This is a genomic window from Mesorhizobium comanense, from assembly GCF_005503535.1.
GTDB lineage: Bacteria > Pseudomonadota > Alphaproteobacteria > Rhizobiales > Rhizobiaceae > Mesorhizobium > Mesorhizobium comanense.
The window spans coordinates 1-113,217 of sequence record NZ_SCNN01000016.1 but is presented as its reverse complement, the minus strand read 5'-3'; the positions used below and the strand labels follow the sequence as shown (position 1 = coordinate 113,217).

At 64.5% G+C, this 113,217-nt stretch carries 108 protein-coding genes (1 of these 108 only partly in view); 47 read left to right on the top strand and 61 right to left on the bottom strand.

Annotation, left to right across the window (positions count from 1 at the left end):
* From FFS37_RS24510 to FFS37_RS24485, 6 genes are all read right to left on the bottom strand, one after another.
* Window positions 1-680: the 5' end (the start) of a homospermidine synthase gene (locus tag FFS37_RS24510; protein ID WP_137933548.1), read on the bottom strand. The gene continues 766 nt to the left of window position 1, outside the view; 680 of the gene's 1,446 nt are visible here — the first part of the coding sequence; the start codon lies at window positions 678-680; the stop codon falls past the left edge of the window.
* A gap of 130 nt (window positions 681-810) precedes the next feature.
* Entirely contained in the window at window positions 811-1,740 is a 930-nt protein-coding gene (locus FFS37_RS24505) for a heme-dependent oxidative N-demethylase family protein (protein ID WP_137933547.1), read from the bottom strand.
* A gap of 3 nt (window positions 1,741-1,743) precedes the next feature.
* Window positions 1,744-2,406 (bottom strand): aminotransferase class IV family protein, encoded by a 663-nt coding sequence (locus FFS37_RS24500; RefSeq protein ID WP_137933546.1) that lies wholly within the window; start codon window positions 2,404-2,406, stop codon window positions 1,744-1,746.
* Window positions 2,355-3,509, bottom strand: a complete 1,155-nt coding sequence (locus FFS37_RS24495; RefSeq protein ID WP_408631449.1) for an aminodeoxychorismate synthase component I — start codon at window positions 3,507-3,509, stop codon at window positions 2,355-2,357. Before FFS37_RS24495 ends, FFS37_RS24500 begins: the two co-directional genes overlap by 52 nt.
* A gap of 273 nt (window positions 3,510-3,782) precedes the next feature.
* A complete protein-coding gene (locus FFS37_RS24490; protein WP_137933544.1) occupies window positions 3,783-4,574 on the bottom strand; it encodes a proton-conducting membrane transporter in 792 nt (263 codons plus the stop codon).
* A 362-nt stretch (window positions 4,575-4,936) separates the two neighbouring features.
* Window positions 4,937-6,775 (bottom strand): M3 family oligoendopeptidase, encoded by a 1,839-nt coding sequence (locus tag FFS37_RS24485; RefSeq protein WP_171026394.1) that lies wholly within the window; start codon window positions 6,773-6,775, stop codon window positions 4,937-4,939.
* 144 nt (window positions 6,776-6,919) lie between these two features.
* On the opposite strand from FFS37_RS24485, the gene FFS37_RS24480 reads away from it, so the two are divergent.
* From FFS37_RS24480 to FFS37_RS24470, 3 genes are all read left to right on the top strand, one after another.
* Entirely contained in the window at window positions 6,920-8,452 is a 1,533-nt protein-coding gene (locus FFS37_RS24480) for a sigma-54-dependent transcriptional regulator (protein WP_137933543.1), read from the top strand.
* Window positions 8,453-9,010: 558 nt separating this feature from the next.
* The gene (locus FFS37_RS24475; RefSeq protein WP_232375754.1) at window positions 9,011-10,837 is read left to right on the top strand and encodes a DUF882 domain-containing protein; all 1,827 of its coding nucleotides are present in this window, start codon (window positions 9,011-9,013) and stop codon (window positions 10,835-10,837) included.
* Window positions 10,838-11,108: 271 nt separating this feature from the next.
* The gene (locus FFS37_RS24470) at window positions 11,109-11,300 is read left to right on the top strand and encodes a hypothetical protein (protein ID WP_137933541.1); all 192 of its coding nucleotides are present in this window, start codon (window positions 11,109-11,111) and stop codon (window positions 11,298-11,300) included.
* Between the two features lie 67 nt (window positions 11,301-11,367).
* On the opposite strand, the gene FFS37_RS24465 is transcribed toward FFS37_RS24470, so the two are convergent.
* Window positions 11,368-12,006: a 2-dehydro-3-deoxy-phosphogluconate aldolase gene (locus FFS37_RS24465; RefSeq protein ID WP_137933540.1), complete on the bottom strand. Its 639-nt coding sequence runs from the start codon at window positions 12,004-12,006 to the stop codon at window positions 11,368-11,370.
* Window positions 12,007-12,207: 201 nt separating this feature from the next.
* Here FFS37_RS24465 and trhO point away from each other — a divergent pair, with 201 nt between their 5' ends.
* From trhO to FFS37_RS24450, 3 genes are all read left to right on the top strand, one after another.
* A complete protein-coding gene (gene trhO, locus FFS37_RS24460; protein WP_137933539.1) occupies window positions 12,208-13,137 on the top strand; it encodes an oxygen-dependent tRNA uridine(34) hydroxylase TrhO in 930 nt (309 codons plus the stop codon).
* 110 nt (window positions 13,138-13,247) lie between these two features.
* The gene (locus FFS37_RS24455) at window positions 13,248-13,979 is read left to right on the top strand and encodes a tellurite resistance TerB family protein (protein WP_137933538.1); all 732 of its coding nucleotides are present in this window, start codon (window positions 13,248-13,250) and stop codon (window positions 13,977-13,979) included.
* A gap of 290 nt (window positions 13,980-14,269) precedes the next feature.
* A complete protein-coding gene (locus tag FFS37_RS24450) occupies window positions 14,270-15,025 on the top strand; it encodes an SDR family oxidoreductase (RefSeq protein ID WP_137933537.1) in 756 nt (251 codons plus the stop codon).
* Window positions 15,026-15,039: 14 nt separating this feature from the next.
* Here FFS37_RS24450 and FFS37_RS24445 read toward each other — a convergent pair whose 3' ends face one another.
* Together FFS37_RS24445 and FFS37_RS24440 are read right to left on the bottom strand one after the other, a co-directional pair.
* Window positions 15,040-15,414 (bottom strand): YciI family protein, encoded by a 375-nt coding sequence (locus FFS37_RS24445; protein ID WP_137933536.1) that lies wholly within the window; start codon window positions 15,412-15,414, stop codon window positions 15,040-15,042.
* A gap of 86 nt (window positions 15,415-15,500) precedes the next feature.
* The gene (locus FFS37_RS24440; protein ID WP_137933535.1) at window positions 15,501-16,397 is read right to left on the bottom strand and encodes a LysR substrate-binding domain-containing protein; all 897 of its coding nucleotides are present in this window, start codon (window positions 16,395-16,397) and stop codon (window positions 15,501-15,503) included.
* A 127-nt stretch (window positions 16,398-16,524) separates the two neighbouring features.
* Here FFS37_RS24440 and FFS37_RS24435 point away from each other — a divergent pair, with 127 nt between their 5' ends.
* Genes FFS37_RS24435 through FFS37_RS24425 form a run of 3 tightly spaced genes read left to right on the top strand, consistent with a single transcriptional unit; the run spans window position 16,525 to window position 18,787 of the window.
* Window positions 16,525-17,364 (top strand): transporter substrate-binding domain-containing protein, encoded by an 840-nt coding sequence (locus tag FFS37_RS24435; RefSeq protein WP_137933534.1) that lies wholly within the window; start codon window positions 16,525-16,527, stop codon window positions 17,362-17,364.
* 11 nt (window positions 17,365-17,375) lie between these two features.
* Window positions 17,376-18,053, top strand: coding sequence for an amino acid ABC transporter permease (locus FFS37_RS24430; RefSeq protein ID WP_137933533.1), 678 nt, complete (start codon window positions 17,376-17,378; stop codon window positions 18,051-18,053).
* Entirely contained in the window at window positions 18,053-18,787 is a 735-nt protein-coding gene (locus FFS37_RS24425; RefSeq protein WP_137933532.1) for an MBL fold metallo-hydrolase, read from the top strand. Before FFS37_RS24430 ends, FFS37_RS24425 begins: the two co-directional genes overlap by 1 nt.
* 3 nt (window positions 18,788-18,790) lie before the next feature.
* Here the strand turns inward: FFS37_RS24425 and FFS37_RS24420 are convergent, their stop codons facing one another.
* Complete coding sequence (locus FFS37_RS24420) at window positions 18,791-19,975, bottom strand: pyridoxal phosphate-dependent aminotransferase (protein WP_137933531.1); 1,185 nt, start codon at window positions 19,973-19,975, stop codon at window positions 18,791-18,793.
* Between the two features lie 83 nt (window positions 19,976-20,058).
* On the opposite strand from FFS37_RS24420, the gene FFS37_RS24415 reads away from it, so the two are divergent.
* From FFS37_RS24415 to denD, 4 genes are all read left to right on the top strand, one after another.
* Complete coding sequence (locus FFS37_RS24415; RefSeq protein WP_137933530.1) at window positions 20,059-20,745, top strand: GNAT family N-acetyltransferase; 687 nt, start codon at window positions 20,059-20,061, stop codon at window positions 20,743-20,745.
* A gap of 26 nt (window positions 20,746-20,771) precedes the next feature.
* Entirely contained in the window at window positions 20,772-21,746 is a 975-nt protein-coding gene (locus tag FFS37_RS24410; RefSeq protein WP_137933529.1) for a cation diffusion facilitator family transporter, read from the top strand.
* A gap of 69 nt (window positions 21,747-21,815) precedes the next feature.
* On the top strand, window positions 21,816-22,028 hold the full coding sequence (locus FFS37_RS24405) for a hypothetical protein (RefSeq protein WP_137933528.1): 213 nt from the start codon (window positions 21,816-21,818) through the stop codon (window positions 22,026-22,028).
* Between the two features lie 12 nt (window positions 22,029-22,040).
* On the top strand, window positions 22,041-23,018 hold the full coding sequence (denD, locus tag FFS37_RS24400; RefSeq protein WP_137933527.1) for a D-erythronate dehydrogenase: 978 nt from the start codon (window positions 22,041-22,043) through the stop codon (window positions 23,016-23,018).
* A 35-nt stretch (window positions 23,019-23,053) separates the two neighbouring features.
* On the opposite strand, the gene FFS37_RS24395 is transcribed toward denD, so the two are convergent.
* From FFS37_RS24395 to FFS37_RS24380, 4 genes are all read right to left on the bottom strand, one after another.
* Entirely contained in the window at window positions 23,054-24,292 is a 1,239-nt protein-coding gene (locus FFS37_RS24395; protein WP_137933526.1) for a nickel/cobalt transporter, read from the bottom strand.
* The gene (locus FFS37_RS24390; protein ID WP_137933525.1) at window positions 24,289-24,957 is read right to left on the bottom strand and encodes a DUF1007 family protein; all 669 of its coding nucleotides are present in this window, start codon (window positions 24,955-24,957) and stop codon (window positions 24,289-24,291) included. The genes FFS37_RS24395 and FFS37_RS24390 overlap by 4 nt, the downstream gene beginning before the upstream one ends.
* A gap of 157 nt (window positions 24,958-25,114) precedes the next feature.
* The gene (locus tag FFS37_RS24385) at window positions 25,115-26,014 is read right to left on the bottom strand and encodes a LysR family transcriptional regulator (RefSeq protein ID WP_137933524.1); all 900 of its coding nucleotides are present in this window, start codon (window positions 26,012-26,014) and stop codon (window positions 25,115-25,117) included.
* Between the two features lie 2 nt (window positions 26,015-26,016).
* Window positions 26,017-27,213 (bottom strand): amidase, encoded by a 1,197-nt coding sequence (locus tag FFS37_RS24380; RefSeq protein ID WP_137933523.1) that lies wholly within the window; start codon window positions 27,211-27,213, stop codon window positions 26,017-26,019.
* Window positions 27,214-27,753: 540 nt separating this feature from the next.
* On the opposite strand from FFS37_RS24380, the gene odc2 reads away from it, so the two are divergent.
* Together odc2 and FFS37_RS24370 are read left to right on the top strand one after the other, a co-directional pair.
* Window positions 27,754-28,887, top strand: a complete 1,134-nt coding sequence (odc2, locus tag FFS37_RS24375) for an ornithine/lysine decarboxylase (protein WP_137933522.1) — start codon at window positions 27,754-27,756, stop codon at window positions 28,885-28,887.
* A gap of 140 nt (window positions 28,888-29,027) precedes the next feature.
* The gene (locus FFS37_RS24370) at window positions 29,028-29,630 is read left to right on the top strand and encodes a GNAT family N-acetyltransferase (protein ID WP_137933521.1); all 603 of its coding nucleotides are present in this window, start codon (window positions 29,028-29,030) and stop codon (window positions 29,628-29,630) included.
* Window positions 29,631-29,704: 74 nt separating this feature from the next.
* Here the strand turns inward: FFS37_RS24370 and FFS37_RS24365 are convergent, their stop codons facing one another.
* The 4 genes from FFS37_RS24365 to FFS37_RS24350 form a co-directional block, all read right to left on the bottom strand.
* A complete protein-coding gene (locus FFS37_RS24365) occupies window positions 29,705-29,989 on the bottom strand; it encodes an SCP2 sterol-binding domain-containing protein (protein WP_137933520.1) in 285 nt (94 codons plus the stop codon).
* A 196-nt stretch (window positions 29,990-30,185) separates the two neighbouring features.
* Entirely contained in the window at window positions 30,186-30,707 is a 522-nt protein-coding gene (locus FFS37_RS24360) for a hypothetical protein (RefSeq protein ID WP_137933519.1), read from the bottom strand.
* 20 nt (window positions 30,708-30,727) lie between these two features.
* Window positions 30,728-31,153, bottom strand: a complete 426-nt coding sequence (locus FFS37_RS24355; RefSeq protein WP_137933518.1) for a hypothetical protein — start codon at window positions 31,151-31,153, stop codon at window positions 30,728-30,730.
* Window positions 31,154-31,166: 13 nt separating this feature from the next.
* Window positions 31,167-31,775, bottom strand: coding sequence for a rod-binding protein (locus FFS37_RS24350; RefSeq protein ID WP_171026393.1), 609 nt, complete (start codon window positions 31,773-31,775; stop codon window positions 31,167-31,169).
* A 332-nt stretch (window positions 31,776-32,107) separates the two neighbouring features.
* Between FFS37_RS24350 and FFS37_RS24345 the strand changes: the two genes are divergently transcribed.
* On the top strand, window positions 32,108-33,082 hold the full coding sequence (locus tag FFS37_RS24345) for a glycosyltransferase family 8 protein (RefSeq protein ID WP_171026392.1): 975 nt from the start codon (window positions 32,108-32,110) through the stop codon (window positions 33,080-33,082).
* 18 nt (window positions 33,083-33,100) lie between these two features.
* Here FFS37_RS24345 and FFS37_RS24340 read toward each other — a convergent pair whose 3' ends face one another.
* Genes FFS37_RS24340 through flhA form a run of 3 tightly spaced genes read right to left on the bottom strand, consistent with a single transcriptional unit; the run spans window position 33,101 to window position 36,319 of the window.
* Window positions 33,101-33,481, bottom strand: a complete 381-nt coding sequence (locus tag FFS37_RS24340) for a hypothetical protein (RefSeq protein WP_137933516.1) — start codon at window positions 33,479-33,481, stop codon at window positions 33,101-33,103.
* 1 nt (window position 33,482) lies between these two features.
* A complete protein-coding gene (gene fliR, locus FFS37_RS24335) occupies window positions 33,483-34,235 on the bottom strand; it encodes a flagellar biosynthetic protein FliR (protein WP_137933515.1) in 753 nt (250 codons plus the stop codon).
* Complete coding sequence (gene flhA, locus FFS37_RS24330; RefSeq protein WP_137933514.1) at window positions 34,232-36,319, bottom strand: flagellar biosynthesis protein FlhA; 2,088 nt, start codon at window positions 36,317-36,319, stop codon at window positions 34,232-34,234. Before flhA ends, fliR begins: the two co-directional genes overlap by 4 nt.
* Window positions 36,320-36,435: 116 nt before the next feature.
* On the opposite strand from flhA, the gene FFS37_RS24325 reads away from it, so the two are divergent.
* A complete protein-coding gene (locus FFS37_RS24325; RefSeq protein WP_137933513.1) occupies window positions 36,436-36,735 on the top strand; it encodes a putative quinol monooxygenase in 300 nt (99 codons plus the stop codon).
* Between the two features lie 33 nt (window positions 36,736-36,768).
* Here the strand turns inward: FFS37_RS24325 and FFS37_RS24320 are convergent, their stop codons facing one another.
* Window positions 36,769-37,251, bottom strand: coding sequence for a MarR family winged helix-turn-helix transcriptional regulator (locus FFS37_RS24320; protein WP_137933512.1), 483 nt, complete (start codon window positions 37,249-37,251; stop codon window positions 36,769-36,771).
* Window positions 37,252-37,313: 62 nt separating this feature from the next.
* Between FFS37_RS24320 and FFS37_RS24315 the strand changes: the two genes are divergently transcribed.
* The 3 genes from FFS37_RS24315 to FFS37_RS24305 all read left to right on the top strand — a co-directional run bounded on the left by FFS37_RS24315 (window position 37,314) and on the right by FFS37_RS24305 (window position 40,542).
* Window positions 37,314-38,042 carry an NAD-dependent epimerase/dehydratase family protein gene (locus FFS37_RS24315; protein ID WP_137933511.1) on the top strand — a complete coding sequence of 243 codons (729 nt, stop codon included), beginning with the start codon at window positions 37,314-37,316 and terminating at the stop codon, window positions 38,040-38,042.
* A 25-nt stretch (window positions 38,043-38,067) separates the two neighbouring features.
* Window positions 38,068-38,580 (top strand): cupin domain-containing protein, encoded by a 513-nt coding sequence (locus FFS37_RS24310; RefSeq protein WP_137933510.1) that lies wholly within the window; start codon window positions 38,068-38,070, stop codon window positions 38,578-38,580.
* 228 nt (window positions 38,581-38,808) lie between these two features.
* Complete coding sequence (locus FFS37_RS24305; protein ID WP_232375753.1) at window positions 38,809-40,542, top strand: chloride channel protein; 1,734 nt, start codon at window positions 38,809-38,811, stop codon at window positions 40,540-40,542.
* 133 nt (window positions 40,543-40,675) lie between these two features.
* On the opposite strand, the gene FFS37_RS24300 is transcribed toward FFS37_RS24305, so the two are convergent.
* From FFS37_RS24300 to FFS37_RS24145, 32 genes are all read right to left on the bottom strand, one after another.
* Entirely contained in the window at window positions 40,676-42,316 is a 1,641-nt protein-coding gene (locus FFS37_RS24300) for an MFS transporter (protein WP_137933508.1), read from the bottom strand.
* 170 nt (window positions 42,317-42,486) lie between these two features.
* Window positions 42,487-44,355, bottom strand: a complete 1,869-nt coding sequence (gene asnB / locus FFS37_RS24295; protein ID WP_137933507.1) for an asparagine synthase (glutamine-hydrolyzing) — start codon at window positions 44,353-44,355, stop codon at window positions 42,487-42,489.
* A gap of 181 nt (window positions 44,356-44,536) precedes the next feature.
* Window positions 44,537-44,803, bottom strand: a complete 267-nt coding sequence (gene fliQ, locus FFS37_RS24290) for a flagellar biosynthesis protein FliQ (protein WP_013893193.1) — start codon at window positions 44,801-44,803, stop codon at window positions 44,537-44,539.
* A gap of 13 nt (window positions 44,804-44,816) precedes the next feature.
* Window positions 44,817-45,224, bottom strand: a complete 408-nt coding sequence (gene flgD / locus FFS37_RS24285) for a flagellar hook assembly protein FlgD (protein ID WP_137933506.1) — start codon at window positions 45,222-45,224, stop codon at window positions 44,817-44,819.
* On the bottom strand, window positions 45,224-45,667 hold the full coding sequence (gene flbT / locus FFS37_RS24280; RefSeq protein ID WP_137933505.1) for a flagellar biosynthesis repressor FlbT: 444 nt from the start codon (window positions 45,665-45,667) through the stop codon (window positions 45,224-45,226). The genes flgD and flbT overlap by 1 nt, the downstream gene beginning before the upstream one ends.
* Entirely contained in the window at window positions 45,664-46,011 is a 348-nt protein-coding gene (flaF, locus tag FFS37_RS24275; protein WP_137933504.1) for a flagellar biosynthesis regulator FlaF, read from the bottom strand. The genes flbT and flaF overlap by 4 nt, the downstream gene beginning before the upstream one ends.
* 29 nt (window positions 46,012-46,040) lie before the next feature.
* On the bottom strand, window positions 46,041-47,084 hold the full coding sequence (locus FFS37_RS24270) for a flagellar hook-associated family protein (protein ID WP_137933503.1): 1,044 nt from the start codon (window positions 47,082-47,084) through the stop codon (window positions 46,041-46,043).
* A 3-nt stretch (window positions 47,085-47,087) separates the two neighbouring features.
* Window positions 47,088-48,542, bottom strand: a complete 1,455-nt coding sequence (gene flgK / locus FFS37_RS24265; protein ID WP_137933502.1) for a flagellar hook-associated protein FlgK — start codon at window positions 48,540-48,542, stop codon at window positions 47,088-47,090.
* A 27-nt stretch (window positions 48,543-48,569) separates the two neighbouring features.
* Entirely contained in the window at window positions 48,570-49,826 is a 1,257-nt protein-coding gene (locus FFS37_RS24260) for a flagellar hook protein FlgE (protein WP_137933501.1), read from the bottom strand.
* 79 nt (window positions 49,827-49,905) lie between these two features.
* Entirely contained in the window at window positions 49,906-50,574 is a 669-nt protein-coding gene (locus tag FFS37_RS24255) for a response regulator transcription factor (protein ID WP_137933500.1), read from the bottom strand.
* Between the two features lie 223 nt (window positions 50,575-50,797).
* Window positions 50,798-51,385 carry a transglycosylase SLT domain-containing protein gene (locus FFS37_RS24250; protein WP_232375752.1) on the bottom strand — a complete coding sequence of 196 codons (588 nt, stop codon included), beginning with the start codon at window positions 51,383-51,385 and terminating at the stop codon, window positions 50,798-50,800.
* Window positions 51,315-52,364 carry a flagellar hook-length control protein FliK gene (fliK, locus tag FFS37_RS24245; protein ID WP_232375751.1) on the bottom strand — a complete coding sequence of 350 codons (1,050 nt, stop codon included), beginning with the start codon at window positions 52,362-52,364 and terminating at the stop codon, window positions 51,315-51,317. Before fliK ends, FFS37_RS24250 begins: the two co-directional genes overlap by 71 nt.
* Window positions 52,365-52,681: 317 nt before the next feature.
* Window positions 52,682-54,082 (bottom strand): chemotaxis protein MotC, encoded by a 1,401-nt coding sequence (locus FFS37_RS24240; protein WP_137933498.1) that lies wholly within the window; start codon window positions 54,080-54,082, stop codon window positions 52,682-52,684.
* A complete protein-coding gene (locus FFS37_RS24235; RefSeq protein ID WP_137933497.1) occupies window positions 54,079-55,422 on the bottom strand; it encodes a MotB family protein in 1,344 nt (447 codons plus the stop codon). Before FFS37_RS24235 ends, FFS37_RS24240 begins: the two co-directional genes overlap by 4 nt.
* Complete coding sequence (locus tag FFS37_RS24230) at window positions 55,419-56,039, bottom strand: hypothetical protein (protein WP_137933496.1); 621 nt, start codon at window positions 56,037-56,039, stop codon at window positions 55,419-55,421. Before FFS37_RS24230 ends, FFS37_RS24235 begins: the two co-directional genes overlap by 4 nt.
* A gap of 3 nt (window positions 56,040-56,042) precedes the next feature.
* The gene (gene fliF / locus FFS37_RS24225) at window positions 56,043-57,692 is read right to left on the bottom strand and encodes a flagellar basal-body MS-ring/collar protein FliF (RefSeq protein ID WP_137933495.1); all 1,650 of its coding nucleotides are present in this window, start codon (window positions 57,690-57,692) and stop codon (window positions 56,043-56,045) included.
* A gap of 132 nt (window positions 57,693-57,824) precedes the next feature.
* Window positions 57,825-58,883, bottom strand: a complete 1,059-nt coding sequence (locus tag FFS37_RS24220) for a flagellin N-terminal helical domain-containing protein (protein ID WP_137933494.1) — start codon at window positions 58,881-58,883, stop codon at window positions 57,825-57,827.
* Between the two features lie 260 nt (window positions 58,884-59,143).
* Window positions 59,144-60,136 carry a flagellin N-terminal helical domain-containing protein gene (locus tag FFS37_RS24215; protein ID WP_137933493.1) on the bottom strand — a complete coding sequence of 331 codons (993 nt, stop codon included), beginning with the start codon at window positions 60,134-60,136 and terminating at the stop codon, window positions 59,144-59,146.
* Between the two features lie 243 nt (window positions 60,137-60,379).
* Window positions 60,380-61,111 (bottom strand): flagellar type III secretion system pore protein FliP, encoded by a 732-nt coding sequence (fliP, locus tag FFS37_RS24210; RefSeq protein ID WP_137933492.1) that lies wholly within the window; start codon window positions 61,109-61,111, stop codon window positions 60,380-60,382.
* Window positions 61,108-61,602, bottom strand: coding sequence for a flagellar basal body-associated FliL family protein (locus FFS37_RS24205; protein WP_137933491.1), 495 nt, complete (start codon window positions 61,600-61,602; stop codon window positions 61,108-61,110). The genes fliP and FFS37_RS24205 overlap by 4 nt, the downstream gene beginning before the upstream one ends.
* A 21-nt stretch (window positions 61,603-61,623) precedes the next feature.
* Window positions 61,624-62,331, bottom strand: coding sequence for a flagellar basal body L-ring protein FlgH (flgH, locus tag FFS37_RS24200; RefSeq protein ID WP_137933490.1), 708 nt, complete (start codon window positions 62,329-62,331; stop codon window positions 61,624-61,626).
* Window positions 62,328-62,900, bottom strand: a complete 573-nt coding sequence (locus FFS37_RS24195; protein WP_137933489.1) for a MotE family protein — start codon at window positions 62,898-62,900, stop codon at window positions 62,328-62,330. Before FFS37_RS24195 ends, flgH begins: the two co-directional genes overlap by 4 nt.
* 9 nt (window positions 62,901-62,909) lie before the next feature.
* On the bottom strand, window positions 62,910-64,151 hold the full coding sequence (locus tag FFS37_RS24190) for a flagellar basal body P-ring protein FlgI (protein WP_137933488.1): 1,242 nt from the start codon (window positions 64,149-64,151) through the stop codon (window positions 62,910-62,912).
* Window positions 64,148-64,684 carry a flagellar basal body P-ring formation chaperone FlgA gene (gene flgA, locus FFS37_RS24185; RefSeq protein ID WP_171026391.1) on the bottom strand — a complete coding sequence of 179 codons (537 nt, stop codon included), beginning with the start codon at window positions 64,682-64,684 and terminating at the stop codon, window positions 64,148-64,150. Before flgA ends, FFS37_RS24190 begins: the two co-directional genes overlap by 4 nt.
* Before the next feature lie 6 nt (window positions 64,685-64,690).
* A complete protein-coding gene (gene flgG, locus FFS37_RS24180) occupies window positions 64,691-65,479 on the bottom strand; it encodes a flagellar basal-body rod protein FlgG (protein WP_137933486.1) in 789 nt (262 codons plus the stop codon).
* Window positions 65,480-65,489: 10 nt separating this feature from the next.
* Window positions 65,490-65,813 (bottom strand): flagellar hook-basal body complex protein FliE, encoded by a 324-nt coding sequence (locus tag FFS37_RS24175; protein ID WP_171026390.1) that lies wholly within the window; start codon window positions 65,811-65,813, stop codon window positions 65,490-65,492.
* Window positions 65,810-66,226, bottom strand: coding sequence for a flagellar basal body rod protein FlgC (gene flgC / locus FFS37_RS24170; RefSeq protein ID WP_137933485.1), 417 nt, complete (start codon window positions 66,224-66,226; stop codon window positions 65,810-65,812). Before flgC ends, FFS37_RS24175 begins: the two co-directional genes overlap by 4 nt.
* A 2-nt stretch (window positions 66,227-66,228) precedes the next feature.
* The gene (gene flgB, locus FFS37_RS24165; protein WP_137933484.1) at window positions 66,229-66,609 is read right to left on the bottom strand and encodes a flagellar basal body rod protein FlgB; all 381 of its coding nucleotides are present in this window, start codon (window positions 66,607-66,609) and stop codon (window positions 66,229-66,231) included.
* A gap of 267 nt (window positions 66,610-66,876) precedes the next feature.
* Window positions 66,877-67,680: a hypothetical protein gene (locus FFS37_RS24160; protein ID WP_137933483.1), complete on the bottom strand. Its 804-nt coding sequence runs from the start codon at window positions 67,678-67,680 to the stop codon at window positions 66,877-66,879.
* Window positions 67,661-69,061 carry a flagellar protein export ATPase FliI gene (fliI, locus tag FFS37_RS24155; RefSeq protein ID WP_137933482.1) on the bottom strand — a complete coding sequence of 467 codons (1,401 nt, stop codon included), beginning with the start codon at window positions 69,059-69,061 and terminating at the stop codon, window positions 67,661-67,663. The genes FFS37_RS24160 and fliI overlap by 20 nt, the downstream gene beginning before the upstream one ends.
* Window position 69,062: 1 nt before the next feature.
* A complete protein-coding gene (gene flgF / locus FFS37_RS24150; protein ID WP_137933481.1) occupies window positions 69,063-69,788 on the bottom strand; it encodes a flagellar basal-body rod protein FlgF in 726 nt (241 codons plus the stop codon).
* A gap of 2 nt (window positions 69,789-69,790) precedes the next feature.
* A complete protein-coding gene (locus FFS37_RS24145; RefSeq protein ID WP_137933480.1) occupies window positions 69,791-71,599 on the bottom strand; it encodes a DUF1217 domain-containing protein in 1,809 nt (602 codons plus the stop codon).
* Between the two features lie 146 nt (window positions 71,600-71,745).
* Between FFS37_RS24145 and motA the strand changes: the two genes are divergently transcribed.
* The 6 genes from motA (at window position 71,746) to FFS37_RS24115 (ending at window position 76,689) form a co-directional block, all read left to right on the top strand.
* A complete protein-coding gene (gene motA / locus FFS37_RS24140) occupies window positions 71,746-72,621 on the top strand; it encodes a flagellar motor stator protein MotA (RefSeq protein ID WP_137933479.1) in 876 nt (291 codons plus the stop codon).
* A 32-nt stretch (window positions 72,622-72,653) separates the two neighbouring features.
* Window positions 72,654-73,601: a FliM/FliN family flagellar motor switch protein gene (locus FFS37_RS24135; RefSeq protein ID WP_137933577.1), complete on the top strand. Its 948-nt coding sequence runs from the start codon at window positions 72,654-72,656 to the stop codon at window positions 73,599-73,601.
* A gap of 17 nt (window positions 73,602-73,618) precedes the next feature.
* Window positions 73,619-74,005: a flagellar motor switch protein FliN gene (gene fliN, locus FFS37_RS24130; RefSeq protein ID WP_137933478.1), complete on the top strand. Its 387-nt coding sequence runs from the start codon at window positions 73,619-73,621 to the stop codon at window positions 74,003-74,005.
* A 43-nt stretch (window positions 74,006-74,048) separates the two neighbouring features.
* The gene (locus FFS37_RS24125; protein ID WP_137933477.1) at window positions 74,049-75,062 is read left to right on the top strand and encodes a flagellar motor switch protein FliG; all 1,014 of its coding nucleotides are present in this window, start codon (window positions 74,049-74,051) and stop codon (window positions 75,060-75,062) included.
* 113 nt (window positions 75,063-75,175) lie between these two features.
* On the top strand, window positions 75,176-76,258 hold the full coding sequence (flhB, locus tag FFS37_RS24120) for a flagellar biosynthesis protein FlhB (RefSeq protein ID WP_137933476.1): 1,083 nt from the start codon (window positions 75,176-75,178) through the stop codon (window positions 76,256-76,258).
* Window positions 76,255-76,689 carry a hypothetical protein gene (locus tag FFS37_RS24115; RefSeq protein WP_137933475.1) on the top strand — a complete coding sequence of 145 codons (435 nt, stop codon included), beginning with the start codon at window positions 76,255-76,257 and terminating at the stop codon, window positions 76,687-76,689. Before flhB ends, FFS37_RS24115 begins: the two co-directional genes overlap by 4 nt.
* A 23-nt stretch (window positions 76,690-76,712) precedes the next feature.
* Here FFS37_RS24115 and FFS37_RS24110 read toward each other — a convergent pair whose 3' ends face one another.
* Window positions 76,713-77,483: a helix-turn-helix transcriptional regulator gene (locus FFS37_RS24110; protein ID WP_137933474.1), complete on the bottom strand. Its 771-nt coding sequence runs from the start codon at window positions 77,481-77,483 to the stop codon at window positions 76,713-76,715.
* Window positions 77,480-78,190, bottom strand: coding sequence for a helix-turn-helix transcriptional regulator (locus FFS37_RS24105; RefSeq protein WP_137933473.1), 711 nt, complete (start codon window positions 78,188-78,190; stop codon window positions 77,480-77,482). Before FFS37_RS24105 ends, FFS37_RS24110 begins: the two co-directional genes overlap by 4 nt.
* Before the next feature lie 416 nt (window positions 78,191-78,606).
* On the opposite strand from FFS37_RS24105, the gene FFS37_RS24100 reads away from it, so the two are divergent.
* Window positions 78,607-79,797: a TMEM43 family protein gene (locus FFS37_RS24100; protein WP_137933472.1), complete on the top strand. Its 1,191-nt coding sequence runs from the start codon at window positions 78,607-78,609 to the stop codon at window positions 79,795-79,797.
* A 74-nt stretch (window positions 79,798-79,871) separates the two neighbouring features.
* Here FFS37_RS24100 and FFS37_RS24095 read toward each other — a convergent pair whose 3' ends face one another.
* Both FFS37_RS24095 and FFS37_RS24090 read right to left on the bottom strand, forming a co-directional pair.
* Complete coding sequence (locus FFS37_RS24095; RefSeq protein ID WP_137933471.1) at window positions 79,872-80,903, bottom strand: histone deacetylase family protein; 1,032 nt, start codon at window positions 80,901-80,903, stop codon at window positions 79,872-79,874.
* Window positions 80,904-80,926: 23 nt separating this feature from the next.
* Window positions 80,927-81,580 carry a TetR/AcrR family transcriptional regulator gene (locus FFS37_RS24090; RefSeq protein WP_137933470.1) on the bottom strand — a complete coding sequence of 218 codons (654 nt, stop codon included), beginning with the start codon at window positions 81,578-81,580 and terminating at the stop codon, window positions 80,927-80,929.
* 260 nt (window positions 81,581-81,840) lie between these two features.
* On the opposite strand from FFS37_RS24090, the gene FFS37_RS24085 reads away from it, so the two are divergent.
* The 9 genes from FFS37_RS24085 to FFS37_RS24045 all read left to right on the top strand — a co-directional run bounded on the left by FFS37_RS24085 (window position 81,841) and on the right by FFS37_RS24045 (window position 93,603).
* The gene (locus tag FFS37_RS24085; RefSeq protein ID WP_137933469.1) at window positions 81,841-83,520 is read left to right on the top strand and encodes an amidohydrolase; all 1,680 of its coding nucleotides are present in this window, start codon (window positions 81,841-81,843) and stop codon (window positions 83,518-83,520) included.
* 141 nt (window positions 83,521-83,661) lie between these two features.
* Window positions 83,662-84,756 carry an ABC transporter ATP-binding protein gene (locus FFS37_RS24080; protein WP_137933468.1) on the top strand — a complete coding sequence of 365 codons (1,095 nt, stop codon included), beginning with the start codon at window positions 83,662-83,664 and terminating at the stop codon, window positions 84,754-84,756.
* The gene (locus FFS37_RS24075; RefSeq protein WP_137933467.1) at window positions 84,756-85,676 is read left to right on the top strand and encodes an ABC transporter permease; all 921 of its coding nucleotides are present in this window, start codon (window positions 84,756-84,758) and stop codon (window positions 85,674-85,676) included. Before FFS37_RS24080 ends, FFS37_RS24075 begins: the two co-directional genes overlap by 1 nt.
* On the top strand, window positions 85,669-86,469 hold the full coding sequence (locus FFS37_RS24070) for an ABC transporter permease (RefSeq protein ID WP_137933466.1): 801 nt from the start codon (window positions 85,669-85,671) through the stop codon (window positions 86,467-86,469). The genes FFS37_RS24075 and FFS37_RS24070 overlap by 8 nt, the downstream gene beginning before the upstream one ends.
* 23 nt (window positions 86,470-86,492) lie before the next feature.
* Window positions 86,493-87,527 (top strand): ABC transporter substrate-binding protein, encoded by a 1,035-nt coding sequence (locus FFS37_RS24065; protein WP_137933465.1) that lies wholly within the window; start codon window positions 86,493-86,495, stop codon window positions 87,525-87,527.
* 119 nt (window positions 87,528-87,646) lie between these two features.
* Window positions 87,647-88,681, top strand: a complete 1,035-nt coding sequence (locus tag FFS37_RS24060; RefSeq protein ID WP_137933464.1) for an extracellular solute-binding protein — start codon at window positions 87,647-87,649, stop codon at window positions 88,679-88,681.
* A gap of 56 nt (window positions 88,682-88,737) precedes the next feature.
* Window positions 88,738-89,934 carry a serine hydrolase domain-containing protein gene (locus FFS37_RS24055; RefSeq protein ID WP_137933463.1) on the top strand — a complete coding sequence of 399 codons (1,197 nt, stop codon included), beginning with the start codon at window positions 88,738-88,740 and terminating at the stop codon, window positions 89,932-89,934.
* 33 nt (window positions 89,935-89,967) lie between these two features.
* Window positions 89,968-91,149, top strand: coding sequence for a serine hydrolase domain-containing protein (locus FFS37_RS24050; RefSeq protein WP_137933462.1), 1,182 nt, complete (start codon window positions 89,968-89,970; stop codon window positions 91,147-91,149).
* 129 nt (window positions 91,150-91,278) lie between these two features.
* A complete protein-coding gene (locus tag FFS37_RS24045) occupies window positions 91,279-93,603 on the top strand; it encodes a Tex family protein (protein WP_137933461.1) in 2,325 nt (774 codons plus the stop codon).
* On the opposite strand, the gene FFS37_RS24040 is transcribed toward FFS37_RS24045, so the two are convergent.
* Window positions 93,604-94,515 (bottom strand): LysR family transcriptional regulator, encoded by a 912-nt coding sequence (locus FFS37_RS24040; RefSeq protein WP_137933460.1) that lies wholly within the window; start codon window positions 94,513-94,515, stop codon window positions 93,604-93,606.
* A gap of 103 nt (window positions 94,516-94,618) precedes the next feature.
* Between FFS37_RS24040 and FFS37_RS24035 the strand changes: the two genes are divergently transcribed.
* The 9 genes from FFS37_RS24035 to amaB all read left to right on the top strand — a co-directional run bounded on the left by FFS37_RS24035 (window position 94,619) and on the right by amaB (window position 108,556).
* Window positions 94,619-95,815, top strand: a complete 1,197-nt coding sequence (locus FFS37_RS24035; protein WP_137933459.1) for an acyl-CoA dehydrogenase — start codon at window positions 94,619-94,621, stop codon at window positions 95,813-95,815.
* 350 nt (window positions 95,816-96,165) lie between these two features.
* Window positions 96,166-99,525 carry a transglutaminase family protein gene (locus FFS37_RS24025; protein WP_137933458.1) on the top strand — a complete coding sequence of 1,120 codons (3,360 nt, stop codon included), beginning with the start codon at window positions 96,166-96,168 and terminating at the stop codon, window positions 99,523-99,525.
* Window positions 99,526-99,531: 6 nt separating this feature from the next.
* A complete protein-coding gene (locus FFS37_RS24020; RefSeq protein WP_137933457.1) occupies window positions 99,532-101,943 on the top strand; it encodes a circularly permuted type 2 ATP-grasp protein in 2,412 nt (803 codons plus the stop codon).
* Between the two features lie 9 nt (window positions 101,944-101,952).
* Window positions 101,953-102,837, top strand: a complete 885-nt coding sequence (locus FFS37_RS24015; protein ID WP_137933456.1) for a transglutaminase family protein — start codon at window positions 101,953-101,955, stop codon at window positions 102,835-102,837.
* A 150-nt stretch (window positions 102,838-102,987) separates the two neighbouring features.
* Window positions 102,988-103,926 carry a glycosyltransferase family 2 protein gene (locus tag FFS37_RS24010; protein WP_137933455.1) on the top strand — a complete coding sequence of 313 codons (939 nt, stop codon included), beginning with the start codon at window positions 102,988-102,990 and terminating at the stop codon, window positions 103,924-103,926.
* Window positions 103,927-104,030: 104 nt separating this feature from the next.
* Window positions 104,031-105,122, top strand: coding sequence for a DNA topoisomerase IB (locus FFS37_RS24005; RefSeq protein ID WP_137933454.1), 1,092 nt, complete (start codon window positions 104,031-104,033; stop codon window positions 105,120-105,122).
* Window positions 105,123-105,220: 98 nt separating this feature from the next.
* Entirely contained in the window at window positions 105,221-105,595 is a 375-nt protein-coding gene (locus FFS37_RS24000; protein WP_137933453.1) for a YciI family protein, read from the top strand.
* On the top strand, window positions 105,592-106,866 hold the full coding sequence (locus FFS37_RS23995; RefSeq protein WP_137933452.1) for an RNA polymerase sigma factor: 1,275 nt from the start codon (window positions 105,592-105,594) through the stop codon (window positions 106,864-106,866). Before FFS37_RS24000 ends, FFS37_RS23995 begins: the two co-directional genes overlap by 4 nt.
* A 175-nt stretch (window positions 106,867-107,041) precedes the next feature.
* A complete protein-coding gene (amaB, locus tag FFS37_RS23990) occupies window positions 107,042-108,556 on the top strand; it encodes an L-piperidine-6-carboxylate dehydrogenase (protein WP_137933451.1) in 1,515 nt (504 codons plus the stop codon).
* 230 nt (window positions 108,557-108,786) lie between these two features.
* On the opposite strand, the gene FFS37_RS23985 is transcribed toward amaB, so the two are convergent.
* Both FFS37_RS23985 and FFS37_RS23980 read right to left on the bottom strand, forming a co-directional pair.
* Window positions 108,787-109,653, bottom strand: a complete 867-nt coding sequence (locus FFS37_RS23985; RefSeq protein ID WP_137933450.1) for a hypothetical protein — start codon at window positions 109,651-109,653, stop codon at window positions 108,787-108,789.
* Between the two features lie 306 nt (window positions 109,654-109,959).
* Window positions 109,960-110,829 (bottom strand): hypothetical protein, encoded by an 870-nt coding sequence (locus FFS37_RS23980; protein ID WP_171026397.1) that lies wholly within the window; start codon window positions 110,827-110,829, stop codon window positions 109,960-109,962.
* Window positions 110,830-111,181: 352 nt separating this feature from the next.
* Here FFS37_RS23980 and FFS37_RS23975 point away from each other — a divergent pair, with 352 nt between their 5' ends.
* Both FFS37_RS23975 and FFS37_RS23970 read left to right on the top strand, forming a co-directional pair.
* Window positions 111,182-112,972 carry a ShlB/FhaC/HecB family hemolysin secretion/activation protein gene (locus FFS37_RS23975; protein ID WP_232375749.1) on the top strand — a complete coding sequence of 597 codons (1,791 nt, stop codon included), beginning with the start codon at window positions 111,182-111,184 and terminating at the stop codon, window positions 112,970-112,972.
* Window positions 112,973-112,981: 9 nt separating this feature from the next.
* The coding region (locus FFS37_RS23970; protein WP_137933449.1) for a hypothetical protein at window positions 112,982-113,217 on the top strand (236 nt) is incomplete at its 3' end.

Sequence of the window (113,217 nt, the reverse complement as noted above, 5' to 3'; positions counted from 1 at the left end):
TCCATCGGCTTCGGCTTCTTGGTGCGCTGGGTGTCGCGCTCGGCGATATGGATGCCCTTGACGCCGGCCTTCTTCATCAGCTTGGCCCAGCCTTCACGGTCTTCCTGAGCGGGCTCGGAGAATTCGAGGCCGAGATCGGTGGCAAGATTGACCAGCGCCTGCTTGACGAACCACGAGACCATGCCGGGATTGGCGCCGCAGGTGGAGACGGCGGTCGCGCCGCCCGGCTTGTCGTGCTTTTCCTTGATCAGGGCTTCGCGCAGCGCATAGTTGGTACGGCTCGCATTGTCGGCCTTGGCGTCGAAGTAGAAGCCGAGCCACGGCTCGACGACGGTGTCGATGTAGAGCACGCCAAGCTTGCGGCAGAGCCGCATCAGGTCCACCGAGCCGGTATCGACCGACAGGTTGACGCAAAAGCCCTGGCCGCCGCCATTGGTCAGCAGCGGCGTCAGGAGCTTCTTGTAGTTCTTCTCGGTCACCGCTTCCTGGACGAAGGTGATGCCGCGCTCATCGAGCAGCTTGCGGTCGGTATCCCTGGGATCGAGAACCGTCATGCGCGACTTGTCGAACTTGAAATGGCGTTCGATGAGGGGCAGCGTTCCGCGTCCGATCGAACCGAAGCCGATCATCACCACGGGGCCGGTGATCTCACCATAAACGGGCCAGTTTTCATTCGCCATTTTATCGAGCACTCCTTCAACTAGGTGCAAAAGCCGGGCAACTACATGCAAAAGCCGGGCATCTTCGCCAACGGCCAAGCGCTACATCACAGATCATTGTCATAAACCAGCGAAAAGCGCCAACCCGCGACTACGCGTCCCTGGCCATGTGGTTAAGGACCGAGACCAGCCGGTCGCGGTCCGCGGTCATGCCCTTGTAGTCGAGCTGGGCGGTATCAAGCGCTTCCAGCTGGGCGGCAAAGGACATTGCGAGCGTTGCCCGGTCGGGGTGCCGTTCCAGAATCGCGAGCGGGTCGAGATGGATGCGGATGGTGAAGAGGATGTCGCGAGAGGCAGGCAGCTTGCGCAAGGTCTGCCGCTCGACGCGGATGAAGGCGTGCGCCCTGACGTCGCCGTCAGGGAAACGTGACGGCCGGTTGGTGGCGCGGTCGATGCGCTCGACATTGGACAATGGATGGTAGAGCGCGCTGTCGGCCTGGATCGACCAGTTGTAGCGCTCGACCGCTTGCCCCTGCAGGCCATCGAACATCCGGTTGATCAGCTCCGCCGGTCGTGTGCCGGGGCCGAAACCGGGCACGGGTTCGTGGATGCGCTGCAGCGGTTTGCCGAACTTTTCGGTGAGCGACCAGGATGAGGGGAAGCAGAGCGACCCGGCGGCCAGCCGCCAGCCGCTGTCGTCGCGGCGCATCAGGATCAGGTCTTCCTGGACAAGCAGCGAGGCTCCAACCAGCGGCGCCTCGGCAAGGCCGGAGGGCAGGGCAGGGTGGGTCGAGGTATCCGCCACCTTGATGCCGGCATCGGTACGCCGATACGTGTCGGGAAACCTCTCCGGCAGATAGGCGCCGAGCAGGTCGAGCACTTCCTGCTGGGCGTCGCGCGTGCCGTCCTCCTCGACGAAAACCCGGTCTGGGATTTCGGCATAGAGCCGGCGCTTCTCGGCAAGATAGGGCGCGAGGTTACTGTCGACCTCGATCCAATCCGCCGGATCGAGCGGCTTCAGCCCTATGGTGAAAAGCTTCGAAGTGCCGTCATAGGGCGTATGGGTGGGCAAGGATGCCATGCTTCAGACCAGTTTGGCGGGGATCAGTCCGCGCAGCGAATTGCCGACGAACAGCGCCCTGGCGGACTTGAGTTCGTCGTAGCTGTAGATGGCTTCCGCCGCCCGGCCTTCATCCAGAAGCTCGCCGCGCAATACGCCAGGCAGCAGGCCGCAATCGAGCCGTGGCGTCACCAGCACTCCGTCGCCGAAATCGGCGAAGATGTTGGTGATCGTTCCCTCGCAGATATCGCCATACTCGTTGGCCAGGATCACCTCGTCGGCCTGGGTGACGAGGTATTCGGAGCGGGCATGCGTGTAGAGCTGCCGCCGGCTCGTCTTGTGGCGCAGCAGCGTGTCCTTGGAATCGAGTTTTGTGCGCGCCAGCCGCAGCACCCAGGTCTTGTCGGCGGCGAGCGGCTCATAGGGCTGCGCCGAGGCGGCGATCCCGCCGTCGCGCGACAAGGCAAGCCGTGCGCGCATGGCCGTTCGGGCGCCGTCGACGGCGTTGCCAAGCGCCGCGCCGATCCTGCCGAGGTCATGGCTGAAGCCCAGCTCCGCCGCCGAGCCATAAAGGCGCGCAAGATGGCGATCCAGGCGCATGAAGCCGCTCTGCGGCTCCCAGCGCATGGTTTCGATCAGCTCGAAATCGGCGGTGTCCCCGTCGCGAAGCGGGCCTTGAGCAGACACTCCTGATACTCCTCCTGCGCCACCGAATCGAAGACGATGCCACCACCGACATTGTAGACGGCCTCGCCGCTCGAAAAGAGCGAGATGGTGCGGATCGCCACGGAAAAGCGCATGGTGCCGCCCGGGGCTATCCAGCCGATGGCACCGCAATAGACGTCGCGCGGGGACGCCTCCAGGTCGTGCAGGATCTCCATGGCGCGGATCTTCGGCGCGCCGGTGATCGAGCCGCAGGGAAACAGCGCCGCGAAAATCTGGCGTATGCTCAAGCCCGGCAGCAGCTTCGCCCTGACGTCGCTGACCATCTGGTGAACGGTCGGATAGGTTTCGATGCGGAACAGTTCCGGCACCTCCAGCGTGCCGACCTCGCTGATCAGCGAGATGTCGTTGCGCAAGAGGTCGACGATCATCCGGTTCTCGGCCTGGTTCTTCTCGTCGTTGCGCAGGAAATTCTTTTGCCGTTCGTCCTCGGCCGCGGTCGCACCGCGCGGCGCCGTGCCCTTCATCGGGTGCGTCTCGATGTTGCCTTCGGCATCGATCTCGAAGAAAAGTTCCGGCGAGCGCGACAGCACGATCGGGTCGCCAAGCGCGACGAGCGCGCCGTATTTCACCGGCTGGCGTTCGGTGAGCGCGTCGAAGGCGGCAAGCGGGTCGCCCGACCATTGCGCGCGCACAGGAAACGTCAGATTGCCCTGATAGCAGTCGCCTTGCCTGATGTGCTGGTGCAGCCGTGCGAAGCGTTTCTCGTAATCCTCGAAGGACCAGGCCGCCCTGGCGTCGAAGATCGGGCCGTTGGATGCGGCACCGCGCGGCGGCACCGCTTCCTCGACCGGGGCATCGAAGACGCCGAGGCACACCAGCGGCGCGCGGCGGCCGTGCGGCAGCAGGGGAACGAGCTTCGGTTCGAGCAGGTAGCCTGCTTCGTAGGAGAAATAGCCGGCCAGCCATTTGCCGGCATCATGCGCGGCCTGCGCCGCCTCCAGCGCCGGCAGGAAGTCCCGGGCCTCATGCGCCACGATGATCTTTGCCGGCCGGTCGAAAACGAGCTGGCGCGCGCTTTCGTCATTGCGGAAAATTGCGGCGGGCAGGGACATGGGTACCAGGATCGATGAAGCCGTCGATCGCTCTATATGGGGGGCGTGCGCGGCGCAATCGAGGGAACGGCACCTTGCCCCTCAAAGCCGACCTATGGCCAATCTCTCTCAGGACAGCCTTGCCAGCCAAAAACAAAACCGGCGGCCCTTTGGCGCCGCCGGCTTGTCAATCTGCCTCTGGATCAGGATGACGTTTCGTTGAATAGCCATCCTGGTCTAACTCCCTGTTGGAGCATGATCTTTTCCGAAAACCGGTTCCCACTTTTCGGGATCATGCTCTGGCGTTCAGGTGTTGCTGGAGGTTCCGGCGCTCGGAAATTCTTTGGCGAACTCCGCCTCATTGCCCGCGGCAAGCAGCTTGGCCTGCTCGACCCAGCGCTCGCGCTCGACGCGGCCGCCGAATTGCAGGGCATGCTCGATGCGCTCGATGTCGGCGGCGGTCCAGGCGGCAATCTGGGCGAAGGTGGTCACGCCTTGCCCCTTGAGCAGCTTTTCGTTGACTGGGCCGATGCCGATCAGCCGGCGCAGATTGTCTGATTTGGCCGCCGCTGGTTTGGCCGCTGCCGGTGCGGCTGTCTTGGGGGCGGCAGCCTTGGGCGCGGCTTTCTTGGGCGCGGCGGCGGCGGAAGCCTTTGGAGCGGCCGCGCTCTTGGTCGCCGAACCGGCGGCCGCGGGTTTGCTCGCAGCGGGTTTGGCTGGAGCCGCTGGTTTCGCGGCGGCGGGTTTTGTTGCCGCCGGCTTTGGCGTGGCTGGTTTGGTCGGTGCCGGAGCGGACTTGGCCACGGCCGGCGTCGACACCAGGGCGGCCGGCGCTTGGCTGGCCGGCTTTGCCGAACTGCTTCCGGCTGCCGCCTGTGCGTCACGCAACTGGCGCTCGAGGTCGGCCCTGGTCTTGCCGCATGCATTGAGTTCGCCGGTCAGGCGGTCGCTGTCGGCACGCAGCCTGTCGCGCTCGCTGCGGGTGCGGTCGAGATCGCCGCGCAAACTGTCAAGCTCGCCGCGCAGGCGGCCCCAGATGAACCAGCCAACCAACACGCCTACAAGGAACGCCAGGAGCATGTAGAAAAAAGTGCTCATTGTCTCTCTCCAGTCAGATCCGTCTGCCGTGGGTCAGGACCTTCGGCGAAGGACTACTCGATGATGGTTCCGCTGATACACGGAACAGCCGGCTTCGGTTCGAGCAATCGGCGATCGGCTTTGCTTGCCCATGGCCAACGGCCGTTGTCGCGTTCGCCTGAGCGTCACGGAAGGCCGGGACTTTCCCTCGCCGATCCGCATGCGCTCCGGCTGAGCTTGAGGGCCGAGGCTATCATAGAGCCTGTGGAAAGCTATGGGAAAACGTGCGTCGAGAGTTCTTCAAGAACAGATATTTAGGCTGGGAACAGAGCTGTCGGCCATATGCATTCCGGCTAAACTGTTCTTCATGGGTGCGAGAAGTCTCAACCGTCCAGCGTCTCCAGTTCGTCGATCAGGCCGCTGATCACGCCGAGGCCAATCTGCCAGAAGGCGGGGTCGGTGGCGTCGAGGCCGAAGGGCGCCAGAAGCTGCGAATGATGCTTGGTGCCGCCGGCGCGCAGCATCTCGAAATACTTGTCCTGGAAGCCGCGCTCGGCGTTCTGGTAGACGGCGTAGAGCGAGTTCACCAGGCAATCGCCGAAAGCATAGGCATAGACATAGAAGGGCGAATGGATGAAGTGCGGGATGTAGGTCCAGAACACCTCGTAGCCTTCGCGCAGTTTGATCGCGGGTCCAAGGCTTTCAGCCTGCACCTCGAGCCAGAACTGGCCGAGCTTGTCGGAGGTCAGCTCGCCATTTCTGCGCTCGGCATGCACCTTGCGCTCGAACTCGTAGAAGGCGATCTGGCGCACGACCGTGTTGATCATGTCCTCGACCTTCTGGGCGAGCATGGCCTTGCGCTCGCGCCTGTCGGTGGTCCGCTCGAGCAGCGAGCGGAAGGTCAGCATCTCGCCGAAGACGGAAGCCGTCTCGGCCAGCGTCAGCGGCGTCGAGGCCATCAGAGCGCCCTGGCCGGCGGCCAGCACCTGATGCACGCCGTGGCCGAGTTCATGCGCCAGCGTCATCACGTCGCGCGGCTTACCCATGTAGTTGAGCAGCACATAGGGGTGCGCCGACGGCACGGTCGGGTGCGCGAAGGCGCCGGGCGATTTGCCGGGGCGCACCGGTGCATCGATCCAGTTGCGGTCGAAGAAGGTGCGCGCGATCTCGGCCATTTCGGGCGAGAAGCGCTGATAGGCCGACAGCACGGTGTTCCTGGCCTCGTCCCAGCCGATCACCGCCTGCGGCGTTTCGGGCAGCGGCGCGTTGCGATCCCAGTGGTTCATCACCTCCATGCCCAGCCACCGTGCCTTCATGGCGTAGTAACGATGCGACAGGCGCGGATAGGCTTCGCGCACCGCGCTGGCGAGCGCGTCGACCACGCCGCGTTCGACACGGTTGGCCAGGTGGCGTGAGTCCGCGATATCCTCGAAGCCGCGCCAGCGGTCGGAAATCTCCTTGTCCTTGGCCAGCGTGTTGGTGATCAGCGTGAAGGTGCGCAAATTCTTGCGGAAGGTCACGGCAAGCGCCTCGGAGGCGCGGCGGCGCACGTCGCCATCGGCGTCCTGCAAGCGGTTGAGCGCCGGCTCCAGTGTCAGTTCCTCGCCGTCCACGTCGAAGCGCAGGTCGGTCATGGTCTCGTCGAAAAGGCGATTCCAGGCGCTGCGACCGGTGATTGACTTCTCATGGAAGAGCTGCTCGACCCGATCCTCGAGCTGGTAGGGCTTGTCCATCCTGAGGTCGAGCACCCAGGGCCGGTAGTGGCCGAAAGCCGCGTCCTTGGCCAGTGCGCCTTCGATCGCGGCGTCGTCGATGAGGTTCAGCTCGAGGGCGAAGAACAGGAGATGCGCGCTGGCGTCGGTCATCTTCTCCTGGACGTCGCCGTAGAGCTTGGCGCGCTGCGGGTCCGCCGTGTTGCCGGCATAGACGAGGCCGGCATAGGACACGATACGGCCGATCAGTTCCTCCAGCGCTTCGTAGGCGGTCAGCGCTTCGCCCAGCCGGCCAGCGGCGCCGCGCCCGGCCTCGGCCGCCAGCGTGCCCTTCCAGCGGGCTTCGAAGGCGATCGCGTCGGCGGCGGCCCTGGCGATGTCGCGCTTCAGTTCGGGCGCGTCCATGCCGGCATAGAGATCGGCCAGGTTCCATTCCGGCAGATCGCCGAGCTCGGCCGCGCCGTGACCGGAAGCGGGTGCCGCAAGCCGCTGACCAAACTTGATGCCCATCGACATACCTTCTGTAAATCAGGGGGATAGGAGAAGCCGGTCAAATCCTAAGGAATTCGTTCACCGGGTTTTTTGAAACCTTATTTAGAACCCTGTGCCAAGATGATCCATCGGGATTTAGGGCGCGGGCAAGTCAAGACAGTCATGACAGGTTCCATACTCATAGTCGATGACGATCCCGTGCAGCGCCGGCTGCTCGAGGCGGCGGTGACGCGGTTCGGCCACACCGCGATCGTCACCGATGGCGGTGCCGCCGGTCTCGACGTTCTCGACGGCCCCAACGCCCGCGACGTCTCGGTGGTCATCCTCGACCTGGCCATGCCCGGCGTCGACGGCATCGGCGTGCTGAAGGCGATGCGCGAGCGCGGCATCGACGTTCCGGTCATCGTGCAGACCGCGCAGGGCGGCATCGAAACGGTGGTTTCGGCGATGCGCCATGGCGCCTTCGACTTCGTCGTCAAGCCGGCTTCGCCCGACAGGCTGCAGGCGTCGATCGCCAATGCGCTCAAGGTCGAGGCGGTCGAAGGCGAGGTGAAGCGCACGTCGCGCAAGCGCGGCGGCCAGCTGACATTCAGGGACCTGATCACACATTCTCCCGCAATGGACCGGGTGATCCGGCTCGGCCAGAAGGCGGCGGCTTCCAACATTCCGATCCTGATCGAGGGCGAATCCGGTGTCGGCAAGGAACTTGTGGCGCGCGCCATCCAGGGCAGCGGCGACCGCCGGGCCAAGCCCTTCGTCACCGTCAATTGCGGCGCCATCCCCGACAATCTGGTCGAATCGATCCTATTCGGTCACGAGAAGGGTTCGTTCACCGGCGCCACCGACAAGCACATGGGCAAATTCGTCGAGGCGCATTCGGGCACGCTGTTCCTGGACGAGATCGGCGACCTGCCGCTTGACGTGCAGGTCAAGCTGTTGCGCGCCGTCCAGGAGGGCGAGGTCGATCCGGTCGGCGGCCGCTCGACCGTCAAGGTCGACATCCGGCTGATTTCGGCGACGCACCGCAACCTGCTGCAGCAGGTCAAGGACGGCAAGTTCCGCGAGGATCTTTTCTACCGGCTGAACGTCTACCCGATCTTCGTGCCGCCGCTGCGCGACCGCCGCGACGACATTTCCCATCTGGTCACGCATTTCATGGAGAAGGTGGCGCCCGCCGACCCGCGCCACCGCCTGCAGGGCATTTCGGCGAGGGCGCTTGCCGTGCTGCAGGCCTATGACTGGCCCGGCAATATCAGGCAGCTGGAAAACGCCGTTTTCCGCGCCTCGGTTCTTTGCGAAGGCGACGTGCTCGATGTCGAGGACTTTCCTCAGATACGGGCGCAGGTCGAAGGCACGGTCAATCTCGAAACCGAAGACGCGGCCCCGCATTTTTCGCCACCCGAGCCGCGCGATGACGATGCGGCCGAGGGAGATCCGGCCCCCGCTGCTGCCCCAGATCGACCGGCCCTGCTGCAGCCCCGTTTCGGCACGCTGCGGGCGCTCGACGAACGCGGCAATGTGCGGGCGCTGGCCGACGTCGAACTGGAGATGATCAAGCTCGCCATCGACCACTATAACGGCCAGATGAGCGAAGTGGCGCGGCGCCTGGGCATCGGCCGTTCGACGCTCTACCGCAAGCTCAAGGAATACGGCATCGACCCGGAAACAGGCCGCGTCGACCGGCTCGCCTCTTGAGCGTCGTCCTGTTCAACGGAGACGGCGGGCCGTTCTATCTCCTTGTTTTAAAGCAATTGCCAAGAGCAGCACTTCTCGCTTCGCCCGGGGAAAACCCCTTCAGGCTCGTCGGTTGAAGGAGCGGTTTTTCTTCATTCGGCTTCGCCCTCCGCAAGGTCGGGACCAGCTTGCGTTGCCATGATACGTTCCATGTGGCGTCGCGGCGGGATTATGGCGGACTGGCGGCGGCTTGGACGGGACTGTGTTCACGCATTAAGGCTAACGGTAACAGATCGTGTTCGGCCCAAGGGCGGAAACATGATCTAAACCAGCGGTTTACCAAGAAACCTTGTGAACAGATTTTGACGGGATATCGCCATGGTGTTACCGCATTTCGGCTTCAATAAGCGATGATTAACCATTAGGATCGATATTCGGGTGTGAGAACGACACATCCGTTTGGGCAAATCCGGGGACAAACGGCAGCCTGCAAGGCCTTTTGATTTGAACAGAATCGAACGACTCACAAACGGGCGGCATCATCAGGTGAGCGTCTGGCCGAGATGGCTGGCAGCGCTGATGGTCGCATTTGGTTTTGTTGCCGCGGCCGCCACAGGCGCCCAGGCCGAAGTTCGTTCGCTGAAGCTCTACCACCTCCACACGCATGAGAAGGCGGAGATCGTCTACAAGCGCAATGGCCGCTATGATCCCGAGGGCCTGCGCAAGATCAACATCATCCTGCGCGACTGGCGCCGCAACGAGCCGACCAAGATGGACCCGCGCCTGCTGGACCTGGTCTGGGAGGCCTATCGTGAAAGCGGCGCCACCGACTATATCCAGGTCGTGTGCGGCTACCGCTCGCCGTCGACGAACTCGATGCTGCGCAGCCGCAGCCGGGGTGTCGCCGAAAAGAGCCAGCACATGCTCGGCAAGGCGATGGATTTCTACATTCCGGGCGTGCCGCTGAAGAAGCTGCGCAATATCGGCCTGAAGATGCAGGGCGGCGGCGTCGGCTATTACCCGACCTCGGGTTCGCCCTTCGTCCATATGGATGTCGGCAATGTGCGCCATTGGCCCGGCATCAGCCGCCAGGAACTGGTCAGCCTGTTCCCCAACGGCAAGACGCTGCATGTGCCGAGCGACGGCCGGCCGCTGCCCGGCTATGAGCAGGCGCTTGCCTCCTACAAGGCGCGCAAGGGCTCCGGCACGCCCAACATCGAGATGGCCAGCGCTGGCGGCAGCGGCAAGAAATCGGGCGGGTTCCTCTCGGCCTTCTTTGGCGGTGGCGGCGACGACGAGGCCGACGACAGCGCCGATGTCGAGACGGCTTCCGCCGCTCCCGCGCCCAAGCCGAGAAATGCCAAGCCGGTGCTGACCAGCGCCAAGAGCGGCAATCTTCCGGGCATCGCCATCGTGGCGCCGGAGAACGCGCAACGCGCCGAGATTCCGCAGGTCGCCGACGAGCAGGCCCAGGAACCGCAGAAGGACACGCCGGAGACGATCATCGCGGCGCTGCCGGCCAAGGAAGTTCCGCTGCCCGATTTCGCCCCTCGGCCCAAGGTCGATGTCGGCGCGCAGCCTGAGAACGTGCCATTCGCCACGGCGGATGCGACCACCACGACCGAACAGGCCACGGCGACCGCGCAGGCGCCGGCGAACATGCCGTTCGGCAAGGCCGATCCGCAGGCGATCGCCGAGGCCGCCGCCGCCGATCCGGCGCAGGTTGCCGTCAATAATATTCCGCTGCCGACATGGCGCCCCGAGCGCACGCTGCCGGCGGACCTCGCGCCGCCGCCCAGCAAGGATGTGCTGATGGCGCTGGCCGACACGGCCGACCAGGGCAAGACCGCGACGGACGCGTTCTCGGTGCTGCCGACGGCGCGTCCCGAGCCGGCGAAGCCTGACGCCGTGAAGGCCGTTCTCGACGAAGCCAATGCCCAGACAGCCAGTACCCAGACTGGCAATGCCGACGAATATCAGGTCGCGTCCCTGGCCGAACAGCCGCGCTCGGCCTTCAACGATCCCTCCGATGCCAATGCGGCGTCGCCGCGCCAGGCCGTCGCCGCGCGCCCGGCCGGCTCCGATCCGGCGTCCGTCATTGGCGCCGGCGTCAAGACCACCCGCAAGGAAGCCCGGGCCACCGCCCGTGACCAGAAGCCGGTCGCCAGGGCGATGGTGGTTGCCGCGGCGCCCCAGGCCGCCCGGTGGGCGCTGACCAGCGGCGAGAACGTCGCGACCGTTTCGAGCGCCACGACGGCGCCGGGCTACGCCTACAACATCGTTCATACGCCGCCGAGCGAGGTCTATACGGCCGGCTTCCAGCAGGGAACTCAGGTGGCTGACGTCAATCGCTTCACCGGCAATGCCGTGAAATTCATGTCGGTCGCCCGCTTCCAGACGAAGTAACGGTTCAGCCAATCCGGTAAAGCCGCGCAGGCGACTGCGCGGCTTTGTGCTGTCCGAGGCATGATGGCCCGGTGCCTGACGCGCTTGTCGGGACGATCATTGTCTGGATGCAACAGCGTATCCTGTTGAATCGAAGCCCTTGAGATCAACCGTCCGTCGCGCGAGATCGATCCCGTTTGCGCATGATCACGAGCGGCTGAACTTCCCGTGAAGACGGAACAGCGGGCCTTTCGGCGGGTTAGGGTGCGTACCTTCCAATATGGGGATATTCATGAAGACGATTCTACTTGCATCGGTTCTGGCTCTTTCGGCAGCTTCTGCTGCCGTGGCTCCCGCGCTAGCCGAAACCGTGGTGATCAAAACCCACGACCATATGCACATGCGAAAGCATTGCCGGATGAAGACGGTCACGCACTGGCGTCACCACAAGAAGATCGTCGAGCAGGTCAAGGTCTGCAATTAGGCCGAAAGCGCATGCTGATCGACCCGGTCGGCGAAAGCCGGCCGGGTCTTTCATTTGCCCTCGAAGGTTATTTCCGAAGCTGGCTTGCGGCGCGCGCGAGCGCCTCGATCTCGTCCCACTTTCCTGCCTTGACCAAGTCGTCGGGCGCGACCCAGGAACCGCCGACGCAGATGACGTTCGGCAGGCTGAGATAGTCGGCGGCGTTCTTGCCGGTGATGCCGCCGGTCGGACAGAATTTCACGTCGGCCAGCGGCGAGGCGAAGGCTTTCAACGAGGCGATGCCGCCGGACTGCTCGGCCGGGAAGAACTTCAGGAACCGAAGGCCGGCTTCGCGGGCGGCCATGATCTCGCCGGGCGTGATGGCGCCGGGCAACAGCGGAACCTCGCTGGCGGCGGCAGCGGCCAGGAGCTCACGGGTGATGCCGGGGCTGACGATGAAGCGCGAACCAGCGCTGGCTGCCTCGTCGAACTGCTTGCTGTCCAGAATGGTGCCGGCGCCCACAATGGCTTCCTCGACCTCGGCCGCCACGCGCCGGATCGCTTCCAGCGCGTCGGCGGTTCTCAGCGTGATCTCGATCGCCGGCAGGCCGCCGCGCGCCAGGGCGCGGGCCAGCGGCACGGCATCGGCAACATTGGCGATCTTCAGCACCGGGATGACAGGCTGGCCGTTGAGGAGCGACAGGAGTTTTTCGGTCTTGCTGGGCATCTGTCTCTCTCCGTGTCGAGCCATGTCGAAGGCGATTTCAACCGATTAGCAGACGCGTGTTTGCCTGTCCACGACACCGGTCGCGTCGCGATGTCACGCGCCGCCGGACAGTTTACCGGCTCTTCCCCGACAGAGCCATGACAGCCCGCCAAACCCCTTTTGCCTTGAATCGGCTTTTCCGAGCGTCTAGTTGCTCTGCCAATGACACCGTCCGCCTCATCCCAGCCCGTCCGTGTCGCCGCGCTTTACCGGTTTGCCCGGCTCGATGCCTTTGACGAACTGCGCGCGCCGCTTGCCGCCTTCTGCTGCGGGCGCGGCATCAAGGGCACGCTGCTGCTGGCGCATGAGGGCATCAACGGCACCGTGGCCGGCAGCGAAGCGGCGGTCGCCGAACTCATCGACCATATCGAGGCCATCGACGGGCTGGCGGGGCTCGAGGTCAAGTACAGCACTGCCGCCGAGATGCCGTTCCACCGCATGAAGGTGCGGCTGAAGCGGGAGATCGTCACCATGGGCGTGGACGACATCGACCCGGCGAAAAGTGCCGGCACCTACGTCGCGCCGGCCGACTGGAACGCACTGATCAGCGAGCCCGGCACGATCGTCATCGACACCCGCAACGCCTATGAAGTGTCGATCGGTACGTTCAAGGGCGCGGTCGATCCCGCGACCGCGAGCTTTCGCGAATTCCCGGCCTGGGTGGAAGCGCATCGCGGCGATCTCGAAGGCCGTAAGGTGGCGATGTTCTGCACCGGCGGCATACGCTGCGAAAAGGCCACCGCCTATGTCAAATCGCTCGGTTTCGAGGACGTTTTCCACCTCAAGGGCGGCATCCTCAAATATCTCGAAGAGGTGCCAGCCGAACAGAGCCTGTGGCAAGGCGAGTGCTTCGTCTTCGACGAGCGGGTTTCGGTGTCGCATGGCCTCGCCGAGGGCGATGCCGAACTCTGCCGCGCTTGTCGGCATCCGTTGACGGCGGGAGAGCTGGCGTCGCCGAAATTCGTCACCGGCGTTTCCTGCCCGCATTGTTTCGACGCCCGTTCAGACGAGGACCGACAGCGCTACGCCGAGCGCCAGCGGCAGGTCGATCTCGCGCAGGCGCGGGGCAAGGGGCCGCACATCGGATCCTGACAGGGGCGGCTGCAAGACGGCTGCCTGTCATTGCAATGTCAGGTTTCGGGACCTACGTCTTCGGCGTTCGAAACCTGCCCGTTCGGCCGGGCACATGCTGGAGGCACTGAATGTTCGATCCCAAGAAGCTTCTCGACGATCTGCTCGGCTCGCAAATTCCCGGCACCACCGGCACGGTGCGGGACAAGGCGGGGCAGGCCGTCCAGATGGCCAAGGACAATCCGCTGGCCGCCGGCGCCCTGGCCGCCGTGCTGCTTGGCACCGGCACTGGACGGCAGGTAACAGGCGCCGCCGTCAGGCTCGGCGGTCTCGCCGCCATTGGCGGCCTCGCCTACAAGGCCTACCAGAACTACAAGGCGGGCAGCGCGCCCGAGCAGGCGCCACCGGCCGGCGATCCGGAATTGCTGCCGCCGCCGAAGGACACCGCCTTTCATCCCTCGCAGGCGCCGCAAGGCGAGGACGAATTCACGCTGACCCTGGTGCGGGCAATGATCTCGGCCGCCAAGGCGGACGGCCATGTCGACGACGAGGAACGCAAGAAGATCGCCGGCAAGCTCGGCCTCTCGGGCATCGGCCCGGATGCCGAGAAATTCCTGATGGCGGAACTGGAAAGGCCGCTCGATCTCGACACGCTGGTGGCCGCCGCCCATACCGACGCGCAGAAGCTCGAACTCTATACGGCGTCGCGCCTGACCATCGATCCCGATACGCGGGCCGAGCGCGGCTATCTCGACCTGCTTGCCGGCCGGCTCGGGCTGCCGGACGCGCTGGTCGACCATGTCGAGGCAACCGTTTCGGCGGCCAAGGTGCCCGTGGGAACCTCGCCCAATCCACGCTGGTAACCCAAATCGGGACAGGGACGCTTTTTCGGCGTTAACCTTTCGTTAACTCAGGAAGCGCATCATTCTAGGCAGTCGGACCGGCTTTCCTCCTCCCAAGCTTGGTTCAGATCAGGGCGGTCGCCAATGACCGCCCTTTTTGTCGGCCCCGACAGGCCCTTTTTCCGAACAGTCTGAATTCGATCCTGTGCCACGGGCCGCGCTTGCCATGGCCCACGCCATTTGCGATGCCTTCCCCGAACCAATCCTGAAAGATCATTGGGAGCGCACGGCGCTGCCGGAGGACATCTGCAATGACCGAGCAAAGAACCGCCATCGTCACTGGCGCCGGGACCGGCATCGGCAAGAGCGTCGCCACCGCGCTGCTCAAGGCCGGCTGGAACACGGTCTTTTGCGGCCGCCGCAAGCCGGTGCTGGACGCGGCGATCGCCGAGGCGGGGCCGACCGGGGCCAAGGCATTGGCGGTTGCCTGCGACATCAGCAAGGCCGATGAGGTCGATCATCTGTTCAAGGCGGTGACGGAGGCTTTCGGGCGCGTCGACCTGCTCTTCAACAACGCCGGCATGGGCTACAAATCGACGCCGATCGACGAGATTCCGGTGGACGTCTGGAACGACATCGTCGGCGTCAACCTCACCGGTTCGTTCCTGTGCGCACGCGCCGCCTTCGGCGCCATGCGCAGGCAGAAGCCGATGGGCGGACGCATCATCAACAACGGTTCGGTGTCGGCCTATGCGCCACGCCCGGGCTCGGTGCCCTATACGGCGACCAAGCACGCCATTACGGGGCTGACCAAGACGCTGGCGCTCGACGGCCGCCCTTACGACATCGCCTGCGGCCAGATCGACATCGGCAACGCGCTGACCGACATGGCCCAACCGATGACGGTTGGCGTGCCCCAGGCCAATGGCTCGATCGCAGCCGAGGCGGTGATGGACGTCCAGCGCGTTGCCGATGCTGTCGTCCACATGGCCAGCCTGCCGCTCGACGCCAACGTGCTGTTCATGACCGTCATGGCGACCAAGATGCCGTTCGTCGGGCGCGGGTGAGCGCTGGGCGCGGCTTATTTGCCAGCCAGCGGCACGCCGGGCTTGAAGAGCAGAATTGGCCTGATCTCGTAGACCGCTGTCGGATTGACGCGGCGAAGGTCGCGGGCGATGGCGATGGCCTCGTCGCGCGCGGCGCAGTCGACGATATAGAAACCGAGCAACTGTTCCTTGGTCTCGGTGAAGGGGCCGTCGATGATCACGCCGTCGCCCGGGCCGCGCAAGGTGAAGGCATCCTGTGTCGCCCCCAGGCGCGCGGACGGGCCGAGCGTGCCGTCCTCATGAAGCTGGGTGTTGATCTTCAGCAGTTCGGCCATCAGCGCCGCGTCTTCCTGCGGCGTGAGGGCCTTGATGGCATCTTCCACGTGATAGGCAAGGATTGCATAGAACATCCGGCGTCACCTTTTCAAAACGTCATCCAAACGGGCCGATCGTAGAAAGTCGGATGGACGGGAACAAGAGGAGATCCTCTGATGTCTCAGCGCGATGGCTTTGCCGCCTGATCGACGAGCCACTCGACAAACCCGGCGATGGCCGGGTTCGCCAGTCCCTCCTCGCGGCAGATGCAGTAGTAGTTCCGGGCGGCCGGCGTGGACAGGGCGAGCGGCTGGACGAGGCGCCCCTCATCCAGGTCGCGGAAGGATATGATGTCGTTGGTGAGCGCAACGCCGTGGCCATCCCGGGCCGCCTGCAGCACCATGGCAAAATTGTCGAAATAGATGTCGGACTGCACGGTGTGCGGCACGCGCGCCTGCATCAGCCAGTGCCGCCACTGGCTGCCGTCGTCCTCGTGCAGCAGGCGATGATGCAGGACATCGCGCGGCTCGCGAATGCCGTGCGGCCCGCGCAGCAATTGCGGGCTGCAGACCGGCGCCGCATGCATGCTGTGCAGCAGCCGCCATGAAAATCCGGGCCAGGGCGGGCTGCCATAGACGATGGCGACATCGACCTTGCGCCAGTCCAATTCCTCGAAGGTGATCGCGGTCAGCATCTGCAGCCGCGTGTCGGGATTGGCGTCCAGAAACTGAAATATGCGGGCTGTCAGCCAGGTCGTCCCGAAGACGGAAGGCGCCGAGACGCGCAACTCCGCCTTGGCTGTCCCCGAGTAGGCGCTTGTCGATATTTCGCGGATCGAATCGGCGATCTGATGCATCGCCATGCCAACGCTTTTCTGAAGCGTCGCCCCGCGTTCCGTGAGTTCGAGCCGGCGGCCGTTCTTCCTGAAAAGGTCCACGCCCAGGGAAAGCTGCAAGGCACGCAACTGCTGGCTTATGGCGCCCGGCGTGACATGCAGTTCGGCCGCCGCCGCCGCGATATTGCCCAGCCGCGACACGCTTTCGAAGGCCCGCAACGAATGAAGGGAGGGAACGGACATGGTGCCTTAGTTTAGAAAAACTGCTCTCTTTTTCTTCTAAAGATTTAGCTTGTCTGATGGAAATTGCAACATATGGTTCCTCGCAGCCGCCAGTCGGCATCACAAAAACAAGAATGGGGAACCGGATATGCTTCAGACACGCATCGCTCTTGCGGCGAAGATCACCCTTGGCGGACTGGCCTTCATGACCCTTGCCGCCACCGCGCCGGCGGCACGGGCCGAGACCGTCAACCTTGTCCGCAACGGCGTGCTCAATGTTTGCACCGGCGGTGATTTTCCACCCATGCAGTATTACGAGAATCCCGGCGACGAGAAGCTGGTCGGTTTCGAGGTCGATGTCGTCGACGCCATCGCCAGGCAGTGGGGCGGCACCACCAAATATGTGGTCGGCGATTTCAAGGGTCTGCTGCCGTCGCTCGGCGCCGAGCGCTGCGATCTCGTCGCAAGCGGCATCATGGTGACCAAGGAGCGGCTCAAGGCCTACGACGCCGTGCCGTACTTCGTTTCAAACGTCGTGATGGTGACGTCCGCGTCGGATACCGAAACCAGGACGCCGCTCGACCTCAGCGGCAAGGTGCTGGCGATCGAGGCCGGCACGACCTATGAAAAGACCGCGGCGGACCTGAATGCAGAACTGGCAAAGGCCGGCAAAACGCCGGTGCAGATCCAGACCTATCCGTCCGCTTCCGCCGTCATCGAGCAGATCCTGGTCGGCCGGGCGGCGGCGACGATTACCCAAGACACGACGGCGGCCTTCCGCATCAAGCAGATGCCGGGCCGGCTGCAGGTGCCTTACAACTACGGCGATGGCGAAACCTACGGCATCTATCTGAGAAAAGGCGGCGACAATCGCGCGGCCCTGGTCAAGGCCATCGAGGCCTTGCAGGCCAGCGGCGAGATGAAGGCGCTGCTGGGGAAGTGGAATCTTCCCGAGACCGCTACCGACGTCAAGCACGCGACCGATTGAGGGCGGCCGACGTGTTCGACGGCAAGCTCTTCGTGACGGCGCTGTTCGGCTGGCCCCTTGCCAAAGGGGCCCTGCTGACCCTGGTGCTTTCGCTCCTGGTCATGGCGGTCGCCCTGGCCATCTCGCTGGCGACGGCATCTCTTGCCACATCGAAGCGGCGCTGGGTGCGCCTCTCGATCGCCGGCTTCGTCTGGCTGTTTCGCGGCGCGCCCGCGCTGCTGGTGCTCTTGTTCATCTGGAACGGGCTGCCGCAGCTGTCGGCGGTGTTCCGGGCGGACTGGTTCAGTCCTTTCGTGGCGGCGTTTCTCGCTCTGACCCTGATCCAGATCGCCTACCTGACCGAGATCCTGCGCAGCTCCTACGCATCGATCGGTAAGGGACAGTCCGAGGGCGCGGCGGCTCTCGGCCTGCATAGGGGGCAGATATTCTTCCTGATCATTCTGCCGCAGGCGCTTCGCGTCGCGCTACCGGCGCTGGTCAACGAGTTCATCTCGCTGCTCAAGGCGACTTCGCTGGCGACGGTCATCTCGCTCAAGGAACTCATGACCGTCACCCAGTTCGCGATCGCCACCAGCTTTCGCTTCCTGGAGTGGTACGGGGCAGCGCTGATCTACTACATGTCGATGGTGTCGGTGCTGACTGTTGTCCAGATGAAGCTGGAGCGCATGCTTGCCCGGGGCCATCGCTGATGCCGACCCCGCCTCACGCAACGCCCGACTGGTTTGTCCGCGAAATCCTGGGGCCGGACATCTCGCGGATATGGGAGCCGCATGTCCATTCCTATTTCAGAAGCAACGTCTTTCATGTCGTCGGGCGCGATCTCGACCTCATCATCGATGCCGGCATGGGCATCTTACCGCTCAGGCCAATGCTGCACCTGTCGCAGGGCAAGCCGGTGCTGGCCGTGGCGACGCACATCCATGTCGATCATGTCGGCGGGTTGAGCGAGTTCGATGCGAGAGCCGGCCATCGTGAGGAGGCGGCTTTTTTCGCCGATATGGCGGACGAACACACTTTGGCGCATCTCTTTCGCACACAGCCGGAGGCCGTCGACAGGCTGCCGAACGCGGGATGGCAGCCACAGCGTTTCCAGGTCAGGGCGGCGCCGCTGACCCGGACACTGGACGAAGGCGACAGGATCGAGACTGGCGACAGGTCGCTTCGTATCCTGCATTTGCCTGGCCACTCGCCAGGGTCGATAGGGCTACTGGACGAGCGGAACGGCGATTTCTTCGCCGGTGATGCGATCTATCGCGGGCGCCTGATCGACGATCTTCCGGGTTCGCACGTCAAGTCCTACCGGGCGACGATGCGGCGGCTTCTGGAGGTCGAGTTCAGCCGCGCCTATTGCGGACATGGCGAGCCGATCGACCAGAAAGAACTGCGGTCGATCGCAAGGGCCTATCTCGCCAGAACCGCTTGAAGCCTACTTCGCCAGGAACGCTCCAATCCGCTCCAGCGCGCGCAAAATGTTCTCCTCGGAATTGGCGTAGGAGAGCCTGATGTAGCCTTCGCCCAGAATGCCGAAATCGGGGCCGCCGATCAGCGCCACGCCGGCGTCGTCGAGCAGGGCCGAAGCCAGCTTCTTTGCCTTCCAGCCGGTCTTCGACACGTTGGGGAAGGCATAGAACGCGCCTTTGGGCGTGATGCAGGAAACGCCGGGCAGGGCGTTCAGGCCCTCGACCACGATCTTCCTGCGGTTGTCGAAGGCCCGCATCATCGTGGCGACATCGTCCTGCGGACCATCGATGGCCGCGATGCCGGCGAACTGGCTCGGCGCGTTGACGCACGACCAGCAGTTGACAGCCAGCTTGCGCACCTTGTCGTAGAGATGGGCGCCCTTGTCGCCGTTCGGCCAGATCGACCAGCCCATCCGCCAGCCGGTCATCGCCCAGGTCTTCGACCAGCCGTTGAGCACGATCAGGCGGTCGCGAATCTCGGGATAGCCAAGCAGTGAGCAATGGGTCTCGCCGTCATAGGTCATGACGTCGTAGATCTCGTCGGAGAGGATGGCGACATCGGGGTGCTTCTCCAGCCCCTTGACCAGCTTTTCGATCTCGGCGCGCGGCGTCACGCCACCGGTCGGGTTGGCCGGCGAGTTGAGGATGAGGAGCCTGGTCTTCTTGGTGATCAGCGCCAGCGTCTCCTCGGCCGAGAAGGCGAAGCCGTTTTCTTCGCGGATCGGCACCGGAATGGGCGCCGCGCCGGTGAACTCGATCATCGAGCGGTAGATTGGGAAGCCGGGATCGGGGTAGAGGATTTCGGCGCCGGGCTCGCCGAAAATCAGGATGGCGGCGAACATGGTCGGCTTGCCGCCGGGCAGGATCATTACGGTCTCGGGCGAAACCTCGACGCCGGTGGTGGACAGTGTGCGCCGCACCACCGCCTCGCGGGTGGCCAGAAGGCCGTTGGCGGGCGTGTAGCCATGATGACCGTCGCGCAACGCCTTGATCGCGGCCTCGACGATGTGCTGCGGCGTCTTGAAGTCGGGCTGGCCGATGCCGAGATTGACGATGTCGCGGCCTTGTTGGGCAAGTGCCGTTGCCCTCGCGAGCACCGCGAAGGCATTTTCCTCGCCGAGACGGTCGAAGGCCGAAATCGTGTGGAGCATTTTTCCCGTCCCTGTGGTTCTTACTGCTGAGTTGCGTTTTTGTGAGCCTCACCAGGAAAAAGTCAAACGGATTGGAGTTTTCGGTGTCGGAAAATCTCAAGGACTGGCAGCCGCGCCCGCGGCCACAGCGCAAGGCGCTGGAAGGACGGTATGTCCTTGTCGAGCCGCTAAGCGCGGCCAAACATGGCGATGGGCTCTACGAAGCATCCTCCGTAGCCGATGCCGGCGGCCGTTTCGCCTGGCTGCCGGACTATCCGCCGGAAACACGCGCCGCCTTCCAGCCCTGGCTGGACAAGGTCGAGGCCAGCGAAGACCCACTGTTCTTCGCTATCATCGACAAGGCCAGCGGCAAGGTGGCGGGCCGCCAGACGCTGATGCGCATCGACCCGGCCTATGGCGTCATCGAGATCGGCAACATCTACTGGGGGCCGCTGATCTCGCGCAAGCCGGCGGCGACGGAAGCGCAGTTCCTCTTCATGAAGTATATTTTCGACGAGCTCGGCTATCGCCGCTACGAATGGAAATGCAACAACCGCAACGAGCCGTCGAAGCGGGCGGCGGAACGGTTCGGCTTCAAGTTCGAGGGCATTTTCCGCCAGCACCTTATCGTCAAGGGTGAAAACCGCGACACCGCGTGGTATTCGATCATCGACAAGGAATGGCCGGCCCTGCGCAAGGCCTATGAGGCGTGGCTCGACCCGGCCAATTTCGACGGCGCCGGTCAGCAGAAGCGGCGGCTGGAGGATTTTCGCGCGGAGTTCGGCGCCTAAAGAAACGGGCTGATGGGAGTTGGCGGATGGCACATGCCCATGGCTCGCAGGGACATGATCACGCTGCTGGGCATGTCCATGGCGCGACCGACAAGAAACGGGTGCTGATCGCCGGCTGCCTGACCGCCGGCTTCATGGTCGCGGAAGCGCTTGGCGGCCTGTTCACCGGGTCGCTGGCGCTGCTGGCCGATGCAGGCCATATGCTGGCCGATGCGGTCGCGCTCGGGCTTGCCTGGTATGCTTTCCACCTTGCGGACAGGCCGGCTACCGGCCGCCTCACCTATGGCTTCGGCCGGGTCAAGACGTTGGTTGCCTATACCAACGGCATCGCCATCTTCGTCATAGCGCTGTGGATCGTCTACGAAGCCTGGGGCCGCCTGGAGGCGCCGGCGCCGGTGCTCGCCGGACCGATGCTGGTGGTGGCCAGCCTCGGTTTGCTGGTCAATATCGGCTCCTTCCTGGTGCTGAATGGTGGCGACCGCGAGAGCCTGAACATGCGCGGCGCCATCCTGCATGTGCTGGGCGATCTGCTGGGTTCGGCGGCGGCGATCGTGGCGGCGCTGGTCATCCTGGCGACTGGCTGGACGCCGATCGATCCGATCCTGTCAGTCTTCGTCTCGCTGCTGATCCTGTCCACCGCCTGGAAGTTGATGCGCGCGGCCGCCCATGTCCTGCTCGAAGGCGTGCCGCCAAATCTCGACCGCGACCTGATTGCCAGGGATGTCGAGGCTTCGGTGCCGGGCGTGCGCGAAATACACCATATGCACATCTGGTCGCTCGACGGTACCAGCAACATGACGACACTGCATGCCTGCCTCGACGATGGCGTCGATGCCCACGAGGTGGTCAGCGCCATCAAGAAGCGGCTTGCGTCGACGCACGGCATCAGCCATGCCACGGTGGAACCGGAGTTCGGCCAGTGCGCCGACGATGGCGACGATCATGATCACGAGCATGATGCGGCCTCGCATCATGGCCATTTTCACCAAGCCGGTCGATGACTGGCCCTGCCTCAGGAGTTTCACCGACTTGGAAGCCAGCTTGACGAGCGCCCGCCGCCCCGGTGCGGCATGATGGGCCGCGACACCAGGAATTCGGCCATTGCGGCGCTGTTGATCATCCTCCTGTTTGGTACGGCCGCCTTTTACCTGCCGGCCGTGATGCTGGCTCTCGGCAGCTTTTCAACGGTGCTTGCCGGCATTTTCGGCGTCGTCTTCGTGCTGGCGTTTTTCACGGTGTTCTGGCTGCGTGCCCGCAACCAGCGCAGGAACCAGGATAAATAGAGGAAGTTTGACATGCGCATTCTGATCACCGGCGCCGCGGGCATGGTTGGCCGCAAGCTCATTGCCCGGCTGGCGGTGGGTGGCCGGCTCAACGGCCGGAAGATCACCGCGCTCGATCTGCACGATATCGTGCCGCCGCAGGCGCCGGCCATGGACGGCGTCAGCGTGGCATTGCACACGGGCGATCTCGCCGAGGCCGGCGCCGCCGAGCGCCTTGTCGCTTCCCGGCCCGATGTCGTCTTTCATCTCGCCGGCATTGTTTCGGGCGAGGCGGAAGCGAATTTCGATCTCGGCTACCGCGTCAATCTCGACGGCACGCGCGCCCTGTTCGACGCGATCAGGCTGGCCGGCTTTGCGCCGCGCATCGTCTTCACATCGTCGATCGCCGTGTTCGGCGCGCCGTTCCCGGATGTCATCCCCGACGAATTCCATCCGACGCCGCTGACCTCGTACGGCACGCAGAAGCAGATGTGCGAAGCGCTGCTCGCCGACTATTCCAGGCGCGGTTTCTTCGACGGCATCGGCATCCGGCTGCCGACCATCTGCGTCAGGCCGGGCAAGCCCAACAAGGCGGCCTCGGGCTTTTTCTCAGGCATCATCCGCGAGCCGCTGAGCGGGCACGAGGCGATCCTGCCGGTGCCGCGTTCGGTGGTCCACACCCATGCCAGCCCGCGCTCGGCGGTGAACTTCCTGATCCATGCGGCCGGCATCGACGGCGGCGCCGTCGGCCCCCGCCGCAACCTCACCATGCCGGGCGTCGCCGTCACCGTCGGCGAGCAGATCGAGGCTCTGGAACGGGTCGCGGGCGCCAAGGCGGTCAGCCTCATCCGCGAGGTGCCGGACGAGACGATCTGGGCGATCGTCAAGGGCTGGCCGACGCGCTTCGAGGCGCGACGCTCACGTGAGCTTGGCTTCGCGGCCGAGAAGAGTTTCGACGAGATCATCCGCGCCCATATCGAGGATGAGCTGGGCGGCAAGGTTCCCGGTTAGGCAAGCCTATCCCGTTCGATCGGGGTGGAACGGGCTCAGACGTTGCCCGCCAAGCTCGCCGACAGCAGCAGCAGACCGAACAGGAAGACGAAGGCGGCGCCGCCGATCTCGACGATCGAGTGGATGCGGTTGCCCAGGCGTCCGTCGCCGGCGAAATACACCGCCCAGTTCTTGGCCGTCACCGCGATCGTCGCCAGCGCCGCCACCGTGATGGCGGTGCCGATCGACATCGCCAGCACCGAGAGCAGTCCGCCGAGCCAGAGCCCGTTGAGAAGCGCGAAGCTCAACACGATCAGCGCGCCGGAGCAGGGGCGGATGCCGACGGCCGCCACCGCCGTCCAGGCCGTGCGCCAGTCGAAATGGTCGCCGGACAGCAATGCCGGATCGGGCGCATGCGAATGGCCGCAGGTTTCGCAGACTTCACCGGCCGCGTGATCGTGACGCGCATGGTCATGATGCGCTTGATCATGCGCGCCGTGATCATGGTCATGCCCGCTATGGTCGTGATGGTCGTGCGAATGGTCATGGCCATGATCGTCATGCGCATGAAGCGCATGCGAGTGGGCGTGTGCCGCATGGCTGTGGCTGGCGTGCGAATGGCCTGCGTGGGCATGAGAATGGCCGCCATGCGAATGGCCAGCGTGAGAATGGCCCGCATGGGAATGGCCGGCGTGAGCGGCCGACAGGCTGTAGGCGGGAGCCCTGCCGAACAGGCGCAGCACCGAAGGGCCGAGTTTGCGCCACAGCAGCCAGGCGCCGAACAGGGTGACGAAGACGAAGCTCATGATCTCCATGAACCAGGCCGCGTCGGTCATCGAGACGGCGGTGCCGCGCAGGACGAAATAGGCGAGCGCCATCACCGCGACCGCGGTCACGCCCTGAAGCAGCGCCGAGACGAAGGAAAGCAGAATACCGCGCCGCAGCGCCACTTCATTGGCCACCATATAGGAAGAGATCACCGCCTTGCCGTGGCCGGGACCGGCGGCATGGAAAATGCCGTAGGCGAAGGACAGGCCGATGAGGATCCAGATCTTGCTGTTGTCCTGGCGCATCGCCTTCATGGCTGTCGCCAGCGCGCGATAGAATTCCTGTTGCCGGAGATTGATCCACATCAGGATGTGGGCGAACGGACCGGTGGTGGGCGCCATGCCGTCATTGACGCCGATGCCGAGCGAACTCTGGGCATGTGCGGCGCTGGCGAAGTTCATGGCGAAAAAGGTGATGGCCAACAGGCCGAATGCCAAACGCAGGGACGGTTTCGTCACCGGGTTCATCCTTCTGGCTGACAGTTCAATTCGAGCTTGGTGGCAAAGATCTTGCTCATGTCGGTGCCCGTCGGATCGTTGAAGAAGGCGTCCGTCAGGGTCTTCTGGTTTTCCTTGATCGCCTCATCCGGATCTGGCCGGACCACCTTGCTGGTGCAGTTCGACGGCAGGCCCTCGACCGTGATGTTGGAATCCTCGGTGAAGTCGATCGCCGTATAGAAGGTCGGATCGTAGACGCCGATGTCGATCTTGCCGGCGAGCTTGATCGGCACTTTCGGTTCGGACTCGAACAGGATGATCAGCTGGTCATTGTCGAAATTGGCCATCAGGTGCGGCGGCGGGACCATGGTCACGTCCTTGCCGTCCTGGGTGACGAGCTGGAAATAGTTGAACTCGGCCAGCGAGGCATGGACCGTGTCGGCGACATCCTTCAGCTCCTTGTCGTCAAGCTTCAGGTCGGAGTTCTTGTCGAACTCCATCAGCACCGTACTCGAAAACAGCTCGTCGAAGCGCCAGAGATGACGCAGCGCTTTCACACTTTGGTGATCCGGCGACAGGATCACGTCGAGGCGGGCCTCGGCGAAAACATGCGGATGCACGTAAGCCGGTCCGGTGGCGGCAAAGGTCGCCGTCAAGGCCGAAGCCAGCATGATTGCGTGCCGTTTCAGGTGCATTCCCGGTTGCGATTCCATCGGCCTCGGAGGAGTTGTCGAGAGTTATCAGAAAGGGGGCGAAATTGGGACCGCCGGCATCGCCTCACCCAAAAGTGCGCGGCGTTTTCCCGAGCGGGCAAGTGGATGGCGGGCGATGCGCAGCCGGGCTCGGGCGCGATCACGCCTGCTCGCGCGTCCTGAACCACTGCACCAGGAAGTCGACGAAAACGCGAACCTTGGCTGGCAGGTAACGGCGGTGTGGATAGACGGCGAAGATGCCGCCGCCCGACAGGATGCGGTCATCGAGAGCCGTCACCAGACGGCCGCTGGCAAGGTCGGGCGAGGCGATGAAATCCGGCAGGATGCAAAATCCGAGTCCCGCAACCGCTGCGGCACGCGCCGCCATCGGACTGTTGACCTCGATGGGCCCCGACACGGCGACGCTCAGCTGATCGTTGTTGTCGCCCTTGAACGGCCAGTTGTTGAGGCCGCGGCCGTTGGTGTCGACGATGCACGGCATGTGGCCGAGATCCTGCGGCCGTGTCGGCATGCCGTGCTTGGCGATCAACTCAGGCGAGGCGCAGAGCTTGATGGAAAACGGCGCCAGCCGCCTGGCGATCAGCGAGGAGTTCTCCAGGCGCGAGATGCGCACCGCAAGGTCGAAGCCTTCCTCGACGAGGTCGACGAAACGGTCGTCGAGCTGGATGTCGAGCACGATGTCGGGGTGCTGCTTGGCGAAATCGATCAGCGACTGGCCGATCGGCGCGTCGGCGAAGGTGCGCGGCGCCGAAAGCTTGATCCTGCCGCGCACGTCGCCGGAGGATTCGCGCACGGCGTCGGCCAGGCTGTCGACCTCGCGCACGATCTCGGAGGCGCGCCGGTAATAGGTATGGCCGGCCTCGGTCATCGAGAACTGGCGCGTTGTGCGGTTGAGCAGCAACGCGCCGAGCTCGTCCTCCAGTTCGCGCACATATTTCGACAGCAGCGCCTTGGAGCGGCCGATCTTGCGCGCCGCCGCCGAAAAGCCCTCGGCCTCGACCACGTCGATGAAGGCGCGCATGCGGGTCAGAGTGTCCATGGTCAGGCCTTTCGTGCTGCGTCGAGAAGTTTTCGGCCGAGCCGTATCAGGGCAATGTCGCTCCCGGAAGGGCCGAGCAGCGACAGGCCGAACGGTGCGCCGGCGACCGAGCCGATGGGCAAGGTGATCTGCGGAAAGCCCGACAGGCCGGCAAGACACAGAAGATGCAAGGCCCGCTCGCGATAGGCCTGGAACTGCTCCGGCGTGCTGTCCACGTAGGGCGCGGGGCCGGGCACGGTCGGCAGGACGAGGAAGCCGTCCCTGCCGAGCAGCGCGCTCAGTTCGCCGCGAAAGGTCAACCGCCGGACTTTCTCTGTCTGCGCCGTGCGGTCGTCGACGGCGCGGCCGAAGCCGAAGCGTTCCTCGACGCCGGGGCCGAGGCCGCGCTCGCCGCTGGTGATCCATTGCCCATGCACGCCCCAGGCCTCCCTGGCCTGCAACCGGCGAAAGCACCAGTAGAGCTCGTCGGGCGTGGCGGTGAAGCGGCTTGTGGGCATCGCCATGGCGCCGAAGACGGAACTCGCCAGCGCCTTCATTCCGGCATATTCCGCCAGCGCCGGCCTTGCGACCATCTCGTCCAGCCAGCCCAGCGTCAGCGGGCGGTCCAAAGGATGATGATGCGGGTCGCGGCCGAGCAGCAGTTTGCCGACCGTCTCGTAGGTCTCGATATCGTCGGCGAACCAGCCGAACGTGTCGAAGCTCGGCGCAAGCTTCATCGTGCCGTCGAGCGAGATGCGGCCATGGGTGGCGCGCAGGCCGATCAGGCCGCAGAAACTCGCCGGTGCGCGGATCGAGCCGCCGGTGTCGGACCCGGTGGCGATGTCGGCCAGCCTGCCGGCCACCGCCGCAGCCGAGCCCGAGGAGGAGCCGCCGGTGACGCGGTCGGGCGCGGCCGGGTTCACCGGGAAGGGAAAATGCGAGTTCTGACCGAACAGCGCGAAGGCCAGCTCGTCGGTCTGGGTCTTGCCGATGAAGCGTGCGCCGGCATCGAGAATCATCTGCACGGAAGGCGCCGTGCGCGAGGCGGCGTGGCTTTCGGCGTACTTGCCGGGGTTGCCGCAGCCGGTGCGATAGCCGGCGACGTCGTAGATGTCCTTGACAGCCAGCCGAAGGCCGGCCAGCGGGCCAAGTTCGGCATGCGCGACCGGCATCTGACGAAGGTCGAGAAAGGCATTGAGAGGGCCGTGCGTGCCTGTCATCGTTCGATATCCGGATACGGTTCCACCTACATTGTTCGATGCCGGAAATTTTACAACCTGCGATACGATTTTTATTGATTGTGAAACCCTTCGCTCCTATATCGCGGTTGCCCAAAGTCGCACGTGCCTGTGGGTGTCCGCCGATCCTCGAATGGTGAGGGCAATCGGTAAGGTAACTGGAGCTAACCCCTCCAGTCGGTCAGTGGCCAACCACAAGATCGAGGACACCTTGAAGCAACGACGGTGCGGGCCTTTCTGGTTCTCTGCCGGTCGTCCAAAGACCGGGGTTACTGAAGAGGCACACCTTCATTGCCGGCAGTGCGGAACGGGGTTCTCCCAATCCAAGCCAAGGCAGACAAAGCGAACCGAAGCCGGGCAAGGCTAGGTTCATCGCCGCGAGACGGCGTTTCATGGTTCCGGGGTCTCCACCGGCTGGTTCCATGGAATTTTCGTCCCGCCTTTGTTTGACCGCGTGTTCGCGAGGCCGACAGCCCGCGTCCGCACCCTTGTGCGCGCCGAAAGGCGTGATGGAGAAACCCGATGGCTACCCAGCGCATCCTCGACTTCCTCGCCACCCGACGTCCGTCCGGCCCCTGCCTCGTCGTCGACCTCGATGTCGTGCGCGACAATTTCCGCGCCTTCGAGAAGGCGCTGCCCGATTCCAAGATCTACTATGCGGTGAAAGCAAATCCGGCGCCGGAAATCCTGCGCCTCCTTGCTGCGATGGGCTCGTCCTTCGACACCGCTTCCGTTGCCGAAGTCGAGATGGCGATGGACGCCGGTGCGCCGGCGGACCGCATCTCCTTCGGCAACACCATCAAGAAGGAGCGTGACATCGCACGCGCCTATCAGCTCGGCATCCGGCTGTTCGCGGTCGACTGCGTCGAGGAAGTCGACAAGATCGCCCGCGTTGCTCCCGGCGCGCGCGTCTTCTGCCGCGTGCTGACCGATGGCGAGGGCGCCGAGTGGCCGCTGTCGCGCAAGTTCGGTTGCGTGCCCGCGATGGCCGTCGACGTGCTGCGCCATGCCAAGGGCCTCGGCCTCGATGCCTATGGCGTGTCGTTCCATGTCGGCTCGCAGCAGACCGACCTGACCGCCTGGGACCGCGCGCTCGCCGACGCCAAGAAGGTGTTTGCGACGCTGGCCGAGGAAGGCATCGTGCTGAAGATGGTCAACATGGGCGGCGGTTTCCCGACCCGTTACCTCAAGGACGTGCCGGTGGCGCAGGCCTACGGCCAGGCGATCTTCTCGGCGCTGCGCAAGCATTTCGGCAACGCGCTTCCCGAGACGATCATCGAGCCGGGCCGCGGCATGGTCGGCAATGCCGGCGTCATCAAGTCGGAAGTCGTGCTGATCTCGAAGAAGGCCGACAACGACAATGTGCGCTGGGTGTTCCTCGACATCGGCAAGTTCGGCGGCCTGGCCGAGACCATGGACGAGGCGATCCGCTATCCGCTGGTCACCCGCCATGACGGCTCGGAGACCGCGCCTTGCGTGCTCGCCGGCCCGACCTGCGATTCGGCCGACGTGATGTACGAGAAGACGCCCTATCCGCTGCCCTTGTCGCTGACCATTGGCGACGAGGTGCTGATCGAAGGCACCGGCGCCTACACGACCACCTACTCGGCGGTCGCGTTCAACGGCTTCGAGCCTCTCCGATCCTACGTGATCTGACGGTTCTTTATTTGGTGCATTTTCGGACAACACTTTGCCTGAAAATGCATTGAGAATCGATCAGATCAGCCGGCGCGGGCGCTTGTCGTCCGCCCGGCTTCGCTTGTGGAACAGATCTCCGCTCGCCAGGGATTGCGGAAATGGAAATTGCAAATTTGATCGTCGACGGTGCGGTGGAATTCTCCCCCCTCGAGGGGGAGAACAGCCGGGTCGTTGCCATCGTTGCCGAGACTGCGGCCGACATTGTCTCGCGCGAGGCACTTCTGGACGACGCCATGGGGCCGATGCGGCGGAAAAAATCGTCGGAGAAGCTGCGGCGTGGCCGCCGGCCCTCGGAAGGCCTTGCCTTCGTTGCGCGCGATGCTTCGGGCGCGGTCATGGGCACTGTGCGGTTGTGGGACGTCAGGCTGGGCGAGGGCGGCGCATCGGCGCTGCTGCTTGGCCCGCTCGCCGTCGATCCGTCGCTCAAGAACGCCGGCATCGGTTCGGCGCTGATGCGTCATGCCGTGGCCGAGGCGGCGCGCCTTGGCCACGCGGCCATCCTGCTGGTCGGCGACGCGCCGTACTATGGGCGCTTCGGCTTCTCGGCTGCCAGGACGGGAGCGCTTGCCATGCCCGGACCTTACGAGCGGCACCGGCTGCTGGCGCTGGAACTGGTGGAGGGGGCGCTCGACGGCGCGTCGGGCACGCTCAAGGCGGCCGGCCGCAGGCTGAAGGCGCAGGCGTCGACGCTGGCAGCCTGAGGTCGGGCCAAACATCGATCAAATAAAAACGCCGCCGTAAAGGCGGCGTTTTTTGTTTGACCAAGCCCGGCTCTTCAGCCGATCAACTGGCTCAGCGCCATGGCGACGCTCATGTCGCCTTCGACCTTGATCTTGCCGGTCATGAACGCCATGGTCGGGTTCAAGTCGCCTGCGATCAGCGAGTCCAGATCGTCCAGCGAAAGCTTGATGGTGCAGTCGGTGGGGGCATCGGTGTTCGAGACGGTCGCGCCGTCGATGACGATGACGCCGTCCGCGCCGGTGTCGAATTTCACGGAACGGTCGAAGCCGCTGCTGGCCACGCGCGACTTGATCTTCTCGGCAATCTCCTGAACGCTCACGCTGTTCTCCTTTTTGGTTATATCCATCCCGCAACGGCGCCTCGGTCTGTCGAAGCCCGCGCCGCATCCCTGGCGATCATGATCGCCGCCGCATATAGCTTTGGATTGACGTTTACGTCAACGCGAATTGCTGGGCTTGGTTCCGATACCGGCGGCGGTCAGAACCACCTGCGTCGCGCCCACGGCAGGCGGCCGCTCAGTGCGCGCTGGCCGGCTTGGGCGCTTCGGACGCCGGGGTGCTGGCATCCTGCCGGCGGCGCAGCCAGTTGTCGCGGATTTCATCCTTGCTCAGGAAATTGACCTGATCGACGAGCACCTCATGCACCAATGTGGCGCCGACGCGGGTGTTGACGGTGTCGCGGATCGCGGCCCGGAAGGCATCGAGGTCGATCGTCTCCCTTTTGGTGAAGTCGATCTGCGGATGGGCATAGAGATAGCTGTAGACCTGGTCGGTGATCAGCGCCTCGGCCGGGATGGAGAGCTTCTTTATCTGCTCCGGCTCGACGGTGTAGACGAGCTTGGCCAGGAAGTAGCCACCGATCCTGGAATCGCGGATCAGCGGCACCGAGATGATGTCGGTCTTGACGTAGTCCAGACCGCCCAGCATCGGTTTGGGTTTCTCGCCGACGCCGCGTTCGCCCGCGGCCTGGAATGAATAGAACACCGCGCCGAGCGTGGCGGCGCAGATCCAGACCGCGATGGCGATGACCTTGATCATGGGGAGCCCGGGATTGGCATCTAGCCTCTCATCCTGCCGAACTCGCCGGCGGAATAGGTGCCGTCGGTTTCGGCGCGCTGGATGGCGGTGCGCAGCAGGCTGGCAACTTCGTTGACGGCGCTCAGATGCGCCAGGATGGCGGCCTCGTTTTTCGCCAGCTTCTGGCGCAGGCGCGTCAGCCCCTCGCGATGCTGTTCGAGGAACTCGGCTTCGCTGCCGCCCCGCATGGCGCGGGTCAGTTCGTAGAGGTAGCGGCTCTTGCGGGCGTTCGACGCCTTGAGGTCGTAGGCGGTGTCATTACGGATGCCGGCGGTCTCTTCCTCGACCACCTCTTCGATGCGGCCGATGATGGCGGCAAGGTTGCCGGGCCGCGCGAACGCGATCTGAGCTTCCGAAGCGGCGGTGCGCGCCGGCAGGTTGGCGTTGGAGTCGGGAGTGTCAGCCATGGTGTTTCCCAGTCTAGATCTTAATGTCTGTTTTTATGGTTATGTCATCGCCGGTCATCGACCTGGCGGCCTTGCGCTGCAATTCCTGGACGAGCGACGTGGACAGGCGGGTCTGCTGGTCGATCTCGGCCTTTTCGGGCCCATTCGAAATCGGGCCGATCGGTACCTTGCGCTTGCCGTCCATATAGTGGTCCGCCAGCAGCGACTTGGCGATGCCGATGCCGCCGCGATCAGCCATCACGTCGGCGACGCGCTCGGCGAGCTGCGACTTCCACATGTCGCCGGCCAGGCCCGAGCCGTAGACACCCTCGGTGTCCTTGGGCAGCATGTTCTGGATGAAGGTCTGCAGGACCATCGCCTCGAACTTCTTGTACTTCTTGGCCGGATCGGCCGATACGGCATGGTCGGCGCTGGCGCGCGACAGGATGGAGCCCGCCTCGACCGATGCCGCCGTGTCGACCGAGAACGTGCCGGCGGTGCCGCCCGAGCGCTTGGTCAGCGCGGCGCGGGCGGCCTCGATATCCGCCGGCTCCGCGGCTCGTGCGACATCCATGACGATGTCGCTGGGTGGAGAAATAGCCAAGAAAGTCCGCCTTTTGCCGGTTTTCCTTAGCCAGACCATGCCTCAACAAGCTTGTGGCAGGCTTGCGGGCAAGGCTGATTGGTTCAGGCCGAGCGCGGAGGCGGCGATGCGGCCGCTCCCGTTGGCTGTTGGCGTGGAGGATGCCGGTCGTGGGCAGGCTCGAATTCCAGCACCCGGCGCGAAAATTTGGCGCCACTGTCAATTGAGCTTGCGGCGCCTCCGATATCGCCTAGTAGAGATCGCGGCGCGTGCCTGTTCGCTGGCATGGCTGTCGGGACGCTCGCCGGCGACAGCAAGCGCTGTCTGACCGCACCCAGTCAGCTTCGGGGCGCAGAGCGGCGGCGTCGATCAGGAACATGAGGCGGATCAAGATGACCAGCTGTCTCAGCGTCGCCCTTTGTGTCGACGGCGCGAATGTCGATCAGGCGGCCGTGACGATCGCTTCGGTGCTGGTGCATCTCTCATCCGGGCCGCCGCTGACGTTTCACGTATTCCATGATGCGCCGCCCAGCCGCCGCTCCCGGCGCCTGGAAAGGCTGCGGGTCGCGCCGCATCGCGTGTTGGTGCGTTACGTCGAGAACCGGTTTCGGGACCTGGCGCTGCTGGATCATGTCACGCCCGCGGCGTTGCTGCGTCTGCAACTCGGCGAGTTTCTCCCAGACCTCGATCGCGTTCTCTATCTGGATGCGGATATGCTGGCGGTAGCCGACGTCAGGCCGCTGCTCGCCACCGACCTTGGCGGTGCGGTGGCCGGCGCCGTGCAGGACCTCGGCCTGCATGCCGCGCTGGCCGAGGAGGAAGTCACCGGCCGCCCCGACCATTTGCTCCACGTCCGCGACGCGCTCGGCTGGGACCCCGACAACTGCACCTATGTCAATTCCGGGATGCTGCTGCTCGATCTGGCCGCCCTTCGCCGCGAACGGTTCGGCGAGCGCGCGGGGCAACTCGTGATCGACCACCCGGACAGGTTTCGCTGGCGCGACCAGGACGCCATAAATCTGCTGCTGCGAGGCCGCGTTGCCCTGCTCGATCCCAGGTGGAACACGATGGTCTGGCTGCTCGAACGGGAAACACGCCGTCACTATGTCGACGAGGGCGCCGCCGCACTGCAGCGTCGCGATCCCTGGCTGTTGCATTTCTCCGGCGCCTGCAAGCCTTGGGACCATCTTGTCGACATACCCGATTATCGCCGCTGGTGGCGCGCGGCTGTCCGTACCTCGCCGCTCTGGGCCCTGAGGTGGCTCAGGCTGTTGGTCGCAACGGCGCTCACGCCGGCATGGAGGTCGGTCGAAAGAAAACGCCGGCGCCTGCATGCAAAGCTGTTTTCCGGAAGCTCCGCCCGATAGGCACGTCAAACGTTGCGGCTATTCCTGCCGCTTCTGCGCGATCAGGTCCAGCCGTTCGCGATCGGAGCGTTCGCGCTCGTCGCGGTTGCGCGCGTCCTTGTAGGCGCGCTCGACCATATTGGTGCGCGCGGTCGCGGCGGCGATGAGGCCGACCTCCTGCCTGGCGTCTTCCAGGCTCTTTTCCTGGCGCACCACCGCCTGGGCGATGCGGTTGTGATAAAGATCTGGAAACAGGCCGGAAAGCGAATTGTCCTGGTCGAAATGGCCGATCAGTTCCCGGGCTTCGGTCTCGGCGGCGTTGGCCGCCGCCAAATGGCCGGCGTGACGGGTTTCGTGCAGCGCCTTCAGCTGTTCCTGCACCTTCACCAGTTTGCGCAGACGGTCCTTGCGGCTTGTCATGTCACCTCGCCAGCGTCAGGTCGACAAAGCCGTCGACGAACAGCGACAGCATGGTGCCAACGGCGAAATAGAAGATCAGCATGCCGCCGGCGATGACGAAGGGCTGGGAGATGAAATAGATCGGGATCTGCGGGGTCAGCTTGTTGACGAAGCCGATCGTCAGGTTGACCAGGATGGCGTAGGCGACGAACGGGCTGCCGAGGCGGATGACCAGGAAGAAGGTGTCCGACACGGTGTCGGAAATGTCGACGAGCGCCGCCTGCGGGTTGAAGAAGACGTTGACCGGCGCGACCGTGTAGGAGGCGACCAGCGCGCGAATGATCTCGTGGTCGAAATCGAAGACGAACAGCATCAGGAGCGCCGAGAACGAAATGATGGCGGCAAGGGCCGCCTGCGGTTCCGGCTCCTCGATGGCCGGCCCGCCGGAGCCGCCATAGCCGATGAGCATGGCGATGGCCGAGCCCATGAAGCGCAGCCCCTCCATGTAGAGCCTCGTCATGGCGCCGATCAGTCCGCCGACCAGCAGTTCGGAGATGATCATCGGCACCAGGATCTGCGGGCGCGGATCGACGAAGGGAAAGATCTTGTCCCACAGGAAGGCGAGCAGGCCGCCGGTGGCGGCGATCGCCACGAACAGACGGACCTGGGCCGGGACGCGGGCGCTGGACAGGCCCGGCATCAGCATGAAGCAGGCGCCGATGCGGCAGAAGGCGAGGAACGCCGCGATGACGACGCCTTGCGACAGAACGCTCACGATATGGTCCCGAGCACCCTGATCTCGACGCCCTTGGCGATTTCGACATGGGAGAGCACCGGCAGCGTGGTGAACAGCCGCTCGATGATCATGCGCACATAGGGGCGGGCGTCCGGCGCGGTGACGAGCACGAAGCGCTCGCCGGCCTCGAGATGTTTCTTGATCGCCTTGGTGGCGTCCTGGCCGAACTCCTCGAGCTGGCGCGGATCGATGTCGAACTCGCGCACCTCGCCCTTGGCGTCGCGCTTGAGGCTCTGGTGGAAGGCAAGATCCCAGCGGTTGCCGAGACGCAGCACCTTGAGCACGCCGCCTTCGGAAAGGTCGCCGCAGATCTGCTGCGCCATGCGGATGCGCACATGTTCGACGATCTGCTCGGTGCGGCGCACATGCGGCGCGATCTCGGCGATCGCCTCGATGATCAGGTGCAGGTTGCGGATCGAGACACGTTCCGCCAGCAGCAGTTTCAGCACCGCCTGGAGGCCGGGATAGGAGATGTGCGAGGTGCAGATCTCGTCGGCGAGCTTGCGGTATTCCTGGTCCTGGCGCTCCAGCAGCGCCTTCATGTCCTTGTAGGACAGAAGCTGCGGCAGGTTGTTGCGGATGACCTCGGAGAGATGGGTGAGCAGCACCGACATGTTGTCGGCGAAGGTGTAGTTCTCGCGCTTCAGATCCTCGGCGAAGGTCTCGATGACGGAATAGGCGCGCATGCCGAAGGCGGGCTCGCGGATCTCCTCGCCGGGTATCTGGGGAATGTCGCGGCTGCCGAGCAGCACCATGATCTCGCCGACCCGCATCTGGTATTCGGCGACCACCGTGCCATGCACCTTGATCTGGTAGCTTTTCGGCGGGATGGCGAAATCATCGGCGACACGCACTTCCGGCACGACGAAGCCGTATTGCTGGGCGAATTTCTTGCGCATCTTGCCCATGCGGAAGACCAGCTCCTGATGCGAGACCAGGAGACGGGTCGAAAGCTGCTTGCCGATCAGAAGTTCGATCTCGGCGGTGGCGAGCGAGGCCTTGACCGAGTTCTTCTCTTCCTCGGCCTTGGTCACCTTTTCCTGGTTCTTCACGGCCTCGGCCTCGGCGAGCGCCCGGTTGTGGCGCATCGGAATGACATAGCCCAGGCCGGCCATGCCGCCGGCCAGCGCGAAGAAGGGGAAGAAGGGCAGGCCGGGCATCAGGCCAAGCAGCACCAGAAGTGCTGCGGCCACATAGAGTGCGCGGGGATGGGCGCCGAGCTGGCCGAACACGGCCTGGTTGGCCGAGCCGCGCGTGCCGCCCTTGGAAACCAGCAGGCCGGCCGCGAGCGAAACGATGAGCGCCGGGATCTGCGTGACCAGGCCGTCGCCCACCGACAGCTTGATGAACACGTCGGCGGCTTCGCCCATGCCCATATTGTGCCTGAGATAGCCGATGGCGATGCCGCCGACGATGTTGATGGCGGTGATGATGAGGCCGGCGATGGCGTCGCCGCGCACGAATTTCGAGGCACCGTCCATCGAGCCGAAGAAGGAGGATTCTTCCTCCAGTTCGCGACGGCGCAGCTGCGCGGTCTTGTCGTCGATCATGCCGGCGGAGAGATCGGCGTCGATCGACATCTGCTTGCCGGGGATGGCGTCGAGGGTGAAGCGGGCGCCCACCTCGGCGATACGCGTGGCGCCCTTGGTGATGACGATGAAGTTCACCACGATGAGGATCATGAAGACGATCAGGCCGATGACGAAGTCGCTGGCCATCACCAGCTTGGAGAAGCCGGCGATGACATAGCCGGCGGCGTGCGTGCCCTCGTTGCCGTGCGACAGGATCATGCGGGTGGTGGCGATGTTGAGCGACAGCCGCAGCATGGTGGCGATCAGCAGAACGGTCGGGAACGAGGAGAAGTCGAGCGGCCGCTGGATCCACAGCGCCACCATCAGGATCAGCACCGAAAGGGCGATCGAGAAGGCGAGGCCGATGTCGATGAGGAAGGCCGGGATCGGCAGGAACAGAACGGCCAGGATGATGATGATGCCGAGCGCGAAGAAGATGTCGCGGCCGTTCTTGGCCACCACGCCGGGCTGGATGCTTTCGCTGATCGCCATTCTCATCCTCGAACCATGGGCTGCCGAACATGCGACAGCGCGGCGAGGGTAGCTGGCCAAGCTTGCGCGAGGGTGGGAGACTGGCCAGCGCGAATCCGTCGCGCGAAGGACGCTCCATGCTCGTGATCATCGGCACCATCCGCCTGCCGCCCGGCAGGCTCGACGCGGCAAGGCCGGTGATGGAGCGCATGGTTCGCGCCAGCCGCGCAGAGGATGGCTGCCTCGAATATTGCTATGCCCAGGATGTGCTCGATGCCGGGCTGGTCCGCATCACCGAGGTGTGGCGCGACAGGGCGGCGCTCGATGCGCATTTCCGTACGCCGCACATCGCCGACTGGCGCTCAAGCTGGCCGGCGCTCGGCATTGGCGAGCGCAATCTGGTGCTCTACGAGGCAGGCGAACCCATGCCGACCTGAGCGGGCCGATGCCTGGTCGTGTCCGCCGGCCATTCAGTCCTTGTCCGCGCCACCGGCCGTCGCCACGGAAACCAGCCAGCGCCTCACGATGCGCTCTTCTTCCGGGGACAGGCCTTCGGTCACTTCCTTCTCGATCGCGTGCACGCGGCCGCGGCAGGTCTTGAGCAAAGCCTGTCCGCTGTCGCTGAGTTCGAGCTGCAGGATGCGGCCGTGGACGGCATGCGGCTTTCGCACCAGTGAACCCGAGCGCTCGAGGTTGGCGACGATGACGCTGACGGTCTGCGGCGTCAGCATCGCGAGCCGGGCTATGTCGGCATTGGACAGGCCGGGATAGGCGGCCACCATGGTCAGCGTCGCGAATTGCGGCGGCGTCACGCCGAGATCGGCAAGCGTGCGCTCCACCCGGTGCCGATAGGCGCCGGCAGCCTGCCGCAGGAGATAGCCGAGATAGCCTTCCTCGCCGCGCTTGCCTGTCCCCGGAGCCGGAATGCCAGGATGCTGATTTGACTTGCGCATAATATCAGAGCTCTTATATGTTGTTCGAACACTGATATTATGCCAGTGGAAGGATGATGACCATGGCCTATCGGATTTTTCTCGCCGGCGCCTCGGGTGCGATCGGACGGCGGCTGGTGCCGCAACTGCTGGATGCGGGACACGCGGTGACCGGGATGACGCGCCAGGCGCGCAAGGCCGATGAGCTGCGCGCGCTCGGCGCCGAGCCGGTGATCGTCGATGTCTTCGACGCCGCCGCATTGTCGCGGGCTGTGCGGGCGGCGAGCTCCGACATCGTCATCCATCAACTCACCGACCTGCCCGCCGGTCTCGATCCGGCCAGGATGGGGGAGGCGATCCTGCGCAACGCACGCATCCGCGCGGAGGGCACGCGCAACCTCGTCGCAGCGGCGGAAGCCGCCGGGGTCCGTCGGCTGATCGCGCAGAGCATCGCCTGGGCCTACGCGCCAGGCGCGCAGCCTTACACCGAAAGCGATCCGCTGGACGCCGATGCCGATGGAAATCGCGGCATCAGCGTCGGTGGTGTGATCGCGCTTGAAAAGGCCGTGCTGAGCGCGCCGCTTGCCGGCATCGTGCTGCGCTACGGCCAGCTCTACGGACCCGGCACCGGCGCCGAAGCGCCCACCGGGGTGTCGCCGGTTCATGTCGACGCGGCCGGCCACGCCGCGCTGCTGGCGCTCGACCGGGGCAAGTCCGGCATCTTCAACGTGGCGGAGCCCAATCAGGCCGTCTCGACGCAAAAGGCGGTTGAGGAACTGGGCTGGCGCGCCGACTTCCGGCTGCCTGCCTGAGACAACCTGTTTTGGAGATATCGGCATGATCAGCACTCAGACGCGCTTGGGCACCGGCCACGTCCTCATCGCCATCAGCGCCATGGCAGTCCTGTTCGCGCTGGCGACGAGATGGGTCGGTCCGGGCACTAGGGACGCTCTGCCTGGCGAGATGGAAACGCACATGCAGATGGCGAACGCCGATGCCGAAGGTGCCGCGGGAGCGCGGCCGAAGACGGTCGTCACGCCTCTCTCCTGCGAGAAGCTTCCGAACGTGCCGGGCAAGTCCATCACCACAGCCATCGTCGTGTTTCCCCCGAACGGCTATACGCCCCGTCACCGGCATCCGGGCTCGGTCAGCGCCTTCGTGCTGAAAGGCACGCTGCGCTCGCAACTCGCGGGCAGTGCCGCCGGTCTCTACACACAGGGGCAAAGCTGGTTCGAGCCGCCGGGCGCGATCCATCTGTTCGCCGAGAATGCCAGCACAACGGAGCCTGCCGAACTCCTGGCGACCTTCATTGCCGATGACGATTGCGGGCCGCTGACGATACCGGACTGAAGGCCGCTCCGGCGGGGGCTCGGTCCAGCCAGGACAGAAAGACCGCAATCAGCGGGTTCGAGGGCCATAATGGCGCCTTTGATGTCGCCATTATGGTTGTCATGCCGTGCCGCCGGGCGTATCAGGCGGGTCTGCCACTGCTTTTGATATCGGCGAGCCGCCCCGGTGCTTTCCAGAGACCAACCGCCCCGAAACCAGCCGCAAGTCTACGCCCGCCGGTTGCGAGCGGTGCTGCTGCGATCAATTCCCCTGCTCGAGGCGCGCGGCATCGCCGTCGTCGTCCTGGCCGGCATTGTCGGTGTCATGGCGGGCATACTGGTCACCGCCATGAGCCAGATCGTGCAGGATCTGCACGGGCTGCTGTTCGGCGTCCAGCCGGGCGGCCGGCTGTCCGGCATGTTCTCGCTGGCCAACCCGATGCAGGCGCTGATCCCGGCGATCGGTGGCGTCCTGCTCGGACTGAGCGTCATCTGGCTGAGGAAGCGGAAATTCCGCACGCCGGTCGATCCGATCGAGGCCAACGCGCTCTATGGCGGGCGCATGTCGCTGACCGATACCTCCATCATCGCCGCCCAGACGATGATCTCTAGCGGCTTCGGCGCCTCGGTCGGGCTGGAGGCCGGCTATACGCAGGTCGGATCGGGCGTGGCGTCGCGGCTGGCGCGTGCCTTCCGGCTGCGCCGCAACGACGTCCGCATCCTGGTCGGCTGCGGTGCCGCCGGCGCCATCGCCGCTGCCTTCGATGCCCCGCTGACCGGCGCCTTCTACGGCTTCGAACTGGTCATCGGCATCTATTCCGTCGCCAATGTCGCGCCCGTCATGACGGCGGCGATCTCGGCCTCGCTGACGGCGGAAGTGTTCGGAGGCGTGCCGTTCCCGCTGGAGCTTGCAGGCTTGCCGCAGCTCACCGCCAGCCAGTACATTCCCTTCCTGCTGCTCGGCCTGCTTGGCGGCGCGGCTTCGATCGCCATCATGCATCTGGTGACGCTGATCGAGCGCGGCTTCAACAGGCTGTCGGTCGATGCCTCGCTGCGCCCCGTGATCGGTGGCGTCCTGGTCGGCCTGCTGGGGCTGATCACGCCGCAGGTCCTGTCCAGCGGCCACGGCGCGCTGCACCGCGAATTCGCCATGAACTACGGGCTGGCGGTGGTGGCGAGCGTCTTCGTCCTGAAGCTGGCCGCGTCCGCCATCTCGCTGGGGTCGGGCTTTCGCGGCGGCCTGTTCTTCGCCTCGCTGTTCCTCGGCGCGCTGCTCGGCAAGGCTTTCGCGGGGGTGATGGCGCTGGTCTCGCCGGCGACCGGCATCGATCCCTCGGTGGCCGCGGTCGTGGGCATGACATCGCTTGCCGTCGGTGTGGTCGGCGGACCGCTGACGATGACCTTCCTGGCGCTGGAATCGACGCGCGACCTGACGCTGACCGGCGTGGTGCTGGCGGCCTCGATCATGTCAGCGATCCTGGTGCGCGAAACCTTCGGCTACTCGTTCTCGACATGGCGCTTCCATCTGCGCGGCGAGACGATCCGCAGCGCCCACGATGTCGGCTGGATGCGCAGCCTGACCGTCGGCTCGATGATGCGCGAGGACATCAAGACCATCGATGCGTCCACGACGCTCGCCGCGTTCCGCAAGGAATTTCCGCTTGGTTCTGCCCAGCGCGTCATCGCGGTCGCTCCGGGCGACGAATATGTGGGCGTTCTGATCGTCGCCGAACTGCACAGCGATCCTTCCGAAGGCGACGTGCCGGTGCGCGATCTGGCCCAGTACAAGGACGCCGTACTGGTGCCGAGCATGAACGTGCAGACCGCGGCGGAAACATTCCAGCGCGCCGGCGCCGAGGAACTGGCCGTGGTCGAGGACTTTTCCGACCACATCGTGCTTGGGCTGCTGACCGAGGGCCATCTGATGCGGCGCTATGCCGAGGAGTTGGAAAAGGCGCGGCGGGATCTGTCCGGCGAGGGGTAGGCGCGCTGCGCCTCGCCCTGGGGCGGTTGCCCTAGAGCGGTTCAGCGTTTCACGGAATCGCCGAACCGCTCTAAGCCTTTGTTTTTACGCAATTCCGAACGGAAAACCGCTACGCACTTTTCCTGGAATTGCTCTAATGCTCGATCGGTCCCTTGGCCATGACCAGCGCCGTGCCAGCGGTCGTCGGGCGCTCGATCACGCGGCGCACGCGCGGCGGCTCCTCGCCGCTGTGCAAGGCGCGCAGGCGTTCCCCGACCATCGCATCGGCATGGGTGATGCGGCCATTGTGCCTGACATATTCGAGCCAGGTCGGCGTGTGGTAGTGCTCGATCCAGATCGTCGGATTTTCAAGGTCGCGCGCCAATGTCCAGTTGCGGGCGCCGTCGCGGCGGCGGATGCGGCCGCGCTCGGCCATGGTGGCGAGGAACTCCGCCTCATCCTCGTGGCGGATGATGTACTCGATCATGATCGCGATCGGGCCGCTGCGCGGCTTGAGGTCGAGCGCGAGGTGCGGTTCCTTGAAGCGGTTGAGCGGATCGAGGTTGAGCACCTGCTGCTGCGGCAGCGGCAGCACGAGGCCGATGGCGCCGCCGGCCAGCATGGCGATGGCCGCCGCGATCAGCGCCGTCTCGGCGCCATGCGCGTCGGCGACGACGCCCCAGATCCAGCTGCCGAGCGCGATGCCGCCGAAGGTCGCGGTCTGGTAGACCGACAGCACGCGGCCGACGACCCAGCGCGGCGTCGCCATCTGGACTGTGACGTTGAAGTGCGAGAGCGCGATCACCCAGCAGGCGCCACCCACCAGAAGGCCCAGCGAGGTCTGCCACGCCTGGTGACTGATGGCGGCATTGAAGGCGCAGACGGCGAAACCGGCGAAGGCGCAGCGCACCATCGTCTCGCTCGACAGCAGCTGCCGCAGGCGCACGCTGATCAGCGCGCCGCCAACGGCGCCGATGCCGAACGAGCCGAGCATGATGCCGTAGGTCAAGGCGTCGCCCTTGACGACGTCGCGCGCCACCAGCGGCAGGAGCGCCAGCACCGCGCCGGCACTGAAACCGAAGGCAGCACCCCGGACCAGCACCTTGCCGATGTTGGGCGACATGGCGACGTAGCGCAGGCCGGCGCCCATGGCCGCGCCGAGCGACTCGCGCGGCAGGGTCGATGCCGGCACGTTCGGCTTCCAGCGGGCCATGACGATGATGAGGCCGATATAGCTCACCGCATTCGCCAGGAAAGCGGCAGCCGCGCCCGCCGCCGCGACGATGATGCCGCCGATCGCGGGGCCGACGCTGCGTGTCAGGTTGAAGCCCATGGAATTCAGCGCCACGGCGGCCGGCACCTTGTTGCGGGGCACCATGTCGCCGACGGAGGCCTGCCACGACGGACTGTTGAGCGCCGTGCCGCTGTCGATCAGGAAGGTGAAGGCCAGCAGCGTCCAGGGCGTGAGCAGATTGTAGTAAGTGAAGACGGTGAGGAGCACCGAGACGACGAGCATGAAGGTCTGGGCGACCAGCATTACCTTGCGCCGGTCGAAACTGTCGGCGATGGCGCCGGCGACCAGCGCGAACAGCATGATCGGCAGCGTGGTCGAAGCCTGGACCAGCGCCACCTGATAGGGCGAGGTGGCGATCGTGGTCATCATCCAGGCCGCGCCGACGCCCTGGATCAGGCCGCCGAAATTGGAAACGAGGCTTGCGGCCCAGACCGCGCGGAAGATGCCATGCCGGAACGGCGCCAGAGCCGAGACGCCTTCCTCCGGCTTTTCGTCAATCATCTGATGGTTCCTGCCACGGACGTGCTGATCCTTGCGGCGATCCGTTTCTCCGCATCATTTGCCGAAACTATGGCAGGGCGCCGCAAAGGGCGAACGTCTTGCGTGCAAGATCATGGTCCAAAAGGGAGATAGCGAAGGGCCACGCATCCGCCGGCCGGCGGCGTGACCGTTCAACGCGTCTGCCTGACCGAGGCGTGCAGCGCTTCGCTGAGGTTGCCGGTGCTCTCACCGGCGGCATGCAGGCGCAGGAAAAGCTCCATGCCGACCAGCCGCAGCCGCGACGGCTCGTCGCGTTTCGCCAGGCCGATCAAGTCCTCGACGGAAGCCGAAGGCCACTTCATGGCGTCGCGCAACAAGCCGCCACGCAACAGGCCTTCCGAGCCGGCGGTGAAATTGCTCGATACCTGGAAGCCGTTCTTGGGTGCTTTCACGTTCTGGGACGGAATGTGTTTTTCCGCCACTCTCTTCAAAAGCCATTTGCCCTGTTTGCCACGGTATTTGTGCCGTCTCGGCAGATGGATGGCGAAGTCGATCAGCCGGTTTTCGAGGAACGGCACCCTCAGTTCGACCGAGGCCGCCATGCTCAGCCGGTCATGCCTGTTCAACAGATCCTGCAGATGGCTATACATGTCATGCAGGCAGCAGCCGAGGAACGCACGGTCGCTGAGCGATGCCACCGGCTCCAGCCTGTCGAAGATCTTCGTCTGGAGGAAGTTGAGTTCCGGAGACAGCGATCTCAAGACGATGTTGCGGTCCCAGGCGCGGGCTCCCGCGACCGATGTCCGGAAAGGGGCGTCACGCTGGCGCTCGAACCTGCGGGCAAGCCCGCTCCTGGAGCGGAACAAGCGTGCTGGCCATGACCAGGGGCGCCACATCCGCATACTGGCTTCCTGCCAGTCGTAACCGCCGAACAGCTCGTCGGCGCCTTCCCCTGTCAAAAGCACCTTGATGCCGTCGGCCCGGCACTGTTCGGCAAGCGCCAGCAGGCAGACATGGCTGGCGTGCCAGCCGTCGCTTTCCAGATGCCAGATGGCTCTCGGCCACAGGTCGAGGAACCGGGTCTTGTCGACCGGCACCCTGTGCAGCGGCACGCCGGCGTGGCGCGCGGTGCGCTCCGCGTCCGCCGCCTCGCTGTGGCCGAGGCGCGGGTCGACGACATACGCCGACATCTCCGGCCGGAATCTCTTCGCCAACGTCGTAACCAGGCCGGAATCGACGCCGCCGCTGCAGGCCGAGGCCACGCTGGCATCGGCGATGCAGTGGAGACCGACGCTGTCCTGGATCAGGGCTTCCAGGGACGCCACCCGTTCGGCGTCGCTGGCTGTGTCACCGGCGATGCGGGCCGCGTCGAGCACATCGAGGACATGCCAGAAATGACGCTTCTCGATGCCGGTCTCGCTGATCTTCCACAGGCCCGCCGGCGGCAGCCGCTCGATGCCCTCGAACAGGCTGGAACTGGAGTCGCGGCTCTGCCAGGCCAGGCGCAAGGTAATCTCGCGCGCATTGATCGCGCGCGCGACGTCGTCGCAGGCGAGGACCGCCTTGTCCTCGGACGCGAACAGGATCCGCTCCGGTGTCTCGGCCACCGACATCGGCTTGATGCCGAGACGGTCCCGCGCCAACCAGAGCGTGACGGTGCGCATGTCGAAATAGGCAAGAGAAAACATGCCGTCGAACAGCGGGATGGCCTTGTCTGGTCCCCAGTGGTGCAAGGCTTCGAGCACCACCTCCGCATCCGAAACCGTCCGGAACCGCCTGCCTTCGGCCTCCAGCGTCCCGCGCAGTGACCGGTAGTTGTAGACCTCGCCATTGTAGACCAGCACGCCCTGGCCACAGGCGGTCAGCATCGGCTCGCGCGCCTGCGCCGACAGATCGATGATGGACAGCCGCCGGTGCCCCAATGCGAGGCGGCCGTCGTTCCAGCCGGCATGGTCGTCAGGACCGCGATGCGCCAATGCCTGCGTCATGCGGCCGACATCGGCGAGATCGCCGCCGCCGATCGGGTTCCGCTTGCGCCAGACGCCGGCTATGCCGCACATGGGTCGCCGATGCGTGGGCCGCCGACCGGTCCGGGCTGGTCCTGGTTTTTGCGAAAAGCCATCGGAATGATTGCCTGGCGGGAGTGGTCGACACGGCAATCTAGCCGGAACCCCGCCGACCGCAAGCTGACCGCGGCCTGGGATATCGCCGGCACAGGCTGCTCAGCCTTCAGGCGGGAGTTCAGAACCCGTTCTGGATGCGCTCGAAGATGACGTTGGTGAAGGCAGATATCTGGCCGCCGATGAACGGTCCCGTGAGCGCCACCACCAGCATGATGGCGACGATCTTGGGCACGAAGGTCAAGGTGATTTCCTGGACCTGGGTCAGCGCCTGGATGAGAGCGATGCCGATGCCGACCGCCATGGCGACCAGCACGACAGGCGCGGACGCGGTCAGCACCGTCCACACCGCGTACTGGACGATGTCTAGCGCGTCGGCCTCGTTCATCTTGGAGGTCGGCCTAGCTCGCCGGCTTGATCGAGACGCCCGCGCCGACGGGAACGGTGGTGCCGTCCTGCAGCACCGCGATCAGTCCGTTGCTGCCAAGCGTCACCGAGGCCACCGTGCCGGTGGTCTTGCCGTCGGCCGAGGTGATGTTGCGGCCGATGAGGGAGTCCGCCTGCGACAGCGCCGTAGACTGCATGATCTGGCCGAGCTTGGTGTTGGTCTGCACCGATTGCTCGACCTGCGAGAAGGTGGCGAGCTGAGCGACATACTGCGTCGAATCCATCGGCTTGGTCGGATCCTGGTTCTTCATCTCGGCGATCAGAAGCTTCAGGAACGAATTATAATCGACAGCTGTCTTGGAGGTTTGCGAGGTGGTCTGGTTGGCGCCAATCGGAATTGTCGTCGTCATATCCACGGTCATCAGTATCGTGCTCCCACGGCCAGCGGGCGCACGGCGCCCGGAACATCGTCATTGCCGCCAAGCGCGCGGCGTTCGAGAGGATAGAGCGAACGGATCGCTTTCAAGGCCTCATAGATATGGTCTTCTCCGACCATGCGGTCGATCTGTTTCAGGGCGCTGCCGATCTCGGCATCCTCGAAACTCGCGATGAGTAGCGGCAGCGAGCGGCGGAACATCTCGCGCGCTTCGCTGGCGCCAGCGGGATTGATCAGCATGACCTGGACGATGAAGTAGAGCTGCCTGAGCGGCGTCGAGGCGTCCTCGGCCTGGATCACATGGCTTTCGAGCAGAAACTGCACGTCGTTCATCAGTTCAACCGTGACCTTGCGGTCGACGCGGATGACCGCGCCGTTGATGTAGATCTTCTCGTTGGGCTTCAACGAGATTTTCAGCGTGTTGGTCATTGAATGCCGTCGCGGATGATCTGGGAGACTTCGATCAGTCCTTCAAAATTGTTGGTGCGGCCCTGGCGGATATCCTCCGCCTCGCGCAGCAGCCACAGGCCGATGGAAATCAGATTGGCGCGCAGTTCCTTGGGAAGCGCGTTCTCGCTGGAGCCGAGATCCTCGACGAAGGCGGTCCAGACGCGGTTGGTGAAATGCAGCGCCTCCACGGCCTCCATCGAATCGGGGCCGATCGCCGCCGCCGCCGACAGCATGTCGATCGAGCGCGTCAGCAGGTCCCGCTCGCGCTCCTTCGCATCGGAAACGGAGGTGCTCTGGATATCGGCGTAGGAGAATTGGTACATCGTCGGCTCTACCGTTCCGTTGAGAGGTGTCAGGTCAGGTAATTCAGCAGGCTGAGCTGCTGCAGGCGTGCCGTCAGAGCGAAGGAGTTCTCGATCTGCTGCGTCAGATTGGCGACGCGGGTCGCGGCTTCCGCCGGGTCGACGGCTTCGAGATCGAGGATATGGCGTTCGAACAGGTCGACCTGGGTCTTCATGCGGTCGCTGGCGTCGGAGACGCGCTTCTGCACGATGCCGGTCTGGGACTGGACCTGGGCGATGCCGCTCAACGCTTCGCCGACCAGTGTCTGGGAGCGGCTGACGATGGTGTTTTTCGCCGCCTGGCTTACGTTGCTGGTCATCAGGCTGGAGACCAGTGCGGCGGCCATGGCGAGTTTCTTGATGCCGTCGCTGTTGGCGCCGGTCGAGGTCTCGGTGGTTTCGTTGAGCGCGATACGGCTGACGATCTGCCGATCCGTGGCATTCGATATGTTGGCCTGCCAGCCCGCGCCCATGAACTGCGGTGCGACGTCGTTGGTGATGAAGTCGTCCATCTGGGCGGCGGTGATGTTGGCCGCGGCCGGATCGCTGGGCGTGAAGCCGAATTTCGCGACGAAGGAGGCGTCGAAGGCGGCCTTGGCCGGCGAGCCCGCGGCGGTGAAATCGTTGATCGGCTTGACGTCGGTGTTGGTGCCGGCGAACAGGTACTCGCCATTGACGGAGGTGTTCAGGATCGAGGCGAGCTGCTGCGCGGTGTTGGTGCCGGCGGATTGGGTCAGGCTCTGGGACGAATCGCCCGATGTCGCCGATGTCAGGCTGGACAGGAAGGTCTGCGCGACACTGGAGAGCTGGCCGAGCGAGGTCTGGGTCGACGAGAGACGGGCGGCGACCAACCCGTTGGAATCGACGATGACGTTGAGGCGGTCGAGGTCACGCGAGAAGGTGACGGATTGAGCGGTTCGCCCACCCAGCGCCAGGCCGACATCGGCGACCTTGCCGGTGGAGGATTCCTTCGTGGCTTTGACGAGGTCCGCCTGCATGCGCATCTGCTGATAGCGCATGGCGTTCGAAATGGCCGCAGAAGAAACTGAAGTCATGGCTTATCCCACCGCGTTCAACAGCGCCGACATCATGTCGTCGATGGTCTTCATCATCCGGGCGGATGCCTGATAGGTGTGCTCGAGATCGAGCATCAGCGACATTTCCTGATCGACATTCACGCCGGTCGCGTTCGACAAGGCACTGGCGCTGCGCTGGGCCAGGGCCTCCTTGGCATCGGCGGCCGTCGAAGCCTGCTGGCGCATGCTCTGCAGCCAGCCGATCGAATTGGCGGCATAGTCGGCGACGCTCGACGTCGCCGAAATGCCGGCGGCCGGGTCGAAGGTCATCGGCTTGTCGAGCCGGTCGCCATAGGCGACCAGAAGGGTCGAATAGGACGCGCCGCCGCTGGTGTTGGCGACGTAGGCCGCGCCGTTGGCGCCGCCATCGCGCAGCAAGTTCGGATTGCCGCCGGCGGACGGATCCATCGCCGCGTTGACGCTGATCGACGCGGCAAGGCCATTGACCAGCGTGCCGGCGGCCGGCACGGCCGGCGCCCCCGACCACGTGAACAGGCCGGTGGCGTTGGGCATCGAAGGCGCGGTCTCGGCAAAGGCAGTGATCAGGCCGCGGGCCGTCTCGTCGAGCTGGCTCTGCATGGTCGAGGCGACGTCATCGCGCAACTGCAGAAGGCCGGCGATCGTGCCGCTGCCGGTGGTGTTGCCGCCGGTCCCGGCTGAAACGGGCACATTGTCGATATAGACGGAGTTGCCGGCCGCGCCCGCGGCATAACCCGAGGACGGGGCAAAGCTGACCGTGCGCGGAATGGTCTCGAAGAGCGTCGTGCCGTCGCCCGTGGTGATGACCATGTCATTGTCGCCACGGGTGAAGGTGGTGACCGGAACATAGTTGGCGATCTTCTTGAGGAGCCCGTCGCGCTGGTCAAGCGCGTCGGAGACATCGGTGCCGGAACGCGTTCCGGAAATCACCGCCTGGTTGGCGTCCTGGAACTGGCTGAGCAGCGAGTTGAGGTCCTTCACCGCCGTGTCGATCTGACTGTCGGCCTGTGTGCGGAAATCCTGGATGGCCTTGGAGCCTTCGTTCAGCGAGCGCACCACCTGCTTGGCCGCGTCGATGACGCTGGAGCCGAGGTTCTGGTTGGAGGGCGAGGTGGCGTAGAGCTGCAGCGCCTGCTGCAGGTTGCCGATCGCGGTCGAGGGCGAGGCGGCATTGTCGACGCCGTTCACCGAGACGTTCAGCTGATCCATGCCGCTGTAGAGGGCGCTCTGCCCGCTATAGGCGGACAGGGCGCTGAGGTTCTGCCTGAAGAGCAGGTCGTTGGTTACGCGCTGGATATCGACCGATCGCGCACCGGGCGACGTGCTGGTGACGAGGGCGATGCGGCGCGTGTAATCCGCATTGGAGGCATCGGAGACGTTGCGCGTAACCACGCTGGTCTGGCGCGAGGTGGCCATAAGCGCCGATTGGGCGATACTCAATGCGGAGGATAGCGACATGCTGGTCTTTCACGGGCGGCGCCCGGTTTATCTCTTCAGGTTGACAAGGACGTCCATCAGATCGGAACCGGTCTGGAAGACTTTCGAGTTGGCGGTGTAGCTGCGCTGCGCCGCGATCATGTCGGTCAATTCCTCGGCGATATCGACGTTGGAATTTTCGAGCGCGCCCGAGATGATCGAGCCGAGCTTGCCCTCGTTGGCGAATCCGACGCGGATCGCACCGGAGTCGGTGCCCTGCGAGTAGACGTTGCCGGGGAGGGCCTTGAGCTGGTCGGGGCTCTGCACGTCGGCCAGCGGGATCTTGTAGAGCGCCTTGGTGGAACCATCCTTGTACTGGGCGTAGATGATGCCGTCCTTGCCGATCTGGACCTTGTCGATCGTGCTTGGCGCGTTGCCGTTAACCTGGGCGTCGGAAACCGTGTAGCCGGTCCCGAGCTGGGTCAGCTTTGACAGGTCGAGATCGAGGCTGGCGCCGCCCGGCACGGTGAACGTGACGTCGGTGGGCGTGCCGGTGAGCTTGCCGGTGTTGGTGTCGAAGGTCAGATTGGCCGTGCCGAGTGCGCCGCCTGTGTAGGGGAACGATGTGCCAGGTGTCGCCTTCGACTGATCGAAGACCGCCACCTGCCAGGTGCCGGCGCCGGTGTTGGTGAAGTAGACGTCGAGCAGCTTTTTGTTGCCGAGATTGTCATAGGTGACCATCGACGATTTCTGGGTGTACTGCGCGGTGGCGGCGTTGGCTCCGGGCAGGTTGGCGGTGGCGACCGGTGTCGCGCCCGCCGGCAGATTGCCGCTGAACACGCCCGCGGTGCTCGGCGTTGCAGTCAGTCCCTGGTCTGAGATGACGACGGGCACGAGACCTTCGAAGCCGTTAACCGTCGCCGCCGGCACGCCGTTGGCGTAGCTGTATGCCATCAACTGAAAACCGGCCGCGTTGACCAGCCTGCCCTGTGCATCCGGAACGAAGGCGCCGGCGCGGGTCAGGAACGGCGTGCCGCTAGGGTCCTGGACGACAAAGAAGCCATCGCCGCTGACGGCGAGATCGGAGACAGAGGTGGTGTATTGCAGCACGCCGGGATCGCTGACCGCCTGCCGGATCGTCGTGGTGACGCCGCCGGAATTATAGGCGCCGCCCGTCGACGGCATGATCAGCGTCGAGAATTCGGCAGAGGATCGCTTGTAACCGGTGGTGTCGGAATTGGCGATGTTGTCGGCTGTCGTCGAGAGGCGGTTTGCCTGGGCGTTCATGCCGGAAACGCCGGTCCGCATCATTCCGTAGAGGCTCATCGAGATGTCTCCGCAATATCCATGCCACTGGCAGCGAGGCTACGCGTCCTGTCTTGCGCGAGGCTGGCGCGGCGGGGCATCAGAACACGAGCCGGTAGCCGAGGAAGCGCTTGGAATCGATCGGATCGGTGCCCAGCTTCTCGCGCAGCTTCTTGCGCAATTTGCTGATGTGGCTCTCCACCACGTTCTCCTCGACCTCTTCATCGAAGATGCCGTAGATGGCGTTGAAGACCTGGGTCTTGGTGACGCGGCGGCCACGGTTGCTGGCAAGATATTCGAGGATGCGGCGCTCGCGGCGCGGCAAGGGCAGCGGCTGGCCGTCGATCTCCGGATCGCGTCCGTCCATGAAGATGCGCATGGCGCCGATCTCGGTATAGGCGACGTCCTCATGGGCACGACGGCGGATGGCGGTGATGCGGGCCAGGATCTCGCGGATATGGACCGGCTTGCGGATGACGTCGTCGACGCCGCTCTCGAACAACCGCAGCGTGTTCTCCAGCGAATGCTGCTCGCTGAGCGCAATGACGGGGGCCCCGGTGCGGTCGCGGATCTGGCGCGGCGAGATCGCGCCCTCACGACAATCGCCGATCAGGAAGGCCCGCACCGAACGCAGGTCGGTGTCGGCGGCCGAGTTCACCCACTCGCCGAATTCGCTGGGCGCGAAGCCGGCGCAGGCGACGCCTTCGCGGTCGAAAAGTGAATTGTATCCCTCTGTTACGAGCTCTCGCTCGTCAACGATAACAATCATCGGCCCCACCTTCCGAATCAGCACATCTGCCCCGTGGGGAAAGGCGTAACCGCTGGCGGGAATCCTGAACACCATGATTTCTTGTAACTAGTTTCTTGGGAGTCTGGAATCGCACCGGTTGCATTAGCGTGCAGCCAGATATGCTTTGAATGGAAAGTCTTGGCCAAGTCAAAAATGGCGCGTCAAAGCAGTGCCGAGAGCGTATTAGAGGGTGAAAATACGCTTATGGGTTGCAGAAAGAGCGGGCATTGGCGGTCCATTTTCCAAAGCCGGTAGCAACCATGTTGGCGATCACCCGACAGACATAGACCTTCTGCGCCGGGTCGTTATCGGGACCGGCATGGTAGCGGGCGACAGCCATGGACCAGGTCGCGTGACGGGCATGCAGACTGGCCAGGAAGCGAGCCGCGTAGTCGACATTCTGGCGCGGGTCGAGCATGTCCTCGACACTGCGGAAATGCGAGGCGTGGTAGTGATGGTTGATCTGCATGCAGCCGAGATCGATCAGCGTCTTGCCGTCCCGCCTGGCGCTTTCGAAGGCCGCAATGGCCTCGGCGCGGCTTCTTGGGAAAACCGCTTTTCCCTCTATATTCAAGGCGTTGGGCTGGAGGCTGCCTTTCTTGCCGGTCTCGGTCAGACCGACGGCATAGAGGATGCCGGCGGGCACGCCGTAGCGGTCGGCGGCGCGCAGGATCTCGGGCTCGCAAGGATTGGTGGCGGCGACGGCACCCGTCGCCAGGCTAGATAAACATGCCGCCGCCAGCACGCTCGCGAGAAGGCGAAGCGGCGCGGCCGTAATCCTGCGCGTCATCGTGACTACCTCTTGCTGACTGCTGACCGGATTGCTGGCCGCCAGTTCCGCCGCTGCCGCCGCCGGAATTTCCCGGCTGGAAGGATGACTGGTCGCGGCCAGGCGCGCTGGCCATGGAAGCCGTTCCATCCGTCCGGGTTGTAGCCGGAACGGCGACTGACGGTTGCATGATGGTGACCTTATCAACGTCGAAACCCAACCCGCGCAGAGACTTGACGATTGCTTCGCTGTCGCTCGAAAGCCGGCGGTAGGCGTCGTGTGTTTCGGGCTTCAGCTCAATCGACAGTTGTTCTCCCGAGAGGCGAAGGTTGGCCGTGACCATGCCCAGTTCCGCCGGATGAAGTTCTATCTTCAATACATGTGTCGGAACGGCAACAGGAGCAGCCAACTGGGCGGCCGAGGAGGGCGTCGAAAACGCGTGGGAGGGGCCACCATCGGCTGATATGGCGCCGATCACGTTGAGGGCGGCCTGGCTGATCGGAGCCTGCGGCGGCGCTGGGAAGCTGCGCTCTGAAACCACGTCGATGCGACCTGCCGCCGACTGCTGTTTTCCGCTCTCGGGCCGCAAGGCGGACTGGACGTCGGTGATGGATTTCGGTTGTTGCGGCGCGTGTTCGAGATCGACGCCCGGAACATCCGCCGGGGGCGTTTCCGCAACCGGGCCGGCCACGATCGCATTGTCGCGTTGCGGCGCGCCGGCCGCGGCATTTCGCGCGGACTGGCCCTCGAGCTTCGTCAACTGCCCGTCTGCGAGCGACATCCGCTCGGGCTTCGACACCGGTTCGAGTGCGTCATGGTCGGCGGTGGATTTCGCCCGATAGGTCTTGGGCAGCGACTGCCCTTCCGGCGCCGGACCCTGTCCGGTATCGCCGGCTTCGGCCGACTTGGCCGAAGTCGAGAAATGGCGCAACTCGTGCAGGGCCATCAGCAACGGCAGATGATCCTGAAGCGGCGAAGCATCACCGTCGGCCGCGAGCAATTCGGCGTCCTTGTCCGACCCGCCAGCCTTGCCGTCCTTTGTCTGCTTCGCGACCGGCAATCCCTTAGGCGCGGTTGTTGCCGGGTCCGCTTGCCCGGATTCGTCGTCGCCGGCTTGCGACGCAAGTCCGGCGGCAAGCTTGCTCCAGCGCGGATCGCGTGATCCGGCCTCGGCCGCCGGCTGTTTTTCGGGGTGAGCGGCCTTGGCGTGCACCATCTTGCCGAAGCCGGCGTCATCCTTCTTTCCGGACGCACCCGGCTGCTCGGCCGCCGTGCGGGCGGCGGCAAATCCTGACAGGGCCGGACCGAGACTGGGTGTCATTTCGGGGCGGCTCCTAGCATCTGGTCGATCAGGTCGAGCTGTCGACGGGTTTTCATCATGGCGGCATCGGTCGGGTCGGTCTTGTCAGCACTGGAAGGGGCCGCCGGCGCCGAAGCCGGAACAATTGTTGGCGCATCGGCAGAAGGCGCGGGAGCGGGTGTGTCGGCCTGGGCCGCTGCCGGGCCGGATGGCGCGACGGCGGGCTGTTCGGAAGCTGCGCCCTCGACGGGCGGCAAGCCGGAGGCGTCGGCCGCCTGGGCAGCGCTCTCCGCGGATACGGGCGCCGCCGTCGCGGCCTCAGGACTTCCCATCGTCGGATCGGCGGCCGCGGTATTCTCGACAACCGGAGAGGCAGGTGGCGCGACCACTTCGCCGGCAATGGTCTGGGCAGCGTCGAGCAGGGCGCGGTCGCCGTCCGAAAGCCTGCTGCGATCGATCTTGCCAAGCTTGGTCCGCACGTCCTCTATCGTGTCGGAGGTCACCGTGGACAGGCTGGAGTAGAGCAGGGCACGCGGATCGCCCTGGTTGGTGTTGCCGTCGCGGCCCTGCTCGGCGCGCGCCGAGGCGAAGGCCGACAAATCGCTCAAGCCGTCGATCGCGGCACGGCGCGCGATGCGCAGGTAGATCACCTTCTCGCGCTCGGGATCCATCATCGAGGTGATGTCGGCCAGCTTGTCCTGGCTGATCGACATGTGGAGCGCGATCACGCCGGAGACGAAGGAATCGGCGAACTGGCTCGCATAGGGCGAGTAGAGGTAGCGCTCGACATACTGCGTGGAGGCAAGCGCGAAACGCGCCGCGTCGCCTTGCGCCACCGCGATGCCGACCGAACGCCGAAGCGCGGCTTCCTCGACCAGCGTGCCCGGGCTGAGCAGCCTGGCCTCGTCAAGCAGCGCAAGAGCGCCCGCCGGATCTTCCGTGGCTATCAGCGAGCCCTTGACCAGCGCGAGGAAGGCACCGAGATCACCGGGCAGGGTCATGGGATCGATGGGCTTCAGGACCTCGATCGCGCCGGCGGGCCGACCGACCAGGTAGTTTATGATGCCCTTGGCGATCGCGAGGTTCTGCGCATCAAGCGATGTGGCGCGCGATACGGCGGCTTCGACGGTGGCCGGATTGCCGCCGCTCATGCCGTAGACCAGCAGGGCGCGGAAGTTCTTGGGGTCCTTGAAATCCTCGGCATCCGCCGAACGGAGCCGGGCGTCGGTCATCTCGAGCAGCTTGGCCTGCATCGGCATCGCGGCATGATCGCCGGCGGCAATGCGGTCCTGGATCAGCTGCAGCGAGCGCACCAGCTGGTATGGCTGCAGCGCGTCCTGGGCCAGGCCGGCCGACGGATATCCCGCGGCCAGCAAGAAAAAGCCCATAAGCCGGCTGGTCACCATGCCGCGCATCATCCGCCGGTCGCCATGAGGATCTCGATGCGGCGGTTGACCGCCGACAGCGGATCGGCGGGATCCTTGGGCTGGCGGTCGGCGAAGCCGGCGACCTCGGTGATGCGGCGTTCGTCAACACCGCCGCGCACCAGCATGTAATAGGCGGAATGGGCGCGTGCCGTCGACAGACGCCAGTTGTCGTAGGTGGCGCTTCGGAAAGGCCGCGCGTCGGTGTGACCGTTTATGCTGATCGTGCCCTTCTGGCTGTTGACGATGCGGCCGATCTTTTCCATGGCCAGCACCAGTTCGCGGCTCGGCATCGCCGAGCCGACTTCGAACATGCCGAAGTCGAGCTGGTCGGTGATGGAGATAACGACACCCTTGTCGGTGGCTTCGACGGAGACGCCGTCATGCAGCTTGTCGCCGGGCTTGAAGGCATCGGCCAGTTGCTGCTTGATGTCGGTAGCAGCCTTCAGGGCAGCGGCGGTCGGGGCCTTCTGCGCCTCCGGGTTTTTCGCGTCGGCGACGGCTGCGTCGGCCTTTGCCGTCTCAGCCGTTTTGCCGTCCCGCGTCTTTCCATCCGCGGTTTTGGCCTTGGCGGCCGCGTTTGCGGCGGCAATGTCCTTGGCGAGAGGCTCGAGCGGGGCGTCCTCGAGGGCGGGCGCCGGCGGCACGGCCTTGACCTTGGCGACCTGGGTTTCGGCGGCCTTGTCGCCGGGCTTCAGCGGGTCGCCTTCGATCCTGGGGCGCTCGGCGCTTGCCTCGGCGGCCGGCGCTGCGACCTGCTGCGACCAGAAGTCGGGTTCGAAGGGGTCGCGATAGGAGGCGCCGCCGGAGGCACCCGTCGCCGGCCCCGCATTCTGTGCTCCGCCGTCACCCTTCTGGCTGACATTCTGCATGACGCCGGTGTCGGTCGCGATTTCGGACAGCACCGCGTAGGGATCCGCGAAAAGATGATCGTCGGACTGCCTCGTCTGCTGCTCCTGCTGCTTGTCCTGCTTGCGGTTGGACGAGCCCGCGGCGCCGGTGCCGTCCTGCCCGGCCTTGGTCGTCGCTTCCTGCGGGTCGTCGGCCGTCAGACCGACCGAACGCGGCCCGTTGCCGAGATCCTTGAGACCCTTGCGGCTCGATTCACGGTCGACGAGCTTGACGGGATTGAAATAGCTGGCCACGGCCGTCTTGGTCTGTTCGTTGGCGGCATTGATCAGCCACATGACCAGGAAGAAGCACATCATCGCGGTCATGAAATCGGCAAAGGCGATCTTCCAGACGCCGCCATGATGGCCGTCGTCATGGTCGTCGTGACCCCGCCGCACGATGATGATCTCGTGCCTGCCATGATCGGCTTCGGCGACGCTCATGACAAAACCTCGGAAAGGGTTGCCGACCATTCCGCCATGCGCGTTTCGAACACGGCCTCGTCGATGGTCACCGTCAGGTCGAAGCCGGGCGCCTCGATGAAATCGAGATTTGCGGCGCGCGGGCCAAGCGAGGTCCTCAGCGTTTCGAACAGCGAAAGCGGCCCGCGCACGGCGATGCGCACCGCTTCGCCGTCGCCGACGGCTTCGCGGACCGCGCCGGCCAGCGCCTCGAGCGAACGCTTCTGCAAATCGTCGCTGACAATGCCGCCGATGATGCGGGCGACGGTGGCGGCGACCAGATCCGTGACGCGTGTCTCCATGGCGTCGATGCGCGAAGAGACGGCGGTGCCGACATCGCCGCCCAAGCTCTCGAGAAAGGTCCTGGCCTCCTCGGCATTGGCCTGCCTCTCCGCTTCCAGCGCCGCCTCGTGGGCGGCCGAGAGCCGCTCGCCGAGCGTCGCCTCCGCCTGCGCGACCGCCTCGGCGATCAGCAGGCCGATATCGGCCTGCGGCGCTTGCGCTTCCGGCCTGTGTTCGGCGACGACCTGGGGTTGGCCGGCGCGCGGCGCGCGCGTGCCGAAGTCAGGGAGGAGATCGAAGAGGGCTGCGCTGGGCATGGGTTAGGCCGCGATTTCCTGGGCCGCCCATTTGCGCAGGATCTGCGCGGTGCGCTCCTCATTCAGGTCGACCATGCGGGCCAGTCGCTCCTGCGGCGCCGGCCTTATCTTCTGGCGAAGGTCGTCGAGCGGCGTGGCGCCGGGCCGCGCACCGGGCAGTGCCCCGACAGGAGCGCCGGTCTCGACGGAGGCGACTGCCTCCGGTGTCGGCAACGAACGCTGGACCTCGTCGAAATTGGGACCCGCTATGGCAGGTGTCGCCTTTGCCGTCAGCGCGGCGGCCATCGGCCGCAGGCCAAAGAAGGCAACCAGGAACACCACGACGATGAAGGCGCCGGCATTGATCAGCGTGCCGGCGTGCTGGCCGACGGAATCGAGCATTCCCGCCTGCGGGATCGCCTCGCCGTCCAGCCCGTCGATGAACTCGACCGCCGAGACGTCGATGACGTCGCCGCGCTTGTCGTCGAAGCCGGTGGCCGAGGTCACCATCTTCTGGATGTCGGCGACGCGCTTGGCGATCTGCTCCGGTGTCGCGTCCTTGCCCAGGATCGCCTTCAGCCGGTCCTGGTTGACGACGACGGCGATCGACATCTTGGTGACGGTGTAGCCGTTGGAGACGGTGGCGATCTTCTTGGAGTTGATCTCGTAGTTGGTGATCTCCTCCTTGCGGTCGTTCGCGGATGAGGTTTGCGGACCCTCGGTGCTGGTCGCCTGGGTCTCGGGCAGATTCTGCTCGACGCTGGCCGGAGTCGAAGCCTGCCTCTGGTTGCTGTTTTCGTTGGCGCGCACCGACTGCACGGAGCGCTCGACGCGCGATTCCGGATCGAAGATCGTCTCCTCGGTCTGGCGGGTGTCGGTGTTGACATCGGCCTTGACGCTGGCGCGGAAATTGTCCGGACCGAGATAGGGAGTCAGGGCGCGGCGGATGTTGTCGCCGATCTGCGCCTCCACGGTCTGCTCGACGCCCAGTGTGCGCGCGGCGCTCGTGTTGGAGGGGTCGTCCCCCGCTGCCAGAAGGTTGCCGTTGGAATCCAGCACCGTCACCTTGTCGGCCGACAGGCCAGGCACGGCGGCGGCGACGAGATGACGAATCGACTGCGCGCTCTTCTCGGCGTCGATGCCGGCATAGCGGATGACGACAGAGGCCGAGGGCTGCTGCTCGTCGCGGCGGAAATTGGCGCGCTCCGACATGACGATGTGGACGCGCGCCGCCTTGATGCCCGATATGGACTGGATGGTGCGCGAGATCTCGCCTTCGAGCGCTCGCACGCGGGTGATCTGCTGCATGAAGGACGTAAGGCCGAGCGAGCCGACATTGTCGAACAGCTCGTAACCGGCATTGGCGCTTGTCGGCAGGCCTTTCTCGGCAAGCAGCATGCGCGCCTGCGCGGTGGTGCCGGCCGGCACCAGCACGGAAGTCCCGTCGGCGCCGACGTCGAAGCCGATGCCGGCCTCGCCCAGGACCAGGCCGATCTGGTTCACGTCGGCGCGGTCGAGCCCGACATAGAGCGTGTCGTAGGCCGGTCGGTTGAGATAGACCGAGGCGATGCCGATGACGCCCATCACCAGAACGGCGATGCCCGCCAGCATGGCAAGGCGCCTCACGCCAAAACCGCGGAGATTAGAGATGATGCTCTGGATCTGTTCGGGCACGATAGCGCTGCTCCCAGCATGACTGTCCGCGGGAACAGTAGTCCTCGAAGCTTGTGCGAAAATGAAATCGGGCCGCGCTTGGCGCGCGGCCCGATTGGTGGAAGTAAAGCGGACAGTTCAGCTAGGCAGGAATTAGCCGTTCTTGAACAGCGACAGGATCGACTGCGAGGAGCTGTTGGCGATCGACAGCGACTGGATGCCGAGCTGCTGCTGCACCTGCAGCGCCTGGAGGCGGGTCGATTCCTTGTTCATGTCGGCATCGACGAGCTGGCCGACGCCGCGGTCGATGGAGTCCATCAGGCTCTGGGTGAAGGTCTTCTGCAGGTCGATCGAGCTCTTGGCCGAGCCGAGGATGGTGGCCTGGTCGGTCAACTGGGCCATGACGTTGTCGATCTTGGTGATCATCTGGGTGATGATGTCGTCGGTCACGCCGGCCGCGGTGATGTCGAGATTGAAGGCGGAAACATTGTCGACCTTGGTGACGGGGCCCGCCGCGGTCTGGCCGGCGGTGTTGGCGGCGGCGTCGGTGCCGCCGCCGGCGATCGAGGCCGCGTAAGCCGTATCATACGCCGTCTGGGCGGCCCCGGTGGCGTAGACCGAGGTCTTGCGGTCAAGCGTGCCCTGGTTCTTGACGTCCGCGGGGAGGCCGGAATCGAACAGCTTGGTGCTCTCGACATCGATATCGATCGTGCCGAGCTGAACGGCGCCTGATGACGTGCGGTTGAACGAGGAGACGATCTTGGCATCCTGCTGGACGCCGCCACCCGCGGCGGTGGAGGTCACCGACAGGAAGTTCGAGCCCGAGAAGGTCGCCGCGTCGGCGAAGGACTTCATCTGCGCCTGAAGGGTGGTGATTTCGGTCTGGGTCTTTTCCTTGGCTGCGTCCGTCTGGCCGACGGTCGACAGCAGCTTGGTCTTGATCTTGCCGATCGTGTCCAGCACGTTGTTCATGCCGGTGTAGGCGGTATCGACCTTCGAGGCACCCAGGCCAAGCGCGTCCTGCACGGTGGAAAGCGCCTGGTTGTCGGAGCGCATCGTGGTGGCGATCGACCAGTAGGCGGCGTTGTCGGATGCCTCGGAGACCCTGTAGCCCGTCGAGATGCGGGCCTGGGTCTGCTCAAGCGACTTGTTGGTGGCGTTGAGACTCTGAAGCGCGGTCAACGCCGCGGCGTTCGTCATGATGCTTGCCAAGAAACTCGCTCCTTCTCTAAGGCCGGCATGCCCACACAGACCCAATCGGCCTGTCTGTCGGTTGCCGTCGCGCCGGTCGGGCCGATTCGGCAACCTGCTGTAAGCGTTGGTTAACCATACCTAAGCAGATATGGTTAACAGCCTGTTAAACGTCAGCTTCGGAGAGTTAAGGAACGAGGGTTGCGCGGGGCTGGAGCAAACGCAAACGGGCCGCGCTTTTGGCGCGGCCCGTCTGTCTAGCTGTACGTGGTGGAGAGGGATCAGCCGCGGAAGAGCGACAGGATCGACTGCGACGAACCGTTGGCGATCGACAGCGCCTGGACGCCGAGCTGCTGCTGAACCTGCAGCGCCTGGAGGCGGGTCGATTCCTTGTTCATGTCAGCATCGACGAGCTGGCCGACACCGCGATCGATGGAGTCCATCAGGTTCTGCGTGAAGGTCTTCTGCAGGTCGATCGAGCTCTTGGCGGCGCCGAGCGTGGAGGCGGCGTTGGTCATGTCCTTGAGCGCGGCGTCGACGACGGTCATCTGCTGGGCGATCTGGGCGTCGCTGAAGGCCTTGCTCGTGGCGGTGTCGAAGATCTTCAGGCTGGCGACCGAATAGGTGTCGCCGGCCGCAACCGCCGCACCCGCGGCCGGGGCGGCTGCCGTTGCCGTGACGCTGCCGTCGCTACCGAGACGGGCGGCGTCCAGGATACCCTTGCCCGCGGCCGAGCCGGCTTCATAGAGCTTGGTGCTTTCCACATTGACGTCGATCGTGGAAATCGAAGCCGCGCCGCTGGAGTCGCGGTTGAAGGCCGAAACGATCTTCACATCGGCTGCAGTGGCGGCGGTGCCGCTGTTGACCGAGAGCATGTTGGTGCCGGAGAAGGTGGCGCTGTCGGCATAGCCCTTCAGCTGCTTCTGCAGGGCCGCGATTTCGACCTGGGTCTTTTCCTTCGAGGCATCGGTCTGGCCGTAGGACGCGGTCAGCTTCTGCTTGATCTGGTTGATGGTGTCGATCGCGCTGTTCATGCCGGTGTAGGCGGTATCGACCTTCGAGGCGCCGAGGCCGAGCGAGTCCGAAACGGTGGACATGGCCTGGTTGTCGGAGCGCATCGTGGTGGCGATCGACCAATAGGCGGCGTTGTCCGAAGCCTGGGAGACGCGATAGCCCGTCGAAATGCGGGCCTGGGTGGTCGAGAGGTTGTTCTGGGTGGCGTTAAGGCTCTGCAGGGCCGTCAATGCGGCGCTGTTCGTCATGATACTGGCCATGGCAACTCGTACCTTGTTTTTACAGGGTGTTTTTTTGCATACCGGCATGTCCGGTATGACGGAGCGGCATCATGCCCATGACCATTGCTTTTGAGGTCACCCGCCATCTGCGAGCGACTATGGCGGGAAGTCCCTACCAAAGAACTAAATCGGACGGTTAATCGGAAATAATTCGAGGAAAAATTCACGGGGCCGTGCGTGCCGCGCGGTCCATGTGAGCGATCGCTCGAGGCGGCGGACAGGTCAGGTAAAGGAGCGCACCAAGCTGCCGACGAGCAGGTTCCAGCCGTCGATGAGGACGAAGAACAGGATCTTGAACGGCAGCGATACCACTGTCGGCGGCAGCATCATCATGCCCATCGCCATGGTGATGGTCGCCACGATCAGGTCGATGACCAGGAATGGCAGCACGATCAGGAAGCCGATCTCGAAGCCCCGCCGGATCTCGGAAATCATGAAGGCCGGCACCAGGATGCGCAGGTCGACGGTCTCGCGCGAGACGGTCTGGCCCCGCTCGCGGGCGAGGTCGGCGAAGAGGTCGAAGTCCTTGTCGCGCACATTGTGCAGCATGAAGGTGCGGAACGGATCGGAAATCTTCTCGAAGGCCTCGGTCTGGCTGATCTGGTTGTCCATCAACGGCTTGACGCCGGTGTTCCAGGCCTGATCGAAGGTCGGCGCCATGACATAGAAGGTCATGAACAGCGACAGGGAGATCAAGATGAGGTTGGCCGGCGTCGATTGCAGGCCGATGCCGGCGCGCAGGATCGAGAAGGCGATGACAAAACGGGTGAAGCTCGTCACCATGATCAGAAGGCCCGGCGCCACCGACAGCACGGTCAGCAGGCCGAACATCTGGATGATGTAGCCGACGGTGGTGCCGTCGGCCTTGCCGATGCCGCCAAGGTCAAGTTGCTGGGCAGCCGCGACCGATGTGGCGGCGCCGATCAGCGCCGCGGCAAGAAGGAATTTCCTCATTCGAGCAGCAATGTCCTGATGAGTACCTGTTTGGCGTGACCCTGGCTGCGGATCGAGGCGCGTTCCTCGAGATCGGCCTTCAGGTGCTGGTAACCGCTGGCGCCTTCGATCTGGTGCATCTTGACGGTGCGCACGTAGGCCAGGAGGTCCTGGTGTATATCCTCCGCCATCGCAGGAGGTTGCGGCGCGTCGTAGACGACGGAAACTTCCATCCTGATCCAGGTGTCGGCGGGTGATGCGATGTTGGTGGTGATCGGCGCCAGCGCGACGAGCGTCGGCCCCGTGCCGGGCTGGTGCTCAACGGCGGGCTGGGCGGTCTTGCCTTCGTTCTCGGGTGCGACCGGCACCGACTCCGGACCTCCGACACCCTTCAGATAGCCGCCGGAAAGCCAGCCCATGCCGATGGCGGCGACCGTCACCACGACCAGCATGGCGCCCTGGACGACAAGGGAGGGACCCTTGCGAGGCTGGAGCTGTTCGACATTGGCCACGGCGATGCGCTCTCCAAATCGCTAGAACGGAAGGACCTGGTCGAGGACCTGCTGGCCATAGGCAGGCTGCTGGACCTCGCTTATGCGGCCGCGCCCGCCATAGGAGATGCGGGCCTCGGCGATGCGTTCATAGGGGATCGTGTTTTCTGCGCCGATATCGGCCGGCCGCACGATGCCGGCAATGGTGAGCACCCTGAGTTCGTAGTTGACGCGCACCTCCTGCGAGCCGCTGATCATCAGATTGCCGTTGGGCAACACGTCGGTGACGACGGCGGCGACATTGAGTTCCAGCGTTTCCGATCGCTTGATCTCGCCGTCGGCGGTCGTGTCGGTGGCGGAATTGATCGTGCCGGAGCCCTTGCCGCCGGTGCTGTATTTGTTCCACTGCGCGCTGAGGTCGAGGCCGAGCTTGCGGTTGGCGGTGCGGCTTCTGTCGTTCTGGTTCTTGAAGTTGGCGCGGTCGTTGATCTTGATCTTGACGGTCAGGATGTCGCCCTGCTGGAGCGCGCGCGGATCGGTGAACAGCCGGCTCTGCCGGTCGTCCCACAAGGAGAACTTCTTCACCGGTTGCCGTGGCGTTTCCGGGTATTTGTAGAGCGAGCCGGTACTACCGCCATCGATGCCGGAGCCGACCGGCGACAGCGAAGGTTCCCTGCCGACTTCCTTCAGGTTGGTGCCGCAGCCCGAGAGCGCGGCGATGGAGCACACAAGGAGCATTCTGCGGATCATGACGGATCTACCCTTCGGGCTGCGCTGGCCATGATGCCGGTGAGCGTCGCCGCCGCCTTCTGGTCCATTTCGTTGAGGATGACGCCGGCCTTGCGTGAATCGAGCTTCATCAGGATGGCCGCGGCTAGGTCGGCGTTGACGATCGCCAGGCGTTCGGCCGCCGCATCGGGCTTCATGCCGGCATAGATCTTGACGACGCTTTCCTCGGCCCGGGCCAGGAAGACCTCGCGCCGCTTCAGCCAGCTTTCGTATTCGGCCTTCTTCTCGTCCAGCGCCTTCATGCGCTGGTCGATGCCGGCCTGCAGCTGCTTCAGTTCCTCGGCCTGCAAGGCGTAGCGGCGGTCGCGGGCGGCATCGGCTATATTGGAACAGAAGCGCTCGATCTCGCTCTGGTCGGGAGCCTTCTCGCGCGTCAATTGCTGCGGCGCCACCGCGGGCTGCGCTCCAGGCAGGACCTGACGAACCGTATCCTCCGCCCGGGCGCCGCCGGAGACGGAGATGGCGGCGAGGGCCGCGAGCAGCAATGCGTGGGAGCGGCGTCTTTCAGGGGATGAGAGGGAAGGGATCATCGGTATCGCCTATTGGAGAACCAGATCGGCTTGCAGGGCGCCCGCCGACTTGATGCCCTGCAGGATGGCGATGATGCCATCCGGCTTGACGCCGAGCCGGTTGAGGCCGGAAACAAGGGTTTGCAGGTCGGGCCCGTCGAGCACGGCGACGCGAGCGTCGGGGCGGCTGGCATCGATGGCCGTGAACGGCTCGACGGCGGTCACACCCTTGGAGAACGGCTCGGGCTGCACGACGCGCGGCGCTTCGGTGATGCGTACCGTCAGCGTGCCGTGGCTGATGGCGACGCGCGAGATCTTGACGTCGTTGCCGATGACGATGGTGCCGGTGCGCTCGTCGATGACGACGCGGGCCGGCGTGTCGGATTCGACCACCAGGTTTTCGATCTCGGCATAGAAGCGGGCCGCCGAGACACTCTTCGGCCGCCTGATCTGGACGGTGCGGGAATCACGCTCGGCCGCCACGCGCATGCCGAAGCGCTGGCTTGTATAGTCGTTGATCGCGTCGGCGATACGGATGGCGGTGGAGAAATCGGGATTGCGCAATTGCAGCGTCAGCGTCGACTGGTCGTCGAACTCGGCCTTCACCGAGCGCTCGACAATGGCGCCGTTCGGCACCCGGCCGGCGGTCGGGACGCCTTGCGTCAGCTGTTCGGCCTGGCCTTGCGCGGTGAAACCGGAAACGATGACCGCGCCCTGGCCAACGGCGTAGATCTCGCCGTCGGCCGCTTTCAGCGGCGTCATGATCAGCGTGCCGCCGGCGAGCGACGTGGCGTCGCCCATGGACGAGACATCAATGTCGATGCGCGCGCCCGACTGCACATAGGGCGGCATGTTGGCGGTGACTATAACGGCGGCGACGTTCTTGGCGCGCGCGCTGCCGCCTTCGGTGGCGATGCCGAGATTTTCGAGCATGGCGCGGATGGATTGTTCGGTGAACGGCGAGTTGCGCAGGCTGTCGCCCGAACCCGCGAGCCCGATGACAAGGCCGTAGCCGACGAGCTGGTTGTCACGCGAACTCTGCAGCTGGGCGATGTCCTTGATGCGCGAGGCGACCTGGCCTGGCGGCAGCGAGCTTGGTCCGGGCGAAACACGGAACATGCGCGTGGTGGTCGCCGGATCATATTCGGGATCGTTGTCGACGCCGCCATTCCTGGCGGCGAGCTCGCGCTTGGCCTTCGGCATCAGGCCGTCGGCGAACGCCGGCTGCAGGCCGAGCGTGGCCGCGAGAACAAGGGCAAGCAGGCGCATCATGAAGCGCTGACCTGGATGGTTCCGTCGGCCATCACCGTGCCGGAGAGGATCTTGCCGCTGTCGGTGTTGCGGACCTTGATGAGGTCGCCGGCCGAACCTGGCTGCAGGGTAACGGCGGTGGCGGTGATCATCAGCCCGCCCGCGGTGAAGAAGACCTGCACGGCAGCACCCTGTTCGACCAGCCAGGCCTCACGGATGGCGCTGCTGGGGATGTAGCGGCCAGGCAGCAGGGTGCGCTTGGCGACCTTGCCCTGGAGCTCCTCGGCGCGTGTCGCCATCGCATCGGGCTTGTGCTTGCCGGGAATGAGCGTGACCTGCTTCAAGGCGGTAAGCTCGATGGCTTCGCCGGGATAGATGACCCGGTTGGGGATCAGCACGACCTCGCCGGCGGGCTGGTTGCTGGCGATCTGGGCGGCCGACTGGCTTGCCGATTGGCCTGTCGATTCCTGGGCGAAAGCCGGCATGCCGCCGGCCAGCAGCGCAAGGAAGAGCGCGGCGCGGCGGAATACTGAGCAGGAGATCGGCCTGGCCATCATCGGTTACCTGATGTTCTTGGACACGACTGAGGCCATGTCGTCGGCGGCCTGGATGACCTTGGAGTTCATCTCGTAGGCACGCTGCGCCGAGATCAACTCGGTGATCTCCTTGACCGGATCGACGTTGGAAGCCTCGAGATAGCCTTGCTGGATGGTGGCGAAGCCGGGATCGCCGGGCACGCCGACATTGGCCGGTCCGGAAGCCGCCGTTTCCTGGAACAGGTTGTCGCCGAGAGGGGCGAGCCCCGCCTCGTTGGCGAAGTTGGCGATCTGAAGCTGACCGAGCGTTTGCAGATTGGCCTGGCCATCGAGACGGGCAAAGACCTGCCCGGTCTTGTTGACGATGACCTCCACCGCGTCGGTGGGAACGGTGATCGCCGGGATGACATTGGCGCCGTTGACGGTCACCAACTGGCCGGTGGCATTGGTGTTGAGGGCGCCGGCGCGGGTATAGAGCGTGCCGCCGTCGGCGCCTTCGATCTGGAACCAGCCGCGGCCGGTGAGCGCCAGGTCGAAACTGTTGCCGGTGCTGGTCAGTTCGCCCTGGGTGTGCACGTTGCGCACGGCGGTCGTCTTGACGCCGAGGCCGATCGAAACGCCTTCCGGCACCAGCGAGGCGTTGGAACGGTTGGGCACGCCCTGCGTGCGATCGACCTGGTAGAGCAGGTCGGAGAATTCGGCGCGCGCCCGCTTGTAGCCGGTGGTGTTGATGTTGGCGATGTTGTTGGCGATGACTTCCAGATTGGTCTGCTGGGCGTTCATGCCGGTGGCGGCGATGGCGAGTGCTTTCACGGCTTGCTCCTCAGATACCCATGCGACTGACTTCGAGATAGGCCGAAACGACCTTGTCGCGGATGGCGACGGCGGTTTGCAGCGCCTGCTGGGCGCTCATCACGGCATCGACCACCTGGCGGGTGTCGGCATCGCCCTTGAGCGCCTGCATCGACACCTGCTCGGCATTCTGCATCGTGTTGACGGTCTTGGCGGCGGCCTGGCTGACCGCCTCGGCGAAGGATGTGCCAAGGTTGCCTGCCGCGGCCGGCGCGACGCCGCCCTGCAGCAGGTCGGTCGCCGTGTCGCCCAGCCCGGGCTTCAGGTTAAGCGCGCCGATGCCGTTCACGATCATTGGTTCCTCATCAGGTCGATGGTCATTGAGATGAGGTCGCGTGCCTGCTTCACGACTTGCAGGTTGGCCTCGTAGGAGCGGTTGGCCTCGGTCATGTCGGCCATTTCGATCAGCACGTTGACATTGGGCATCTTGACGTAGCCCTTCTCGTCGGCCGCCTCGTTGCCGGGCTGGAACTCGATGGGAAAGTCACTCGGGTCGCGGTCGATGGAATTCACCTCGACCGTCGAGCTGCCGGAAGCCCGGTCGAGCTCGGAAACGAAGCTGATGGTCTTGCGGCGATAGGGATCGGAACCGGGCGTGGTGCCTGTCGACTGGGCATTGGCGAGGTTCTCGGAAACCACGCGCAGGCGCTCGGATTGCGCGCCAAGGCCGGATGCTGCGACTTTCAGGGCTGCTGTCAGCGCGTCCATGGTCAGCTCTTCACCGCCATCATCATCATCGAATGGAATGCCTTGACGATGGCCGTGTTGAGCTCGAAGGAACGGCGCACTTCGCCGGCCTTCAGCAGTTGGTCTTCCAGCACGACTGAATTCTTGGAGGGCATGACGACGCCGTCGTTCTCCTGCGACTTGATGCTGAAGCCGGCATTGGTCGCCGCCGTGCCGAGATGACCGGGCTCGGTGATCTGCAGCGACACCGCGGTGCGGTCGAGCACCTTCTCGAACGGCTCGACATCCTTTGCCGTGTAGCCCGGCGTGTTGGCATTGGCGATATTGCCGGCGACGGCCGACTGCCGCACGGACAGCCACTGCGCCTGCTTGGTGGCAAGATCAAAAAGGGAAACGGGCTCCATGGGAATCTCCGGGCATGTGCCCAGAAGACTAGGCCGCCAGTCTTGCGCGGACCTTGCGGGAGACCGGTGGAGCATTTGGCTGTTCACGGAAACGGCGAAATGCTTCAGTTCCTTTTCTTGGCGCCATTGCGAACGGAAAGCCGTTTTACAGTTGTCTTGGCATTGCCCATGACCGCGATGCCGAAAAGCGCGAAGCGGTCTTCAGACGGCGTCATGCGCCATCTCCCGCATCCGGAACAGCGCCGCGAAGGCGTGTAGAGTCCGATCTTACTTGGAAAGCTCGATCACCTGGTTGGTGCTGGTGAGCATGACCCATTTGCCGTTGCGCTGCTCGATCGACGAGACCTGGCTGGAATCCGGCAGCGTCGAGCCGCGCTGGACCATCCACAGGCCGGTGTCGTCCTCGATCATGGCGCGGCCGTTGGCGACGTGGACCAGGCGGAATTTCGCGACATCGGCGGGAAAGGGTTGGTCGCCGGGCGGCTCCAGTTTGGCGTCATCCTGCACCGTGCCGGTGGCAAGCAGGTCGATACCGGTGCTGGGAACGTCCTTCACGGTCAGCGGCGCGCTGCGTTCGGCCACAACGCCGCCGCCGGCGCGCCCCGAATTGGTGCCGGTGCCGCCGAACTTGATCGCCTGAACGCCGAACTGCTCCTGATTGAAGAAAATGTACCAGGGAAACAGGGCGCATATCAGACCAAGCGTGACACCGAGCGCCGCAACCACGAAATCGCTTCTGCGGTCGGACTTCTTTTCCAGCTTGGGAAATTGCGCCTTTGGCGGCTGCGGCCATTCGGTGACGGGAAACAGGTCGTCGATCAGGGATTCGCGGCTGGCCTGCGCGGTCCCCGCGATCGCGGCCTCCGGCTGAGCACGCCAGGCCGCCCTGGGCAGGGCGGCTCTGGCGGCCTTTGCGAGCACGGCTTCGGTCTTGGCGGCATTGGCGCGCGCGGCCCTGGCCTTCGCGGCCCTCACTTCCTCGGCCTTTGCTTCCTCGGCCGCGCTCGCTTCGGCGATCATCTCGCGCAACAGGCGCTCGGTGTACTGCCCTTCAGTCTCCTGCGTCGACATTCTGCTTTCCCTTGAGATGACGGGCAAGATCGGAGAACGGATCGGCCGACGGACGGTCCCTCGGCGACTGGGTCAGCGCTTCGTAGATCAGCGGAACCTGGCGCACGGCCATGTCGAGCTCGGCGTCGACACCACCCTGATAGGCGCCGAGCAGGCGAATATCGCGCGTGTCCTCGAAGCGGGAGATCATCGACTTCAGCCTTGCCACCAGCGCGCGCTGCTCGGTGCTCCAGGCCTTACCGGCCAGGCGTGATATGGACGAGAGCGGGTTGACCGGTGGATAACGACCCTGTTCGGCGATGGCGCGATCGAGCACGACATGGCCGTCGAGGATGCCGCGCACGGAATCGGCGACCGGATCGTTGTGGTCGTCGCCGTCGACCAGCACGGAAATGATGGCGGTGATCGATCCCTTGCCCTCGGCGCCAGGTCCGGCGCGCTCGAGCAGCTTGGGCAGTTCGGTGAAAACGGAAGCGGGGTAGCCGCGCGCCACCGGCGGCTCGCCGGTTCCGGTCGCGACTTCGCGCAGGGCATGAGCGAAACGGGTGATCGAATCCAGCACCAGGAGAACGCGGTGGCCCTGGTCGCGAAAGTGCTCGGCGACGCGCATGGCGGTGTCCGGCGCGCGCCGCCGCATCATGGCGCTTTCGTCGCTGGTGGCGACGACGGCCACGGTCTTGGCCATGCTGTCGCCTATCGTGTCCTCGAGGAACTCGCGAACCTCGCGGCCGCGTTCGCCGATCAGCGCGACGACAACGGTGTCGAAGGCGTCAGCACCGGCGAGCATGGCAAGCAGCGTCGACTTGCCGACACCGGAACCGGCAAAGACGCCCATGCGCTGGCCAAAGCACAGCGGCGTGAAGATATCGATGACCTTGACGCCGGTCATGAAGGCGGTGCCGACGCGCTGCCGCGTCATGGCGCCCGGCGTCGTGGCGCCGTCGGCCGTGTCGTCGCCCCTGATCAGCGAGGGGCCGCCATCGATCGCCCGGGTAAGCGCGTCGATGGCGCGGCCGCGCCATGAGGCATGCGGCGTCACGGCGAGCGGGCCCCGGCGGAACACAGCGTCGCCGATGCCGGCGTCGGCGCTGCGTTCGAACGGCGCCACGACGACCTCGTCACGGCTGATCTTGACGATCTCGCCCCGGCGCGCGCCGGCCTGGCCGCGCTGCTCGACGATGTCGCCCAGCCTGGCGAAATCGGAAAGGCCACGCACCTTGTAATGCGTCGAGGTGACTTCGGTGACGAGGCCGCCGCGTTTGATCAGCCCGTCGGCCCCGCTGAAGCGCCTGACAATCCGTTCCAGCGTGGCAAGCCGGTCCTCTGGCGCCGGCTGAAGCCGCCTCTCGGGGGCGCGGATGGAGGGCTGGCCCGATGACATGCTACGACTTCGAGCCGAGCGTCTTGATCGCCTCGTCGGTCGAGGAATCCGTCTGACGTATCAGCGCGGCGGTGTTCTCGAAGGCGCGCTGGACCATGATCAGCCGGGTCATTTCCATAACCGGATTGACGTTCGATTCCTCGACGAAGCCCTGGGCGATGCCGACATCGGAGCGGTCGGTCACCGGGTCGGGCGTGCGCGCGGGCACGATGCCGGAGTTGCCGTAGCGCACGAAGTTCTCGCCGGGATCGAAGTTGTAGAGGCCGATCGAGCCGACCAGTTGGTCGTTCTGGCGCAGCGATCCGTCGGCGCCCGCCTTGGGCGGACCGTTGCGGGGATCGAGCTGGATCGGCGCGCCGCCGGCATCGAGCACCGGATGGCCTTCGATCGACATCAACTCGCCATTCTCGTTCATCGAGAAGCGGCCATCGCGGGTCATGACGGTGCCGGCCGGCGTGTCGATGGCGAACCAGGCGTCGCCCTGGATGGCGAAATCGAACGGATTGCCGGTCTCGGTCAGGGAGCCATGGGCGCCCGAGAGATATGTTTTACCGGACGAGGCGAAGGATACCGATTTCTGGCCCGTCCCCGACACCACGTCCTCGAATTTCACGCCGGTGGCGCGGAAGCCGACCGTGTTGGCGTTGGCGACATTGTCGGCGATCGTATCCATCCGGCGCTCGAGCGCCATCTGCGCGGACAAGGCAACGTAAAGACTGTCACGCATGGTCAGAACTTCATTTTCTGCATGGCCATCATCAAATCGGTGGAGATGCCCGACGTGACCGGCTTGGCGAAGAGCACGCTGATCGACGTCACGGCGGTCGAGGTCGGATTGTTGATCTCGTACATGCTGGTGAAGCGGGTCAGGAATTTGCCGAGTTTCACGGGATCGGTGAAATCCGCGATGTTGAGCTTCTGTCCGAACAGCTGCGCCTGCTTGTCGATGTCGGCGGTGGCGAAGGAATCGGGCAGGCCGAGCGCGGTGCGCACGACGCTGGCAAGGGCGGTATCGGCCAGCACGTCGTACCAGTTGCTGATGTCGGGCGCCTTGCGTTGGAAGTAAAGCGCCAGCCGCACGCCCTCATTGGTCTTGCCGGCATCCTCCTCGAGCGTCTGGCGCATATACATGTCGACGGTCGGTTGCTGTGCCGGATTGATGGTTGTGGCGGCTTCGCCGTACTGTTCGAAGTTGAAGGCGCTGGCGAGCCCGGCATAAGCCTTGTTGGTCATCTTGTTGGCGACGCTGTTGGGGTCGCGAATGCCACCGGTCAGCACGCTGCGGATCAGGTCCTTGCTCTCTTTGGCCGGGTCGAGCCCAACGGACGCGAGCGCGTAGTTGTACAGCCGGCTGTTGGCCATCAAATCGTCGATGGATTTCACGTTGGTGACGTTGGCCAGATAGTATGCGGTCTCCGATTTGATGTAGTCCGCATTCGGCGGGATCAGGCCAAGCGCCGATTCCGTGGTGTAGATGTTGAGCGTGTCCTTCTGCACCGCGTCGCGCGAGGTTGTCTGATCGCCATATTGGGCAAAGTTGAAGGCGGTGACGAAGTTGGCATAGCGTTTGTCGGTCAGCGTGTTGGCCGGGCTGTTCGGGTCGCTGACGCCGCCCTGGAGCATGGTGCGGATTTGCTGCGGTGTTTCGGTGGAGGCATCCAGTCCATAGGAAGCCATGGCGAAGGTCAGCAGGCGCTTGTTCGCCATCAGGTCGTCGATCGACTTCACCGTCGAGATGTTTGCCGCGTAATAGTCGGCCTCGCCCTTGATATACTGCGCGCTCGGCTTGACCAGCGTCAGTCCGGCTCCAGTCATGTATCCGTTCGGGACCTGCTGGACATCGGTGCGCGTGGTTGTCTGATCACCATATTGGACAAAGTTGAATGCCGAGACGAAGTTGGCGTAGCTCTTGTCGGTCAGTTTGTTTGCGGGGCTGTTGGGGTCGCTGACGCCACCTTCGAGCATCGCCCGGACGGTAGCAGCCGGTTCGGTTGTGGCGTCGAGCCCGAATGCCGCCATTGCGTATGTCAGCAGGCGAGGGTCGCCCATCAGATCGTCGACCGACTTCACCTTGGAAATGTTGGTGACGTAATAGGCGGTTTCGCTCTGGTAGTAGGAAAACCCCGATTTTGAGGCGCCGATCTGGATTTGCAGCGCATAGTTGCTGGTTACCGGCTGCTGCGCCTTGTTGTAGCTGGTCGCATTGGCTCCATTGGCGGCGAAGTTGAAAGCGCTGACAAACTGGGCGTAACGCTTGTCGGTCAGCTTGTTGGCGAAACTGTTGGGGTCGGAGACGCCTTCCTTGAGCGCCTTGACCATGAAGGCCTTGGCGTAATCCATGTTCTCAAGCCCGTAGGCCTTCATGGCGTATTTGAAAAGCCGGTCATTGTTGACGAAATCGTCGATCGACTTCACCTTGGTGATATTGGCAAGGTAATATTGCGTGTCGCGGTCGACCGTCGGTTGTTTCTCGACCTGGTCGATCGACTTGTTGATGTCTTTGGCGATCAACTGGTAGCTGGTATAGGTACTGAGCAAGGATGTGCCTCCGGCCGGAGCTATGCCAACACAATAAACTCACTTCCTTGCGCGAAACTGAATCCAGCCGGGCTGCTCCGATTCAAGCCTCACACAAGGCACGGGGACTATCCCTTGCAGCCATGTGACATGCGGAAGGACCTGTCGTGGGCATTCTGATCGGACTTGTGGTGACGCTCGGCTGCGTCCTTGGCGGCTTCATGGCCATGGGCGGGCACCTGCAGGTGCTTGTGCAGCCCTGGGAAGCCGTGGTCATCTGCGGCGCGGCGCTCGGCACCTTCCTGGTCGCCAATCCGATGAAGACGGTCAAGGACACTGGAAGGGGCATTCTCGAGGCCTTCAGGCAGGCCGTGCCGAAGGAGCAGGACTATCTCGAGACGCTCGGCGTGCTGCACAGCCTGATGCGCGAATTGCGTTCGAAGTCGCGCAGCGAGGTCGAAGCGCATATCGACAATCCTGAAGAATCGGCGATCTTCCAGGCCTTTCCGACCGTGCTCAAGAATCACGACCTGATGAACTTCATCTGCGACTACTGCCGCATCATCATCATCGGCAACGCCCGCTCGCACGAGATCGAGGCGCTGATGGATGAGGAAATCCACACGATCAAGACCGACAAGATGAAGGCCTATCATGCGCTGGTCGCGGTCGGCGACGGCCTGCCGGCGCTCGGCATCGTCGCCGCGGTGCTCGGCGTGGTCAAGGCGATGGGCGCTCTCGACCAGTCGCCGGAGATCCTCGGCGGCCTGATCGGCGCCGCGCTGGTGGGCACCTTCCTCGGCATCTTTCTTTCCTATGCCGTGGTCGGGCCGGTCGCCACCAAGGTCAAGACGGTGCGCGAGAAGAAGAACCGCCTCTACATCATCGTCAAGCAGACGCTGCTCGCCTACATGAACGGCGCGCTGCCGCAGGTGGCGATCGAGTTCGGCCGCAAGACCATCTCGTCCTATGAGCGGCCGACCATCGACGCCGTCGAGCAGAGCACGATGAACACCGGTGGCGCCGAGAAGAAGGCCGCGTGAGTGATGCACGACAGATCGATGCCGGCACGGCCATGAGCAGTCCTGGCAGCCCCGCGCAAGCGCGCTCGTTGATCATCGAGCGTCTGGTCGGCGATAGCGGCGAGGCCGATCAGGTCATCGACGCCGGCCGCGCCATGGCCGAACGCGCCGTGCCGCTGCTGCAGAAGGGGCTCACGGGCGAGCTTGGCGTGCCGGTGATCGTCGATCTCAAGGCGGTCGAGGTCAGCCGTGTCCCGGAGGCGCGATCCCGCGCGGGCGACACCTTCGCCATGACCGTCGTTGGCTCGCCGGCGTCTTCCGACGCGATGACGCTGGTCATGGATGCGCCGGCGATCGCCATCATGGTCTCCACGCTGTTCGGCGGCGATCCGGACATGCCGGTGTCGCCGATCGAGCGTGACCTGTCGCCGATCGAGACCGACGTCTCGACAATGGTGTTCCAGGAGGTGGCGCAGGCACTCAACGGATCGGGCCGGCGCTCGCTCGATCTGCGGCTGCCCGCGCCGCGGGCGATGTCTGGCATCGAGGCGAGGCGTCATGTGCTGCGCGACGGTGCCGCCATACGCATCGTGCTCGGCATCTCGACGCCGGTCGACAGCGGCACGATCACGGTGACGATGCCGCAGCGTATCGTGCTCGCCGGCCGCGACGGTACCATCAGCGTCAGCGAGGATGACAGCGGCACCAACTGGCGCGCACGCTTCTCCGAAGAGGTGATGCGTTCGACGGTGGCGCTCGAGGCCACCATGCCGCTGGCAAGGCTGACGCTCGGCGATCTCGCGAACCTGGAACTCGGCCAGGTCATCGACTTCGACGAAACGGCGCAATCGCGGGCTCGCCTCAGCGCGCGCGGGCAGACGCTGTTCGTATGCGAGTTCGGCAAACTGGGGCAGAATTACACCGTCCGAATCAGGCATCCCTTCGATGCCGGGCAGGATTTCATCGATGGGCTCATGCCGGCTGGTGCCGGGCGCGCCTGAGCTTTTGGAGACGATTCATGGCCAAGACCAAGGTAGAAGCAGAGCTTGACCAGCCGGACGAGCAGCTCGACCGCGCCATCGAGGAATTGCGCGGCGTCCTGCACGAGGAGGAGCAGCGCCCCGAGATGGCCGCAAGGGCGGCGGCATCTGCCAATTCGAGCGTCATCATGAACATCCCCGTCGATGTCCAGATCATCCTCGGCAGCACGGAGATGGCGGTTGCCGACCTGATGGGGTTGCAGAAGGGCTCGACCGTCGCGCTCAACCGCCGCATCGGCGAGCCCGTCGACGTCGTGGTCAACGGCCGCAAGATCGCGCGCGGCGAGATCACGGTGCTCGAAAGCGATCCGTCGCGCTTCGGCGTCAGGCTGACGGAAATCATCGCCGGCACGAAGGGCGCCTAGACATGAAGCGCGGGGCTTGCCGACGGCAGGGGAGGCGAAGGGCATGACGACGCCGCTGACCACCCTGACGCGCGCGCAGAAGGCGGCCGCCATACTGGTGGCGATGGGCAAGCCGTCTGCCAGCCGGCTCTTGAAATTCTTCAAGCAGGAAGAGCTGAAGGCGCTGATCGAGGGCGCCCGGCTGCTGAGGACCATCCCGCAGGCGGACCTCGAGCGCATCGTCGCCGAATTCGAGGCCGAGTTCACCGAAGGTGCCGGCCTGCTCGATTCGGCCGACAGGATGGACACGATCCTCAACGAGTCGCTCTCGGCCGAGGAGATGAACGCTATCATGGGCAACAAGAAGCCGGAGGCGGCGCCGGAAGGGCCGCCACCGATCTGGCCCGATCTCGAAAAGCTCGAACCCTCGCGGCTGGGAGGTTTCCTGGCAGGCGAACATCCGCAGACGGCGGCCATGGTGCTGTCGAAGCTGGCGCCGCAGGCTGCGGCAAGCGTGCTTCTGACGCTGACGAAGCCGATGCGCGGCGAAATCATCAAGCGCATGGTGACGATGGCCAATGTCCCGGCCGCGGCCACCAGGATCGTCGAGAACAGGCTGCGCTCCAGCGTGCTGTCGGAGACCTCGACCAAGGACACGTCGGCGGGTCAGGCGCGTGTCGCCAGCGTGCTCAACGAGATGGAAAAGCCGCAGCTCGAGGAGGTCATGCAGGATCTTGAGGCGGCCGGCACGCCAGATCTCGATGGCGTGCGGGCCCGGCTGTTCGCCTTCGACGACCTGCCGCTGCTGCCCCAGAAGGCGCGCGTGCTGCTGTTCGACGGCTTGTCGACGGAACTGGTCACGCTGGCGCTGCGCGGCACGTCGGCGGCGTTGGCCGAAGCGGTGCTGTCGGCGATCGGCGCCCGGTCGCGGCGCATGATCGAAGCCGAGCTCGGGCAGGGCTCGGATGGCGTCCCGGCCGCCGACATACTGGCCGCCCGCAAGACGATCGTTTCGACGACCATCCGCCTGTCGCGCGAAGGCGCGTTCGAACTGCCCTCGACGCAGAACGCCGCATAAAGGATGATTTCGGACCGAATCGAGCAGAAAGCCGAATTCGGTCCTGAATCAGAGGCCCAGAACATGATGTCGTCCGAAGACCATGTCACGCTTGTCGGCATCGGGCGCTAAGCATGTCCGACGCCACCGACAAGGACTCCAAAACAGAAGAGGCGACGGAAAAGAAAATCCGCGACACCATCGAACAGGGCAAACTGCCCCATTCGAGGGAAACCGCGATCCTGGCCTCCTTCGTCGCCATACTGGTGTTCACCGTCTTCTATGCCAAGGACGCGGTCGTCAATCTCGGCATGTTCCTGGCAATGTTCCTGGAAAAGCCCGAGGCGTGGCCGATGGGTACCGAGACCGATGTCATCGCGCTCTACAAGATCGTCATGCTGGAAGTGGGCCGCGCCGTCCTGAGCCTGCTCGTGCTGCTGACGGTAGCCGGCATCGGCGCCTCGGTATTGCAGAACATGCCGCAATTCGTCGGCGAGCGGATCAGGCCGCAGTTTTCGCGCATCTCGATCGTCAAGGGCTGGAACCGGATGTTCGGCACCCAGGGCTGGGTCGAGTTCCTGAAGTCGCTGGCAAAGGTCGGCTTCGCCATCGCCGTGCTCACCTTCACGCTGTCTGAGGATCACCGCAAGCTGCTTGCCGGGATGATCACCAACCCCGTCGCCTTCGGCCTCGTCATCCGCGGCATCGCCGTCGACATTCTGGTCGCCATCGTCTTCGTCATGGGACTGATCGCGGCGATCGACATCGTCTGGTCGCGCTTCCACTGGAAACAAGACCTGCGCATGAGCAAGCAGGAGGTCAAGGACGAGTTCAAGCAGTCCGAAGGTGACCCGATCGTCAAGTCGCGGCTGCGTTCGCTGGCCCGCGACCGGGCCCGCAAGAGGATGATGACGGCGGTGCCGCGCGCCACGCTGGTCATCGCCAATCCGACCCACTTCTCGATCGCGCTGAAATATGTGCGCGACGAGGATTCGGCGCCGCTCGTGGTGGCCAAGGGTCAAGACCTGGTGGCGCTGAAGATCCGCGAGATTGCGAAGGAGCACAACATCCCGATCTTCGAGGACGTGGCGCTTGCCCGCTCCATGTACAAGCAAGTTTCGGTCGATAATGTGATCCCGTCGCAATTCTACCAGGCCGTCGCCGAACTGGTGCGGATCGTCTACTCGAAAAAGGCTGAGCGCAGACAGATTTCATGAACCGCCAACCGCACGCAAAATCCCGTGAGATCATCGTCGCCAGCGCCATCGAGCAGGTGGTCGGCGAGCTGAGGCTGATCGATGTCGCCGACTATATCGCCTTCATTCGGCTGGAGCATTTCGCCTGCCTTTCGGATCTGGTCGATTCCGCGGCGGAGTTGTTCTTCAAGCCGGGCACGCTGAGGCTCGGCCATGGCGGCGAGGCGCATGTAGACTGGAGCGGCAGCCCGCGCATCGTGCTCGACCTGGAGCTCAGGCCGCCAGGCGTGACCGTCTATTTCCAGCTGACGCTGAGCGAGAGCGGCAATTCGGTCGTGGTCAACTATGTCTCGTTCGAGAAGCCGGGCGAGGATCCCGATCACAATACCGCCCTGCTCGAGGATGTGATCGAGGAGGCGCGTATCCGCAAGGTCGAACCGCTGGCCTTCTGAGGCACCTTATCGGCCGGAAGTCTCTATTCGATCAGCCCAAGCCGCAGCGCCTTGGCGACCGCCTGGTTGCGGTTGACGGCGTTGAGCTTCTGGGTCGACTGGGTGAGGTACTGGTTGGCGGTATGAACCGACAGTTTCAGCAGCCGCGCGATCTCCTCGCTGGTGTTGCCGTTGGCGGTCAGCTTCAGGCATTCGAGTTCGCGCTTGGAGATCGAGCGCATCCTGCCGGTGTCGCCCGGACGGATGCGCGCCACCGCGGCGAACAGGGAAAAGCAGCGGGCATGGATTTCGTAGAGCGCGTCCTGGTTCAGCACCATCTCCGATCCGAGGAAGACGACGAGGCCGCACTGGCCGCGATCGGCGTGAACGGGAAAGGCGATGCCGCTTGTGCCCGGCGCCAGCGGCGCCATCTGCGCGGTCCAGGCCAGATTGCCGAACGTCTCGGCCATGGCCGCCACGCCGTCATCCGTCCACCAGCGCGGTTCGGTCGAGATCCTGCAGTGGCGCACGATCTCCTCGCCATTGGCGCCCGAAATGAATTTCGTCGCCACAGCGATGCCGGGGTAGTCGGAATCGAGGCACGGCACCAGACGTGCCCGCTCCGGCGACGGGCTGACGAAAAACAGGCCGAAGGCCGAAGCGTTGATGTCGACGGATATCCAGCGGCAGCGGCGCACGGCATCGGGGATGGTGACGGCGTGATGCGTCTCTGAGCCGAGCGAGAAGGCGCCGAACGGAGTGCGCTGCTCGTTGAAAAGGGCCTCGGCCGCGTCTCTGATCTCGACGTTTTTCAAATGATGCCGCTCCTGATCGCCGTGGCGATCGCCATGGCCCGGTTCGAGGCCGCGAATTTCTGGATGGCGTGGGTGATGTAGCTGTTCACGGTGTTGGAGGAGACGCCAAGGATGACCGCGACTTCGTCGGTGGTCTTGCCTTCCGAGACCCAGAACAGGCATTCGCGCTCGCGGTCCGAGAGCGGATCCTGCATGGCCGCCGCCGCGATCAACTGTGGCGTATGCGAGAGCGCGTAGCAGCATTTAAGCTGCGCCTTCATCAGCGCGGGCTGGTCGATCTGGCCCGATGTCGCCGCCGAAAACAGGGCGAACAGGCGCTGGCGTCCGACATTCAAGCGCAGCGAGTAGATCTCGGCATGGCCAAGCACATCGAGGAGGCGCGCCTCCTCGCCCGAGACCAGCCCGTCGGCGTCCGGCGCCTCGGCAGCCACCAGCGGCCTTGGACGGATGCCGGGCGCGACGGTGAGCGCGCCTTGGGCAAGGCCGGCGATCAGCCGCTTGCCGATCAATTCGATGGCGTCGAAGATCCAGTTGGAGGAGACGATGCGCGCGTCGTTGCGATCCTGGTCATGGACGATGGCGACCAGCATGTAACTGTCGGCGCCGATCTCGGCGGTCAGCTCCATGAAGAAGCCGGTGAGGTCGCCACGCGACGTCAGGCGCGAGCCCAACGTGTCGGAATGAAGAAGCGCGGCGGAACTGGTCATCTGCTGCTTTTGGCCGGAATCGATGCTGATGCCCGGATGCTGGAGAACCAGCGGCCGAACCTGAAAACGCGTTACTTTTACGAGGCACACACGGGCGCGGGGCCGCGCCCGACCAGACGGAATCCATATGGGGAACGCGAAGCCGTCCGCGTCTGGCGCCGGAAATTTCCGGAACGTGAGACTTTGGGTGGTCGCCGTGCCCCCCGAGGACCGGCTGATTCGGTTCTAATCTACCCGCAGATGAATCCGACATCAAACGCGATTTGACAAAATCGAATCCCTTGGACTCCACGCGCGACTCAGGGCGCCGTTTTCCGCGCTTGTGGCGGTGAAAAAACCTGGACGGTGCAGGCCGGCCATATCGGTGGCGACCGCGTTCGGCTAGGTTCCCGCACGTTTGGGTTTCGGGGGAAACGATGAGCGATTCATTTCGGGAAATTACTTCAGTCTCATGGTTCGGGCGCATCAAGCGCGCGGTCGGCGGTGTCATCTTCGGCTTGCTGCTGATCGTGCTGATGGTGATCGGGCTATTCTGGAACGAGGGGCGCGCGGTGCAGACGGCGCGCTCGCTGGCCGAAGGCGCGGGCGCGGTCGTCTCGATCGGCGCCGACAGCGTCGATGCCGCCAATGACGGCAAGCTGGTGCATGTCAGCGGGCCGGTGACGGCAGGCAGCGGCCTGGCGGATCCGGATTTCGGGATCGCCGCGCAGGGGTTGCGTCTGTCGCGTACCGTCGAGATGTATCAATGGAAGGAAGAGTCCAAATCCGAGACCACCAAGAAGCTTGGCGGCGGCGAAGAGACGGAGACGACCTACGGCTATTCCAAGGTGTGGGACGACAGCCAGATCGACTCGTCCGATTTCAAGAAGCCGGACGGGCATCAGAATCCGCCGATGGCGATCCATAGCCGTGCGTTCCAGATTCCGGACGGCAAGCTGGTCGCCTTCGATCTCGACAGGCCGGTGCTCGACCGCATCGGCGGTGACAAGGATTTCTCGATTGCGTCCGGCCAACTGGCGGCGATCAAGGCCGCTTATGGCGGGGCCAAGCCGCTCAGCATCGTCGACGGCAGAATCTACCTTGGCGCCGATACGACGTCTCCGGCGCTCGGCGATTACCGCATCGGCTACGAACTGGCGCCGCTCGGCGTGGTCAGCATCGTCGCGCGGCAGGCGGGCAGCCGGTTCGAGCCTTACCAGACACAAGCGGGCGACGCGCTGCTGATGGTCGACACCGGCCAGGTACCGGCAGACAAGATGTTCGCCGACGCGGTCAGCGCCAACACGCTGATCACCTGGCTCCTGCGTGCCGGCGGATTGCTGCTGCTTGCGATCGGCTTCGCGCTGTTCCTCAGCCCGATCGGCGTGATCCTGGACGTCATTCCCTTCCTCGGCAGCATGGCGCGGATGGGCACCGGCATCATCGCCTTTTTCCTGGCGATCCTGGTCGGCACGACGACGATCGCCATCGCCTGGTTCTGGTATCGGCCGGTCCTGGCGGCAGGCATTCTTGCGGCCGGCGTCATCGCCGCGGCGGTGGTCTACTATCTCGGCAGGTCGCGCAGACCGGCCGTATCAACCACGGCGCCTAGCGCTGGTGCGGCGTAGAACGCAAGAAGGGCGGCAATGCCGCCCTTCTTGTTCCTGACTGCCATTGCCCGCGACCGGGTCGCGGGCGGGGCTTACTTGTCCTCGAAACCGGTCAGGACGCCGACGGCGTTGATGCCGATTTCCTCGACGGCGTAGCCGCCTTCCTGGACGAACAGCGTAGGCAGGCCGAGCTTGGCGATGCGTTGGCCGATCTTGGGATAGTCGTGGCTTTTCAGCTTGAACTGGCTGATCGGGTCCTTCTCGAACGTGTCGACGCCGAGCGAGACCACGACAATGTCGGGCGCGTAGGCGGCGAGCCTGGCGCAGGCATCCTCCAGCGCGGCGTTCCAGGCTTCCCAGGTGGTGCCGAAGGGCATCGGATAGTTGATGTTGAAGCCTTCGCCCGCGCCCGCGCCGCGTTCGTCGGCATGGCCGAGGAAGAACGGGTATTCGACCATCGGATCGCCATGCAGATTGAGGACCTGCACGTCGGCGCTGTTATAGAAGATCTCCTGGGTGCCGTTGCCGTGATGGTAGTCGACGTCGAGGATGGAGACGCGCTTGGCGCCCTGGTCGAGGAACCATTGCGCGGCGACGGCGGCGTTGTTGATGTAGCAATAGCCGCCCATGAAGCCGGCGCCGGCATGGTGGCCGGGCGGGCGGCAGAGCGCGAAGGCCGACCGTTCACCGTTCTTGACCAGGCCGGCGGCTGTCAGCGCCACGTCGTAGGATGACTTGATCGCGGCCCAGGTGCCCTCGACGAAGGTGGCGCCGCCGTCGAAGGAATAGTAGCCGAGCAGCGCGTCGATGCGCTTCGGCGGCACGTCGCCGCGCAGCCCGCGTGTCGGCCAGGTGAAAGGCATCGCGGTGCCCTTGTGGCCCTCGGCGATCCATTGCGGCCAGACGGTCGGCAGGAAGTCGATATAGTCGGCGCGGTGGACGCGTTTGGCGGCAGTGAGGTCGTGCTCGGCCGGCGCGATGATCGGTCCGAGTTTCTCGCTCTCGACCCGCGCCTTGATGAATTCCGCGCGCGACGGCTTTTCGAACCCCGGCACGATGGCCGATGTAACGAGCTCCATCTGGCCGGCATGACCGGCGTGAAGCGGCGAATAGACAGTCTTCATGAAGTTCCCCTGAACAGTTGCAATCAGTTGAGATTGAGATAGGGGCTCAGCAGAGCGAGCCACATGGTCTCCACATCGTCCTCGATGAGGTCGAATGTCCTGCGATCCCTCTTCAGCCCGACAAGCCTGCAGGCGTGTCCGACCTCCATCATGACCAGGCCGAGCCGGCTGGCGATCTTGTCTTCAAGAGCCGGATTCACGTGCTGCAGCCATGCGGCGTACAGGGCGATGATCTGGTCGTCATATTCGTTCTGGATCGGCCTGAGGTCGGCATTGCCCGAAATGGCCTCGATCACCGGCATCAGACTGGCATTTTCGAGGTAGAGCCTGGAGGTGTCGATGAAGAGCTTTCCGACCTCGCGCCGGAACTCTTCGCGGTTGGTGGGCGGGGCGACCTTGATGCGCTTGGCGATCACCTCCGGGAAGGACGACAGCCAACGCCGGGCGAGGTCCAGCAGGATGGCTTCCTTGTTGGGAAAGTACTGGTAAACGGAACCGACCGAGAGGCCGGCACGCTGCGCGATGGCGAGCGTCGTCGGCGTCTTGGTTCCTTGCTCCCGCGTCAGGATCAGCGCCGCGTCGAGAATCCTGTCGACCACCTTGCTCGATCTTTGCTGCCGCGGCTGCTTGCGCGGCTCGAGCACTATCTTCGTCTTGCGGTCGAGACTGGGCTTCACGGCTTGATGTCCTCGTTCCCCGCCTGGTCCCAACACAGGCGCCGGATGCTGTCCACAATACATTCAAAATTCGGCGTGTTGACAAACGCGAATAATTAGTCGCATTCTTTTATCCACGCTGTCCCCAGGGATAACAAGGGGAATTTCCAGGACGGTACGCCGGCATCGAATTTTTGTCCCATGGCACTGCTCCCGGCGGAGCGGCAGGTTCGGGCAGAAGGGTTGCCGGTTTCAGCCAGTCGTCAAAGCGCGGAGTTGCGATGTCTGTCACGGGTGCGGGTCATAGTGCGGATCTGATCGTCATCAACGGTCATGTGCTGACCATGGATGAAGACAATCCGACCGCCGAGGCCGTCGCCGTCAAGGACGGAACCATCGTCGCCATTGGCTCCCGGGCCGACGTCGAAGCGCTCAAGGCACCGGCCACCAGGATCATCGACGCCAAGGGCGGTTCGGTGCTTCCGGGTTTCATCGAAGCGCATATGCATCTGTTTTCGGGCGCCGCCGAACTTGCCCATCTGCAGTTGTCCGGTGTCCACGGGTTCGAGGCCCTGCGGAAAGCGATCCGCGATTATGCGTCGATGCGGCCCGAAGCGAAGATGCTGGTGGGGCAGGGCGTCGACTACACCGTGCTCGACGATGAGCGGGTGACGCGCCACCATCTCGACGCGATCCTGCCGGACCGGCCTTTCGTCATGGCCGCTCCCGACCACCACACGATGTGGGCCAACACCAGGGCGCTGGAGATGGCCGGCATCCTGAACGGACGCGAACTCGGTCCGGGCAATGAGATCGTCATGGGCGAAGACGGTCTCGCCAATGGCGAATTGCGCGAGGGCGAGGCGTTCGGCCCGGTGCTCGACCTTGCCGGCGAAAGCCGCGTGCGGCTCGGGCTGGCGACCGGCGGCGAGCCGGACCCCATGCCGTCGGCGCAGGAGCGCGCCTTCGACCGCGACATCATGCGGCGCGGGCTCGCCTGGTGCGCGCGCCACGGCATCACCTCCATCCAGAACATGGACGGCAACCTCTACCAGCTGGAACTGCTGGCCGAGATCGAGGCCGAGGACGGCCTGCCCTGCCGGGTGCAGATACCGTTCCACTACAAGAATTTCATGACGCTCGACATGCTCGACAAGGCATCTGTCATGGCCGAACGCTACAAGAGCGAGTGGCTGTCCTCGGGCATCGTCAAGGTGTTCTACGACGGCGTGCTCGATTCCTGGACTGCCGTCATGATCGCGCCTTATGCGGACCGCCCGGACTGGGTCGGTGAGCCGCTGTTCACGCCGCAGGAATTCATCGATCTCGCCGTTGCCATCGACAAGCGCGGGCTGCAGATCGCGGTGCACTCGATCGGTGATGGCGCCGTTCGCGCCGTGCTCGACGGCTACGAGGCGGCGCGCGAGGCCAACGGCAAGCGCGACAGCCGGCATCGCATCGAACATATCGAGGTCACCACCACGGCCGACGTGCCGCGCTTTGCCGAACTCGGCGTCATCGCCTCGATGCAGCCGCCGCATCCGCCCGGCGCCATGGATTTCCCGCTGGAGCCGACCGTTTCGCGCATCGGCAAGGCCCGCTGGCCTCTCAGCTATGCCTGGCGGACCCTGAAGGATGCCGGCGCGCATGTCGTTTTCGCTTCGGACTGGCCGGTGTCGCCGATCGATCCCATCCTGGGCATTCAGGCGGCAGTGCTGCGCAAACCATGGGCAGGAACCGACCCGGACCAGCGTTTCTCGCTGCATGAATCGATCGCCGCCTATACGGTCGAGGGCGCCTATGCCGAATTCGCCGAAGATCGCAAAGGCGCTTTGAAACCAGGCTATATGGCGGATCTGGTCGTTTTGTCCGATGATATCGAGAAGGCGGCACCGGAGAAGCTCTACAAGCTTCATCCGGTAACGACGATCTGCGGTGGCAAGGTCACCTACCAGGCCTGACAATGGCATGCGGCTTGCTAGCCGAAATGACTGACTGAACTGTGATTCAATGCCGGGCTTGCCAACCTTCCGGGCGTGTGGTCACATCCAACAGGGGAACAGCTCCGCCAGCAAGAGCGGGGTCAACAGTGAGGCGTAATCGTGCCGGACAAACCGGATCGGAATGCGATTGAAGTAGTAAACGTCAGCAAAATTTTCGGATCGGGTGAGGGGCAGGTCGCTGCCCTCGACAAGGTCTCGGTGTCCATCCGCGAGAACGAGTTCTTCACGTTGCTGGGACCGTCCGGATGCGGCAAGACCACCTTGCTGCGCCTGATCGCCGGCTTCGACTTCCCCACCGCCGGTGAAATCCTGCTCTACGGCCAGGACATCGCGCCTTTGCCGCCCTTCAAGCGGCCGGTCAACACCGTCTTCCAGTCCTATGCGCTGTTCCCGCACATGACGGTGGCCGACAATATCGGCTTCGGCCTGGAGATGCTCGGCAAGCCTAAGGCCGAGATCAAGGCCCGTGTCGCCGAGATGCTGAAACTGGTCAAGATGGAGGCCCTGGCGGGTCGCCGCACGGCCCAGATTTCCGGTGGACAGCAGCAGCGCGTCGCGTTGGCGCGCGCGCTGGCGCCGCAGCCCAAAGTGCTGTTGCTCGACGAGCCCTTGTCGGCGCTGGACTACAAGCTGCGCAAGGAAATGCAGATCGAGTTGAAGCGGCTGCAGCACGAGACCGGCATCACCTTCATCTTCGTCACCCACGACCAGGAAGAGGCGCTGACGATGTCGGACCGCATCGCGGTCATGTCCTCGGGCAAGATCCTGCAGGTCGGTTCGCCCTGGGACATCTACGACAAGCCGGCGGATCGCTTCGTCGCCGACTTCATCGGCGAGACCAACTTCCTGACCGCCGCCATATCCAGCGTCGGCAACGGCAAGGCCCGCGCCACGCTCAAATCCGGCGCCACCGTCGAAGCGACCGTCGCCGATGGCTTTCAGCCGAAGGACAACGCCACCGTGGTGGTAAGGCCCGAGCATGCCAAGCTGACGAAGGACAAGGGCGACCTCGCGGGCACCGTCGACAACATCGTCTATTTCGGCACCGACACCCATATCCATGTCCATCTCGACAGTGGCGAGGCCTTCACCGTGCGCCAGCAGAATTCACGCAGCGCCGGCTGCGGTTTCGAGCGCGGAGACAAGGTCGGCATCCTGATCGGCAACGACGCCGCGCAAGTGCTGAGGGACTGATGGCCACCGCTGAAGAAGTCGCCAAGGCAGCGGAGCGGCGCGACGTCCGCGGCCGTTGGCTGTTGTCCGCGCCGGCCCTGCTGGTCATCCTGCTCGCCGCGACCGGCCCGTTGCTGATCGTGGTCGTCTATTCGTTCCTGGCGCCGGGCGCCTATGGCGACGTGAAGTGGCAGTTCTCATCCGACGCCTGGACGTCGGTGTTCCTGGAACGCGACATTTTCGATGATACGCTGTCGCTCGCGGCGGCGCATGTCACCATCTTCTGGCGCTCGATCAGGCTTGCGGGGGTGACGACGCTCGCCACCCTGGCGCTCGGTTTTCCGACCGCCTATTTCATGGCGACGCGCAGCGAGAAGACGCGGGATCTGTGGCTGTTCCTGATCACCATCCCGTTCTGGACCAATCTCCTGATCCGCACCTTCGCCGTGCTGCAGATCATCCGCAACGAAGGCATCATCAACACCATTCTGCTGAAGCTCGGCATCGTCTCGGCACCGGTCCAGATCCTCTACACCGACACGGCGATCCTGATCGGCATGGCCTATGTCTATCTGCCGCTGATGGTGCTGCCGATCTATGCCAGCATGGAGAAACTCGACTTCCGTCTCGTCGAGGCGGGTTACGATCTCTACGCGACACGCTTCAAGGTGCTGTGGAAGATCATTTTTCCGCTGGTCAAGCCCGGCGTCATCGCCGGCTCCATCCTGGTCTTCATTCCCGCGCTTGGCGCCTATGTGACGCCGAGCATACTGGGCGGCGGCAAGAACATGATGCTGTCAAACCTGATCGAATTGCAGTTCGGGCAGGGCCGTAACTGGCCGCTCGGCTCGGCCCTGTCGATCACGGTGATGATCATCGTCATGGTGGCGCTTCTCGCCTATGTGCGCAACGCCGGCAAGTCGGGGGTGCGGCATGGCTAGCAACTTCTCCATCAAACACCAGCCGGGCTTCACGGCGATCGCCGCGACCTGCTTCGTGGTGCTCTATCTGCCGATCCTCGTGCTGGTGATCTATGCCTTCAACGCGGCGACATCGACCTCCGAATGGGGCGGCTTTTCGCTGAAATGGTTCCAGTCGGCCTACCAGAACACGCAGGTCATCGATGCGACGCTGCGCTCGTTCCAGATCGGCGCCATCGCGGCGGTGCTGTCGACTATCTTCGCCACCATGGCGGCGCTCGCCACCACGCGCACCGCCTCCTATCCCGGGCTTACCTTCAAATACGCGGCGATCAACCAGCCCTTGATGGTGCCCGAGATCGTCACCGCCGTGGCGCTGCTGATCTTCTTCTCGCGCATCAAGATCTTCACCGGCTATTCGGGCCTGGGTTATCTCATCGCGGCGCACACGGCGTTCTGCATCCCCTTCGCCTATTTGCCGATCCGGGCGAGGCTGGAGAATATGGACCTGACGCTGGAGCGCGCCGCGGCCGACCTCTACGCGACGCCATGGAAGACCTTCCGCCGCATCACGCTGCCGCTTTTGTGGCCCGGCATCCTTGCCGGACTGATGCTGGCCTTCGTCATCTCGCTCGATGACGTCGTCATCACCGAGTTCGTCAAGTCGGGCGGCCAGGACACGCTGCCCACCTACATGCTCGGCCAGATCCGCCGCGGCATCACACCCGAGATCAACGCGATATCGACCGCCTTCCTGCTGCTTTCGGTCGCGATCGTCACGTTGTTTTTCTTCGTCAGCAGGAAACGAGACTGAAACCGACAATGGGAGCTAGAACGATGAACTGGAAGACCACGGCGACCGCCATGGGGTTGGCGCTGCTCGCTTCGACAGGCCTGGCACGCGCCGAAGGCGTGCTCAACATCTACAATTGGGGCAACTACACCAGCCCCGATGTGATCAAGAAATTCGAAGCCAAATACAACATCAAGGTGACCATCACCGACTACGATTCCAACGACACCGCATTGGCCAAGGTTCGCCAGGGCGGCACCGGTTTCGACATCGCGGTGCCCTCGCAGACCTACGTTCCGATCTGGATCAAGGAAGGCCTCATTCAGGAGACCGACCCGGGCAAGATGGAAAACGCCAAGAACATCGCCCCCGAATGGGCCAATCCCGACTTCGATCCGGGCCGCAAGTACACGGTTCCGTGGGCCTGGGGCACGATCGGCGTCGTCGTCAACACCGATGCCTACAAGGGGCCCGCCAACACCTGGGGCATCATCTTCAACACGCCCAACGAATTGAAGGGCAAGGTCAACGTCGTGCCGGAAATGGGCGACGTGATGTTCGCGGCGATCAAGTATGTCGGCGGCCAGCAGTGCACCGACGACAAGGCCGTGCTCAAGAAGGTGCGCGACATGCTCGTGGCGGCCAAGCCGAACTGGATCGCGATGGAGTACAACACCATCGAGAAGATGGGCGCCGGCGACTTCAAGGCCACCAGCGACTGGAACGGCTCGGCGCTGCGCCAGCGGCTGGCGAACCCGGCCATCCACTTCAACTATCCGAAGGAAGGCTATGGCCTTTGGAGCGACAACGTCGTCGTCCTGAAGGAAGCCAAGAACGTCGAGAACGCCAAGCTGTTCCAGAACTTCATCATGGATCCGGAAAACGCGGCGGGTCTCTCGGCCTTCCACCGCTATGCCAATGCCATCTCTGGTTCGGACAAGTACATGCCGGCCGACATGAAGGACGCACCGGAAGTGGTCATTCCGGCGGACGCCAAGCCGCTCGGCGAGTTGCAGAAAATGTGCCCGCCGGAAACGCAGGAACTCTACACCAAGATCTGGACCGAGCTGCAGAAGTAAGCTTCCAGCGTCGCGTTCAACCGACATGAGAACGGCCGGGATCGAGAAATCGATCCCGGCCGGCGGACGGCTTTTGTCTGCCGGTATCACAGGCTATTAGGAAAAAAGGGAATTTTGCCATGAATTTGAAATTGTTCGCCGCCACCGCGGCATTGGCCCTGGCGGCAGCAACGGGCCTCGCCCGCGCCGAAGGCGAGCTCAACATCTACAATTGGGGCAATTACACCAGCCCCGACGTCATCAAGAAATTCGAGGACACGTACAAGGTCAAGGTGACGATCACCGACTATGATTCCAACGAGACGGCGCTCGCCAAGGTACGCCAGGGCGGCAGCGGCTTCGACATTGCCGTGCCCTCGCAGACACATCTGCCGATCTGGATCAAGGAGGGCCTGCTGCTCGAGACCAATCCGGGAGGCATGGAAAACGCCAAGAACATGGCGCCCGACTGGGCCAATCCCGAGTTCGATCCCGGCCGCAAATATTCGGTGCCGTGGGCCTGGGGTACGGTTGGCATCGTCGTCAACACCAGCACCTACAAGGGCGACATCAACACATGGGGCCTCGTCTTCAACACGCCGGACGAGCTGAAGGGCAAGATCAACGTCGTTCCCGAAATGAAGGACGTCATGACCGCCGCGATCCGGTATGTCGGCGGCGAGCAGTGCACGGCCGACAAGGAGGTCCTGAAGAAGGTGCGCGACCTGCTGGTCGCGGCCAAGCCGAACTGGATCGCGATGGAATACAGCGCCATCGACAAGATGAAAGCAGGCGACTTCCAGGCCTCCACAACCTGGAACGGCGCCGGCCTGCGCATCCGGCTGGCGCGTCCAGAAGTCCACTTCGCCTATCCCAAGGAAGGCTTCACCTACTGGAGCGACAACGTCGTCGTCCTGAAGGACGCCAAGAACGTCGAGAACGCCAAGCTGTTCCAGAACTTCATCATGGATCCGGAGATCGCGGCGCAGCTTTCGGCCTATCACCGCTATGCCAACGGCATCGCCGGCTCGGAGAAGTTCATGCCCGCCGACATGAGGGACGCGCCGGAGATCATCATTCCGGAAGCCAGCAAGGCGCACGGCACGATGGCCATGATGTGCGCGGCGGAAACCGACGCGCTCTATACCAGGATCTGGACCGAACTTCAGAAGTAGCGTTACCTGGGCCCGGCATCCATTCTTGCCGGGCTCGCATCCTTCAGGGTGTTGCCATGAGTTCCTACCGAAACAGCGATCCGCGGCCGGCGATCATGCAGGGCTCGCCGCCCGAGATGATGCCGCCGAGACTGGACTGGGACAGGCCGCCCTGGAATCGCTGGGCCTTCCAGCACATCAGGGAAATACTGCCGACCATCGAAGTCTGGCGCGGCCATGGTCACCGCCATCGTTTCGAACGCGCCGAGGCCGATCTGGACGGACTGCCGGTCGAGGACAGCACGGGCGGGCCTTCGACGCTCGCAGGGTTGCTGGACGAAACCTATACGGACGGGTTCCTGGTGCTCAAACACGGCAGAATAGCCTATGAGCGCTATTTCAACGGCATGGACGAGCGCACCCTGCACCTGTCGCAGTCGATGGCCAAGTCGATCACCGGCACGGTGTTCGGCATATTGGCCGGCCGCGGCCTGATCGACCCGGCGCGGGCGGTCACCGATTACCTGCCGGAGCTCGGCGCCACCGGCTGGGCCGGCGCCAGCGTCCAGCATGTGCTCGACATGACGACGGGCGTGCGCTTCTCCGAGGAATACACCGACCGTTATTCCGAAATCGGCCAGGTCGATGTCGCGACAGGCTGGAAGCCGGTGCCGCCGGGCAGCGATCCGGATTTCCGCTGGCCCGCCCACATGTTCGAGCTGATCCTGGGGCTGAAGGACACCGTTCGTCCGCATGGCGCCAGGTTCGAATACCGCTCGATCGAGACCGACGTGCTCGCCTTCCTCATGGAGCGGGTCACGGGCAAGCGGCTGGCGCAACTGGTTTCCGAAGAACTCTGGCAAAAGCTCGGTGCCGAGGAAAGCGCCTGCTTCACCGTCGACAGCGCCGGCTACGCGCTGGCCGATGGCGGCTTCAACGCGACGCTGCGCGACTATGGCCGCTTCGGCCAGCTGATCCTTGACAATGGCCGCGACATCGTGCCGGCCGACTGGATCGAGGCGACACGCAATGGCAAGCATGGTCCCGACTTCTCCGCCAGCATGCCGCAGGGCAGCTACCGCAACCAGTTCTGGATCGAGGATCCCGCCTCGCGCGCGCTGATGTGCCGGGGTGTGTTCGGGCAGATGATCCATATCGACTGGAACACGGGAATGGTGGTCGTGAAGCTTTCGACCTGGCCCGATTTCAGCAATACCGCCTATTCCGTAGCGACGCTGAAGGCCGTCCATGCCATCGCCGCCGCGCTGAGCTGAACTACCAAGAAGAAAGACCTGGAAGGACACGCCATGACCGGCAAGACCGCGTTCGAGACCCGCTACGGCTTCCGCCGCAACCAGGTGCTGCTCAGCAACTGGCGCGAAAATCCGTTCAATCGATGGTCGTTCCAGAATCTCGGCGAACTGGTGCCGACGGCGCGGATAGCAACAGCGCCAGGCGCGATCGAAGCGCCGATGCGGGATTTCGGTGGCCTGCTCGGCGAGAAGGTCTCGATCGCCAGCGCGCCGGAGACCGTGGCTGAATTCCTCGCGCGCTCCAGCACCGACGCGCTGACGGTGATGAAAGGCGGCAAGGTGATCGGCGACTGGTTCGCGCCGAACATGGATTCCGGCGCCCGCCATATCATCTTCTCGATCAGCAAGTCGGTGACGGCTGTTATCGCCGGCATCCTGGAAGGCGAGGGCGCCTTCGATCCGGAAGCGCCGGTGACGCAATACATCCCTGAAGCCGTGGGCTCGGCCTACGGCGACGCCAGCTGCCGGCATGTGCTCGACATGAGCGTCAGCCTCGATTTCGAGGAAGCCTATCTCGACCCGGAAAGCGATTTCGCGCGCTATCGCCGCGCCACGCTGTGGAATCCGGGCGGTGGAACGGAAAGCCTGCGCGAATTCATCCTCACCTTGCAGCGGCTTGCCGAGCCGCACGGCCAGACTTTCCGGTATCGTTCGCCCAATTCCGATCTGCTCGGCCTGCTCTTGGAGCGCGCGTCGGGCCAACGCTTCCCGGACCTGATACGCGAGAAACTGTGGCTGCCGCTCGGCGCCCTGAGCGAGGCGTCGATCGGCGTCGACATGGAGGGCACGGCGCGCACCGCCGGCGGCATTTCGGTGACGCCGCGCGATCTGGCGCGCATCGGCGAAATGATGCGGCAAGGCGGCACCGCCAATGGCCGCCGTGTCGTGCCGGAAGCCTGGGTGCGGGATACAACGGTGACCGGCGGCAGTGCGGAAGCCTGGCAGCGCGGCTCGATGGTGCCGCTGTTTCCGCAAGGCCGCTACCGTAACAAATGGTACCAGACCGGTTTCGCAAACGGCGCCTATTGCGGCATCGGCATCCACGGGCAGTGGCTCTATGTCGATCCCAAAACGGAAGTGGTCATCGCCAAGATGTCGTCGCAGCCGGAGCCGGTGGACGATCCGCTCGATCTGGAGCTCGTCGCTTTCTTCGAGGCGTTGAGCCGGATGGTCTGACCCGGCCGGGGGCAACTTCGCCGCCTCGCGCTTTCCTGTGGACCGGCCGCGACGGTTGAAAGCGTCGCGGTTGGCGAGGCCGGCATCTACGCCTATGGTCGCCGCTCTTTCGATTAGAGCAGGACCAATATGGCATCCGACATCAAGCGCATCGCAGCCATCATCGCTGGGGAGATCAAGGCCCGGCCCGAACAGGCGGCGGCCGCGATCGAACTGCTCGACGAGGGCGCGACGGTGCCGTTCGTGGCACGCTACCGCAAGGAAGTGACCGGCGGCCTCGACGACACGCAATTGCGCGACCTTGCCGAGAGGCTCGCCTATCTGCGCGAGCTCGACGCCCGCCGCGACACCATCCTCGGTTCGATCCGCGAACAGGGCAAGCTCACGCAGGATCTGGAAACCAAGATCGCGGCCGCCGCGACCAAGGCCGAGCTCGAAGACATCTATCTCCCCTACAAACCGAAACGCCGCACCAAGGCCGAGATCGCAAGGGAACGCGGGCTCGGGCCGCTGGCGGAGGCCATTCTCGCGGACCGCTCGCTCGTCCCTACCGAACTGGCGCTGGCCTATGTGACCGAGGAGGTGGCCGACGCCAAGGCGGCGCTCGAAGGCGCGCGCGACATCCTTTCGGAACAGTTCGCCGAGAATGCCGACCTGGTCGGCAAGCTGCGGACCTATATGAAGGACCGCGCGTTCATGCGTGCCAGGGTGGTCGACGGCAAGCAGGAGGCCGGAGCGAAATTCTCCGACTATTTCGACCATGTCGAGCGCTGGGCCAATGTGCCTAGCCATCGCGCACTTGCCATGCTGCGTGGCCGCAACGAAGAGGTGCTGTCGCTCGACATCGAGGTCGATGCCGACGACACTTCGCCGGTGAAGCCGGTCGAGCGGATGATTGCCAATGCCAATGCGATCGGGGCGACGCTTCCTGGCGATCGCTGGTTGATGGACGTCGCCGGTTGGACCTGGCGCATCAAGCTGTCGCTGCACCTGACGCTCGACCTGATGCGCGATCTGCGCGAGCGGGCCGAGGAAGAGGCGATCCATGTCTTTGCCCGCAACCTCAGGGATTTGCTGCTCGCCGCGCCCGCCGGTTCGCGTCCCACCATGGGTCTCGACCCGGGCATCCGCACGGGCGTCAAGGTGGCGGTGGTCGACGGCACCGGCAAGCTGGTGGCGACGACGACGGTCTATCCATTCCCGCCGCGCAACGATGTGCGCGGCACACAGACCGAGCTTGCCGCTCTGATCCGTCAACACAAGGTCGAGCTGATTTCGATCGGCAACGGCACCGGCAGCCGCGAAACCGAGAAGCTGGTGGCCGACATGCTTTCGGACATGCCGGCGGGCTCCGGGCCCAAGCCGCTCAAGATGATCGTCAGCGAGGCAGGCGCTTCCGTCTATTCCGCCTCGGCCGCGGCGGCGGCCGAATTCCCCGGCCTCGACGTGTCGCTGCGCGGCGCGGTGTCGATCGCGCGGCGCCTGCAGGATCCGCTCGCCGAACTGGTGAAGATAGAGCCGAAATCGATCGGCGTCGGCCAGTACCAGCACGATGTCGACCAGTACCGGCTCGGCCGCTCGCTGGAGGCGGTGGTCGAGGACGCGGTCAACGCTGTCGGCGTCGACCTCAACACCGCCTCCGCGCCGCTGCTCGCCAGGGTCTCGGGTCTCGGCGCATCGCTGGCGGATGCCATCGTCGCGCATCGCGACGCGACGGGGCCGTTTGGCAGCCGCAAGGATTTGCTCAAAGTGTCACGCCTCGGCCCGCGTGCCTTCGAACAATGCGCCGGCTTCCTGCGCATCGCCAATGGCAGTGAACCACTCGACGCTTCGTCGGTGCATCCGGAAGCCTATGGCGTGGCCAAGAAGATCGTCGCCGCCTGTGGGCGCGACGTGCGCTCGCTGATGGGCGACAGCGCCGTTCTCAAGGCGCTCGATCCGCGCGTCTTCGTCGATGAGCGCTTCGGGCTGCCGACGGTGCGCGATATTCTCGCGGAACTGGAAAAGCCAGGCCGCGACCCGCGCCCCGGCTTCAAGACAGCGACCTTCGCCGACGGCGTCGACGACATCAAGGATCTGAAGCCCGGCATGCTGCTGGAGGGCACGGTGACCAATGTCGCCGCCTTCGGCGCCTTCGTTGATATCGGCGTGCACCAGGACGGGCTCGTGCATGTCTCACAGCTCGCCGACCGGTTCATCAAGGATGCGCATGAGGTGGTGAAGGCCGGCGATGTGGTGAAGGTGCGCGTCGTCGATGTCGACATCAAGCGCAAGCGCATCGCCCTTTCCATGCGCAAGGATGGCGGCGAGGGCGGCGCACCCAGAACTGGTCCGCGCGACAATGGCGGCGGCAGGCCGGCGCCACGTTCGCCCGCGCCGCCGCAGCGCCAACCGGAAAAGCCATCGCAGGGCGCGTTCGGTGCTGCGTTGGCCGAGGCGATGAAGCGGAAGTAGCTACCAAGCCAGGACGGTCGGCTCCCTGTCGAGTTGGCTCAGCAGCCAGTCGCGAAAACTCGCGACCGGCGGATAGCCGCGCTTGTCGTGCGGGACGACGAGGTAGTAGGCGCTGCGGCTCTGCATCGGTTCGCCCGGCGCCGGCACCAGCTGGCCGCGCTGCAATTCGCCCGCGATGAGCAGCAGCGGCAGCAACGCCACGCCGAGGCCGGCCATGCAGGCCTGGGCGGCGGTGCCGAACTGCTCGAACTGCATACCGGGCCCGCTCGGCGCGCTGAGGCCCTGATGGTCGAACCATTCGGTCCACGCTCCCGGGCGTGTCGCCATGTGCAGCAGCGGCAGGCGGCCGATATCAGCCGGCGTGGCGATGGCGCGGCCGGCGAGGAATTCGGGCGACACGACCGGCGCCACGGTTTCGCGCACCAGCAGTGTGGAGTCGGCGTCCGGCCAGTCAGGCAGGCCGTAATGGATAGCGGCGTCCAGGCGCTCGCGGCTGAAGTCGAAGCGGCCGACACGAGTGACGAAGTTGATGGTGATATCGGGATTACGCTGGACGAAATCCGGGATCAGGGGCATCAGCCAGCGCGTGCCGAAGGTCGGCAGGATAGCAAGATTGAGGATGCCGCTATGCCGATTGCTCATCAATCCAAGCGCTGCGTCGCGTAACTGGCCAAGAGCCGAGCGCACCGCCTCGGCGTAGATTTCGCCCGCCGTCGACAGGCGGACATTGCGGCTGTCGCGCTCGAAGAGCCGGCGGCCGAACTGATCCTCCAGCAGCCTGATCTGCCGGCTGACCGCTCCCTGGGTCAGGTCGAGTTCCTGGGCGGCGGCGGTGAAGGAACCAAGCCGCGCCACGGCCTCGAAGGCGGCGAGGGCGCTGATGTTGGGTAGAAGACGGCGCTGGACACTCATGATCCATTCCTAACGCTCATTGATCTGTGAGGCAATTTCGTTTGATTTTTTGATGCCACGGGCCGATAAGCCGGGCTTCACCCGTTGCAAGGATCGAAAAGTCATGGCCGCCGACAAGAATGCATTCGTCTGGGAAGACCCGTTCCTGATCGAGGACCAGCTTTCGGAAGACGAGCGCATGGTGCGCGACGGGGCGGCGGCCTTTGCCGCGGACAAGCTGGCACCGCGCATCGAGGACGCCTATCTCAACGAGACCTTCGACACCGCGATCTTCCGCGAGATGGGCGAAGCCGGCCTGCTCGGCATCAACATCCCCGAGGAATTCGGCGGGCTTGGCGCGAACTACGTGACTTACGGACTGGTGGCGCGGGAAGTCGAGCGCGTCGACAGCGGCTACCGCTCGATGATGTCGGTGCAGTCGTCGCTGGTGATGTATCCGATCTACGCTTACGGCTCGGATGCGCAGCGCCGCAAATACCTGCCCAAGCTTGCCAGCGGCGAATGGATCGGCTGTTTCGGCCTGACCGAGCCGGACGCGGGCTCCGACCCGGGCGGCATGAAGACACGCGCAGAGAAGACGGCCAACGGCTACAGGCTGACCGGCTCCAAGATGTGGATCTCCAATGCGCCGGTCGCCGACGTCTTCGTCGTCTGGGCGAAGCTCAAGGGCGAGAACGGCAAGGACGAAATCCGCGGGTTCGTGCTGGAAAAGGGCATGAAGGGCCTTTCTGCACCGAAGATCGGCGGCAAGCTGTCGCTGCGCGCCTCGATCACCGGCGAGGTGGTGATGGAAGGCGTCGAGGTGGGCGAAGACGCGCTGCTGCCCAATGTCTCCGGCCTCAAGGGTCCGTTCGGCTGCCTCAACCGGGCCCGTTTCGGCATTTCCTGGGGTTCTATGGGCGCGGCGGAAGATTGCTGGCATCGCGCTCGCCAGTATGGGCTGGACCGCAAGCAGTTCGGCAAGCCGCTGGCTGGCACGCAGCTGTTCCAGAAGAAGCTCGCCGACATGCAGACCGAGATCGCGCTCGGCCTGCAGGCCTCGCTGCGCGTCGGGCGCCTGCTCGACGAAGGCAAGATGGCGCCGGAGATGATCTCGATCGTCAAGCGCAACAATTGCGGCAAGGCGCTCGATATCGCCCGCCAGGCCCGCGACATGCATGGCGGCAACGGCATCCAGATCGGCTACCACGTCATGCGCCACGCGCAGAACCTGGAGACCGTCAACACCTACGAGGGCACGCATGACGTGCACGCGCTGATCCTGGGACGGGCGCAGACGGGGCTGCAGGCCTTCTTTTGAGCCGGGCAGCGCCATCCATGCAATGCCATGCAGGCAATATGCGCGGCTTCGCGATTGAGGACCGCCTTCCCCCACTCCGTCTCGGCTTCGCCGAGCCACCTCTCCCCCCTCCGGAGGGAGAGGAAAGAAGCCAGCTGAAATAGGTTCGCGCCCTTCCTCTACCCCGTCGATCGGGGGAGAGGTGGCTCGGCGAAGCCGAGACGGAGTGGGGGTCGACCTGCTCGGGGTATTGAAGGCATGGTAGATGAAACAAGGCGTTCGATTGGGTGCACCGCAACATCCGCTTGGAGATCGGCCGTCATCTGTGGCAGGGTCTAGCGTTCGTTTGAAACGCCGATCCCCGGGGTCCCATGGCAATTCTGGCAGCCGTCTACCACCTGACCCATTACAAATATGACCGGCCGGTGGTTCTCGGCCCTCAGATCATCAGGCTGCAGCCGGCGCCGCATTCCCGCACCAAGGTGCTCAGCCATTCGCTCAAGGTTGAACCGGCCAACCACTTCGTCAATCTGCAGCAGGATCCCTACGGCAATTTCCTCGCCCGCTTCGTCTTTCCGGAACCGGTGACGGAATTGAAGATCGAGGTCGACCTCGTCGCCGACATGACGGTCTACAATCCGTTCGATTTCTTCGTCGAGGAGACGGCCGAGACTTTTCCATTCGACTATCCGCAGGAGATCCGGGACGATCTCGCCATCTACCGGACACCGGAGCCGGCGGGGCCGTTGCTCCAGGCTTTTCTGAAAACAATCGACCGCAGCCCGAAGAATACGGTCAATTTCCTCGTCGAACTCAACGCCCGGCTGCAGCGCGAGATCGCCTATATCGTTCGCATGGAGACCGGTGTGTTCTCGCCGGAGGAGACGCTGGCGGCGGGCAAGGGATCGTGCCGGGATTCGAGCTGGCTCCTGGTGCAGATCCTGCGCAATCTCGGGATCGCGGCGCGCTTTGTGTCCGGCTATCTGATCCAGCTCAAGCCGGACCTTGTTTCGCTCGACGGGCCGGCCGGCACTTCGGTCGACTTCACCGACCTGCATGCCTGGTGTGAGGTCTATATCCCCGGCGCCGGCTGGATCGGCTTCGATCCGACTTCCGGCCTGCTGACCGGCGAAAGCCATGTGCCACTCGCCGCCACGCCGCATTTCCGCAATGCGGCCCCGATCTCGGGCATGGCGAGCTTCGCCAATGTCGATTTCGGCTTCGACATGCGGGTCGACCGCATCGCCGAGCATCCGCGCATCACCAAGCCTTTCTCGGATGAAAGCTGGCAGGCGCTCGACGCGCTCGGCAACAAGGTCGATGCGGCGTTGGCGGCTGGCGACGTCCGGCTGACCATGGGCGGGGAACCGACCTTCGTGTCGATCGACGATTTCGAGTCCGCAGAGTGGAACACCGCCGCCGTCGGGCCGACCAAGCGCGAGAAGGCCGATGCACTGATCCGGCGGCTGCGCGAGCGTTTCGCGCCCGGCGGCTTCCTTCACTACGGCCAGGGCAAATGGTACCCCGGCGAAAGCCTGCCGCGCTGGACCTTCTCGCTCTACTGGCGCACCGACGGCCAGCCGGTGTGGAGCGATCCGTCGCTGATCGCTCGCGAAAAGAGCTCGGCCGATATCGGCCCCAAGCAGGCCGAAAGCCTGCTCACCGCGATCGCCGGCGAGCTCGGTATCGAAAAGACCATGGTCAGCGAAGCCTATGAGGATCCGGCCGAATGGCTGCTCAAGGAAGGCAAGCTGCCGGAGAATGTCGATCCGTCCAACTCCAAGCTCGAAGACCCCGAAGAGCGCAGCCGCATGGCGCGCGTGTTCGAACGCGGGCTGACCAAGCCATCCGGCTATGTGTTGCCGGTGCAGCGCTGGAACAGCCAGGCTTCCGGCCCGCGCTGGCGGTCGGAAAAGTGGAAGACGCGGCGCGGGCGTCTGTTCCTGGTGCCGGGCGATTCACCGGTCGGCTATCGTCTGCCTCTGGGTACGTTGCCTTACGTGCCGCCAGCGCAGTTTCCCTACATCGTGCCGGTCGATCCGTCGCTGTCGCGCGGGTCGCTGCCCGCACGCGAAGCGATTTTACCTGCCGCGACTGCGACCGAACCGGATGGCGCCGACGAAATGGCGCACCGCCAGCAAGCGGCCTCGTTTACGGCCGCGACCGCGCAGCAGGACCGGGTGGAACAGGAGATCACCGAGATCGGCGGTGCGGTGCGCACCGCACTTTCGGTGGAGCCGCGCGACGGGCGGCTCTGTGTGTTCATGCCGCCGGTCGAGGGGTTGGAAGACTATCTTGAACTCGTTGCGGCGGCGGAGAACGCGGCAAAGGCAATCGGCTTGCCTGTGCATATCGAGGGCTACGGCCCGCCGCACGATCCGCGCCTCAACGTCATCCGTGTCGCGCCTGATCCCGGCGTCATCGAGGTCAACATTCATCCGGCTTCCAACTGGCAGGATTGTGTGGCAACGACCAGCGCGATCTACGAGGAAGCGCGGCTGACCCGGCTCGGCGCCGACAAGTTCATGATCGACGGCCGCCACACCGGCACCGGCGGCGGCAACCATGTCGTCGTGGGTGGCGCGACTCCCAATGACAGCCCGTTTCTGCGCCGGCCGGACCTTTTGAAGAGCCTGGTGCTGCAATGGCAACGGCATCCCTCGCTGTCCTACCTGTTCTCGGGCCTGTTCATCGGTCCCACCAGCCAGGCGCCGCGCTTCGACGAGGCGCGCCACGATTCGCTCTACGAGCTCGAAATCGCGATGGCGCAGGTGCCGCACCCGGACCAGGGCAATGCACCATTGCCTTGGCTGGTCGACCGGCTGTTCCGCAATCTCTTGACCGACGTGACCGGCAATACGCACCGATCGGAAATCTGCATCGACAAGCTGTTTTCCCCGGACGGCCCGACCGGGCGGCTCGGCCTGGTCGAGTTCCGCGGCTTCGAGATGCCGCCCAATGCGCGCATGTCACTCGCGCAGCAATTGCTGGTGCGCGCCATCATCGCCCGCGCCTGGAAGAACCCGCTCGATGGCCGTTTTGTGCGCTGGGGCACGTCGCTGCATGACCGGTTCATGCTGCCGCACCATGTCTGGGCCGATTTCCTCGACGTGCTCGATGATCTCAAGCTGAACGGTTTTGAGTTTCGCCCCGAATGGTTCGACGCCCAGCTCGAATTCCGCTTTCCCTTCTGCGGTGAAGTTCAGCATGCCGGCATCAAGCTGGAACTCCGGCAAGCGCTGGAGCCCTGGCATGTCATGGGCGAACAGGGCGCGATCGGCGGTACCGTGCGCTTCGTCGATTCCTCGGTCGAGCGGTTGCAGGTCAAGACCGAAGGCCTCAACCCGGAGCGCCATGCCATAGTCTGCAACGGCCGCATCGTGCCGATGAAGGTCACGGATAACAGAGAGGTCGCGGTGGCCGGTGTGCGTTTCAAGGCCTGGCAGCCGGCATCGGGCCTGCATCCGGCGCTGCCGGTCAACACGCCGCTGGTGTTCGATATCTATGACCGCTGGTCCGGCCGGGCGGTGGGCGGCTGCGTCTACCACGTCGCGCACCCCGGCGGACGCAACTACGACACTTTTCCGGTCAACGGCAACGAGGCGGAGGCTCGGCGCCTTGCCCGCTTCGAACCGCGCGGCCATACGCCATCGGGCTATGTGTTGCGCGAGGAACAGCCGTCGGAAGATTTCCCGATGACCCTTGACCTTCGGCGCCCGCCAAGACTGTGATCGGCCATGGCAAAGGGGAATCACAAAAGGGTACGCGGCAAGCCGCAGCGCCACAGCCTGCTGGAGCACTACCAGCCGATCGACGGCGCCGTCGACGAGATGGTCGACGCATCAGGCAATCCACGCCCCGTCTGGAAGCGTTTCATAGAGGCTCTTGACGATCTCGGCGCCGAGAAGCTCGGCCAGCGTTTTGCCCGTGCCGACCAGTATCTGCGTGACGCCGGTGTCTACTACCGGGTCTATGACAAGGCTGGCGCCAATGAGCGCGAATGGCCTCTGGCGCATATTCCCCTGCTGATCGAGGACGGCGAGTGGCAGGCGATCAGCGAGGGCCTCGTCCAGCGGGCCGAACTGTTCGAGCAGATCATCGCCGATATCCATGGGCCCAACAGCCTGATCGAAAAGGGGGTTCTGCCCGCCAGCCTGATCGCCGCAAGCCCCGAGTACCTTCGGCCCGTGGTTGGCACCCGGCCCGCCAGCGGTCATTTCCTGCATTTCTGCGCCTTCGAACTCGGTCGCGGGCCCGATGGCCAGTGGTGGGTGCTCGGCGACCGGACACAGGCACCGTCGGGCGCCGGATTCGCTCTGGAGAACCGGGTCGCCACGACACGCGCGCTGTCCGACATCTATGGCGAGATGCATGTGCATCGCCTGGCCGGCTTCTTCCGCCGGTTCCGGGATGCGCTGATCGGCATGGCCAGGGAGAGCGAGGGCCGCGTCGCCATCCTGACGCCCGGACCGCTCAACGAAACCTATTACGAACATGCCTATATCGCCCGTTACCTCGGCATCATGCTGCTCGAAGGCGAGGATCTGACCGTTTCGGACGGCAGGCTGATGGTGCGCACCGTGTCCGGCCTGATGCCTATCAGCGTGCTGTGGCGGCGTCTCGATGCCGCCTTCGCCGACCCGCTCGAATTGCGCCCGGATTCGCAGATCGGCACGCCGGGGCTGGTCGAGGCCATCCGCCAGGGCGCGGTCGGGACCGTCAATGCGCTCGGGTCGGGCCTGATGGAAACCCGCGCGCTGCTCGCCTTCCTGCCCAGGATCGCCCGCGAATTGTGGGGCGAGGAACTCAAGCTGCCCAGCGTCGCGACATGGTGGTGCGGGCAGGAATCGGAACGCGCCCATGTGCTGGCCAATATAGACCGCATGGTGGTCGGCCCGGCGTTGTCGACCAGGCTCGCCTTCGAGGATGACGGCCAGACAAAGCTCGGCTCGACACTGTCGGCCGGCGAACGGGCGGAGCTGGTGGCGCGCATCGAGCGTGATGGCGGCGCCTTCGTCGGCCAGGAGGCGGTGACGCTTTCCACCACGCCGGTTTTCGTCGGCGGCTGGCTGGAGCCCCGCCCGGCGAGCCTGCGCGTCTACCTGGCGCGCACGCCCGATGGCTGGGCGGTGATGCCGGGCGGCTTTGCCCGCGTCGGCCTTTCGCTGGACCCGACCGCGATCGCCATGCAGCGCGGCGGCCAGGCGGCGGACGTTTGGGTGGTCAGCGACCGGCCTGTCGAGCGCGAAACGCTGCTGCCGCAGGAGGGGGACAGCTTCAGCCGCACCAGGCCGGGCAGCCTGCCCAGCCGCGCCGCGGAAAACCTGACCTGGCTCGGCCGCTACATCGAACGTTCGGAAGACACGGTGCGCATCCTGCGGGCCTATCATGTGCGGCTCGCCGAAACGTCGGACCCCGACATGCCGCTTCTGGCCGACATCAGGGACTATCTCGAGCCGTTCGGCATCGATGTCGAGACGGCGATCCCGTCGGGGCTGATCGGCACGCTGGACAGCGCGGTCTACAGCGCCGGACAGATCCGCGACCGTTTCTCGCCGGACGGCTGGCTGGCGCTCAAGGACCTGTCGAAGACCATTCATCAGTTCGCGACGACGGTGGCGCCGGGAGATGACGCGACCCGGGCCATGACCGTCATCCTGCGCAAGCTCGCCGGGTTTTCCGGCCTGCTGCACGAGAACATGTACCGCTTCGCCGGCTGGCGCTTCCTCGAGATCGGCCGGCGGCTGGAGCGCGGCATCCAGATCGCCCGCACGCTTGCCCGGCTGACCAGTTCCAAGGCTCCCGATGGCGCGCTCGACATGATGCTGGAGATCGGCGACAGCGTGATGACCCACCGCCGGCAGTATCCGGTACAGGCCGGGCGTCGCACGGTGATCGACCTTCTGGCGCTCGACCCGCTCAATCCGCGCTCCATCCTGTTCCAGCTGGAGAGGCTGAAAGCCGAGATCGGGCTGTTGCCTTCGGTCGGTGGCGAAGGGCATATGTCGCCGGCGGCCAAGGAGATTCTGCAGCTGAACACCGCGATCGCCATCAAGGAGCCCGCGGACATGACGGTTGCGGCGCTGAACGATCTCGCCGGCGAGATCGGCGGCCTCTACAACAGCCTTGCCAAGGCCTATTTCGGATAACGCCGCGGCATGCTCTACGACATCAGGCTTCACCTTCACTATGACTACGCTGCGGCTGCCGGTGGCGGCCGCCATCAGGTGCACGTGCTGCCGCCGACCATCGGGGGCGTGCAGCGCGTCATCGCCGCCTCGCTGTCGTTCTCGCCGGCGGCCAGTGAACGGTCCGACTTTTCCGATTTCTTCGGCAACAACGTCACCTCGATCGCCTTTCGCGAGGCCCACGATGCGCTCGATATCAGGATGAGTGCGCGCGTTTCGGTGTCGCGGCCGGAGCCGGGCCTCGATGTGTCGCCCGATCTCGACCGGCTCAGGCAGGAACTGGCTGCGGTGCGGTCCTTGGCGCCTGCCTCGCCGCACCATTTCCTGTCCGCCAGCGCCCACGCGGGCATCGACGCCGCGATCACCAGCTATACGCGGGACAGCATTGCCAACTCGGCCGCGGGAACCGCGATGGCTCTTTGCAACCGAATCCATCGCGATTTCACCTATGACGGCGAGGCGACCACGGTGCGGACCCGGGCAAGCGATGCCTTCAAGCTGAAACGCGGCGTATGCCAGGATTTTTCGCACATCATGATCGCCGGCTTGCGCGGGCTCGGCATTCCGGCCGGCTATGTCAGCGGCTTCCTGCGCACCATCCCGCCCAAGGGCAAGCCACGGCTGGAGGGCGCCGATGCCATGCACGCCTGGGTCAAGGTATGGTGCGGGCGCGACGCCGGCTGGCAGGAATTCGACCCGACCAACGGCATGCGGGCCAGCAACGACCACATCACCGTCGGCTTCGGCCGCGATTATTCCGACGTGGCGCCGATCGTCGGCGTGCTCAAGACCACGGGCGGGCAGGTCGGCGAGCAGGCCGTGGACGTCATTCCGGTCGCGCTCGAAAAGGCATGAGCGCGGGCCAAACGCGTGAGACCCAATTCCTCAATGCAATTCTGAGTGGACGAAGGCGACTTCTCAAACATCGAAGCGGTCGCTAATCTGTATCTGTTTTGAGGGGAAAATCATTGTAGTGCAAAGGCGCGTCGGCGCGGGGTTTTGTAATTGAAAGCGGTCAGCGTCGTCATTCCTGCCTACAATGCCGCGGCAACAGTCGCGACGACGCTGGCTTCTCTTGCCAGCGAGGCCGAGGTCATCGGCGAAGTCCTGCTGATCGACGATGCGTCGACGGACGATACGGTGGCGGTGGCACAGAAGGCGGCGTCGCAATTGTCGCTGCCGTTGCGGGTATTGCCGGCCGATTGCCATGACGCCGGCGGTTCCCGCAACGTCGCGCTGGCGCAGGCGCTCTACCCCTGGGTGTACCTGATCGACGCCGACGACCTGCATCTTCCCGGCGGATTGCGTGCATTGCTGGGGCAGGCGGAGAGCCGGCCGCAAGCCGATATGATCGTCGGCGCCTACCGGCGGCGGGTCAACGGCGAAGATCGGCAGATAAAGGTGCCGAACGGCTACCAGGCTTCGCCCCTCGCAAACGCTTCCGCCTATGTCAAAGGCGACATACGGTCCGTCGCGGTGGGCAGCGTGCTGGCATCCCGGCGCCTGATCGGCGAGACGCGTTTTCCGGTGGGGCTTGCCTATGACGAGGACACGCTGTTCTGGGCCCGGCTGATGAGCAAGGCATCGCTGGCGATGATTCCACAACCCGTCATGGTCTACGAGGTTTCGCCGGCCCGTTCCGACGACCGTTTCGCGATCAATCCGGTACGACGCTTCCTGGAGTGGCGCCAGGCATTGCGCACGCTTACCGACTGCGGCATCCCGGTCCCGTCGCTCAAGATCAGGGAGGGACTTGTCGCCCTCAAGATCGCGCGGGTGCACTATGCGCGTGGCGACCTGAACATGGCCGCGCGCTTCCTGGCGGTCGCATCGGCGGCGCCGAAGCGGCGCTCGGAGGCCTGGCGATGCCTGCGCTACCGGCTCAAGCTCGCGGTGCGGCGCCGGCTGTCGTCGACACAGATAGAACTGCAAAGCGCCCTTTAGCTTCGATCCCATCTTTCGGTGGCGGGATTGCGACGCATCATCGCCGGTCATGGAACCTGTGGCGGCCAAACGGCTTATCTACCGACATTTTGCGTGGAGCCGTCATGCTGCAGAAATCCGGCGCGTCGTACAGCCGATCGTCCACCGCCGACGCGATGCCGAGGAACGGTACGCGGATTGCGGCCGGGCAAGCCAGACTGGCCTATGTGAGCGATGCCGAGCCCGGTATCCGCCGGCTGAGGGCGGGCAACGGCTTTTCCTACAAGGGAGCCGACGGGGAAGCGGTTTCCGGCAGCGCCAGGGCGCGCATCGAGGCAATCGTCATTCCGCCGGCCTGGACGGATGTATGGATTTCGCCCGATGCGGACGGGCATATCCAGGCGACGGGAAGGGACCAGCGGGGACGCAAGCAATACCGCTATCATCCACTATGGGCCGAAGAGCGAGACGGCGCCAAATATTCGAGCCTCGTCGCTTTCGCTGAAAGCCTGCCTGCCCTTCGGGCCCGGATCGACGGCGACCTGCGCCGTCACGGCCTGCCGCTGGAACGCGTCGTCGCCGCGGTCGTCTGGCTGCTCGACAACACGATGATCCGCATCGGCAACGCCGCCTATGCGCGCGATAACAAGAGTTTTGGCCTGACGACGTTGCGGGACCGCCATGTCGACATCAAGGGCGCGAGCCTGCGCTTCGCCTTCAGGGGCAAGTCCGGTAAGGAATGGAGACTGAAGCTGGTCGACCGGCGCATTGCCGGGATCGTTCGAGGCGCGCAGGACCTGCCGGGCCAGAAACTCTTCCAGTATCTCGATGAGGACGACGCCAGGCGCCCGATCCGCTCCGAAGACGTCAACGGCTACATCCGGGACGCCGTTGGTGATGCCTTCAGTTCCAAGCATTTCCGCACGTGGGGCGGGACAATCCATGCCGCCTCGCTGTTTGCACAAACCGAACTGCCGGAGAGCCAGGCACAGCAAAAGCGGGTGATGAACAGCGTCATCGACAAGGTCGCCGAACGCCTGGGCAATACACGTGCGGTCTGCCGAAAATGCTATATCCACCCGCTGGTGCTCGAGGCCTGGTCACAGGGACGGTTGCTTGCCGAAATGGCCGAGGCCAACAAGCGCAAGCGGTCCATCGAGGGTCTCGATGAGGAGGAAGCGCTCGTGCTGCGATGGTTGAAGAGGCACGAAACCTGACTTGCGGCGATAGGCGCCCACCGCATCGGATTTTTTTATCGACGTGGTGTCGGGAACGGTCCTACTGTTTCGTCCTCTGATACAGAAAAGGACCTGATATGCTCTACGCCATCCTGTGCTATGCCTCTGAAGACGTCGTCAGCTCCTGGAGCAAGGCGCAGGACGACGAGGTCATGGCCAATCTCCTCAACGTCCAGGACAAATACGCAAAGGCCGGCCGGCTTGGCCCGGTCGCGCGGCTTTTGCCGACGACGGCGGCGACGACGCTGCGCAAGGTCAAGGGCGAATCGGTCGTCATCGATGGCCCGTTCGCCGAGACCAAGGAGCAGTTCCTCGGCTTTTACACGCTGGAATGCGCCGATCTCGACGAGGCCGTCGAATTCGCCCGCGAGCTCTCCGAGGTCAATCCGAGCGGCGGCTCCTATGAGATCCGGCCGGTTTCGGTGTTCAATCCGACCAAGGTTGCCATATGACCGACCTTGCCTGGATAAGCTCCGCCATCAGCGCCGCCCGTCCGCAGGCGATGGGCGCGCTGCTGCGCTATTTCCGTGATCTCGACACGGCGGAGGAAGCCTTCCAGGACGCGTGCCTCAGGGCGCTGAAGAACTGGCCGCAGAACGGGCCGCCGCGCGATCCGGCGGCCTGGCTGATCTTCGTCGGCCGAAACAGTGGCATCGACGCGGTGCGCAAGCGCGCCAAGCAGGCGCCGATGCCGGAAGAGGACCAGATATCCGATCTGGAAGACGCCGAAAGCGACATCGCCGAGCGTCTCGACGGAGCGCATTACCGCGACGACATATTGCGGCTGCTTTTCATCTGCTGCCATCCCGATCTGCCGGCGACACAGCAGATCGCGGTCGCGCTGCGCATCGTCTCCGGCCTCACGGTCAAGCAGATCGCGCGCGCCTTTCTGGTCGGCGAGAGCGCGATGGAGCAACGCATCACCCGCGCCAAGGCGCGCATCGCCGATGCCGGCGTGCCGTTCGAGACACCGGGCGCGGTCGAGCGTTCCGAACGGCTCGCGGCGGTGGCGGCGATGGTCTACCTCGTCTTCAACGAAGGCTACTCGACCAACAGCGGCGAGGCCCCGGCCCGCGCGCCGCTGTGCGAGGAGGCGATCCGGCTGGCCCGCCTGCTGCTGCGCCTTTTCCAGACCGAGCCCGAGATCATGGGCCTTACGGCGCTGCTTCTGCTCCAGCATGCCCGAGCGCCGGCGCGTTTCGACGCGGATGGCGAGATCGTGCTGCTCGAGGACCAGGATCGCTCGATGTGGAGCCGCAAGATGATCGACGAGGGACTGGCGCTGGTCGACAAGGCGCTGCGGCATCGCAAGCCAGGCCCTTATCAGGTGCAGGCGGCGATCGCGGCCCTGCACGCGCGGGCAGTGAAGGCCGAGGATACCGACTGGGTGGAGATCGACCTTCTCTACGGGCTGCTCGAGCAGATGCAGCCATCGCCGGTCATCACCCTCAACCGGGCGGTCGCGGTCGCCAAGGTGCGCGGGCCGGAAGCAGCCCTTGCCATGATCGAACCCCTGGAACAGCGGCTTTCCGGCTATTTTCATTTCTTCGGCCTCAAGGGCGGCCTGTTGATGCAGCTTGACCGGGGCGAGGAGGCGCGTGTCGCCTTCGATCGGGCCATCGCGCTTGCCAACACGGCGGCTGAGGCGGCCCATATCCGCATGCATATCGATCGCCTGATAAGGGACGGCGCGGTGCGTGCGCCGGCGAAGAAGGCGAACTGAGCGCCATCTGGCTCAATCGTGTGGTTTGAGCTTGGACCATGCCGGGGTGGCGATTTTCCCCTGAAACGAGTAATGCCACGCCATGACTGTGCCTTGAGTGCCTTTCGGCATGCGGGCGGCGTGGCCGGGCTGGACCCGGGCCACATGAAGGCGACGGGATCCGAAAGGGACAAAAATGACGATAGCGAAGGAAACGGCCGAGCTTCTGGCGAAACTGGGCGTGGCCAAGGACGCGCTTTCCGGCGGCGACCTGATCGTGCGCAGCCCGGTGACGGGCGAAGAGATCGCGGCGCTGAAGACGATTTCACCCGCCGAGGCGGCCACGACCATCGAGGCCGCGCACAAGGCGTTCCAGTCCTGGCGGCTGGTGCCGGGCCCCAAGCGCGGCGAACTGGTGCGGCTGCTCGGCGAGGAACTGCGCGCGCACAAGGCCGAGCTCGGCCGCCTGGTGTCGATCGAGGTCGGCAAGATCCCGTCCGAGGGGCTCGGCGAAGTGCAGGAAATGATCGACATCTGCGACTTCGCCGTCGGCCTTTCCCGGCAGCTGTACGGCCTGACCATCGCCACCGAGCGCCCCGGCCACCGCATGATGGAAACCTGGCATCCGCTGGGCGTCGTCGGTGTCATCTCGGCCTTCAACTTCCCGGTCGCCGTGTGGTCGTGGAATGCGGCGCTTGCGCTGGTCTGCGGCGATGCCGTGGTCTGGAAGCCCTCGGAAAAGACGCCGCTCACGGCACTCGCCTGCGAGGCGATCTTCAAGCGCGCGGTCAAGCGGTTCGGCGCCGATGCGCCGCAGGGCCTGGCACCGGTGCTGATCGGCGACCGTGCCGTTGGCGAAATCCTGGTCGACCATCCCAAGGTGCCGCTGGTCTCGGCCACCGGCTCGACCCGCATGGGCCGGGATGTCGGTCCGCGGCTCGCCAAGCGTTTTGCGCGCGCCGTCCTGGAGCTCGGCGGCAACAATGCAGGCATCGTGTGCCCGACGGCCGATCTCGACATGGCGCTGCGCGCCATCGCCTTCGGGGCCATGGGCACGGCCGGCCAGCGCTGCACGACGCTGCGGCGCCTGTTCGTGCATGAGAGCGTCTATGATGCCCTGGTGCCGCGCCTGAAGAAGGCCTACCAGAGCGTTTCGGTCGGCAACCCGCTGGAGACTTCCTCGCTGGTCGGGCCGCTGATCGATAAGGCCGCCTTCGACGCCATGCAGAAGGCTCTGAACGAAGCCAGCGCCCATGGCGGCAAGGTGACCGGAGGTGCGCGGGTCGAGAATGGCCATCCGGACGCCTATTATGTGCATCCGGCGCTGGTCGAAATGCCCAAGCAGGTTTCGCCGGTGACGGAAGAGACCTTCGCGCCGATCCTCTATGTGATGAAGTACTCCGACTTCGACGCCGTGCTCGACGAACACAATGCCGTTGGCGCCGGCCTCTCCTCGTCGATCTTCACCCGCGACCTGCAGGAATCCGAGCGCTTCCTCGGTGTCGATGGATCTGACTGCGGCATCGCCAACGTCAATATCGGCACCTCCGGAGCCGAGATCGGCGGCGCTTTCGGTGGCGAAAAGGAAACCGGCGGTGGCCGCGAGAGCGGCTCCGATGCCTGGAAGGCCTATATGCGGCGCGCCACCAACACGGTGAACTACTCCAAGGCGCTGCCGCTCGCCCAGGGCGTCTCGTTCGACATCGACTGAGACTGCCAACTGCCTATGGCCTGTGCCGATTGATCCTACAGGTTGACACAGGTCGAGGGTGTGCATGCCGCCGTGACGCTGGACAGCTTCTGACGCCTGTCCAGCGTCGGTTTTTCGTAGCGTTTCTTCATCCGGCTTTCTCCGTAGCAGCGCCGCGAAGATAGCGGCTCTCGGAGGGCTACCGGGTATGACGGTTTGCTGCATCGCCCGCACGGGGGATTTGGCGCCAGTCAGCCGCCTGCCGTCGAGCCGAAGGCTTCGGTGAAGGCGGTATCCATGATGGCCAGCTTCACCGCCTGAGCGGACATGTATTCCTGATAGAAATCGGGCGACACCCACATCACCGAATTGCCTCGTTGCCCGAGCCAACCGATGCTGCCGAGGTCTTCGGCATCGCGCAGCTTGCGCGCCAGATGGGTTCGAGACAGTTTGAGCCATTTGGCGAAATCACCGATCGACACGATACCCGTCTGGATTCGGTCGAGCCCGGCATGATCCGGATCGACGCTCGCTATCAGCCAGTCCATGACGACGCCGCCATTGTTGAGCCAGGTGAACAGCGAGAAGGTCTTCTTGGGCTCTCGCACCGGATTGGACGAGAGCAGGCCATCGGCAATCCCCGGCTGCACCATGGCCAGCGCGTCCGGTCGTGACAGGAACGTGGCCAACCGGCTTGCTCCGTCCAGACTGTCCAGCGTGTGCAGATGCGCCATCAACCAGAGGGTAACCGGCTCCAGCGCCGCTGTCGCCGGCTGCAGGGGGCGGATGCGGCCGTCCTGTGTCACGGGCGCATATTCGATGAAACCGTAGTGCAGCATTTCCTTGACGAAGGCGTCGGCGGTGTTGCGGCTGGCCACATCATTCTGGCGGATCACGTCGATGAAACGTGCCGCCGTCAATTCCTTGCGATAGTCATTGGGCTCGCGTCTGAAATACAGGGCGAGACCGATATGGGCCATCAACCAGCGTTGCTGCGTGGCGAACACCGAAGCGAGCCGCGGGTTCATCTCATACGTCTGGTTCATCGCCTGCGCCTGCACGCGAACAGAACGATGCAGTGCCGGATGGCCGGCAATTTCTTCCAAGGTCAGCGCCATTTTCCCCCGCTGCAGTTAAGTCCTCCTGCCGTCAAGACGCGGCAGCACATTTTCAGCGTTCGGGGCCTGTGTCCAGACCCGCCCGCCTATAGTGCGTGGATGTGTACAACCGGCGTGGAAGAGTCCGGCAGATGGCCGGTCGTTTCACAACTATGCGGAACCCGCTGTTTGCGCGCTGCCGTACCATTGCTTCCGCGCCGATGCTGGCCGGAGCAGTTGATCACTGCGCGCGCCACGCCAACCGCTCCATTTCTTGCGGTGGCGCGATTGTCCTGGGGAAAAGGCCGAATGCTTGCTGAGATTGTTCTAAGGCGCGGCGCCCTGCGATGTCTCGAAACAGGCGGCGAAGGCAGTGTCGACGACAGCCAGCTTGGCGGCCTGGACGGTCATGTATTCCTCGTAGAATTTGTGTGACACCCACATCACCGAATGGCCACGCTGGCCAAGCCAGCCGATGCTGCCAAGCACCTCGGCCTCGCGCAACTTGCGGCCGAGATGGGTGCGCGAGAGTTTGAGCCACCTGGCGAAATCGCCGATCGAGACGACACTGGTCGGAATCCGCTCGAGGCCCGCATGATCCGGATTTATGCCCGACATCAGCCAGTCCATGACGATGCCGCCATTGTTGAGCCAGATGAACAGGGAAAAAGTCTGGTTGGGCTCGCGTACCGGCTTCGAGGCCAGCAGGCCATCGGCCACCAGAGGCTGAAGCGTCCCCAGCATTTCAGGCCGCGCCAGGAATGTCGTCAGCCGGCCCCCGCCGTCGATATGATCCAGCGTCCGCAGATGGGCAACGACCCAGCCGGTGAATGTCTGCACCGTGACCGCGGTCGGCTGCAGTGGGTGCGTGCGGCCGTCGCCGCCCGCGACATACTCGGCGATGTTGTAGTGCAGCATCTCCTTGATGAAGGCGTCGGCGGTGTTGCGGCTGGCAACGCCGTTGCGGTGCACGACCTCGATGAACCGCGATACCGTCATTTCCTTGCGGGGGTCGTTGGGGTCGCGCCTGAAATGCATGGCCAGGCCGACATGGCCCATCAGCCAGCGCTGTTGCGTGGCAAAAATGGACGCCAGCCGCGGGCTCTCTTCATAGATCCGGATCAGCGCCTGCGACTGCTCCTGAACGTAGCGATGCAAGGCCGGATGGCCGGCAATTTCTTCCAAAGTCAGCACCAGTCTCCCGATCTTCCGAGTCAACTCCAACAGCGCGGTCCCGTTCCCATTTTTCAACCTTCAACACTGGTGTCCAGTGGTACCAAATGCCGAGGAGAAGAGCTGTCCGACAGCGACCGGTTCATGACGCAGCTTGCTAACTGCTTGCTACGACTTGGAAAACCCCGCCCAATAATAGTCAAGCCGGAATCCCTCCGTTGAATTGACCTTGATGAAGGCCAAGCATAGTTTTCGCGCCATCCGAATGGCGGGGACAAGCCTTTCCGGAAATGGATTCTGAAAAAGCCTGTGAGAGCGAGCGGCCGAAGGCCGCCCGGGGGCGAAGCCTTGCCCGCATCGCAATACGAGTGATTGAGTGAAGTATAGAACCAAGAACGCGATTGGCAAAAACAAACACGACCCGTCCGCTTTGCACGGGTTCGGGGCGCGTGGCGGGTGGCGCGGCGCGGCTGCCGTTTCGATATGGCTGTCACTTCCGGCTGCCGCCTTCGCCCAGACTGCCAGCCAGATCACGCCGCCAAGCTTCAGGCCGCCGCCCCAGGCCGATACGGCCGGCGTTTCCATTCCCGAAGGGTCGGGCCTCCAGGCGCCCCCAGGCGCCGAGAAGCTCAAGGTCAAGCTCAGGGATGTCAGTGTCGAAGGCGGCCTGCCCGAGATGGCCGAGGCAACGCGCAGGATCGCGGCGGGGCTCGCGCATCGTACGGTGACGGCGGCGGAGATCTTCGCCGCGGCGCGGGCGCTGGAGACCGAATATGGCCGCGCCGGCTACGCACTGGTCCGGGTCGTGTTGCCGGCGCAGAAGCTCAACGATGGCGCGAGGCTGAGGCTCGTCGTCATCGACGGCTATCTGGAGCGGATCGACACCAGCAATCTGCCCGAGCGCATACGCGGGCGGGTCGAGGCAACGCTTGCGCCGCTCGTCGGACAAAGAGGCATCAGGCTGTCGGCGATCGAGCGCAAGCTGTTGCTGGCTGGCGACACGCCGGGCGCGAGGCTGCGCTCTACCCTGCAGGCCGGCACGGCAAAGGGCGCCAGCGTGCTGGTCATCGACGGCAAGTATCGCCCGCTTGGCGGTCAGGTCACGGGGGACAATTCGCTTTCGCCTTCTTTGCAGCGCTGGTCGACGGGCGTCGGTGTCGATTTCAACTCGCTGCTCGGCCTGGGCGAACTCGTCTATGTGCGTATCGGAGGCTATCCCAATGGCGGCGAGAGCGGGCTGTTCACCGACGGCCCGCGCAACCGCAACTATGCCGCCGGCATCGTCGTGCCGATCGGCTATGACGGGCTGACGCTCAACCTGGAAGCCACCCGCACGCGCGCCAATCCGACCGCCGAACCAGGCACGCTCGGCTTCGGCAGCGAATTCGAGCGCTATTCGGCGCGGCTTCGCTATCCCTGGATCCGCAGCCGGGCGCTCACGCTCAGCAGCGAATTGTCCTTCGACGCGCAGAACGATTTCCTCAATGCGGTGACGCCGATTTCGCTGCCGATCGCCGAGGACCGGCTGCGCATCATCCGGTTCGGCACGGACGCCACCTGGTTCACGCCGCTCGGCGGCGTCCTCACCGGCAATGTGGAGGCCTCCTTCGGCATTGACGGGCTCGGCGCGCGTTCGGCTGCTGACGCAAACCCGCTGTTGCCATTGTCGCGGCAGGGCGCCGACGCCGCTTTCCAGAAGCTGGAAGTCTCGGCCAGTTACAGCCAGCCGCTGGCTACTCATCTCGGCCTTGATCTCTATGCCCGCGCGCAGACTTCCTTCGGCAAGCCGCTGCTGCAGTCGGAGCAGATCGGGCTGGTCGGCGCCAGCGGCCTGTCGAGCTTCGACGCCGGCGCCCTGCAGGGCGATTCCGGTTATGTGCTGCGCGGGGAGGTTTCGTCGCCCTGGCTGGCGCCTTTCAGTGGCGGCGTGGTCCAGCTCTCGCCCTATCTCTTCGGCGCCGTCGGCGAGGTCCGTCTCGAAATGCCGACCGCGCTGGAGTCGGCCAGCATCGCCGGCGCTTCCTACGGGCTGGGCCTGAAGATCGGCGCCGCGCTCGCAAGCGATCCAGCCAACACCAGCCTGACCCTGGAATGGGGACGCCAGCACCGCAACGACCATTTGCCGACCAGCGACCGCTTTTCGCTCGCCGGCGCCATTCAGTTTTAAGACGTGACCATGCCGCGCCAAGCCCTCTCTCCCCGACATCTCAACCGCAGCCGCGCCTCGCTGACGGCGCTGTTGCTGGCCTCGACGGCGCTTGTCGGGTTCACCTCGGCACGGGCGCAGGAACTGCCGACTGGCGGCAGCGTGGCTTCGGGCGGCGTCACCATCTCCAATCCGTCGGCCTCGCAGCTCAACATCAAGCAGTCGACCAATTCGGCCATCGTCAACTGGCAGAGTTTCTCGATCGG

What these genes read in the sequence shown, in the direction of transcription:
- FFS37_RS24505 (WP_137933547.1), bottom strand. Translation starts at nt 1,740, where the DNA reads ATGGCATCCTTGCCCACCCATACGCCCTATGACGGCACTTCGAAGCTT.
- FFS37_RS24490 (WP_137933544.1), bottom strand. Translation starts at nt 4,574, where the DNA reads ATGAGCACTTTTTTCTACATGCTCCTGGCGTTCCTTGTAGGCGTGTTG.
- FFS37_RS24485 (WP_171026394.1), bottom strand. Translation starts at nt 6,775, where the DNA reads ATGGGCATCAAGTTTGGTCAGCGGCTTGCGGCACCCGCTTCCGGTCAC.
- FFS37_RS24480 (WP_137933543.1), top strand. Translation starts at nt 6,920, where the DNA reads ATGACAGGTTCCATACTCATAGTCGATGACGATCCCGTGCAGCGCCGG.
- FFS37_RS24475 (WP_232375754.1), top strand. Translation starts at nt 9,011, where the DNA reads ATGGTCGCATTTGGTTTTGTTGCCGCGGCCGCCACAGGCGCCCAGGCC.
- FFS37_RS24470 (WP_137933541.1), top strand. Translation starts at nt 11,109, where the DNA reads ATGAAGACGATTCTACTTGCATCGGTTCTGGCTCTTTCGGCAGCTTCT.
- FFS37_RS24465 (WP_137933540.1), bottom strand. Translation starts at nt 12,006, where the DNA reads ATGCCCAGCAAGACCGAAAAACTCCTGTCGCTCCTCAACGGCCAGCCT.
- trhO (WP_137933539.1), top strand. Translation starts at nt 12,208, where the DNA reads ATGACACCGTCCGCCTCATCCCAGCCCGTCCGTGTCGCCGCGCTTTAC.
- FFS37_RS24455 (WP_137933538.1), top strand. Translation starts at nt 13,248, where the DNA reads ATGTTCGATCCCAAGAAGCTTCTCGACGATCTGCTCGGCTCGCAAATT.
- FFS37_RS24450 (WP_137933537.1), top strand. Translation starts at nt 14,270, where the DNA reads ATGACCGAGCAAAGAACCGCCATCGTCACTGGCGCCGGGACCGGCATC.
- FFS37_RS24445 (WP_137933536.1), bottom strand. Translation starts at nt 15,414, where the DNA reads ATGTTCTATGCAATCCTTGCCTATCACGTGGAAGATGCCATCAAGGCC.
- FFS37_RS24440 (WP_137933535.1), bottom strand. Translation starts at nt 16,397, where the DNA reads ATGTCCGTTCCCTCCCTTCATTCGTTGCGGGCCTTCGAAAGCGTGTCG.
- FFS37_RS24435 (WP_137933534.1), top strand. Translation starts at nt 16,525, where the DNA reads ATGCTTCAGACACGCATCGCTCTTGCGGCGAAGATCACCCTTGGCGGA.
- FFS37_RS24425 (WP_137933532.1), top strand. Translation starts at nt 18,053, where the DNA reads ATGCCGACCCCGCCTCACGCAACGCCCGACTGGTTTGTCCGCGAAATC.
- FFS37_RS24420 (WP_137933531.1), bottom strand. Translation starts at nt 19,975, where the DNA reads ATGCTCCACACGATTTCGGCCTTCGACCGTCTCGGCGAGGAAAATGCC.
- FFS37_RS24410 (WP_137933529.1), top strand. Translation starts at nt 20,772, where the DNA reads ATGGCACATGCCCATGGCTCGCAGGGACATGATCACGCTGCTGGGCAT.
- FFS37_RS24405 (WP_137933528.1), top strand. Translation starts at nt 21,816, where the DNA reads ATGATGGGCCGCGACACCAGGAATTCGGCCATTGCGGCGCTGTTGATC.
- denD (WP_137933527.1), top strand. Translation starts at nt 22,041, where the DNA reads ATGCGCATTCTGATCACCGGCGCCGCGGGCATGGTTGGCCGCAAGCTC.
- FFS37_RS24395 (WP_137933526.1), bottom strand. Translation starts at nt 24,292, where the DNA reads ATGAACCCGGTGACGAAACCGTCCCTGCGTTTGGCATTCGGCCTGTTG.
- FFS37_RS24390 (WP_137933525.1), bottom strand. Translation starts at nt 24,957, where the DNA reads ATGCACCTGAAACGGCACGCAATCATGCTGGCTTCGGCCTTGACGGCG.
- FFS37_RS24385 (WP_137933524.1), bottom strand. Translation starts at nt 26,014, where the DNA reads ATGGACACTCTGACCCGCATGCGCGCCTTCATCGACGTGGTCGAGGCC.
- FFS37_RS24380 (WP_137933523.1), bottom strand. Translation starts at nt 27,213, where the DNA reads ATGACAGGCACGCACGGCCCTCTCAATGCCTTTCTCGACCTTCGTCAG.
- odc2 (WP_137933522.1), top strand. Translation starts at nt 27,754, where the DNA reads ATGGCTACCCAGCGCATCCTCGACTTCCTCGCCACCCGACGTCCGTCC.
- FFS37_RS24370 (WP_137933521.1), top strand. Translation starts at nt 29,028, where the DNA reads ATGGAAATTGCAAATTTGATCGTCGACGGTGCGGTGGAATTCTCCCCC.
- FFS37_RS24360 (WP_137933519.1), bottom strand. Translation starts at nt 30,707, where the DNA reads ATGATCAAGGTCATCGCCATCGCGGTCTGGATCTGCGCCGCCACGCTC.
- FFS37_RS24355 (WP_137933518.1), bottom strand. Translation starts at nt 31,153, where the DNA reads ATGGCTGACACTCCCGACTCCAACGCCAACCTGCCGGCGCGCACCGCC.
- FFS37_RS24350 (WP_171026393.1), bottom strand. Translation starts at nt 31,775, where the DNA reads ATGGTCTGGCTAAGGAAAACCGGCAAAAGGCGGACTTTCTTGGCTATT.
- FFS37_RS24345 (WP_171026392.1), top strand. Translation starts at nt 32,108, where the DNA reads ATGACCAGCTGTCTCAGCGTCGCCCTTTGTGTCGACGGCGCGAATGTC.
- FFS37_RS24340 (WP_137933516.1), bottom strand. Translation starts at nt 33,481, where the DNA reads ATGACAAGCCGCAAGGACCGTCTGCGCAAACTGGTGAAGGTGCAGGAA.
- flhA (WP_137933514.1), bottom strand. Translation starts at nt 36,319, where the DNA reads ATGGCGATCAGCGAAAGCATCCAGCCCGGCGTGGTGGCCAAGAACGGC.
- FFS37_RS24325 (WP_137933513.1), top strand. Translation starts at nt 36,436, where the DNA reads ATGCTCGTGATCATCGGCACCATCCGCCTGCCGCCCGGCAGGCTCGAC.
- FFS37_RS24320 (WP_137933512.1), bottom strand. Translation starts at nt 37,251, where the DNA reads ATGCGCAAGTCAAATCAGCATCCTGGCATTCCGGCTCCGGGGACAGGC.
- FFS37_RS24315 (WP_137933511.1), top strand. Translation starts at nt 37,314, where the DNA reads ATGGCCTATCGGATTTTTCTCGCCGGCGCCTCGGGTGCGATCGGACGG.
- FFS37_RS24310 (WP_137933510.1), top strand. Translation starts at nt 38,068, where the DNA reads ATGATCAGCACTCAGACGCGCTTGGGCACCGGCCACGTCCTCATCGCC.
- FFS37_RS24300 (WP_137933508.1), bottom strand. Translation starts at nt 42,316, where the DNA reads ATGATTGACGAAAAGCCGGAGGAAGGCGTCTCGGCTCTGGCGCCGTTC.
- asnB (WP_137933507.1), bottom strand. Translation starts at nt 44,355, where the DNA reads ATGTGCGGCATAGCCGGCGTCTGGCGCAAGCGGAACCCGATCGGCGGC.
- fliQ (WP_013893193.1), bottom strand. Translation starts at nt 44,803, where the DNA reads ATGAACGAGGCCGACGCGCTAGACATCGTCCAGTACGCGGTGTGGACG.
- flgD (WP_137933506.1), bottom strand. Translation starts at nt 45,224, where the DNA reads ATGACCGTGGATATGACGACGACAATTCCGATTGGCGCCAACCAGACC.
- flbT (WP_137933505.1), bottom strand. Translation starts at nt 45,667, where the DNA reads ATGACCAACACGCTGAAAATCTCGTTGAAGCCCAACGAGAAGATCTAC.
- flaF (WP_137933504.1), bottom strand. Translation starts at nt 46,011, where the DNA reads ATGTACCAATTCTCCTACGCCGATATCCAGAGCACCTCCGTTTCCGAT.
- FFS37_RS24270 (WP_137933503.1), bottom strand. Translation starts at nt 47,084, where the DNA reads ATGACTTCAGTTTCTTCTGCGGCCATTTCGAACGCCATGCGCTATCAG.
- flgK (WP_137933502.1), bottom strand. Translation starts at nt 48,542, where the DNA reads ATGTCGCTATCCTCCGCATTGAGTATCGCCCAATCGGCGCTTATGGCC.
- FFS37_RS24260 (WP_137933501.1), bottom strand. Translation starts at nt 49,826, where the DNA reads ATGAGCCTCTACGGAATGATGCGGACCGGCGTTTCCGGCATGAACGCC.
- FFS37_RS24255 (WP_137933500.1), bottom strand. Translation starts at nt 50,574, where the DNA reads ATGATTGTTATCGTTGACGAGCGAGAGCTCGTAACAGAGGGATACAAT.
- FFS37_RS24250 (WP_232375752.1), bottom strand. Translation starts at nt 51,385, where the DNA reads ATGACGCGCAGGATTACGGCCGCGCCGCTTCGCCTTCTCGCGAGCGTG.
- FFS37_RS24240 (WP_137933498.1), bottom strand. Translation starts at nt 54,082, where the DNA reads ATGATGCGCGGCATGGTGACCAGCCGGCTTATGGGCTTTTTCTTGCTG.
- FFS37_RS24235 (WP_137933497.1), bottom strand. Translation starts at nt 55,422, where the DNA reads ATGAGCGTCGCCGAAGCCGATCATGGCAGGCACGAGATCATCATCGTG.
- FFS37_RS24230 (WP_137933496.1), bottom strand. Translation starts at nt 56,039, where the DNA reads ATGCCCAGCGCAGCCCTCTTCGATCTCCTCCCTGACTTCGGCACGCGC.
- FFS37_RS24215 (WP_137933493.1), bottom strand. Translation starts at nt 60,136, where the DNA reads ATGGCCAGTATCATGACGAACAGCGCCGCATTGACGGCCCTGCAGAGC.
- fliP (WP_137933492.1), bottom strand. Translation starts at nt 61,111, where the DNA reads ATGAGGAAATTCCTTCTTGCCGCGGCGCTGATCGGCGCCGCCACATCG.
- flgH (WP_137933490.1), bottom strand. Translation starts at nt 62,331, where the DNA reads ATGATCCGCAGAATGCTCCTTGTGTGCTCCATCGCCGCGCTCTCGGGC.
- FFS37_RS24195 (WP_137933489.1), bottom strand. Translation starts at nt 62,900, where the DNA reads ATGATCCCTTCCCTCTCATCCCCTGAAAGACGCCGCTCCCACGCATTG.
- FFS37_RS24190 (WP_137933488.1), bottom strand. Translation starts at nt 64,151, where the DNA reads ATGATGCGCCTGCTTGCCCTTGTTCTCGCGGCCACGCTCGGCCTGCAG.
- flgA (WP_171026391.1), bottom strand. Translation starts at nt 64,684, where the DNA reads ATGGCCAGGCCGATCTCCTGCTCAGTATTCCGCCGCGCCGCGCTCTTC.
- FFS37_RS24175 (WP_171026390.1), bottom strand. Translation starts at nt 65,813, where the DNA reads ATGATCGTGAACGGCATCGGCGCGCTTAACCTGAAGCCCGGGCTGGGC.
- flgC (WP_137933485.1), bottom strand. Translation starts at nt 66,226, where the DNA reads ATGGACGCGCTGACAGCAGCCCTGAAAGTCGCAGCATCCGGCCTTGGC.
- flgB (WP_137933484.1), bottom strand. Translation starts at nt 66,609, where the DNA reads ATGGAGCCCGTTTCCCTTTTTGATCTTGCCACCAAGCAGGCGCAGTGG.
- FFS37_RS24160 (WP_137933483.1), bottom strand. Translation starts at nt 67,680, where the DNA reads ATGTCGACGCAGGAGACTGAAGGGCAGTACACCGAGCGCCTGTTGCGC.
- fliI (WP_137933482.1), bottom strand. Translation starts at nt 69,061, where the DNA reads ATGTCATCGGGCCAGCCCTCCATCCGCGCCCCCGAGAGGCGGCTTCAG.
- flgF (WP_137933481.1), bottom strand. Translation starts at nt 69,788, where the DNA reads ATGCGTGACAGTCTTTACGTTGCCTTGTCCGCGCAGATGGCGCTCGAG.
- FFS37_RS24135 (WP_137933577.1), top strand. Translation starts at nt 72,654, where the DNA reads ATGAGCAGTCCTGGCAGCCCCGCGCAAGCGCGCTCGTTGATCATCGAG.
- fliN (WP_137933478.1), top strand. Translation starts at nt 73,619, where the DNA reads ATGGCCAAGACCAAGGTAGAAGCAGAGCTTGACCAGCCGGACGAGCAG.
- FFS37_RS24125 (WP_137933477.1), top strand. Translation starts at nt 74,049, where the DNA reads ATGACGACGCCGCTGACCACCCTGACGCGCGCGCAGAAGGCGGCCGCC.
- flhB (WP_137933476.1), top strand. Translation starts at nt 75,176, where the DNA reads ATGTCCGACGCCACCGACAAGGACTCCAAAACAGAAGAGGCGACGGAA.
- FFS37_RS24115 (WP_137933475.1), top strand. Translation starts at nt 76,255, where the DNA reads ATGAACCGCCAACCGCACGCAAAATCCCGTGAGATCATCGTCGCCAGC.
- FFS37_RS24105 (WP_137933473.1), bottom strand. Translation starts at nt 78,190, where the DNA reads ATGACCAGTTCCGCCGCGCTTCTTCATTCCGACACGTTGGGCTCGCGC.
- FFS37_RS24100 (WP_137933472.1), top strand. Translation starts at nt 78,607, where the DNA reads ATGAGCGATTCATTTCGGGAAATTACTTCAGTCTCATGGTTCGGGCGC.
- FFS37_RS24095 (WP_137933471.1), bottom strand. Translation starts at nt 80,903, where the DNA reads ATGAAGACTGTCTATTCGCCGCTTCACGCCGGTCATGCCGGCCAGATG.
- FFS37_RS24085 (WP_137933469.1), top strand. Translation starts at nt 81,841, where the DNA reads ATGTCTGTCACGGGTGCGGGTCATAGTGCGGATCTGATCGTCATCAAC.
- FFS37_RS24075 (WP_137933467.1), top strand. Translation starts at nt 84,756, where the DNA reads ATGGCCACCGCTGAAGAAGTCGCCAAGGCAGCGGAGCGGCGCGACGTC.
- FFS37_RS24070 (WP_137933466.1), top strand. Translation starts at nt 85,669, where the DNA reads ATGGCTAGCAACTTCTCCATCAAACACCAGCCGGGCTTCACGGCGATC.
- FFS37_RS24065 (WP_137933465.1), top strand. Translation starts at nt 86,493, where the DNA reads ATGAACTGGAAGACCACGGCGACCGCCATGGGGTTGGCGCTGCTCGCT.
- FFS37_RS24060 (WP_137933464.1), top strand. Translation starts at nt 87,647, where the DNA reads ATGAATTTGAAATTGTTCGCCGCCACCGCGGCATTGGCCCTGGCGGCA.
- FFS37_RS24055 (WP_137933463.1), top strand. Translation starts at nt 88,738, where the DNA reads ATGAGTTCCTACCGAAACAGCGATCCGCGGCCGGCGATCATGCAGGGC.
- FFS37_RS24050 (WP_137933462.1), top strand. Translation starts at nt 89,968, where the DNA reads ATGACCGGCAAGACCGCGTTCGAGACCCGCTACGGCTTCCGCCGCAAC.
- FFS37_RS24045 (WP_137933461.1), top strand. Translation starts at nt 91,279, where the DNA reads ATGGCATCCGACATCAAGCGCATCGCAGCCATCATCGCTGGGGAGATC.
- FFS37_RS24040 (WP_137933460.1), bottom strand. Translation starts at nt 94,515, where the DNA reads ATGAGTGTCCAGCGCCGTCTTCTACCCAACATCAGCGCCCTCGCCGCC.
- FFS37_RS24035 (WP_137933459.1), top strand. Translation starts at nt 94,619, where the DNA reads ATGGCCGCCGACAAGAATGCATTCGTCTGGGAAGACCCGTTCCTGATC.
- FFS37_RS24025 (WP_137933458.1), top strand. Translation starts at nt 96,166, where the DNA reads ATGGCAATTCTGGCAGCCGTCTACCACCTGACCCATTACAAATATGAC.
- FFS37_RS24020 (WP_137933457.1), top strand. Translation starts at nt 99,532, where the DNA reads ATGGCAAAGGGGAATCACAAAAGGGTACGCGGCAAGCCGCAGCGCCAC.
- FFS37_RS24015 (WP_137933456.1), top strand. Translation starts at nt 101,953, where the DNA reads ATGCTCTACGACATCAGGCTTCACCTTCACTATGACTACGCTGCGGCT.
- FFS37_RS24005 (WP_137933454.1), top strand. Translation starts at nt 104,031, where the DNA reads ATGCTGCAGAAATCCGGCGCGTCGTACAGCCGATCGTCCACCGCCGAC.
- FFS37_RS24000 (WP_137933453.1), top strand. Translation starts at nt 105,221, where the DNA reads ATGCTCTACGCCATCCTGTGCTATGCCTCTGAAGACGTCGTCAGCTCC.
- FFS37_RS23995 (WP_137933452.1), top strand. Translation starts at nt 105,592, where the DNA reads ATGACCGACCTTGCCTGGATAAGCTCCGCCATCAGCGCCGCCCGTCCG.
- amaB (WP_137933451.1), top strand. Translation starts at nt 107,042, where the DNA reads ATGACGATAGCGAAGGAAACGGCCGAGCTTCTGGCGAAACTGGGCGTG.
- FFS37_RS23985 (WP_137933450.1), bottom strand. Translation starts at nt 109,653, where the DNA reads ATGGCGCTGACCTTGGAAGAAATTGCCGGCCATCCGGCACTGCATCGT.